General features: G+C 63.5%; 103 protein-coding genes and 2 pseudogenes (2 of these 105 running past the window's edge). 48 read left to right on the top strand and 57 right to left on the bottom strand.

Translation table 11 applies throughout. From position 1 onward, the window contains the following. The 3 genes from NLY33_RS23695 to NLY33_RS23705 all read left to right on the top strand — a co-directional run. Nucleotides 1-375, top strand: the final stretch of a protein-coding gene (locus tag NLY33_RS23695; protein ID WP_023708775.1) for an ABC transporter substrate-binding protein. The gene continues 1,266 nt to the left of window position 1, outside the view; 375 of the gene's 1,641 nt are visible here — the last part of the coding sequence; its start codon lies off the left edge, out of view; its stop codon occupies nt 373-375. 173 nt (nt 376-548) lie between these two features. Continuing rightward, nucleotides 549-953: a hypothetical protein gene (locus tag NLY33_RS23700; protein ID WP_023705790.1), complete on the top strand. Its 405-nt coding sequence runs from the start codon at nt 549-551 to the stop codon at nt 951-953. Between the two features lie 66 nt (nt 954-1,019). Continuing rightward, nucleotides 1,020-1,412 (top strand): tetratricopeptide repeat protein, encoded by a 393-nt coding sequence (locus tag NLY33_RS23705; protein WP_023694387.1) that lies wholly within the window; start codon nt 1,020-1,022, stop codon nt 1,410-1,412. On the opposite strand, the gene NLY33_RS23710 is transcribed toward NLY33_RS23705, so the two are convergent. The 3 genes from NLY33_RS23710 to NLY33_RS23720 all read right to left on the bottom strand — a co-directional run bounded on the left by NLY33_RS23710 (nt 1,409) and on the right by NLY33_RS23720 (nt 3,212). After that, on the bottom strand, nt 1,409-1,876 hold the full coding sequence (locus NLY33_RS23710; protein WP_245261212.1) for a hypothetical protein: 468 nt from the start codon (nt 1,874-1,876) through the stop codon (nt 1,409-1,411). The two genes, NLY33_RS23705 and NLY33_RS23710, sit on opposite strands and share 4 nt — an antisense overlap. Nucleotides 1,877-1,923: 47 nt before the next feature. Next, complete coding sequence (locus NLY33_RS23715) at nt 1,924-2,277, bottom strand: hypothetical protein (RefSeq protein ID WP_023694389.1); 354 nt, start codon at nt 2,275-2,277, stop codon at nt 1,924-1,926. 77 nt (nt 2,278-2,354) lie between these two features. Further along, entirely contained in the window at nt 2,355-3,212 is an 858-nt protein-coding gene (locus NLY33_RS23720) for a hypothetical protein (RefSeq protein ID WP_023694390.1), read from the bottom strand. 143 nt (nt 3,213-3,355) lie between these two features. On the opposite strand from NLY33_RS23720, the gene NLY33_RS23725 reads away from it, so the two are divergent. The 8 genes from NLY33_RS23725 to NLY33_RS23760 all read left to right on the top strand — a co-directional run bounded on the left by NLY33_RS23725 (nt 3,356) and on the right by NLY33_RS23760 (nt 10,070). Next, nucleotides 3,356-3,988, top strand: coding sequence for a DUF4129 domain-containing protein (locus NLY33_RS23725; RefSeq protein WP_023682900.1), 633 nt, complete (start codon nt 3,356-3,358; stop codon nt 3,986-3,988). Further along, a complete protein-coding gene (locus NLY33_RS23730; RefSeq protein ID WP_023705788.1) occupies nt 3,985-5,190 on the top strand; it encodes a hypothetical protein in 1,206 nt (401 codons plus the stop codon). The genes NLY33_RS23725 and NLY33_RS23730 overlap by 4 nt, the downstream gene beginning before the upstream one ends. Further along, nucleotides 5,177-6,133 (top strand): AAA family ATPase, encoded by a 957-nt coding sequence (locus NLY33_RS23735; RefSeq protein WP_023705787.1) that lies wholly within the window; start codon nt 5,177-5,179, stop codon nt 6,131-6,133. Before NLY33_RS23730 ends, NLY33_RS23735 begins: the two co-directional genes overlap by 14 nt. After that, a complete protein-coding gene (locus NLY33_RS23740) occupies nt 6,130-7,440 on the top strand; it encodes a DUF58 domain-containing protein (RefSeq protein ID WP_023705786.1) in 1,311 nt (436 codons plus the stop codon). The genes NLY33_RS23735 and NLY33_RS23740 overlap by 4 nt, the downstream gene beginning before the upstream one ends. Continuing rightward, entirely contained in the window at nt 7,437-8,456 is a 1,020-nt protein-coding gene (locus NLY33_RS23745) for a stage II sporulation protein M (protein ID WP_023705785.1), read from the top strand. The genes NLY33_RS23740 and NLY33_RS23745 overlap by 4 nt, the downstream gene beginning before the upstream one ends. Continuing rightward, nucleotides 8,443-9,309: an RDD family protein gene (locus NLY33_RS23750; RefSeq protein ID WP_023705784.1), complete on the top strand. Its 867-nt coding sequence runs from the start codon at nt 8,443-8,445 to the stop codon at nt 9,307-9,309. The genes NLY33_RS23745 and NLY33_RS23750 overlap by 14 nt, the downstream gene beginning before the upstream one ends. A 77-nt stretch (nt 9,310-9,386) precedes the next feature. After that, entirely contained in the window at nt 9,387-9,770 is a 384-nt protein-coding gene (locus NLY33_RS23755) for a hypothetical protein (RefSeq protein WP_023705783.1), read from the top strand. Between the two features lie 123 nt (nt 9,771-9,893). Then, nucleotides 9,894-10,070, top strand: coding sequence for a hypothetical protein (locus tag NLY33_RS23760; RefSeq protein WP_023689648.1), 177 nt, complete (start codon nt 9,894-9,896; stop codon nt 10,068-10,070). Between the two features lie 15 nt (nt 10,071-10,085). On the opposite strand, the gene NLY33_RS23765 is transcribed toward NLY33_RS23760, so the two are convergent. Next, a complete protein-coding gene (locus NLY33_RS23765; protein ID WP_023694398.1) occupies nt 10,086-10,772 on the bottom strand; it encodes a D-lyxose/D-mannose family sugar isomerase in 687 nt (228 codons plus the stop codon). A gap of 150 nt (nt 10,773-10,922) precedes the next feature. Between NLY33_RS23765 and NLY33_RS23770 the strand changes: the two genes are divergently transcribed. The 3 genes and pseudogenes from NLY33_RS23770 to NLY33_RS23780 all read left to right on the top strand — a co-directional run bounded on the left by NLY33_RS23770 (nt 10,923) and on the right by NLY33_RS23780 (nt 12,644). After that, nucleotides 10,923-11,981 carry a D-TA family PLP-dependent enzyme gene (locus NLY33_RS23770; protein ID WP_023705782.1) on the top strand — a complete coding sequence of 353 codons (1,059 nt, stop codon included), beginning with the start codon at nt 10,923-10,925 and terminating at the stop codon, nt 11,979-11,981. A 69-nt stretch (nt 11,982-12,050) separates the two neighbouring features. Further along, a pseudogene (locus NLY33_RS23775) lies at nt 12,051-12,355 on the top strand (type II toxin-antitoxin system RelE/ParE family toxin). Next, the gene (locus NLY33_RS23780; protein ID WP_023672893.1) at nt 12,348-12,644 is read left to right on the top strand and encodes an addiction module antidote protein; all 297 of its coding nucleotides are present in this window, start codon (nt 12,348-12,350) and stop codon (nt 12,642-12,644) included. The pseudogene NLY33_RS23775 and the gene NLY33_RS23780 overlap by 8 nt, the downstream one beginning before the upstream one ends. A gap of 47 nt (nt 12,645-12,691) precedes the next feature. On the opposite strand, the gene NLY33_RS23785 is transcribed toward NLY33_RS23780, so the two are convergent. The 10 genes from NLY33_RS23785 to hutI form a co-directional block, all read right to left on the bottom strand. After that, complete coding sequence (locus tag NLY33_RS23785; RefSeq protein ID WP_023705781.1) at nt 12,692-14,281, bottom strand: tetratricopeptide repeat-containing sulfotransferase family protein; 1,590 nt, start codon at nt 14,279-14,281, stop codon at nt 12,692-12,694. A 77-nt stretch (nt 14,282-14,358) separates the two neighbouring features. Continuing rightward, the gene (locus NLY33_RS23790) at nt 14,359-15,042 is read right to left on the bottom strand and encodes an outer membrane protein (protein ID WP_023672895.1); all 684 of its coding nucleotides are present in this window, start codon (nt 15,040-15,042) and stop codon (nt 14,359-14,361) included. Nucleotides 15,043-15,243: 201 nt separating this feature from the next. Beyond that, nucleotides 15,244-15,996, bottom strand: coding sequence for a heme ABC transporter permease (locus NLY33_RS23795; protein WP_023672896.1), 753 nt, complete (start codon nt 15,994-15,996; stop codon nt 15,244-15,246). Between the two features lie 170 nt (nt 15,997-16,166). Further along, nucleotides 16,167-17,939 (bottom strand): glucan ABC transporter ATP-binding protein/ permease, encoded by a 1,773-nt coding sequence (locus NLY33_RS23800; RefSeq protein ID WP_023672897.1) that lies wholly within the window; start codon nt 17,937-17,939, stop codon nt 16,167-16,169. Nucleotides 17,940-18,282: 343 nt separating this feature from the next. After that, nucleotides 18,283-26,862 carry a glycoside hydrolase family 94 protein gene (locus tag NLY33_RS23805; protein WP_023705780.1) on the bottom strand — a complete coding sequence of 2,860 codons (8,580 nt, stop codon included), beginning with the start codon at nt 26,860-26,862 and terminating at the stop codon, nt 18,283-18,285. 314 nt (nt 26,863-27,176) lie between these two features. After that, entirely contained in the window at nt 27,177-27,752 is a 576-nt protein-coding gene (locus NLY33_RS23810) for a HutD/Ves family protein (RefSeq protein ID WP_023705778.1), read from the bottom strand. A 13-nt stretch (nt 27,753-27,765) separates the two neighbouring features. Next, the gene (gene hutU / locus NLY33_RS23815) at nt 27,766-29,436 is read right to left on the bottom strand and encodes a urocanate hydratase (protein ID WP_023705777.1); all 1,671 of its coding nucleotides are present in this window, start codon (nt 29,434-29,436) and stop codon (nt 27,766-27,768) included. A gap of 28 nt (nt 29,437-29,464) precedes the next feature. Then, a complete protein-coding gene (gene hutG / locus NLY33_RS23820) occupies nt 29,465-30,277 on the bottom strand; it encodes an N-formylglutamate deformylase (RefSeq protein WP_023705776.1) in 813 nt (270 codons plus the stop codon). A 1-nt stretch (nt 30,278) separates the two neighbouring features. After that, nucleotides 30,279-31,817, bottom strand: a complete 1,539-nt coding sequence (hutH, locus tag NLY33_RS23825; RefSeq protein WP_023705775.1) for a histidine ammonia-lyase — start codon at nt 31,815-31,817, stop codon at nt 30,279-30,281. Then, nucleotides 31,814-33,049, bottom strand: a complete 1,236-nt coding sequence (gene hutI, locus NLY33_RS23830; protein ID WP_023682916.1) for an imidazolonepropionase — start codon at nt 33,047-33,049, stop codon at nt 31,814-31,816. Before hutI ends, hutH begins: the two co-directional genes overlap by 4 nt. A gap of 88 nt (nt 33,050-33,137) precedes the next feature. Here hutI and NLY33_RS23835 point away from each other — a divergent pair, with 88 nt between their 5' ends. Together NLY33_RS23835 and hutC are read left to right on the top strand one after the other, a co-directional pair. Continuing rightward, nucleotides 33,138-34,490, top strand: a complete 1,353-nt coding sequence (locus NLY33_RS23835; protein ID WP_023682917.1) for a formimidoylglutamate deiminase — start codon at nt 33,138-33,140, stop codon at nt 34,488-34,490. After that, the gene (gene hutC, locus NLY33_RS23840; protein ID WP_023682918.1) at nt 34,487-35,224 is read left to right on the top strand and encodes a histidine utilization transcriptional repressor HutC; all 738 of its coding nucleotides are present in this window, start codon (nt 34,487-34,489) and stop codon (nt 35,222-35,224) included. Before NLY33_RS23835 ends, hutC begins: the two co-directional genes overlap by 4 nt. Before the next feature lie 122 nt (nt 35,225-35,346). On the opposite strand, the gene NLY33_RS23845 is transcribed toward hutC, so the two are convergent. Further along, nucleotides 35,347-35,691, bottom strand: a complete 345-nt coding sequence (locus NLY33_RS23845) for a RidA family protein (RefSeq protein ID WP_023682919.1) — start codon at nt 35,689-35,691, stop codon at nt 35,347-35,349. Nucleotides 35,692-35,898: 207 nt separating this feature from the next. On the opposite strand from NLY33_RS23845, the gene NLY33_RS23850 reads away from it, so the two are divergent. Continuing rightward, complete coding sequence (locus NLY33_RS23850) at nt 35,899-36,237, top strand: protein tyrosine phosphatase family protein (RefSeq protein WP_023672907.1); 339 nt, start codon at nt 35,899-35,901, stop codon at nt 36,235-36,237. Nucleotides 36,238-36,461: 224 nt separating this feature from the next. Here the strand turns inward: NLY33_RS23850 and NLY33_RS23855 are convergent, their stop codons facing one another. Further along, nucleotides 36,462-36,929: an Lrp/AsnC family transcriptional regulator gene (locus tag NLY33_RS23855; protein WP_023705774.1), complete on the bottom strand. Its 468-nt coding sequence runs from the start codon at nt 36,927-36,929 to the stop codon at nt 36,462-36,464. Between the two features lie 139 nt (nt 36,930-37,068). Between NLY33_RS23855 and hppD the strand changes: the two genes are divergently transcribed. Continuing rightward, on the top strand, nt 37,069-38,184 hold the full coding sequence (hppD, locus tag NLY33_RS23860; protein WP_023708774.1) for a 4-hydroxyphenylpyruvate dioxygenase: 1,116 nt from the start codon (nt 37,069-37,071) through the stop codon (nt 38,182-38,184). 3 nt (nt 38,185-38,187) lie between these two features. Next, a complete protein-coding gene (locus tag NLY33_RS23865) occupies nt 38,188-38,388 on the top strand; it encodes a type II toxin-antitoxin system prevent-host-death family antitoxin (protein WP_084565901.1) in 201 nt (66 codons plus the stop codon). 25 nt (nt 38,389-38,413) lie between these two features. Here NLY33_RS23865 and NLY33_RS23870 read toward each other — a convergent pair whose 3' ends face one another. Genes NLY33_RS23870 through hmgA form a run of 5 tightly spaced genes read right to left on the bottom strand, consistent with a single transcriptional unit; the run spans nt 38,414 to nt 42,479 of the window. After that, a complete protein-coding gene (locus NLY33_RS23870; RefSeq protein WP_023694414.1) occupies nt 38,414-38,950 on the bottom strand; it encodes a DinB family protein in 537 nt (178 codons plus the stop codon). Then, complete coding sequence (locus NLY33_RS23875) at nt 38,947-39,243, bottom strand: hypothetical protein (RefSeq protein WP_023705773.1); 297 nt, start codon at nt 39,241-39,243, stop codon at nt 38,947-38,949. Before NLY33_RS23875 ends, NLY33_RS23870 begins: the two co-directional genes overlap by 4 nt. Before the next feature lie 14 nt (nt 39,244-39,257). Next, nucleotides 39,258-40,271 carry a fumarylacetoacetate hydrolase family protein gene (locus tag NLY33_RS23880; RefSeq protein WP_023705772.1) on the bottom strand — a complete coding sequence of 338 codons (1,014 nt, stop codon included), beginning with the start codon at nt 40,269-40,271 and terminating at the stop codon, nt 39,258-39,260. Continuing rightward, on the bottom strand, nt 40,268-41,155 hold the full coding sequence (locus NLY33_RS23885) for an MBL fold metallo-hydrolase (RefSeq protein WP_023705771.1): 888 nt from the start codon (nt 41,153-41,155) through the stop codon (nt 40,268-40,270). The genes NLY33_RS23880 and NLY33_RS23885 overlap by 4 nt, the downstream gene beginning before the upstream one ends. A 10-nt stretch (nt 41,156-41,165) precedes the next feature. After that, a complete protein-coding gene (gene hmgA / locus NLY33_RS23890; protein ID WP_023705770.1) occupies nt 41,166-42,479 on the bottom strand; it encodes a homogentisate 1,2-dioxygenase in 1,314 nt (437 codons plus the stop codon). A 149-nt stretch (nt 42,480-42,628) separates the two neighbouring features. Here hmgA and NLY33_RS23895 point away from each other — a divergent pair, with 149 nt between their 5' ends. Further along, entirely contained in the window at nt 42,629-43,039 is a 411-nt protein-coding gene (locus NLY33_RS23895; protein WP_031197383.1) for a MarR family winged helix-turn-helix transcriptional regulator, read from the top strand. A 31-nt stretch (nt 43,040-43,070) separates the two neighbouring features. Here NLY33_RS23895 and NLY33_RS23900 read toward each other — a convergent pair whose 3' ends face one another. The 3 genes from NLY33_RS23900 to NLY33_RS23910 all read right to left on the bottom strand — a co-directional run bounded on the left by NLY33_RS23900 (nt 43,071) and on the right by NLY33_RS23910 (nt 46,104). Continuing rightward, nucleotides 43,071-43,694 carry a DUF4304 domain-containing protein gene (locus tag NLY33_RS23900; protein ID WP_023705768.1) on the bottom strand — a complete coding sequence of 208 codons (624 nt, stop codon included), beginning with the start codon at nt 43,692-43,694 and terminating at the stop codon, nt 43,071-43,073. An 18-nt stretch (nt 43,695-43,712) separates the two neighbouring features. Then, entirely contained in the window at nt 43,713-44,747 is a 1,035-nt protein-coding gene (gene tdh / locus NLY33_RS23905; RefSeq protein WP_023705767.1) for an L-threonine 3-dehydrogenase, read from the bottom strand. 169 nt (nt 44,748-44,916) lie between these two features. After that, nucleotides 44,917-46,104: a glycine C-acetyltransferase gene (locus NLY33_RS23910; RefSeq protein ID WP_023705766.1), complete on the bottom strand. Its 1,188-nt coding sequence runs from the start codon at nt 46,102-46,104 to the stop codon at nt 44,917-44,919. 308 nt (nt 46,105-46,412) lie between these two features. Between NLY33_RS23910 and NLY33_RS23915 the strand changes: the two genes are divergently transcribed. Continuing rightward, nucleotides 46,413-48,479: a putative bifunctional diguanylate cyclase/phosphodiesterase gene (locus NLY33_RS23915; RefSeq protein WP_023672920.1), complete on the top strand. Its 2,067-nt coding sequence runs from the start codon at nt 46,413-46,415 to the stop codon at nt 48,477-48,479. Nucleotides 48,480-48,500: 21 nt separating this feature from the next. Here the strand turns inward: NLY33_RS23915 and NLY33_RS23920 are convergent, their stop codons facing one another. Continuing rightward, nucleotides 48,501-48,905 carry a MarR family winged helix-turn-helix transcriptional regulator gene (locus NLY33_RS23920; protein WP_023672921.1) on the bottom strand — a complete coding sequence of 135 codons (405 nt, stop codon included), beginning with the start codon at nt 48,903-48,905 and terminating at the stop codon, nt 48,501-48,503. Between the two features lie 190 nt (nt 48,906-49,095). On the opposite strand from NLY33_RS23920, the gene NLY33_RS23925 reads away from it, so the two are divergent. After that, on the top strand, nt 49,096-49,503 hold the full coding sequence (locus NLY33_RS23925; protein ID WP_023682929.1) for a hypothetical protein: 408 nt from the start codon (nt 49,096-49,098) through the stop codon (nt 49,501-49,503). Nucleotides 49,504-49,723: 220 nt separating this feature from the next. On the opposite strand, the gene NLY33_RS23930 is transcribed toward NLY33_RS23925, so the two are convergent. Beyond that, complete coding sequence (locus tag NLY33_RS23930; protein WP_023705764.1) at nt 49,724-51,769, bottom strand: oxidoreductase; 2,046 nt, start codon at nt 51,767-51,769, stop codon at nt 49,724-49,726. Between the two features lie 140 nt (nt 51,770-51,909). Between NLY33_RS23930 and queF the strand changes: the two genes are divergently transcribed. Further along, a complete protein-coding gene (queF, locus tag NLY33_RS23935; protein ID WP_023682931.1) occupies nt 51,910-52,371 on the top strand; it encodes a preQ(1) synthase in 462 nt (153 codons plus the stop codon). A 218-nt stretch (nt 52,372-52,589) separates the two neighbouring features. Here the strand turns inward: queF and NLY33_RS23940 are convergent, their stop codons facing one another. The 4 genes from NLY33_RS23940 to NLY33_RS23955 all read right to left on the bottom strand — a co-directional run bounded on the left by NLY33_RS23940 (nt 52,590) and on the right by NLY33_RS23955 (nt 57,039). Next, a complete protein-coding gene (locus NLY33_RS23940; RefSeq protein ID WP_023682932.1) occupies nt 52,590-53,201 on the bottom strand; it encodes a hypothetical protein in 612 nt (203 codons plus the stop codon). A gap of 4 nt (nt 53,202-53,205) precedes the next feature. Next, nucleotides 53,206-53,685, bottom strand: coding sequence for a DUF3828 domain-containing protein (locus NLY33_RS23945; RefSeq protein ID WP_023705763.1), 480 nt, complete (start codon nt 53,683-53,685; stop codon nt 53,206-53,208). A gap of 92 nt (nt 53,686-53,777) precedes the next feature. Continuing rightward, the gene (locus tag NLY33_RS23950) at nt 53,778-55,427 is read right to left on the bottom strand and encodes an ABC transporter substrate-binding protein (protein ID WP_023705762.1); all 1,650 of its coding nucleotides are present in this window, start codon (nt 55,425-55,427) and stop codon (nt 53,778-53,780) included. Between the two features lie 61 nt (nt 55,428-55,488). Then, nucleotides 55,489-57,039 (bottom strand): trimethylamine methyltransferase family protein, encoded by a 1,551-nt coding sequence (locus NLY33_RS23955; RefSeq protein ID WP_023694427.1) that lies wholly within the window; start codon nt 57,037-57,039, stop codon nt 55,489-55,491. 89 nt (nt 57,040-57,128) lie between these two features. Between NLY33_RS23955 and NLY33_RS23960 the strand changes: the two genes are divergently transcribed. Together NLY33_RS23960 and mutL are read left to right on the top strand one after the other, a co-directional pair. Further along, nucleotides 57,129-58,031 carry a LysR substrate-binding domain-containing protein gene (locus NLY33_RS23960; protein ID WP_023671586.1) on the top strand — a complete coding sequence of 301 codons (903 nt, stop codon included), beginning with the start codon at nt 57,129-57,131 and terminating at the stop codon, nt 58,029-58,031. Nucleotides 58,032-58,305: 274 nt separating this feature from the next. Next, nucleotides 58,306-60,159, top strand: a complete 1,854-nt coding sequence (gene mutL / locus NLY33_RS23965; RefSeq protein WP_023705761.1) for a DNA mismatch repair endonuclease MutL — start codon at nt 58,306-58,308, stop codon at nt 60,157-60,159. 25 nt (nt 60,160-60,184) lie between these two features. Here mutL and NLY33_RS23970 read toward each other — a convergent pair whose 3' ends face one another. Together NLY33_RS23970 and NLY33_RS23975 are read right to left on the bottom strand one after the other, a co-directional pair. Continuing rightward, complete coding sequence (locus tag NLY33_RS23970; RefSeq protein WP_050593853.1) at nt 60,185-60,946, bottom strand: hypothetical protein; 762 nt, start codon at nt 60,944-60,946, stop codon at nt 60,185-60,187. Between the two features lie 110 nt (nt 60,947-61,056). Next, entirely contained in the window at nt 61,057-61,950 is an 894-nt protein-coding gene (locus NLY33_RS23975) for a DMT family transporter (protein WP_023671583.1), read from the bottom strand. Nucleotides 61,951-62,042: 92 nt separating this feature from the next. Here NLY33_RS23975 and NLY33_RS23980 point away from each other — a divergent pair, with 92 nt between their 5' ends. After that, a complete protein-coding gene (locus NLY33_RS23980; protein ID WP_023705759.1) occupies nt 62,043-62,969 on the top strand; it encodes a LysR family transcriptional regulator in 927 nt (308 codons plus the stop codon). A gap of 17 nt (nt 62,970-62,986) precedes the next feature. Here NLY33_RS23980 and NLY33_RS23985 read toward each other — a convergent pair whose 3' ends face one another. Beyond that, a complete protein-coding gene (locus NLY33_RS23985; protein ID WP_023671581.1) occupies nt 62,987-63,592 on the bottom strand; it encodes a hypothetical protein in 606 nt (201 codons plus the stop codon). Nucleotides 63,593-63,705: 113 nt separating this feature from the next. On the opposite strand from NLY33_RS23985, the gene NLY33_RS23990 reads away from it, so the two are divergent. Continuing rightward, the gene (locus NLY33_RS23990; RefSeq protein WP_023694434.1) at nt 63,706-63,939 is read left to right on the top strand and encodes a DUF2093 domain-containing protein; all 234 of its coding nucleotides are present in this window, start codon (nt 63,706-63,708) and stop codon (nt 63,937-63,939) included. Between the two features lie 60 nt (nt 63,940-63,999). Here NLY33_RS23990 and NLY33_RS23995 read toward each other — a convergent pair whose 3' ends face one another. The 8 genes from NLY33_RS23995 to epmA all read right to left on the bottom strand — a co-directional run bounded on the left by NLY33_RS23995 (nt 64,000) and on the right by epmA (nt 71,401). After that, entirely contained in the window at nt 64,000-64,482 is a 483-nt protein-coding gene (locus NLY33_RS23995) for a PM0630 family protein (protein WP_156932620.1), read from the bottom strand. Nucleotides 64,483-64,570: 88 nt separating this feature from the next. Further along, the gene (lpxK, locus tag NLY33_RS24000; RefSeq protein WP_023705757.1) at nt 64,571-65,599 is read right to left on the bottom strand and encodes a tetraacyldisaccharide 4'-kinase; all 1,029 of its coding nucleotides are present in this window, start codon (nt 65,597-65,599) and stop codon (nt 64,571-64,573) included. Further along, nucleotides 65,600-66,916: a lipid IV(A) 3-deoxy-D-manno-octulosonic acid transferase gene (gene waaA / locus NLY33_RS24005; RefSeq protein WP_023671577.1), complete on the bottom strand. Its 1,317-nt coding sequence runs from the start codon at nt 66,914-66,916 to the stop codon at nt 65,600-65,602. Continuing rightward, nucleotides 66,913-67,701, bottom strand: a complete 789-nt coding sequence (locus tag NLY33_RS24010) for a lysophospholipid acyltransferase family protein (RefSeq protein WP_023682942.1) — start codon at nt 67,699-67,701, stop codon at nt 66,913-66,915. Before NLY33_RS24010 ends, waaA begins: the two co-directional genes overlap by 4 nt. A gap of 5 nt (nt 67,702-67,706) precedes the next feature. Continuing rightward, nucleotides 67,707-67,952 (bottom strand): DUF4170 domain-containing protein, encoded by a 246-nt coding sequence (locus tag NLY33_RS24015; RefSeq protein ID WP_023682943.1) that lies wholly within the window; start codon nt 67,950-67,952, stop codon nt 67,707-67,709. A gap of 68 nt (nt 67,953-68,020) precedes the next feature. Continuing rightward, entirely contained in the window at nt 68,021-68,827 is an 807-nt protein-coding gene (locus tag NLY33_RS24020) for a 3'(2'),5'-bisphosphate nucleotidase CysQ (protein ID WP_023708505.1), read from the bottom strand. Continuing rightward, on the bottom strand, nt 68,814-70,157 hold the full coding sequence (locus NLY33_RS24025) for a TldD/PmbA family protein (RefSeq protein ID WP_023709712.1): 1,344 nt from the start codon (nt 70,155-70,157) through the stop codon (nt 68,814-68,816). The genes NLY33_RS24020 and NLY33_RS24025 overlap by 14 nt, the downstream gene beginning before the upstream one ends. A 197-nt stretch (nt 70,158-70,354) precedes the next feature. Next, nucleotides 70,355-71,401: an EF-P lysine aminoacylase EpmA gene (gene epmA / locus NLY33_RS24030; RefSeq protein ID WP_023709711.1), complete on the bottom strand. Its 1,047-nt coding sequence runs from the start codon at nt 71,399-71,401 to the stop codon at nt 70,355-70,357. Nucleotides 71,402-71,530: 129 nt separating this feature from the next. Here epmA and efp point away from each other — a divergent pair, with 129 nt between their 5' ends. The 3 genes from efp (at nt 71,531) to NLY33_RS24045 (ending at nt 74,459) form a co-directional block, all read left to right on the top strand. Further along, entirely contained in the window at nt 71,531-72,100 is a 570-nt protein-coding gene (gene efp / locus NLY33_RS24035) for an elongation factor P (protein WP_023682947.1), read from the top strand. A 71-nt stretch (nt 72,101-72,171) separates the two neighbouring features. Beyond that, the gene (locus tag NLY33_RS24040; protein WP_023705755.1) at nt 72,172-73,632 is read left to right on the top strand and encodes a phospholipase D-like domain-containing protein; all 1,461 of its coding nucleotides are present in this window, start codon (nt 72,172-72,174) and stop codon (nt 73,630-73,632) included. Between the two features lie 26 nt (nt 73,633-73,658). Continuing rightward, complete coding sequence (locus NLY33_RS24045; RefSeq protein WP_023671569.1) at nt 73,659-74,459, top strand: endonuclease/exonuclease/phosphatase family protein; 801 nt, start codon at nt 73,659-73,661, stop codon at nt 74,457-74,459. 1 nt (nt 74,460) lies between these two features. Here the strand turns inward: NLY33_RS24045 and NLY33_RS24050 are convergent, their stop codons facing one another. The 5 genes from NLY33_RS24050 to NLY33_RS24070 all read right to left on the bottom strand — a co-directional run bounded on the left by NLY33_RS24050 (nt 74,461) and on the right by NLY33_RS24070 (nt 80,933). Then, nucleotides 74,461-76,428, bottom strand: coding sequence for a glycoside hydrolase family 127 protein (locus NLY33_RS24050; protein ID WP_023705754.1), 1,968 nt, complete (start codon nt 76,426-76,428; stop codon nt 74,461-74,463). Between the two features lie 38 nt (nt 76,429-76,466). Continuing rightward, nucleotides 76,467-77,324, bottom strand: coding sequence for a carbohydrate ABC transporter permease (locus NLY33_RS24055; protein WP_023705753.1), 858 nt, complete (start codon nt 77,322-77,324; stop codon nt 76,467-76,469). Beyond that, nucleotides 77,324-78,244, bottom strand: a complete 921-nt coding sequence (locus tag NLY33_RS24060) for a carbohydrate ABC transporter permease (protein ID WP_023705752.1) — start codon at nt 78,242-78,244, stop codon at nt 77,324-77,326. Before NLY33_RS24060 ends, NLY33_RS24055 begins: the two co-directional genes overlap by 1 nt. 328 nt (nt 78,245-78,572) lie before the next feature. After that, on the bottom strand, nt 78,573-79,811 hold the full coding sequence (locus NLY33_RS24065; RefSeq protein WP_023689585.1) for an ABC transporter substrate-binding protein: 1,239 nt from the start codon (nt 79,809-79,811) through the stop codon (nt 78,573-78,575). Nucleotides 79,812-79,874: 63 nt separating this feature from the next. Further along, a complete protein-coding gene (locus NLY33_RS24070; protein ID WP_023705751.1) occupies nt 79,875-80,933 on the bottom strand; it encodes a LacI family DNA-binding transcriptional regulator in 1,059 nt (352 codons plus the stop codon). Between the two features lie 411 nt (nt 80,934-81,344). On the opposite strand from NLY33_RS24070, the gene NLY33_RS24075 reads away from it, so the two are divergent. Next, the gene (locus NLY33_RS24075; protein ID WP_023705750.1) at nt 81,345-83,270 is read left to right on the top strand and encodes an adenylate/guanylate cyclase domain-containing protein; all 1,926 of its coding nucleotides are present in this window, start codon (nt 81,345-81,347) and stop codon (nt 83,268-83,270) included. Between the two features lie 232 nt (nt 83,271-83,502). Here the strand turns inward: NLY33_RS24075 and NLY33_RS24080 are convergent, their stop codons facing one another. Next, nucleotides 83,503-84,381, bottom strand: coding sequence for a LysR family transcriptional regulator (locus NLY33_RS24080; protein ID WP_032891683.1), 879 nt, complete (start codon nt 84,379-84,381; stop codon nt 83,503-83,505). Nucleotides 84,382-84,543: 162 nt separating this feature from the next. Here NLY33_RS24080 and NLY33_RS24085 point away from each other — a divergent pair, with 162 nt between their 5' ends. From NLY33_RS24085 to NLY33_RS24130, 10 genes are all read left to right on the top strand, one after another. Then, entirely contained in the window at nt 84,544-85,734 is a 1,191-nt protein-coding gene (locus tag NLY33_RS24085) for an MFS transporter (protein WP_031196742.1), read from the top strand. Then, entirely contained in the window at nt 85,731-86,201 is a 471-nt protein-coding gene (locus NLY33_RS24090; protein ID WP_023705748.1) for a cyclophilin-like fold protein, read from the top strand. Before NLY33_RS24085 ends, NLY33_RS24090 begins: the two co-directional genes overlap by 4 nt. 19 nt (nt 86,202-86,220) lie before the next feature. Beyond that, complete coding sequence (locus tag NLY33_RS24095) at nt 86,221-86,616, top strand: (R)-mandelonitrile lyase (RefSeq protein ID WP_023705747.1); 396 nt, start codon at nt 86,221-86,223, stop codon at nt 86,614-86,616. Nucleotides 86,617-86,641: 25 nt separating this feature from the next. Continuing rightward, the gene (locus tag NLY33_RS24100; RefSeq protein ID WP_023705746.1) at nt 86,642-87,658 is read left to right on the top strand and encodes a zinc-dependent alcohol dehydrogenase family protein; all 1,017 of its coding nucleotides are present in this window, start codon (nt 86,642-86,644) and stop codon (nt 87,656-87,658) included. Nucleotides 87,659-87,713: 55 nt separating this feature from the next. Beyond that, entirely contained in the window at nt 87,714-88,148 is a 435-nt protein-coding gene (locus tag NLY33_RS24105; protein WP_023705745.1) for a lipocalin-like domain-containing protein, read from the top strand. Between the two features lie 29 nt (nt 88,149-88,177). Further along, nucleotides 88,178-89,359, top strand: a complete 1,182-nt coding sequence (locus NLY33_RS24110) for an arabinose transporter (RefSeq protein WP_031196740.1) — start codon at nt 88,178-88,180, stop codon at nt 89,357-89,359. Nucleotides 89,360-89,663: 304 nt separating this feature from the next. Further along, nucleotides 89,664-93,752, top strand: coding sequence for a Pls/PosA family non-ribosomal peptide synthetase (locus NLY33_RS24115; RefSeq protein WP_023705743.1), 4,089 nt, complete (start codon nt 89,664-89,666; stop codon nt 93,750-93,752). Continuing rightward, the gene (locus tag NLY33_RS24120) at nt 93,752-94,210 is read left to right on the top strand and encodes a GNAT family N-acetyltransferase (RefSeq protein WP_023708510.1); all 459 of its coding nucleotides are present in this window, start codon (nt 93,752-93,754) and stop codon (nt 94,208-94,210) included. The genes NLY33_RS24115 and NLY33_RS24120 overlap by 1 nt, the downstream gene beginning before the upstream one ends. Continuing rightward, nucleotides 94,207-94,875, top strand: coding sequence for a 4'-phosphopantetheinyl transferase family protein (locus NLY33_RS24125; RefSeq protein ID WP_023697684.1), 669 nt, complete (start codon nt 94,207-94,209; stop codon nt 94,873-94,875). Before NLY33_RS24120 ends, NLY33_RS24125 begins: the two co-directional genes overlap by 4 nt. Nucleotides 94,876-94,988: 113 nt before the next feature. Beyond that, nucleotides 94,989-95,525: a dihydrofolate reductase family protein gene (locus tag NLY33_RS24130; protein ID WP_023697685.1), complete on the top strand. Its 537-nt coding sequence runs from the start codon at nt 94,989-94,991 to the stop codon at nt 95,523-95,525. Nucleotides 95,526-95,692: 167 nt separating this feature from the next. Here the strand turns inward: NLY33_RS24130 and NLY33_RS24135 are convergent, their stop codons facing one another. From NLY33_RS24135 to NLY33_RS24155, 5 genes are all read right to left on the bottom strand, one after another. After that, nucleotides 95,693-96,553 carry a patatin-like phospholipase family protein gene (locus NLY33_RS24135; protein ID WP_023694766.1) on the bottom strand — a complete coding sequence of 287 codons (861 nt, stop codon included), beginning with the start codon at nt 96,551-96,553 and terminating at the stop codon, nt 95,693-95,695. Next, nucleotides 96,550-97,926 (bottom strand): M16 family metallopeptidase, encoded by a 1,377-nt coding sequence (locus NLY33_RS24140; protein WP_023697687.1) that lies wholly within the window; start codon nt 97,924-97,926, stop codon nt 96,550-96,552. The genes NLY33_RS24135 and NLY33_RS24140 overlap by 4 nt, the downstream gene beginning before the upstream one ends. A gap of 188 nt (nt 97,927-98,114) precedes the next feature. Continuing rightward, nucleotides 98,115-99,470: a M16 family metallopeptidase gene (locus NLY33_RS24145; protein ID WP_023705741.1), complete on the bottom strand. Its 1,356-nt coding sequence runs from the start codon at nt 99,468-99,470 to the stop codon at nt 98,115-98,117. Between the two features lie 96 nt (nt 99,471-99,566). Beyond that, nucleotides 99,567-100,121 (bottom strand): 16S rRNA (guanine(966)-N(2))-methyltransferase RsmD, encoded by a 555-nt coding sequence (rsmD, locus tag NLY33_RS24150; RefSeq protein WP_023697689.1) that lies wholly within the window; start codon nt 100,119-100,121, stop codon nt 99,567-99,569. Between the two features lie 47 nt (nt 100,122-100,168). Further along, a complete protein-coding gene (locus tag NLY33_RS24155) occupies nt 100,169-102,352 on the bottom strand; it encodes a pseudouridine synthase (RefSeq protein WP_023705740.1) in 2,184 nt (727 codons plus the stop codon). A 180-nt stretch (nt 102,353-102,532) separates the two neighbouring features. On the opposite strand from NLY33_RS24155, the gene NLY33_RS24160 reads away from it, so the two are divergent. After that, the gene (locus NLY33_RS24160) at nt 102,533-102,985 is read left to right on the top strand and encodes a nucleoside deaminase (RefSeq protein WP_023694762.1); all 453 of its coding nucleotides are present in this window, start codon (nt 102,533-102,535) and stop codon (nt 102,983-102,985) included. Nucleotides 102,986-103,013: 28 nt separating this feature from the next. Here NLY33_RS24160 and NLY33_RS24165 read toward each other — a convergent pair whose 3' ends face one another. The 3 genes and pseudogenes from NLY33_RS24165 to NLY33_RS24175 form a co-directional block, all read right to left on the bottom strand. After that, entirely contained in the window at nt 103,014-103,697 is a 684-nt protein-coding gene (locus NLY33_RS24165; RefSeq protein ID WP_023705739.1) for a hypothetical protein, read from the bottom strand. 200 nt (nt 103,698-103,897) lie between these two features. Next, nucleotides 103,898-106,879: an isoleucine--tRNA ligase gene (gene ileS, locus NLY33_RS24170; protein WP_023705738.1), complete on the bottom strand. Its 2,982-nt coding sequence runs from the start codon at nt 106,877-106,879 to the stop codon at nt 103,898-103,900. A 232-nt stretch (nt 106,880-107,111) separates the two neighbouring features. Next, nucleotides 107,112-107,914: pseudogene (locus tag NLY33_RS24175) on the bottom strand (MipA/OmpV family protein). 211 nt (nt 107,915-108,125) lie between these two features. Between NLY33_RS24175 and NLY33_RS24180 the strand changes: the two are divergent. From NLY33_RS24180 to NLY33_RS24195, 4 genes are all read left to right on the top strand, one after another. Beyond that, nucleotides 108,126-108,431 carry an ArsR/SmtB family transcription factor gene (locus tag NLY33_RS24180; RefSeq protein ID WP_023689559.1) on the top strand — a complete coding sequence of 102 codons (306 nt, stop codon included), beginning with the start codon at nt 108,126-108,128 and terminating at the stop codon, nt 108,429-108,431. After that, nucleotides 108,428-108,910: an SRPBCC family protein gene (locus NLY33_RS24185; RefSeq protein ID WP_023705736.1), complete on the top strand. Its 483-nt coding sequence runs from the start codon at nt 108,428-108,430 to the stop codon at nt 108,908-108,910. The genes NLY33_RS24180 and NLY33_RS24185 overlap by 4 nt, the downstream gene beginning before the upstream one ends. Nucleotides 108,911-108,922: 12 nt before the next feature. Then, nucleotides 108,923-109,336, top strand: coding sequence for an MAPEG family protein (locus NLY33_RS24190; RefSeq protein WP_023671536.1), 414 nt, complete (start codon nt 108,923-108,925; stop codon nt 109,334-109,336). A gap of 128 nt (nt 109,337-109,464) precedes the next feature. Further along, nucleotides 109,465-110,019 carry an HdeD family acid-resistance protein gene (locus NLY33_RS24195; RefSeq protein WP_023708514.1) on the top strand — a complete coding sequence of 185 codons (555 nt, stop codon included), beginning with the start codon at nt 109,465-109,467 and terminating at the stop codon, nt 110,017-110,019. A gap of 29 nt (nt 110,020-110,048) precedes the next feature. On the opposite strand, the gene NLY33_RS24200 is transcribed toward NLY33_RS24195, so the two are convergent. Next, nucleotides 110,049-111,032 carry a bifunctional riboflavin kinase/FAD synthetase gene (locus NLY33_RS24200; protein ID WP_023705734.1) on the bottom strand — a complete coding sequence of 328 codons (984 nt, stop codon included), beginning with the start codon at nt 111,030-111,032 and terminating at the stop codon, nt 110,049-110,051. Between the two features lie 9 nt (nt 111,033-111,041). Then, nucleotides 111,042-111,902: a TIGR01459 family HAD-type hydrolase gene (locus NLY33_RS24205; RefSeq protein ID WP_023671533.1), complete on the bottom strand. Its 861-nt coding sequence runs from the start codon at nt 111,900-111,902 to the stop codon at nt 111,042-111,044. A gap of 336 nt (nt 111,903-112,238) precedes the next feature. Between NLY33_RS24205 and NLY33_RS24210 the strand changes: the two genes are divergently transcribed. Continuing rightward, complete coding sequence (locus NLY33_RS24210) at nt 112,239-114,143, top strand: TadE/TadG family type IV pilus assembly protein (RefSeq protein WP_023709708.1); 1,905 nt, start codon at nt 112,239-112,241, stop codon at nt 114,141-114,143. A gap of 187 nt (nt 114,144-114,330) precedes the next feature. Continuing rightward, a protein-coding gene (locus tag NLY33_RS24215) for a pilus assembly protein (protein WP_023705732.1) crosses the window boundary here: on the top strand, nt 114,331-115,343 show its 5' portion. Its footprint extends 961 nt past the window's final position; only the first 1,013 of its 1,974 coding nucleotides appear in the window; its start codon is at nt 114,331-114,333; its stop codon lies off the right edge, out of view.

Consider the following 115,343-nt stretch of genomic DNA (forward strand, 5'->3'; position numbering starts at 1 on the left):
ATCAAGCGCACCGTGCTGCCGGCGGCGACCTTCTGGAACGACTGGAGCAAATACCCCTTCTCCACCACCGAATGGCTGGGCCGCCCGCTCGGCGTCCAGGTGCTGGCGCTCGCCTATAAATCGGGCGCCGCCTGGAACGAAAGCGCCTATGCCGACAAGGAATTCGACACGCTTCTCGACAAGGCGCTGGCAACGCCGGACGCCGCCCAGCGCAAGGAGATCATGGCCAGGATCGAGCAGAATCTGCGCGATGCCGGCATCATCATCCAGCCCTACTGGCGCTCGGTCTACCGCACCTATCGCAAAGGCGTGCAGGGCTGCGAACAGCACCAGTCGCTGGAGCAGCATTTTGAGAAGGTGTGGCTGGAGGGGTGATCGTTCGGGGACGCCGCATACCGGCTGGCACCTGAGCGGTATGTCGCTCAGGTAAATACCTGCAGCGCACTCCGAGCATTTACGACGGTGTCTGTCTTGACGCGGCGATCGTGGATCGGTCTGGTGTGTCGACGAGGCCCCGCTGTGGGCTCGCGTCATTCCGGAGAATACACATGCGCGCCCGTTGGGCTTTCATTCTTGCACCCATTATTCCGGCGATCCTGCCCGGCTACAATTGGCATGCGAACCACCCTGAGACGGGGCCATTGTCGGGCTTCATCTTCGTAACCCTTGTTTTCTATGTTGTGGAGGCGATGGTAGGAATTCCGGCCTTCTATGTCCTCACCCGACGGCGCTGGCAGTTTTTTTGGGTATACGTCGTCGTTGGCTTTCTGGCAGTTTTTGTTCCAGCGTTTGTCTTCGGCCTCATTAAGTGGAGTCCTCCATTGGGAATCGGCGGAGTTCTCTATGCATGCTCCTTCATAGGGATACTCGGTGGCGCTACAGGGCTGATCTTCTGGCTTTTGGTGCGCCCAGACAAGGACCCTGTCGAACAGATTGCTTCGCACTTTACCTAGGTCAGCACCCCAAGATTGAGTTCAAGGCCTGATAGACTTTGGCCGCGATATTTTGCACGAGAACGCATGGACCACTTCGACCTCGGCACCTATCGCCGTCCAATCTCCACCGCCTCGGCCGAGACGCAGCGCTGGTTCGATATCGGGCTGAACTGGTGCTACGGCTTCAACCATGAGGAAGGCATAAAGTGCTTCGAGAAGGCGCTGGCGACAGATCCTGATTGCGCCTTCGTGCATTGGGGCATCGCCTATGCCGCCGGGCCTTTTTACAACCTCACCTGGAACGAGCACGGCAAGGACGAGCAGACCGTGCGGCCAAACGCTGCTTCGACCATGTCCAGCTCGCGCGCGATGTGGCGATCACCTCGTCGTGCCTGTGTCGGACGAGCGCGGAGGCGGGCCAAGCTGTTGTCACTGAAATCCCGCCGCCCGACCAGCCGAGTCGGCTTCGCCTTCTAAGAGAAAATCTCCGCCAGTTCGTCTACGCTGGTGCCTTCCCTAACCTGGCGCAGTTCAACATAGGCGGCCGCAATGGCCACCGATGCCACCGTGGACACGACCGTCACGATAAGGACGCTTCCGAAAGCGCCGAAAATCAGGGCGACCGTCGAGAGGCCGCTGAAGAAAGCGAAAATCAGGCCGATCAGCAGGGCAAACATCATCTGGAAGGCAAGCGCCGCCAAAAACAGGATCAGCAAGACACCGAACATCGGCCAGCGGCTGCCCTTGGTCAGAGCACGGCTGCGCGACATCGCGCCAAACACGCCAAGCCGCTCCTGCATCAGCACCGGCACGGAAACCGATATGCCGAGCAGCCACCTGACGCCGGCAACGAGCAACACCACGAAGGCAATGATCGCTCCGAAGATCGGCACCAACATTCCGGCGATGCCCATCACGATGAGGCCAAGGATCATGGCCAAAAAGACAATCAGCCCCACCCCTAGCGTCGGCAATATGCTGCGCAAGGCTATCTGGATGCAGTAGCGATCACCGGGCGCTTGCCGTTCAGGTCCTCTATCGTCGCTTGCACCAGCGAGGACTGGAACAACAGCGCGCAAACGAAATAGATCAGGCTTAAAACGAGCGATAAGAACGAGCTGCTCATAATGACCCACTTCGCGCCGAGTGGAGGTGTGGCGATGTAGCCGTTGGGGCCGCCATTCCAGTGGTTCGACAGATTGAGCGCAACTGCTGGGAGGACCAGGAAAAGCGCCGCCAAAGCAATCATCAGACCGGGATTGCGGTCGATCACGGCGAAGGTGTTGTTGAAAACCCTGCCGATCTGGAACTTCTCAAGCCGCGCCGCCGCCGTCGATGCCACGATTACCCCTTCCGGCCCGAGCTAGATCCCGGCCAATCGCGCCAACATGACTGGCTGTTCTCGGGCCAAAACCTTCGTTACGAGAATATCTGCGCCAGTTCGTCGACGCTGGTGCCTTCCTTGACCTGGCGCAGCTCGACATAGGTGACGGCAATCGCCACCGAAATCACCGCCGAAACGATTGTCGACAGCAGGCTGCTTCCGATGGCGGCGGCAATGAGTCCGGTCGTGCTGATCCCGCCGCTCGCAATAGCAGCCTGAAACAGCAAGGTGAAAACCACTTGTAGCCCTATCGCAACAATGCCGAGGACCAGAAACAGCGCGAATATCCGCCAGCGGCTTCCCTTCGTCAGCGCCCTGCTTCGCGAAATCGAGGCGAAGACGCCAGGCCTTTCCTGAACTGCGACGGGCACAGCCACCGATATGCTGATCAGCCACATGGCTATGGGGATGAGCGACAGAAGTGCAATCACACCGCCGACGATGGGGATGGCCATGGTGATGACCGTTAATATCATCGCCACCAGAAACATTGCCACGATGATCACAAGACCAATTCCGAGCGTGGGGAGGAAGCTGCGCAGGGCTATCTGAATGCAATCGCCAATCGACGGGCGCTTGCCGTTCAAATCTTCGATTGTCGCTCGTACCAGCGCCGCCTGCGCCAGAAAGGCCAAGATCAGGAGCACCAGGCCGGCAATCATCGAAACGGCACCATAGCCCGCCATCGCCGATTGCTCGAAGCTCGCCCCAGGTACTGCTATCTTTGCAATCTGACTAAAGCTCCAGATGTTGTACAGCAGCGCAGGCAGCGTCGAAAAAAGGCCGACGATGGCGGCAAGTGGGACGAAGCTGCGTCCGATTACCGAAAACGTATTGCTGAAAGCCCTGCCGACGCTGAACCGTTCCGGCCGCTCGCTCGCGATTGACGTCATGTTACATTCCCCCCGACTAATGGATACCCGAAATCAGAAAGTATAAATCACCGTATTGATACTTGCGGTTGCCGCCGCTTGCAATTGCCTTGGCGTATTGCCAGTGTCGGCCCGCGAACCGCAGGTTGCATGGGGGCGAAAAGGTGACTGCTGCACAGCCGGACGCTGCGCAAGCCGAATGGCTGGCCAAACTGCACAAGCAGTTGCTGTCAGACGATTCGATCCAGTTCGACCTGCCGGCCTACAGACCACCCGAGACACCCGAGTGGCTGAGACCGCTGGGCGAGTTCCTGAAATCGCTCGGCCCGTACATGATCTACCTGTTCTGGGGCGCGGTGATCACAGGTGCCGCGATCATTCTGCTGCTGATTGTCCTTGAAGTGAAAGGCGTCGCCTGGCGCCTGCCCTGGTGGCGCAAAAAGAGCGTGACCGAGGCGGAAGCGATATGGCACCCCGACGTTGGCGCCGCGCAGATCCTGTTGTCGGAAGCCGATGCGCTCGCCGCCCGGGGCGAGTATGACGAGGCGGTGCATCTCCTGCTGCGCCGCAGCGTTGCCGACATTGCCGGCCGCCTGCCCGACTTTCTGCGCCCGTCGCTGACCGCGCGCGATATCGCGGGAGCGGCGTCGCTGCCAACGCGGGCGCGTGGCGCCTTTACCCAGATCGCGCGCATCGTCGAGGCCGCTCTGTTCGCGCGCCGGCCGGTCGGGCCCGAGGGCTGGCAGGAGGCGCGCAGCGCCTATGAGCGATTCGTCTTCAGGGATGCCTGGACGTGAGTGACGCGACAGCCGACATCGCCCAGCAGGAACCGTTCAGCCGCAGGACGCTGTTCTGGGGCATTTTCGCCAGCCTGCTCGCGGCCGCAGGCTTCTTCCTGTTGTCCACCTATGCGCCCGACTTTCGCCAGCCGAGCGTCGGTGGCGCAACGCCGCTGTCGAAGAGCGGCATCGGCTATGCCGGTCTGGCGCAATGGCTGGAGCTGACCGGCGAAGCGCCCGACATGGCGCGGTCCGACAGCGATCTCGAGACCGAAATGCTGCTGATCGTCACCATTTCACCCGACAGCGACCCGGATGCGCTTGCCAACATCATCAAGCTTCGCAAGGGCCTGGATACGCTGTTCGTTCTGCCCAAATGGGCGACCTTGCCGCTGTTCCAGCATGAGGGCTGGGAGATGAAGATCCAGCGGCTGCCGGATGTGATGGTCAACGACTGGCTCGGCCGCATCGCCAAGGCGACGCTCGGCGAAGGTGAGACCATGGCCAAGCAACTCGACGTCGCAGGGCAAATGGTCAGCGTTCCCGGCCAGCTGCAATGGGTGGCCGACGAACACCCGCTGATTGCCGCCGGCAACGGCAAGGCCGTGCTGACCGAGGTCGAAGACGAGCGGTTCTACATTCTGACGGACCCCGATCTCATCAACAACGCTGGCTTGAAAGATCCCGACAAGGCGGCGGCGGCGCTCAAGCTGATCGAGCTCCTCCAGCCCGAAGAGGGTGCCGTCATGTTCGACCTGACGCTGCATGGCGTCGGGCGAAAATACGATCTCGCCAAGCTTCTGGTCGAACCGCCTTTCCTGGCGCTGACGCTGACCATCCTGGCGGCGGCGGCACTTGCCTTCCTGCATGGCCTTGGCCGGTTCGGGCCGCCACGGGCCGATCAGCGCGCCATCGCCTTCGGCAAACGCGCGCTGGTCGACACCACGGCGATGCTGTTGCGCCGCGCCGGCCGGCTGGAAGAACTAGGCGACCGCTATGGAGCACTGGCGCGGGTGCGCGCCGGCGCGCTGCTCGGCGCGCCGCACGGTTTGCAGGGCGAAGCGCTCGACCGCTGGCTCGATTACCGCGACAAGGACGAAGCCGGCGGGTTCACGACCCGCCTGCAAGCTGCGAACGCGGCAAAGACCCTGACACAAATGCATGATGCAGCCGAAAAGCTGCACGACTGGACGGCAAGGAGGCTCGGTGAACGTCGATGATGTGAAGGCCCTGGCGACACAGATCAGGGAAGAGGTGGCCAAGGCCATCACCGGGCAACACGATACGGTCGATCTGATGCTCACGGCATTGTTCGCCGGCGGGCATATATTGCTCGAAGGACCGCCGGGCACGGCCAAGACGATGACGGCGCGCTGCTTTGCCCAGGCGCTGGGCGTCGCCTATGGCCGCATCCAGTTCACACCCGACCTGATGCCCGGCGATATCGTCGGTTCCAACATCTACAATTTCCAGACCGGGCAATTCACGCTGACGCGCGGCCCGATCTTCTGCGACCTTTTGCTCGCCGACGAGATCAACCGCACGCCGCCCAAGACCCAGGCTGCCCTTTTGGAGGCGATGCAGGAGCATGCCGTCACCTTCGACGGCACCACTCATGCGCTCGGCCCGAACTTCATGGTGGTGGCGACGCAGAACCCTATCGAACACCAGGGCGTCTATCCCCTGCCCGAAGCCCAGCTCGACCGTTTCCTGTTCAAGCACCGGGTGAGCTACCCCGGCGCGCAAGAGGAAAAGGCGATCATCATCCACCATGGCGGCGGCACCGCCTCGCACGATATCAAGCAATACGGCATCACCGCCCAGGCCGACCGCAAGACGCTGGAAAAGGCGTTGGCGACCGTCGGCGAGGTCACGCTTGTCGACGACGTCGTGGACTATATCGCAAGGCTGGTGCGGGCCACGCGCGAAAGCCCCGACCTCGAGGTCGGCGCCAGCCCGCGCGCGGGCGCCATGCTGGCGAGAGCTGCACGGGCTCGGGCAGCGCTCGACGGGCGTGCCTATGTCATCCCCGACGACGTCAAGGCGCTTGCCGTGCCGGCGCTGCGCCATCGCGTTATCCTGTCGCCGGCGGCGCAGATCGACGGCCGCCTGGTCGAACAGATCGTGACCGACCTTGTAGACCAGACGGAAGCGCCACGTTGATTTATCCGAGCGGCCGGGCAGTCTGGGCAGGTGCGGCCGGTGCAATACCGGCCTTCCTGATCGCGCTCGCGCTGCCGTCGATGTGGTATCTCGGCCTGTTGTGGATCTGCGCGCTGCTTGCTTTCCTGGCCGTGGACGCGGCCGCCGGGCGCGGACGGGCTTCTCTGAACGCCAGCATCCACGCCCCGCCGCAGGTCAGCGTCGGCGGCCAGCTCACCGTCAATGTCACCGCCAGGCTCGGCGGACGGCCGCGCGCCGTGCAGGCGCGTCTTGGCCATGACGAGCGGCTGCAACCGGTGGGCGGCACCGGCGGCGCATCGACCGCCGAGGCCGGCAGCGCATCGCTCGATCTCAGATTTCAGGCGCTGCGGCGCGGCATTGCCAGGTTCGATCGCCTGTGGGTGCGCTGGCGCGGGCCGTTCGGGCTGGTCTGGAACCAGGTGGTGCTGCCGATGGACGGCAAGGTGGCGGTGCTGCCCAACGTCAGCAGCGCTCGCGACGAGGCGATCACGCTTCTGCAGCGCCAGGCGCTGCCCGACGGACATGCGCAGCGCCGCGCCGGCCAGGGCCGCGAATTCGAGGCGCTCAAGGACTACCAGCCTGGCATGGGCCGGCGCATGATCGACTGGAAGCGCAGCGCCCGCCACGGCAGGCTTCTGGCGCGCGAATTCCGTATCGAGGAGAACAACAACATCGTGCTGGCCATCGATAGCGGCCGGCTGATGTGCGAGCCCGTCGACGGCGTGCCGAAGGTCGACCGCGCCGTCACCGCAGCCTTGCTGTCGGCGTTCATTGCGCTGAAGGGCGGCGACATGGTCTCCCTGTTCGGCTTCGACGCGAGGCCGCGCGTTTCCAGCGGTGCCGTGCGCGGCTCCGCCAGCTTCGCCATGATCCAGAAGCGGGCAGCGGAAATCGACTATTCCACCGAAGAGACCAATTTCACTTTGGCGCTGACGACGCTGGCGGCGCGGCTCGACCGGCGTTCGCTGGTGATCATCTTCACCGACTTCGTCGATCCGATCAGCGCCGAACTGATGCTGCGCACCGTCGGCCGGCTCACCGAACGGCATCTGGTGCTGTTCATGATGATGAAGGATGTCGAACTGGAGACACTGGCCGACATGCCGCCGGACGCACCGGAGGATGTGGCGCGCTCGGTTGTCGCCGGCGGGCTGCTGCGCGAAAGGCAGGTCGTCATCGGCAGGCTCAGGCTGCTCGGCGCGCATGTCATCGAAGCCGACCATCAGAGGCTCGGGCCGGCACTGGTCGAGCGCTATCTCGAACTCAAGCGAGAGGATCTGTTGTGAACGCGCTGGTCGGCAAGGATGCGGTGCGGCAGTCGCTGGCGAGCTTCCGTTCGGAGCGCGAGGCCGACTGGAAGGCGTTCGAGGCGCTGCTTGCCCGGGTCGAGAAACGTGCGCCGCGCACGCTGTCGGAAGACGAGCTTTTGTCGCTGCCGCTGCTCTACCGCTCGGCGCTGTCCTCGCTTTCGGTGGCGCGGGCGACGTCGCTCGACAATGCGCTGGTCAGCTATCTCGAAGCGCTGTGCCTGCGCGGCTACTTCTACCTCTATGGCGCGCGTCGCGGCTTGCGGCAGCGCATCGGCGATTTCTTTCTGCATGACTGGCCGCATGCCATTCGCGATTTGTGGCGCGAGACCTTGCTGTCGGTCGTCCTGACCTTTGTCGGCGCCGGCGCCGGCTACTGGCTGGTGGCCAAAGACAAGGGCTGGTTCGACGCCATCATTCCGCCGAGCCTGGCCGGCGGGCGCAACCCGGATGCCTCGGCCGAAGTGCTGCGGCAGGTGCTTTATGACGGCACCGAGAATAATTTCCTGTCGGGCTTCGCCGCCTATCTGTTCACGCACAATGTCCAGGTGGCGATCCTGGCCTTCGCGCTGGGCTTTGCCTTCGCGGTGCCGAGCGTGCTCTTGATCCTGATGAATGGCTGCCTGCTTGGCGCGATGTTCCAGATCTACGTCGCCAAGGATCTCGGCCTGGAGTTGGGCGGATGGCTGTCCATCCATGGCACCACCGAGATGTTCGCGATCGCCTTGGCGGGCGCCGCCGGCATGCGCATCGGCACGCGTATCGCCTTCCCCGGCGAACTGACGCGGATGACGGCCGCAGCCGATGCCGGGCGCGTGGCGGCAACCACCATGGTCGGGGTGACGATCATGCTTTTGTTTGCCGGCCTGCTCGAAGGCATCGGTCGGCAGGTGATCACCAGCGACGCTACACGCTACGCCATTGGCGGCGGCATGCTGACGCTGTGGCTCTGTTATTTCTATGTGTTCAGGGTGGTGCGGCATGGCGACCGCTAGGCGTGCTACCGTCTCGACGATACGGCCGCTGATCACGCCGGAAGGGGTCGATCTCCGGATCAAGCTCGTCGATGCCGGCACTCGCGCCGCCGCCTTCCTGCTCGACTTTGTCATCATCATCGTCACGGCGATCGTGATCTCGATCGTTGCACTGTTCGGGCTGGCCGGCCTCAAAGGCGAAGGCGCGCAGCCGCTGTTCATCGTCTGGATCATCCTGATCTTCTTCCTGCGCAACGCCTACTTCATCGTCTTCGAAGCCGGCCGCCGCGCCGCCACACCCGGCAAACGGATGCTCGGCATCCGGGTGGCATCGCGCAGCGGCGCCGGCCTGTCAGTCGATCAGGTCATTGCCCGCAACCTGATGCGCGAGATCGAGATCTTCCTGCCGCTGTCGATCATCCTCGGCCGCAGCGAGATGGGGCTCGCCGACACGTTGTCGACGATCTTCGGGCTGGTCTGGACGCTGCTGTTTGCGCTCTTCCCGCTGTTCAACCGCGACCGTATGCGGATCGGCGATCTGCTTGCCGGAACCTGGGTGGTCGAGGCGCCGAAACTGGCGCTGGTCGAAGACCTGTCGCAACGCCAGGACACCACCACCCGCGCCTTCCGCTTCACCCAGGCGCAGCTCGATGCCTATGGCATCGCCGAACTGCACAAGCTGGAAGAGGTGCTGCGCCGCGACGACTATTTCGCGCTGAAAGCCGTGGCCGAGACGATCGGGCGCAAGATCGGCATGATGGTCGAGCCGGTCGATTCCAGGGCCTTCCTCACCGCCTATTATGGCGAGCTGCGGGCTCAACTCGAACGCAAGCTTTTGCTGGGCAACCGCAAGGCGGATAAGTATCAGCGGTGAGCTGTGCCTCAGATGGGAGTCGATACATAAGACATTGCTTCCTGAACATAGTTAATAAAAGTGTGTTTGCAATTCCGATGGCTACCACCCGCGACGGCTGGGAGAAGTTCGCAGGTCCCGTCATTTTGATTGGCGAGCTACCTTCGGTCTCCGACAAAGAGATCGGTCTAGCAACACTCAACGCGCTTGGTGCTTATGCCAGCGATGTGCCCGACGACATCGTACACACGGTTCTTCTTGACAGCTCGGCTTCGCGGTTCGGCTTCAAGTCGTACAACTCCCTCCTTCGGAAATCCCGTCAGATGTCGGTCGACCAGGGAAGGGACGACAAATTCACACTTACCCCCTATGCCAAAGTCAACAGAGAGAGTGCCGTGCCGCTGGACACGATCTTGTCTTCAACAGATACGCCAGAGGATCTCGGGCGTGCTGTTCGAGAGTGCATTGCGCTTTGTCGTTAACAGCGTCGAGTAATCGGTCACCATGAACACCTCTCCATCCGAGCTCGAACTCCAGGAAATGGAGGCGCGCGTGCTGCCGCAGCTCAGCCCGGCCCATGGAAATCATGGGTCGAGGGTCGGGATTTGCTGAGCAGATCGAATTTCATTCAAACCGACGAAGGCGCGGATCGCGGCGACGATATCGAAATGGCCAGCGCCACGGCCGAAGACCAGGATTTCATGGCTGCGGCGCGGCAGGACATGCCTCGCCTGATCGCCGAAGTGCGCAGGCTGGGCGCACTTCTCAATCAAACGAAGTAAAAGCGGCGAGGCCGCCTACCCCACCCACTTCTCATAGTCGGACACCAAAAGGTGCACCGGCGCGACATCCTCGTCGATGTTGGAGAAGCGGCCGATCGGTTCGCGGAAGACGTTGTCGGTGAGATCGTCATTGACGGTCGATACTTCGCCGATCAGCACATCCTTGCCCTCGGCCCAGAAGGCGTGCCAGACGCCGGGCAGCAGGGTCACGCTCTGGCCCGGGTCGAGCTTCAGGAGCCCGCCTGCCGGCAGCCTGTGGATGGTGCCGTCGACCGGCACCGTCACTTCGGCCTTCGGATCGATGCCGCCGTCGCGATCATGCATGAACAGTTCCAGCACGAGCTTGCCGCCGCCGCGGTTGATGATGTCCTCGGCCTTGATGTTGTGGCGATGCATCGGCGACAGCTGATCCTTGCGCGAGATCATGATCTTCTCGGCATAAAGCATGCCCATGCCCTTCTTCATGTCGGCATAGACGCCGTTGCGAACGGTGAACAGGAACAGGCCGAGTTCGTCGAATTTTTCCTGGCCGTAATCGGTGATGTCCCAACCGAGCCGCGAGGTGAAAATGGCGGCGGAGTCGGCCTTGCGCGCCTTCATCTCTTCCGGGCTCCAGTAGGCGAAGGGCGGCATGATGTAGCCGAACGAGCGGATGAAGGCGTCTGCATCGCGGATGATGTCGTTGACGGTGGAGCGTTTCATGATCGTGATCCCTTCGCGTCGCGTTCCCTGGAGTTATCTGAAGCGCATAGCCGAACAGCGCTGCGGTGTCGACGCAAACTGCGTGCTGGCCCCATGACATCCGTGCGGATCGGGGCCATAAGTCAGCCAGATTTCCCAGGGTGATATTTCATGCAAGGCATAGACGACCTCGACACGCCGGCGATCCTCATCGACGCAGCCCGCGCCGAAGCCAACATCACACGAGCGCAGGCGCATGCCGACCGCCACGGGCTGAAACTCAGGCCGCACATCAAGACGCACAAGCTGCCTTATTGGGCGAAGAAGCAGGTGGCGGCAGGTGCGGTCGGCATCACCTGCCAGAAGATCGGCGAAGCCGAGGTGATGGCCGATGCCGGGCTGACCGATATTTTTCTGCCCTACAACATCCTTGGCCGCGCCAAGCTGGAGCGCCTCAAGGCGCTGCATGGCCGTGTGACACTGTCAGTGACGGCCGACAGCCGCGAAACGCTGGAAGGGCTCGCCGCCACCTTCACCGATGCAGAGCACCCCCTGCCCGTCCTGGTCGAATGCGACACCGGCATGGGCCGTTGTGGTGTGCAAAGCGCCGCCGAGGCGCTGGCACTGGCGAAGTTGATCGACCAAGCCAAGGGGCTCACCTTCGGCGGGCTGATGACCTACCCCGCGGCCGGCCGCGCCGCCGAGGCTGAATCCTGGCTGGCCGGCGCCAAACAAACGCTCGCGGCCTCGGGTCTCGCCTGTGACCGCATCTCCAGCGGCGGCACGCCTGACATGTGGCGCTCGGGCGAGGACAGCGCGGTGACCGAATACCGCCCCGGCACCTACATCTACCTCGACCGTTACCAGGTCGCCAAAGGCGTCGGCACGCTCGACGATTGTGCGCTGACGGTGCTCGCCACCGTGGTCAGCCATCCGACGCCGGCCCGCGCCATCCTCGACAGCGGCAGCAAGGCGCTGTCCAGCGACACGCTGGGGCTCCCCGATTTTGGCGAGCTGCTCGGCATGCCCGGCGCCCGCGTCACCAGCTTGAGCGAGGAACATGGCACGGTCACGCTTGGAAATGGTGCGAAGCTTCGCATTGGCGAGCGCGTGCGCGTGGTGCCTGATCATTGCTGCGTCGTGACCAACCTGTTCGACCAGGTGCATCTGATCGACGGTGACAAGGTGCTGGAAACGCTGAAGGTGGAAGCGCGTGGGCGGATGGAGTGAGGCTTTTCGTTTTGGAGGCTCGCCCTATTTCGACATTGACGAATTGTAATTTATAACTTACTAGCCACCATGGCAATCCTGAAGCAGACAGCCACCTTTCGGAGGTGGCACCAAAAGCTGAAAGACGGAAGAGCCAAGGCGGCAATTGCCGTTCGGCTGCAATGTTTGATTGTAGGAAATCCCGGCGACGTGGCCCCAGTGGGTGAAGGCATCAGTGAATTGCGCATTCACTATGGGCCCGGCTATCGCGTTTATTTCATAAGCGCGGTGAAACGGTCATCCTGCTCCTGTGCGGCGGGGATAAAAGTTCACAAGAAACCGACATACGGACAGCAAAGCGCCTGGCCGTAGAATGGAGTGACGACAATGGTTGAAAAAATCTATGATTTCGATCCCGCCGAAATGCTCGATTCCGATACGGCAATCGAGGCGTTTCTGGCAGAGGCAATGGAAACCGGAGACGCCAAATTCGTCGCGTCCGCCCTCGGTGTCGTTGCCCGCGCCAAGGGGATGAGCAACATTGCCAGAAAGACCGGCTTGGCTCGCGAGCATCTTTATACCTCGCTCAGCGAAAACGGTAATCCTACGCTGGAAACCACACTGGCGGTCATGAAAGCATTCGGCTTTCATTTGGCCCCAAAGCACGATGCAACTCAGGTCTAATCTACGCCAGCGCGCGTCGAGCGCGAGGTTGTTCGGGCCAACTGAAATCAGGACGGATAAACCGGACCCAGCGCCGCCTTCAGCGGATCCAGCGCGTCGCCATACAGCTTCCAGCGCTCGACCGAGGATGAATAGATCGGCTGGCGCACCTGCCAGCGGCTCGGCGTCCGCACGGTGCGCTCGGTCTCGTTGAAACGCAGGCAGGCATCGTCCCACTCGATGCCGAGGAATCCGATCAATCCACGGGCGCGATTTTCGAAATCGGCGACCGTTTCTTCGTAGGGCATGTCGTGGATATTCAGCGGGATGACCTTGGTCCAATGGCGCATCAGGCGGTCATACTGCCGGTAATACTGCCCAAGCTTGGTAAGATCGGCATTATAGCCGTGCGCCTCGGAAAAATTATGCATGAAACAGGACGCGCAATTGTCCATCGGGTCACGCCGGCAATGGATGATGCGGGCGTTCGGCAAGATCAGGCTGATGAAGGCCAGCAGCTCGAAATTATGCGGCATCTTGTCGACGACAAGCCGCGCCTTGCTGTTGCGTCTGCTGAGATCGTCGAGATACTTCGATCCAAGCTCCTTGGCCTTGGCCGCAGTGAGCGCCGCCATGCCCTTGGTGAAAATGGCTGGGTCGAGCTTGTCGAACCCAAGTTCGCCGGCAAGTGAACGAATGGTCGACAACTCGCCGGCGCCATAGATATCGCGATGGCTGGCGCATATCTGCTCGGTCAGCGTCGTTCCCGACCGGGGCATGCCGACGATGAAGACCGGGCGCCTGGATGGATTTCCCAAACTGGCTCGCGTCTTGAAGAAGCCAGCGTCGAAAGTGTCGATGAAGCTGTCGTAAAGCTGGGTGTGCCGGTCGATGTCGAAATCATTGCCGGAAATCGCCTTGGCCCTCGCGAAATGGCGGATGGCCGGGCCATACTCGCGCTGATCGTTGAGCATCTTGCCGGCGGCGTGGTGCAGCACTACCCGCTCGCGATCGGTGGTTGTCGGCAATTCCAGGCGTTTCAGCACCAAAGGCAACGTCGGATCGTCCTTGACCGCCCGGCGCGCAAGCGCCATTCCAGCCAGCGCCTCGACATGGCCCGGGTCGATGGCAAGGGCCTTGCTGAAGCATTCGACCGCCTCGGCCGGCCGGCCAATGTCGGTGAGCAAATCGCCCATACCGGCAAGTGCCATCACCGACTGGCCGTCGATAGCCAGCGCCTGGCGATAGAACCCTTCGGCAATGTCGCCCTCGAGCTGGCTACGATAGGAGCGGCCGAGATTGCACAGCGCTTCGATGAGCCCTCCGTCGAGCTCGATCGCCTTTCTCAGATGTCTGCGCGCCTTGTCGACGTTGCCGGTGACATTGTAGGCATTGCCGAGATTGTTGCGGAAGATGGCGTTGTCCGGTTCGAGCTTGACCGCCCTTTCCATATAGGCAATGGCGGCGTCATGATGCTCGGCCTCGATGGCGAGCGTGCCCATCAGGTTCAGCGCCATGGCATTTTTGGGCTGCGTGCGAAGCACCGTCTGGTAGCAGAACTCGGCCTCGCGAAAACGCTTGCGCCGTTGCAGGTCGATGCCGCGCTGCAATGTCTTTTCCGCCGGCTCACCGGCGGTCGGCAGCGAGGCTGAGATCATTGCCGGCAGACCCAGGGGTTGCCGGCGTGGCAAGAGCGGCATCCGTCAGATCCCGGTCGCGACCTGCGACGAACCAATCAGAACTTCAGGGTAACGCCAAGCTGGAGATTGTGGGAGTACAATTTGGCGTTCTCGTATGTGCCGCCGCCATCATTGTCGTCTAGATCCACGCTTGTCACGGCCTTGAAGCGGTAACCGAAATCGAGGTCGACATTCTGCGTTACCGCGTAGGTAACACCGGCGCCCACCTGGCCGGCGAAACCCCAGCCGCCAGGCCCGTATCCATAGGCGTGGCCATCAAAATGAGTATCGGCGGTAACATAGGCCGCGCCGAGACCGCCGCCGACATAGAGTTTGGCATCACCAAAATGCGCAACATCGGCCCAGACGTTGGCGAGAAGATAGGTGGCCGACAGATTGCCGGAAGCTGGGCCGGAACCTTGGTCGGCAGGAGGGAAGCTGAAGCTGTACTCGCTTGCCTTGTAGCGCGCGTAGGACAGTTCGCCTTCCACGCGGAACGTGTCGTTGATCCGCCGACCGACAGCGCCGCCGATCACGAACCCACTGTCAAGATCCACGGAATACCGACCACTATCGTAGTCCGTCTTCACATTGTTGGCAAAGCTGGCGCCGCCGAAGAGCGTGACGTACCAGAGATCCTCCGCCCTCGGCACGTCGACAAGCGCGTCTGCGGCGTAGGCCGAACTCCAGCCAAGCGCCAATGCAAATGTCGAAACGCCAGCCAGCAGGCACAGTTTCATCGTCGAATCCCCTCGCAACAACTAGTGACTAATATCACTCTTGCTTGGCGGCCGAGCTGTCAAGAACGCAAACGAGATCAAGGAGCAAAGCGAGGTCGGGAACGATCTTTTGAGAATTCTTGTTGCCGCACCGCAACATAGCAGCACATGCTAATGTTTCTGGCGGCAGGCGCATGGCTGTCCCTTCCGTTTGAAATCGCGCTAGTCGGCCTGCCTTGCCGCCACCCTGCGCATGGAGATCACCCGCCGGCGGCGGATCTCGGTGCGCATCACCGTCAGGTGCAGCGCGAAGAACAGCACGGTGAAGCCGAGCGCCATCACCAGCAGCGGCCATAGCAGGCTGGGATCGATCGTCGGTCCGCCGAGCCGGAACACCGAGGCCGGCTGGTGCAGCGTGTTCCACCAGTCGACCGAGAATTTGATGATCGGGATGTTGATGAAGCCGACCAGCGTGATGATGGCGGCGGCCCAGGCGGCACGGCTGGCGTCATCCAGCGCGCGCGTCAGCGCGATGATGCCGAGATACATCAGGAAGAGGATGAAGACTGAGGTCAGGCGGGCATCCCACACCCACCAGGTGCCCCACATCGGCTTGCCCCAGATGGAGCCGGTGACCAGCGCAAGCGCGGTGAAGGTGGCGCCGATCGGGGCTGCAGATTTCAGCGCGACGTCGGCCAGCGGATGGCGCCAGACCAGCGTACCGAGCGCGGCGACCGCCATCACCGTGTAGCACATCATGGCGAGCCAGGCGAAAGGCACGTGGATGTACATGATGCGCACCGTGATGCCCTGCTGGAAATCCTCAGGCGCGGCAAAGCTCATATAGAGACCGATGGCTAGCAGGATCGCGGCGATCGACGCCAGCCACGGCACCAGCCTGTCGGCCAGCCCGACAAAGCGCGTCGGGTTGGCGAGGTCGGTCCAGCCGGCGAGGCGTGAGGAGGTGTCGCTCATAAGGTCTAGATAGACCGGCGGCGCGTTCGGGGCAATCGAGCGGTTGTCGCAGTGCTTACCCTCTCCCTTGTGGGGAGGTCGCTGCAAAGCAGCGGGGTGGGGGTGGTGGGGCACTACCTCCACCCGGACCCTACGGGTCCGACCTCCCCACATGGGGGAGGTAAAAAAGCCTACGCCGCTTCGATATTCACCGTGCGGCTGAGACGGCGGACTTCCTCGTCGTTGAGCAGGCCGCCGGCGCGCAACAGGCTGGCGAAACGGCCATTGCGCAGCGACAGTTCGGCGAAGCCGCCCATCTCGACCACCTTGCCCTTGTCCATGAACACGACCAGGTCGGCGTCGCGAACGGTGGTCAGGCGGTGGGCGATGATGAAGGTGGTGCGGTTGCGCCTCAGTTCGTCGATGGCTTCCTTGACGCGGTCCTCGGTCTCGACGTCGAGCGCGCTCGTCGCCTCGTCGAGCACCAGGATCGGTGCGTCCTTGAGCACGGCGCGGGCAATGGCGATGCGCTGACGCTCGCCGCCCGAAAGCTGGCCGCCGCGCTCGCCAACGACGGTGTCGTAACCGGCGCTCTTGGCAAGGATGAAATCCTGCGCGGCAGCCGCGTTGGCGGCGGCGTGAACCTCGTCATAAGTCGCCTCGGCACGACCGACGCGGATGTTGTCCTCGATCGAGCGGTTGAGCAGGCCGGCATCCTGGAAGACGGTGGCGATCGAATGACGCAGCGACTTGCGGGTCACCGTGCGGGTGTCGATGCCGTCGATCAGGATACGGCCATGAGACGGCGAGAAGACGCGCTGCAAGAGGTTGATCAGCGTCGTCTTGCCGGCGCCGGTCGGGCCGACGATGGCAACCGTCTGCCCGGCCTGGACCTCGAAGGAGACGTCGTCGACGCCCTGCCGCGAATTGGCAAACTCGAAGCCGACATTCTCGAAGCGGACATGGCCGGTGACGTTGGTGAGGTCGCGCAAGCCGTCCGGCTCGGCGGAGTCGGCGGCCGAATCCTCGAGGTGATAGAAGTCCTCGAGCTTGGCGCGGGCTTCGGAAATCTGGTTGGCGAAAGCCGACATCTGGTCGAGGCGGGCAATCAGCAGCGTGGCAAAGCCGGTGAAGGCGATGACGTCGCCGATCTTGAGCTGGCCATGGGTGACCAGATAGGCGCCGATCAAAAGCACAACCATCATCGAAATGGTCGACGACAGGCGGTGCAGCGCATTGGCCATCGCCCACCAGTCGAGCACCGGGTTCTGCGCGTCGAGCAGGTTCTTGACATAGCGGCGCAGCGTATCGGCCTCGTGGCCGAGACGGTTGTAGCTCTGCAGCACGGCGACATTGCTGACCGAGTCGGTCACATGCGCGAACACCTGATGGTAGTGGCGCTCGACCGCGGCCTGGCCCGCCTTGGTGCGCTTCATCACAAGCCGGCCGATGCCGACATAGAGAACGCCCAGCGCCATCAGCACCAGCGACATGCGAAGATCCATGCTTATAGCGGTCGGAATCAGCAGAGCCAGCGCAACCGCCGTCGACAGATGCTGGCGCATGAATTCAAGCCACAGGCTGAACAGCGTCTCGACGGCGCGCAGCAGCGTGTGCAGCGCGTTGGAGGTGCCGCGCTGGTGGTGCCAGGCGAGCGGCATGGTGATCACGCGCTCGAACGACTGGCACAGCACCTCGCTGCGACGCTTGTGGGCAAAACGGTCGGCGCCGCGCGCCACCAGCACGAAGGCGACGATGTTAAAGGCGCCGAGACCGGCCCACAGCGCGAGCGTCGAAAACACCGAACCCTTATCGGAGATGGCGTCGATCACCCGGCCGAACATGATCGGCTCGAGGATGGCGATAATGGCGAGCGCGACATTCGCACCGCAGATAAACGCAACGCGCTTCCTGTCGGCTGCGAGATAACCCAGCGCTCTCCAGTAGATTTGCAGAAGTGACACTTCAGCTACTCCGCCCAAAACATTATTGTGCACCGCACCATTTCTTGACACGTACCGGTTAACGGGTCGCAAAACAATGCCCGTCTACCTCTTCCGTTCCCATTCTGCGAACAAAAGATGACGACGTTGCGAAATCTGCCGTGATCACCTAACGGTTTGAGATAAAAGGTGAAATGTCAGTCTTGCGGCAAAATCATGGCAGCAGCTGGCGCTGCCACATTTTTAGTCACTGCACGCTTGGACCGCCGTTATCGGGAAGGCACGCCGTTCTGCGCCAGGAGCATGCCGAAGTAGAAAACGCGCGCCTCGAAAGGCGCGCGTCAATAACCTGAAGCCTTTGATTTTACGCGGGTATCTTGACGACCACCTCGGTCTTGTCGCCGGCTTTCGGCTGAAAACCGGAAGACTTTGTCTTGGTTCCATTGACTTCGAGCGAGATGGATTTGGCCTTTTTGTCGCGGATGACGCGAACCTTGATCTCCGACCCCAGCATCTTCAGCGTGGCAGAATAGCCGTCCCAATGGCTGGGCAGTTTCGGCCGGAACGTGATCTGCTTGCCCCGCCGCTCAATGCCCAGAATTCCTTCGACCGCAGCACGGTAGAGCCATCCCGCTGAGCCCGTATACCAGGTCCAGCCGCCGCGACCGCCCTTGCCCTCACCGGAATAGATGTCGGCGGCGACGACGTACGGCTCGACGCGGTAATGCTCGGCCGATGCATCGTCGAGCGCATGGTTGACCGGGTTCAGCATCGAGAAGCAGCGATAGGCATCGTCGGTGCGGCCCATTTCGGCGAGCGCGATGACAAACCAGGTCGCCGCATGGGTGTACTGGCCGCCGTTCTCGCGCACGCCCGGCGGATAACTCTTGATGTAACCAGGGTCCTTTCTCGTGTTCTGGAAGGCCGGGGTAAACAGTTTGACGATCTTGAGCTTGTCGTCGACCAGCAGGTTCGTCGCCTGCTGCATCGCCGTGGTCGAGCGCGCGGGGTCGCCCTCGCCGGAGAGCACGCTCCACGACTGCGCGATGGAGTCGATCTTGCACTCGTCCGAATTATGCGAGCCAAGCGGCGTGCCGTCGTCGTAGCTGCCGCGGCGATACCACTGGCCGTCCCAGGCGGTGCTTTCCAGCGCCCGCTTCAGCACATCGGCGTGTTTTGTCCAGGCCTGCGCCCGCTTGGTGTCGCCCTGCCCCTTGGCCACGGTGGTAAAGTCGCCCAGCGTCTTCAAAAGGAACCAGCCGAGCCAGACACTCTCCCCCTTGCCGGCTTCGCCGACGCGGTTCATGCCGTCGTTCCAGTCGCCGCCGAGGATCAGCGGCAGCCCGGCCGGGCTGCTGCGCTTGACCGCAAGGTCGAGCGCACGCGCGCAATGGTCGTAGAGCGACGCGTTCGTCTTGGAGATTTCCGGCGTGAAGAAGGCGTCGTGCTCGCCCTCGCCCAGCACCTGCCCGTCGATGAAAGGCAGCTGCTCCTTCAGGATCCCTGTATCGCCGGTCACCTCGATGTAGCGATTGGTGGCATGCGCCAGCCAGACCACATCGTCGGAGATCATGGTGCGCACGCCTGCGTCGGTGCGCGGCAACCACCAATGCTGGACGTCGCCTTCGGGGAACTGCCGGCGCGCCGCATTGAGGATCTGGTCGCGCGCCAGTTTCGGATCATGCGCAAGCAGGGCCAGCGTGTCCTGCAGCTGGTCGCGGAAGCCGAAGGCGCCGCTTGCCTGATAAAAGGCCGAGCGGGCGCGGATGCGGCAGGCCAGGCTCTGATAGGGCAGCCAGTGATTGACCATGGCGTCGAGCGCCTTGTCGGGCGTCTCGACCTGGATGGTGTCGAGGAAGCCGCGCCAGACGCGTTCATTATCGGCCAGCCGCTGGTCGAAATCCTTGCCCGAATGGGTCTGCACCAACGCGCTCGCTTCGGCTGATGTAGCGGCGTCGCCAAGCAGCCAGACCAGCGTGACGTCGCCGCCGGCAGGGATGTCGATGTCGCTGGCGACAGCTGCGCACGGATCGTCGCCGGCCTCGACGCGGCCCGACAGGCCGGCGCCGCTGACGACAGTGTGCGGGAAGGCGCTGGTGCCCTGCCTGCCGATGAACTCGCCACGATCGGCTGTCACCGAATGCACCGGACCGGTGGCGGCCAGGAAGGCCACCCGGTCGCCGAAATCGAGACCGTAGGGGTTTTGCGCCAGAAGCGCGCCGGTCGCTGGATCCCTGGACGGGATGATGGTCGCAGCCGTGCTCGAGCGATGGCTGCCGAGAACCCATTCGGCATAGGCATAGATGCGCAGCCGCGCCGGCGCCGAGCCCGAGTTCTGGATGCGCAGCCGCGTGATCTTCACTGGATCGACGGGATCGACGACGTGCGTCAGATCCATCGACAGCGGGCCGCGTTTGGATCGGAAGGTCGAGAAGCCCTGGCCGTGCCATGTCTCATAGGTCATCGAGGGATCGCGGACCACGGCAGCCAGCGGCGAGAATGCCTTGCCGCTGGCCTGATCGTAGATGTAGATGCCCTCGCCCGGCCGGTTGGTGACCGGATCGTTCGACCATGGCGTCAGTTGGTAATCGCGGCTGTTGCGGCTCCAGGTGAAGGCAGCGCCTTCGGCCGAGACATGGAATCCGAACGAGGCGTTCGAGACGACGTTGATCCAGGGCTGCGGAGTCGTGCGCCGGCCGGTGAGACGCGTGACATAGTGACGGCCATCGCCTTCGAAACCGCCGAAGCCGTTCCACTGGCTGAGGCCGCTGCCGTCGGCGCTGCTGTCGGACGCGGCATGGTATGCAGGCGCCGCCGGCACCGGCAGAGACGGCTCGCGCAGTGACGCGGGGGCCGCCGGCTGCAGGCCATCGCGTGCTTGCAAGGCTGCCGCCTCGGCGCGTTCGATCTGGTCGAAGATGGTGCCGTTGCGCGTGTGCAGAACCACGCGGGCAACCGCCAGCAGCGTCTTGTACGTCGCCTCGTCCATCAGGTCGCGGCGCACGGCGAAGATGTGCTGGCGCGGCCCGAGTTCCTTGCCGCGCAGGCGGCTGTTTTCGCACAGCGTTTCGACCGCGCGCTGCAGGTCCTGGACATAGGACGATGCCTGCTCGTTGACGACCACGAAGTCGATCATCATGCCGCGGGCGCGCATATACTCCTGGAAGCGCAGCGCCTGGGCGACAATTTCGAGGTCGGCCACGTCGCCGATGCGGACCAGGAAGATCGGGAAATCGCCCGAAATGCTGGTCGGCCACAGGCTGGACTGCTTGCCCAGCCCCGAAGCGATGGATTCGCCGGGCAGGCGCAGGAACGGATCGGGATAGATCAGGAAGCGCGCCAGCTTCTGCACGTTGGCGGCGTCGGTCAGGCTGAGACCAAGATGGCGGGTCTGCACCTGCGAACGCGTCCAGGCAAGCATCGCCTGGCGAGCAAAACTTTCGGGATGGTCGAGCCTGGCGATGGCCTCGTCCAGTTCGGCGCGGTTGGCGCCGACGGCGGTCCAGAAGGTCAGCGATATCTTCTTGTTGGCCGGCACCCGCACCTGGCGGCGCAGGGCCGCTACCGGATCGAGGGTGAAGCCGTGGTGACCGCCAAGCTTGGCGCCGGGATCGAAGGCCGCCGCTTCCGCGATGGTACGGCCACGGCCGATGAAGGCACGGCGGTCGGTTTCGGCCTCGGCATCGCGCGCCGACCCGGACGGATCGGTGACGAAATGCACCATGGTGACGTCAGGCTCGTTCTTCTCGCGCTTGCGCCTGGTGGCAAAGATGGCGCCGTTATTGGCAGCGATCTCGGTCTCGATAAACATTTTCGAGAACGCAGGATGGGCATTGTCGGAGGCTTCGTTGCCCAGCACCAGCTCGGCAAAGGAGGTCACCTCGATATGCCGGTCAGTGGCGCCGTCATTGTAGAGCGTGACGCGCCGTCCCTCGCCATTGCCTTCCGAGATGACGATGCATTCGACCTCCGAACGAAGCGAGCCCACTGTTTTGACGAAGCTCGCCTTGTCGTCGGAAAACAGCGTCTGCACTCTCTCGCCGGTCGCCTGCTTCGGCTCCGCGGTGGCCGACCACCAGTCGCCGCTGCCGGCGTCGCGCAGGAAGATGTAGGAGCCGAGCCGGTCTTCGGTCGGGTCGGGCTGCCAACGGGTGACGGCGAGTTCGCCCCAGCGGCTGTAACCGGAACCGGTGGCCGAGACCATGACGGAGTAGCGGCCATTGGACATGACGCTGGTGGCGCGCAACGCCCTCAGCGGGTCGAGGACGATGCGCGAATCCGGGCTCTCGACCTCGGTCTCGTCCTTCGAGCGCTCGTCGGCTTCGGTCCTGACCGTGGCGGTCGGGATGTCGCGCGGCGCCCTCTCCTGCAGCAGGAGTTCGGCAGACTCGATCACCGGATCGCTGTGGAAGCGGTCGCGCAGCCGGCCCTCGAAGATGGCGTCGGCAACGGCGGCGATCGACATGCCGGAGTGATGCGCCATGTAGTTCAGGACAACAGCGTGGTCGGTGCCTTCCGGCACGCGCTGCGGCGTGAAGTCGACGGCGTCGTAAAAGCCATGCCGGCCGAGAGCGCCGATGGAGCGCAGCCTGGCCAGATTCTGGACGGATTCGCGCGGTGTGAACTGCGCCGCGAGGATCGTGGCGTAAGGGGCGATCACCGTGTTCTGGCCAAGGCCGCGCTTGAGGCCAAGTCCGGGCACGCCGAAATTGGTATACTGGTAGGTCAGTTCGCGGTCGCGGGCATTGTAGGCCGCTTCCGAAATGCCCCAGGGCACGTTCTTCGAACGCGCGTACTGGATCTGGCGCTTGATGATCAGCTTGCTGGTCTGGTTGAGGATCGACCCCTGCGGCTCCTTCATCACCAGTGGCGGCATCAGATACTCGAACATCGAGCCCGACCAGGACATCAGCGCACCCTGGAAGCCGATCTCGACGATCGGCCTTCCAAGCCGGAACCAATGCTCCGTCGGCAGGTCACCCTTGGCGATGGCGAACAGGCTGGTCAGCCGCGCCTCGGAGGCGAGCAGATCGTAGCAGCTCTCATCGAGCTGGTGCTCCTCGACCCGGTAGCCGATCGAGAGCAGTTTGCGCTCCTGACGCATCAGGAAAGAGAAATCCATCTCGAATGCATAGCGGCGGCAGCGTTCGCGCAGCGCCAGCAGCTTGGCGCGCAAGGCTTCGACGGCGTTTTCGTCGCTGTGCGAGTCATGCACATGCGCCTCGCAGGTCGCTTCCAGCCGTGCCGCCCAGTCGGCGATAATGTCGCTGCGCTGCGATCCGGCCTCGGTGTGGATGGCGGTGGCGAGCTTGCGGATCTCGCCGGCAAGCACGGCCAGGTTAATGGTGCGGATCGAGGCCATCTCCGGCTGCGCCTTGATGGTCATGACGGCGCGCCGCATGCCATCGAGGCGATCGGCCAGACGCTGGCGCAACGGCCGCAGTTGCCGGCGGTCGTCAGGCAATTCCTCGAGGCTCTCGTCGAGGATACTCACCGTGTCGAGGACGCCTTCGAAATCGCCCTGCAGGTGAACGGACGGGGCTTCCGCCCATTCGGCGCAGGCAGCCGCCACCGCGACCAGATGTCCGGCGAGATTGCCGCTGTCGACGGCCGAGATGTAAAGCGGATAGAGCGGCTTGAGCGTCGTGGTGTCGTACCAGTTGAAGAGGTGGCCGCGGTTGCGCGGCATGCTCTCGATGGTCGTCATCGTGGCGTCGATGCGGGTGATGGCGTCGGAGAGCGCAATCCAGCCGAAATCGCGTGCCGACACCACCGACAGCAGGTAGACGCCGATATTGGTCGGCGACGTCCGCGGCGCCACAACCGGCGCCGGGCTTTCCTGGAAATTGTCGGGCGGCAGATTGTGGTGCTCGGCCGTGACGAAGGTTTCGAAATAATGCCAGGTGCGGCGCGCCACGGTGCGCAGCGCGTGGATGTCGGCCTGCGATATGCGCAGGCGGTCCTCGGTCTCGGCCGAGCGGCTGATCCAGCAGGCAACCGCCGGCGAACCGATCCAGAACAGAGCGAAGAAGAAGGCGACGAAGGCACCGGTGGAATCGGCCAGCACGGGGATAGCGAGACCGACGACGCCGATGATCACGGCGCCATACATCATGCTGTAATAGGAGCCGATATCGTTGTCGCCGCCCTTGTGCGCCTGCGACGCGGTGCGCCATTCCAGCAGGTTCTGGCGGCTGACGAACAGGCGGTAGAGCGTGCGCACGATGGCGTCGCCCATCATCCAGGCATTGTGCGCCATCAACAGCACTTTCAGCGCCACAAGGGCCGTGCCGAAGACGGTGTCGTGCGCCAGTGCGGAGAAATGGCCGCGCGGCGTCTGGTCGCCGCTCTTGGGCAGGATGGCGTTGACGACATCGAAGGTCGGCGCCATGAACAGCGACAGGATCAGCAGCGCCTGCCACTGCGCGGCCTGCGTGAAGGGCAGCAGCGTCCAGCCGGCGATCGCCGCCATCACCCAGAAGATCGGGGTCAGCGAGCGGCGCAGATTGTCGACCATCTTCCAGCGCGACAGCGCCGGCACGCCGGAACGCGGCGAGAAGATGAAGCGCAGCAGCTGCCAGTCGCCGCGCGCCCAGCGGTGGTGGCGCGAGGCGTCGACCGAGTAGCGGGTAGGATAGTCCTCGACCAGTTCGACGTCGGTGACAAGTGCTGCGCGCGCCAGCGCACCTTCGAGCAGATCGTGGCTGAGGACGGTGTTTTCCTCGATGCGGCCCTGCAGCGCCGCCTCGAAAGCGTCGACGTGATAAAGGCCCTTGCCGGTGAAGGAGCCGTCGCTGAAGACGTCCTGGTAGAGATCCGAGACGGCAAAGACGTAAGGATCGAGACCGCTGTTGGACGAGAAGACGCGCTGGAAGAAAGAAGCGTCGTCGCCGCTGGTGAGCGAGGCTGTGATGCGCGGCTGCAGAATGGTGTAGCCGGCGGTAACGACGCGCTTTGTCGCGTCAAAATGCGGGCGGTTGAGCGGATGGGCGAGCTTGCCGACCAGTGACGACACGGCGTCGCGCGTGGTGCGCGTGTCGGCGTCGAGCGTCATGACATAGACGACCTTTTCCGGCAGCGGCACGTCGAGCGGCAGGAAGGTGGTGTCGCTGTCGCCGCGCAAGAGAAGGTTCAGCTCATGCAGCTTGCCGCGCTTGCGCTCCCAGCCCATCCAGGCGCCCTGCGCCTGGTTGTAGAGCCGGCGGCGATGCAGGATATAGAAACGCGGCGCGCCTTCCGAGGGATAACGGGCATTGAGCCTGGCGATCTCGTCGCGCGCATATTGCAGGATCTCGATGTCGGCGGCGTCGATCTCGGTCTTGGAATCCGGCCAGTCGGACAGCAGCGCGAAATGGATTTCTTCGGCCGTGTTGGCGAGGTGATGCACCTCGATGTTGCGGATGTTTTCCTCGACATCATCGCGCGAGCCGATCAGCGACGGCACCACGACCAAGGTGCGTGATGCCGCCGGAATGCCGTGCTTGTAGTCATAGCCGACGAGCCGCGTCGGCTTCAGGAACAGTGAAACAACGGTGTTGAAGAAGGCGAGCGCGCCTTCGCTGGCAGGCACCGCAAACAGCGCCAGCATCAGCGTGATGGATTCCACCGACAGGCCGAGATGGGCAAGCGCATTGCCGGAGACAACCAGCAGTAGCACCGTCAGCAGGAAGACCGGCACAACGATGCCGAGCCAGCCCGTGGCGGTGAAGGCGCGCTTGAAGGTCACATGGAAGGGCGGCCGATAGCCGATCGCCTTTTCCAGATCCGGCCGGCGCGGGCCGACCAGGAAGAAGCCGACATCGGTATGCATGGCCGGATCGGCTGATGCATCCGGCACGCCGGAGGCATCGGTGACCCCGGGAACATGGCTGGCCAGCTCGATGGCCTTTTCGGCGACACGGAATTCGGACAGGTCGGAGCGCCGCGCCAGTTGCTCGATCGACGTGCGGTACTGGTCGCGCGAAAAGAAATCGAGCGCGGCGAAATCGGTGCGCTCGCGCAACAGCGTGTCGATGCGGCTGACGCCCTCGAACCACACCGTCCAGTCGACGTCGTTGATGAGGCGCAGGCCGCGGATGATGTTGCCGGTGGTGACATTGCCGCTGGACAGCGTGCGATGCTCGGAAATGATGATTTCCTCGGCGTCGGAGCCGGTTTTCTCGAGCTCGACCTCCAGCCATTCCAGCGCCCTGCCGGCATTCTGCGAGCCGTCGCGCAGGCGGTAGAGCAACTGGGTGGCGAAGGTGGTGTCCTGCGCATGCGCGCCGTAGCCCGACAGGATCTTCCGGCGGTCTGCATTGTCGTCGGTCGCCAGCACGCGGTCGGCGACCTCGTTGGCGATATGGCGCATCTGCCTGGTGCGGTCGACGCGCACGGCGATGCGGCGCAGATTCTCGATCAAAACGAAGCGCAGCAGCGACGGCAGCGCCCACAATTCGCCGATCTTGAGCGGCTCGACCGACTGAAAACCCTCGACGATGGATTTGAACATGGTCGCCGAAACCGAACTGTCGGAATGGGCGACATAGCTCCAGGCCAGGGCCAGCGCGCGCGGCACCGCGGCGCGGTTGGCCACTTCCAGGGTCGGCAACTGCCGGTAGAAACGGCGCGGCAGGTCGCGCTTCACCTGAAAAATGGTCTCCTCGACGAGATAATTGTTGTCGAGCAGCCATTGCGCGGCAGGCGTGATGGTTTCGCCCTTGGCCTGGGCGGCATTGGTCGAGCGGTAGACTTCGAGGATTTTCTTGGCGCTGTCGCGGATGCGGGCCTGGAAATCGAACTGCGTCAGGCCGAACAGGTCCTTGATGTCGCCCTTGGCGAGGCTTTCGCCCAGCGCGCGCAGCCGCTCTTCGGGCAGGAAATTGGAGCGTATCGGCTCTTCGGTGATGACCGGGAAGCCGGCGCTGGACTTTTCGATATGGGCAGGATTTGTCTGGATATTCATTGAAAATTCCGCATGGGGGACGCGATGCGGCGCCACCGCCACGGCAATGTCCCTAAAACCGATTCAAATGCAATTGGTTGCATGATTACACTGGCCGAAAGTTTTTGCTTCGCACCACGCCAGAGGCGTTATCCCTTCGACATTTTAAGTGGGGCTTTCGACAACTCAAGGACGAGCACCCCTGCCCTCCCGTCCGCCTTGGAACGACGGAAGGATTCGGGCTTTTTCGTGATCCAGACAACAGCTTACGCCAGATTTCTCCGGCGTGCGATCATGTTTGGCAACAGGCGTTAATCGTTGTGCTGGCGGTGCGGCTAGCCCAGGCTGGCTATCCGGATGACGAACACGGTCGTCGGCCGCACCGGTTCAATCCGTAGTTTCGCCTGCGGACCGGGCAACAGCGTGTCGAGGGGTCCAAGGCGAGACGATGTCGCGCCGGTCACGCCGACCTCGCCGTCGAACGGCAGGATCAGGGTCATAGCGCTGGTCGGCCGGATATCGGTCGGAGCCGAAACCATCAGACGCTGGACCGAGTGCGTGGCCCGCGCGCGGCGGGTCATGACATTGAGGTCGGTGATCGGACCGGAGATCAGCGCGGCCGTGGTCGGCACATCGGCCGGGAAGGACAGCGGGGCGGAAGCCGCCGTCACTTCGGCCGGCCGCCGGCCAGCAATGTCGAGGACGATGCCCTCGCCTTCCAGCACGGCAAGCGTGCGGTCGACGCCGGCAAAGCCCGAGAACGGCCCGCTATCCTCGACTCGCGCCATCGAAACGCGCCAGTCGAAATCGTCCAGCCCGGCGCCGTCCGGCGAGACGGCGATCTCGGTGGTCGTGCCGCCGCCATTCTTCCACGGCATGACGCGGTAGTCGGCGGCCCGTAGGATGCGCATCATTTTAAGCCAATCAGCCTAAAATACCGGGCAGATTGAGCTGGTGCTCCTTCGCGCACTCGATGGCGATGTCGTAGCCGGCATCGGCGTGGCGCATGACGCCTGTCGCCGGATCGTTCCACAACACGCGCTGCAGGCGCCTTGCGGCGTCCGGCGTGCCGTCGGCGACGATGACCATGCCGGCATGCTGCGAGAAGCCCATGCCGACGCCACCGCCATGATGCAGCGACACCCAGGTTGCGCCCGACGCGGTGTTGAGCAACGCATTGAGCAGCGGCCAGTCGGAGACGGCGTCGGAGCCGTCCTTCATCGCTTCCGTCTCGCGGTTGGGCGAAGCCACCGAGCCGGAATCGAGGTGGTCGCGGCCGATGACGACGGGCGCCTTGAGTTCGCCCCTGGCCACCATCTCGTTGAAGGCGAGCCCCAGCCTGTGGCGGTCGCCGAGGCCGACCCAGCAGATGCGCGCCGGCAGGCCCTGAAAGGCGATGCGCTCACGTGCCATGTCCAGCCAGTTGTGCAGATGGGTGTTGCCGGGGGTGAGTTCGCGCACCTTGGCGTCCGTCTTGTAGATATCCTCGGGATCGCCCGAAAGAGCAGCCCAGCGGAACGGGCCGATGCCACGGCAGAACAGCGGCCTTATATAGGCCGGCACGAAACCGGGGAAAGCAAAGGCGTTCTCGAAGCCTTCGTCCTTGGCGACCTGGCGGATGTTGTTGCCATAGTCGAGCGTCGGCACGCCGGCATTCCAGAACGCGACCATCGCCTCGACATGCTCGCGCATTGAGGCGCGGGCGGCCTTCTCGACAGCCTTGGGATCGGAGACGCGCTTCTCGCGCCACTCAGCCATCGTCCAGCCCTTGGGCAGATAGCCGTTGATCGGGTCATGCGCCGAGGTCTGGTCGGTGACCATGTCGGGGCGGATGCCCCGCTTGAACATTTCCGGCACGATGTCGGCCGCATTGCCGAGCAGGCCGACCGACTTCGCCTCGCCGGCCTTGGTCCAGCGCTCGATCATTTCCATCGCTTCGTCGAGCGTCTCGGCCTTCTCGTCGACATAGCGGGTGCGCAGCCGGAAATCGATCGAGTCCGGATTGCATTCGATGGCGAGGCAGCAGGCGCCGGCCATGACGGCGGCAAGCGGCTGGGCGCCGCCCATGCCGCCGAGGCCGCCGGTCAGGATCCATTTGCCCGTAAGGTTGCCATTGTAGTGCTGGCGGCCGGCCTCGACGAAGGTCTCGTAGGTGCCCTGCACGATGCCTTGCGTGCCGATATAGATCCAGGAGCCGGCCGTCATCTGGCCGTACATCATCAGGCCTTTTTTATCGAGCTCGTTGAATTTGTCCCAGGTCGCCCAATGCGGCACGATGTTGGAGTTGGCGATCAGCACGCGCGGCGCATCGGTGTGCGTCCGGAAGACGCCGACCGGCTTGCCGGACTGGACCAGCAGCGTCTCGTCTTCATTGAGGGTCTTCAACGAGGCGACGATGCTGTCGAAATCGTTCCAGGTGCGCGCGGCCCGGCCGATGCCGCCATAGACGACGAGCTCATTGGGGTTTTCGGCGACATCGGGATCGAGGTTGTTCATCAGCATGCGCAGCGGCGCTTCGGTCGTCCAGTATTTGGCGTTGAGCTTGTCGCCGCGGGGCGCGCGCACTTCGCGGATGTTGTGGCGAGGATTGTTCATCATTGTCCCTTTGGAGTAAGGCGGCGTCTCAGCGCCCGGCCCAGTCAATGGCGGATTGGAGGATTTTCGTCAGTGTGGCGCGCATCGGCGCGGCGAACTCGGCATCATAAGGCACCGGCCAATTGTCCGGTTCGCCCTTGCCCTCGGGCTCGCGCAAATAGCCGCGATCGGCAAGTTCCATCTGCAGCGCATGGTAGCCGCCTTGCGGATTGCCGAAATAGCGGGTGATCCAGCCGCCCTTGAAACGACCGTTGATGACATTGCTTTCACCGCTCTCGGCCATGATCTGACCAACCAGCGCCTGCAGCGTAGGATCCGCGGTCTGGCCGTCATTGGTGCCGAGATTGAATACCGGCAGCGTGCCGTAGAACAGGCGCGGCAGCACCGACCGGATCGAGTGGCAATCGTAAATGACGACCTTCTCATGCAGGCCGCGCAGCCTGACGGCCTGGGCCGCCAGCATTTCATGGTAAGGCACGAAATACGCTATGCGGCGCTGGTCTATCTCCGACGGCGTCGGTTCCGCGCCGGGCAGATACAGCGGATCGCCGTCGAAGGTCTCGGTCGGGCATAGCGTCGTTGTCGTCTGCCCGGGATAGAGCGAGGCGCCGGAAGGATCGCGGTTGACGTCGATAACGGTGCGCGAGATCGACGTATGCACAATCGTCGCGCCAAGGCCGGCGGCGAAATCGTAGAGCTTGTCGATCCACCAGTCGCAATCGCGGCGGCCGAGCCAGGGCGAGACCAGCCGATTGTCGATGCCGGCGAGATCGATACCCGTGTGCGGGATCGACACCAACAGGGGTGCCGTGCCTTCGGTCACTGTCAGCCAGTCGGTCATGTCAGACTCCCGAGATCGAAGGCAATGTCACCGCGCTCGCAGCCTTGATGGCAGCGCCGCTGCGCACCATAGCGATGGCTTTTTCCATGTCAGGGTGGAAATGCCGGTCATTGTCGAGATGCGGCACCTCGGCACGGACCAGCTTGCGAACAGCTTCCAGAGCTGCACTCGACGCCAGCGGCGCATGGAAATCGCAGCCCTGCGCGGCGGCCAAGAGTTCGATGCCGATGACGGCCGTGGCGTTTTCGATCATGCCGATCAGCCGGCGCGCGCCATGTGCGGCCATCGAGACGTGGTCTTCCTGGTTGGCCGAGGTCGGGATGGAATCGACACTTGCCGGATAGGCCTTCTGCTTGTTCTCAGAGACGAGCGCCGCCGCCGTCACCTGCGGGATCATGAAGCCGGAGTTCAGGCCGGGCTTCGGCGTCAGGAAGGCCGGCATGCCGGACAGCGCGGGGTCTACCAGCATGGCGATGCGGCGCTCCGACAGCGAGCCGATCTCGCAGACGGCAAGCGCGATCATGTCGGCAGCGAAAGCCACCGGCTCGGCGTGGAAATTGCCGCCTGAAAGCGCAGTATCGTCCTCGGCGAAGATCAGCGGATTGTCGGTGACGCCATTGGCCTCGGTGCCGAGCGTATCGGCGGCCTGGCGCAGCACGCTGAGCGCCGCACCCATCACCTGCGGCTGGCAGCGCAGGCAGTACGGATCCTGCACGCGCTCATCGCCGACGCGGTGCGATTCACGGATAGCGCTGCCGGCCATCAGATTGCGCAGCGCTGCCGCCGTCTCGATCTGGCCCGGGTGTTTTCTGAGGAGATGGATGCGCGGATCGAAGGGTGCATCGGAGCCCTTGGCAGCGTCGGTCGACAGCGCCCCGGCGACCAGCGCCGACTGATACAGCACTTCGGCTTCGAACAGAGCGGCCAGCGCGTAGGCGGTGGAAAACTGCGTCCCGTTGAGCAGCGCCAGACCTTCCTTGGCGCCAAGCGTCACCGGCTCCAGGCCGTGCGAGACGAAAGCGACCTTGGCCGGGAAGCGGCCATGCGGTGTAATGCATTCGCCAACGCCGATCATCACCGCAGTCATGTGCGACAGCGGCGCGAGATCTCCGGAGGCGCCGACCGAGCCCTGCGCCGGCACGACGGGGATGACGTCGTTGGCCAGCATCGCTTCCAGCAATTCGATGGTTTGCGGCCGCACGCCCGACGCACCCTGCGCCAGGCTGGCGAGCTTCAGCGCCATCATCAACCGAACCACAGCGACCGGCATCGGCTCGCCGACGCCGGCGGCATGCGACAAAACGATGTTGCGTTGCAGGGTCTCTAGATCCTCGGCCGGAATGCGGACGCTGGCCAGTTTGCCGAAGCCGGTGTTGATGCCATAGACCGGCTCACCCTTGGCGACGATGCGGGCGACAGCCTCGGCGCTGGCCTTGATTTTTGGCCGGCAGGAGGCGTCGAGCTTCGGCATGGCGCCACGATAGATAGCGCGCCAGTCGGCCAGCGTCGCATTGCCGGGCTTCAGGTTAAGTTCGGTCATTGTCCTCTCCAGATGCGGGCATGGAGCGGGTTGAAGCCCATGCGGTAGACGAGTTCGGCCGGACGCTCGATGTCCCAGATCGCCAGGTCGGCGGATTTTCCTGCCTCAAGCGTGCCGGTCTTGCCAAGCAGCCCAAGCGCGCGGGCAGCCTCGCGAGTGGTGCCGGCCAGGCATTCCTCGACGGTCAGGCCGAAAAGCGTCGCCGCCATGTTCATGGTCAGCAACAGCGAGGTCAGCGGCGACGTCCCGGGATTGTTGTCGGTGGCGACCGCCATCTTGACGCCGTGCTGGCGGAACAGGCCGACCGGCGGCTTCCTGGTTTCGCGGATGAAATAGTAGGCGCCGGGCAGAATGGTCGCCACGGTGCCGGCCTTGGCCATCGCTGCGGCGCCGGCCTCGTCGGTGTATTCGAGATGGTCGGCCGACAGCGCGCCATAGCGGGCGGCGAGTTCGGCGCCATGCAAATTGGACAGCTGGTCGGCATGGAGTTTGACCGGCAGGCCAAGCGCCTTAGCCTTGTCGAAGACGCGGGCAATCTGTTCCGGCGAAAAGGCAATGCCCTCGCAAAAGCCGTCTACGGCGTCAGCCAGGCCCTCGGCGGCGATTGCGGGCAGGATCGTGTTGGCGACGAGATCGACAAAAGCGTCCTTGTCGCCTTTTGCTTCCGGCGGCAGCGCATGCGCGCCGAGGAAGGTGGTGCGGACCGTGACCGGGCGTTGCTTGTCCAGCTGCCGCGCGGCGCGAAGCGACTTCTGTTCATTTTCGAGATCGAGCCCGTAACCCGACTTTACCTCTACCGTGGTGACACCCTCGGCCATCAGCGCATCGAGGCGTGGCAGCGTCTGCGCAACCAGTGCGTCTTCGCTCGCGGCACGCAGGGATTTGACCGAGGAGACGATGCCGCCGCCGGCACGGGCGACTTCTTCATAGGTGGCGCCGGCCAGCCGCATCTCGAACTCGTTGGCACGGTTGCCGGCATGGATGAGATGGGTGTGGCAGTCGATCAGGCCGGGCGTGATCCAGCGGCCTTCGCAATCGGTAGTCTCGCCGCCCTGAGCCAACGCTGACGGCATGTCGGCTTCCGGACCGGCATAGACGATGACGCCGTCACGGGCGACGATCGCGCCCTTTTCGACGATGCCAACTCCGGCAACGCCTTCGGCCATGGTCGCCAGGCGTGCATCGCGCCAAAGCTGAAGGCCCCCTGCCCGGCTTTTGTCTTGTGCCGCCATCATCTTTTTCCGTTGCTTGGATGGCGATTATGTATATACATATTGAAACGCGCTGCAAGTGCATTGTTGATGGAATGCGGAGAAAAACGTGACGGCGATCTTTGCGGAACAGGCGCTGCTGGCCGATGGCTGGCATGACAAGGTGCGGATCTCGCTGAGCGGCGGTCAGATCGCGAAGGTGGAGCCAGGTTCTTCGCCGCGGAGCGGTGACGAACGCCACGCCATTCTGGTGCCCGGCATGCCGAACCTGCACAGCCACGCCTTCCAGCGCGGCATGGCCGGGCTTGCCGAACTGCGCGGTCCCTCCGCCGACAGCTTCTGGAGCTGGCGCGAGGTGATGTACCGCTTTGCGCTGTCGATGACGCCGGACCAGGTCGAGGCGGTCGCCGCCCAGCTTTATGTCGAAATGCTGGAGGCCGGATTCTCGCGCGTCGGCGAATTTCATTATCTCCACCACGATCGCGACGGAAAACCCTATGCCAACCTTGCCGAGATGGCCGAACGTATTGCCGCGGCCGCCGGCGAAACCGGGATCGGCCTGACGCTGCTGCCGGTGTTTTATGCCCATTCCTCCTTCAGCGGCGCTGCGCCCAACGAAGGCCAGCGGCGATTCATCAACGATGTGAATCGGTTCGAACGCTTGCTTGAGAAAAGCCGCGAATCGGTTCGTGCGTTGAATCAGGCTGTCGTTGGCGTCGCCCCGCACAGCCTGCGCGCCGCGACGCCGGAGGAACTCAGCGCTGTTGCCGCCATTGCGCCGGACGGACCGATCCACATCCACGTCGCCGAGCAGGTGAAGGAGGTCGAGGATTGCCTGGCGTGGTCGGGTGCGCGACCGGTCGAATGGCTGCTCGCCAATGCCGGGATCGACAAGCGTTGGTCCCTGATCCACGCCACCCACATGACCGAGGCTGAGACAACCGGCATGGCCAGAAGCGGCGCCATTGCCGGGCTTTGCCCGATCACCGAGGCCAATCTCGGCGACGGCACCTTTTCAGCACCTCTGTTCATCGAACATGGCGGCCGCTTCGGCGTCGGCTCGGATTCCAACGTGCTGATCGGCCTGCCGGATGAATTGCGCCAGCTCGAATATTCGCAGCGCCTCGCACACCGCGCCCGCAATGTGCTGGCGGTGGCCGGCGGCTCGACCGGGCGGGCTCTGTTCGACGCCGCCCTCGATGGCGGCAGCACCGCACTCGGCACCGGCCCGTCGCGGATCGCCGCCGGCGCCGCGGCTGATTTCGTCTCCCTCGACGAAAACCATCCTTCGCTGGCCGGAAAAAGTGGCGATGCGATCCTCGACGCCTGGATCTTTGCCAATGGCGGCAAGGTCGATTGCGTCTGGGTGCACGGAAAAAAACAAGTCAGCGGCGGCCGGCATGTAGCGCGTGAGACGATCGCCGAGCGCTTTCGTCAGGTGATGACAGCGCTTTCGGCATGAGCATTTCAGAGACAGCGGTGGTAGAAGGCGGCTCGCTGCACCAGCGCATCCTGTCCGACATCAGCGAGAAAATAATGTCCGGCGCCTGGGCGCCGGGCCACCGCATCCCGTTCGAGCACGAGCTGACGGCGCAGTATCATTGCTCGCGCATGACGGTGAACAAGGCGCTGTCGCAACTGGCCAAGGCCGGGCTGATCGAGCGCCGCCGCCGTTCGGGCAGTTTCGTGCGCCAGCCGCAATCGCAGGCCGCGGTGCTGGAAATCCACGACATCAGGATCGAGGTCGAGGCGCTTGGGCTGGCCTATCGCTACGAGCGCGTGGCGCGGCAGAAAAGGCGCAGCAGCGCCGAGGATCGCGCCTTGCTGGAATTGGGAGCGGCTGGACAGGTGCTGGCGCTGGAATGCCGGCATTTCGCCGGCAAGCGGCCGTTCGCGCACGAACAGCGGCTGATCAATCTCGCCGCCGTCGCGGAAGCCGCCGAGGAGGAGTTTCTCGACATCGCCCCCGGCCCTTGGCTGATCGGCCGCGTGCCATGGAGCGAGGCAGAGCACCGTATCCGCGCGGTGGCGGCCGACAGGCATATTGCCGAAGCGCTCGACATCGCAACCGGCGCGCCCTGCCTGGTGGTCGAGCGCCGGACCTGGAGCGCCGAGCACCCAGTGACGCAGGTGAGGTTCACCTACGCCGCGGAGAGCCACACGCTGGTGGCGCGGTTCAGGCCTTCGCAGGGGTAGCTCCTTTACCCTCCCCCTTGTGGGGAGGGTCGCTGCGAAGCAGCGGGGTGGGGGTCGGCGCCAAGCCCCCCACCCGGACCTTCGGTCCGACCTCCCCACAAGGGGAGGTAGAAGGCTGCACTTTAAATCGCCGCCGTAACAATAATCTCGACCACATATTCCGGCCCTGCAAGCTTGGCCTCGCCCGTGGCGCGGGCGGGCGTGTTGCCTTGCGGGACCCACTTGTCCCATTCCTTGTTCATCTCGGCGAAGGTGCCCATATCGGCCAGCCAGATGATCGCCTGCAGGATCTTGGTCTTGTCGGTGCCGGCCTTGGCCAGCAGTTCGTCGATAGATGCGAGGATCGACCTGGTCTGTTCGCCAACGCTGGCGCCGGGCGTTCCGACCTGGCCGGCGAGATAGACGGTGTTGCCGTGGATGACGATCTGGCTCATGCGCGGGCCAACATCGATGCGACGAATGCTCATGGGATGGTTCCTTCGTTTGTCGGTGCGCCTGTTTAGAGTCGCTGCCGCCTCCGGGCAAGGCCAACAGCGCGAAACCTCTTGAGCCTGGGTTGGATCTTGGGCCGCAAATGTCTATCTGCGCCGAGGTATTTCTTTCCGGCGCGGATTGCCGACCTCGTGTGAGAGTGGCAAGACTTCGCGCCAAACCAGGTTGAGAGGATGAGAGCCATGGAATATCGAGAAATCAGCGAGGACTATTCGGTCTCGGGCCAGATCCAGCCCGAAGATGCCGCCGCCATCAAGGAAGCCGGTTTCAAGAGCGTGATCTGCAACCGGCCGGATGACGAGCAGCCCGACCAGCCTTCGGCCGACAGCGTCAAGGCGGCGGTCGAAGCCGCGGGGCTGGCCTTCCGCTACATCCCGGTAATCAGCGGCCAGATCACAGCCGAGAATGTCGAAGATCAGGCCGAAGCGCTCGACGCGCTCGAAGGCCCGGTGTTTGCTTATTGCCGCTCGGGCGCGCGCTGCACCAATCTCTACGGGCTGATTCAGCAGTCCAAGGGGTGAGCATCTGAGGCGCTGGCGATCCCTCACACCCCCCTCTGTCCTGCCGGACATCATCTCCCCCGCAAGGGGGGAGATCGGATGTCGCCTTCGCTTTTCGCCAATCGCCGACGTTGCAGGATGAGCGCTATCGACAAAGCTGCTGATCTCCCTCCTTGCGGGGGAGATGGCCGGCAGGCCAGAGGGGGGTGCTGTCCCGCCGACGTATCAACTGAAACTCTCTCAAACTAGATCGGCAGCGCGCCGGTTTCCTTCAACGTCTCCAGCACGATCGCCGTCTTTACATGCTGTACCGATTCATGCGGCAGGAGCACGCCGTTGACGAACTCCGACAATGATTTGAGATCGGGTGTCACCACTTTCAGGATGTAATCCATCTCGCCGGTCAACGCGTGCGCCTCCTGCACCTCGGGCAGCCGGGCCAGCAGTTCGCCAAAGCGCCTGGCATTGTCGCGGTTATGGGTGGCGAGCGTCACCGAGATGACGTTGACCAGCGAGAAGCCGAGCTTGTCGCGGTCGAGCACGGCGCGATAGCCCTTGATGTAGCCGTCTTCCTCCAGCCGCTGGCGGCGGCGTGAGCATTGCGATGCCGACAGGTTCACGCGCTGCGAGAGATCGTTGTTGGTGAGCCGCGCGTCGCCCTGCAAGAGAGCCATTATCTTGCGGTCAAATTGATCGATGCGCGCTTCATTCATCGATTCATCTCCAATCATGCATGAATTACGCACGAGATGATCATTTCAAGCGTTTGAATGCAAGCACCGTGCGGTCACTTCGCACTATCATGCGTCATCTCGTGGTCCGATGCGGCCACCATCCGTTTGGAGGAATGCCATGGGTCCCTTCCCGCACGACGCCCCGCCCGCAAAGATCAGCAAGGAAAACCCCGCCGGCACCGACGGTTTCGAGTTCGTCGAGTTCGCGCATGCGGAGCCGCAGAAGCTAGCAGAACTGTTCACCCGCATGGGCTATGTCGCGGTGGCCAAGCACCGCACGAAGGACATCACCGTCTGGCGCCAGGGCGATATCAACTATGTCGTCAATGCCGAACCGGGCTCGCATGCGATGAAGTTCGTCGACAAACACGGCCCTTGCGCCGCCTCGATGGCCTGGCGTGTTGTCGATGCCAAGCACGCATTCGAGCATGCGGTATCGAAAGGCGCCACGCCCTACGACGGCAACGACAAGGCGCTCGACGTGCCGGCCATTGTCGGCATTGGCGGCTCGCTGCTCTATTTCATCGAAGCCTATGGCAAGAAGGGCTCGGCCTATGATGCCGAGTTCGAGTGGCTGGGCGAACGCGACCCGCGGCCGCAAGGCGTCGGCTTCTATTTCCTCGACCACCTCACCCACAATGTCTATCGCGGCCAGATGGACAAATGGTGGGACTTTTATCGCGAGCTGTTCGGCTTCAAGCAGATCCATTTCTTCGACATCGACGGCAAGATCACCGGCCTCGTCAGCCGCGCCATCACCTCGCCCTGCGGCAAGATCCGTATCCCGCTGAACGAGTCCAAGGACGACACCAGCCAGATCGCCGAGTATCTGAAGAAGTACAATGGCGAAGGCATCCAGCATATCGCTGTCGGCACCGACGACATCTACGCCGCCACCGACAAGCTTGCCGACAACGGGCTGAAGTTCATGCCCGGTCCGCCGGAGACCTACTACGACATGTCGTACAACAGGGTGAACGGGCATGACGAGCCGATCGAGCGGATGAAGAAGCACGGCATCCTGATCGACGGCGAAGGCGTGGTCGACGGCGGCATGACCAAGATCCTGCTGCAGATATTCTCCAAACCCGTGATCGGCCCGATCTTCTTCGAATTCATCCAGAGGAAGGGCGACGAAGGTTTTGGCGAAGGCAATTTCCGCGCGCTGTTCGAGTCGATCGAGCAGGACCAGATCAAGCGCGGCGTGATCAAGGTCGATGGCAAGGCGGCGTGAACCGTGAACGTCTCCATAACCGAAGCAAAGGCCAAACTAACGGAACTCGTCGGCCGCGCGGAGGCCGGCGAGGAGATAGTCATCACTCGTCACGGCAAGATCGCGGCGCGGCTCGTGCCACAAGTTCGAGAAGACTTGTTGTCGCGCATAGGTGCCCTGAAGGGCAAGATTTGGATTTCTGACGATTTCGACACTCGGCCCTGAATGGAACGAGTACACCAGATAAAGGTCAGAGGCCCAACCGCTCGACCTCTTCTTTCCTCACCTTCAAATCATAATCGAGCAAAAACTCGTCCAGCTGCGGCGGCGCGACCGAGCTGCCCGAGAGCATCGCGTGAACCTGGCCGCGATGGTGGATGTCGTGCAGGAAGACATGGGCGAGAATGTCGCCGATCTTTTCGGGGATCATGCCGTCCTCGCGCCGGTCGGTGATGACCTGACGGTCGAGATCCGCCTCCGACAGCTTCTCGCAAAAGGCGATTAGGCGTCGATCTGCTGCGACCTGGGCGGCAAACAGCGCCTGCGGCACATCGAACGGCACGTAGTCGTCATAAGCGGCCGCACCGACGCCGCCTTCTTCGAGAAAATCGAGATAGAGATGATCGACCGCGAGGATGTGGTTGAGCGTCGCCTTGATCGACGGGAAGAAGCTTGTGCGCTCGGCTTCGAATTCGCCGGGCTTTAGCTGCAGCACGGCGCGATAGAGCCGGTCGTTCGACCAGAGATTGTTGCCGGCCATGCGGCTGAAATGCTCGAGCAGGGTCACGCGTTCATTCGTCTGATCAGGCCAATGCCAGCCGCCATCACCGCGAAGCCGGCGACAACGATCAGCAGCAGCCGGTTCATGCGCCGCCGCATCGCCTGCGTCTCCTCGTCCCGCGCCACATTGGTGTTGGTGATGGTGTGGAACATCATCGCCTTGCGCGGGTAGCCGCTGCGGTTGGTCAGATCGGGCGAGCGCGCCTCGATGCGGTAGCTCAGCCGGATCGCCTGGATGAAGACCATCAGAATGGCCAACGCCCAGACGCCGGCCAGCAGGTAGAACGCCTCGCCCGTCATTGCATTGCCCCCTCTTATGCCTGGGACTTCTCGACCTTCTGCTCGATGGCGCCGAAGATCGAGTTTCCGCTTTTATTCTTCATCTCGATACGCACCGTATCGCCAAAGCGCAGGAACGGCGCCTTGGGCTCGCCAGACTCAATGGTCTCGATCATGCGCAGTTCAGCGATGCAGGAATAGCCGGCGCCGCCGGCCGCCACCGGTTTGCCCGGCCCGCCATCCAGCTTGTTGGAGACGGTGCCGGAGCCGATGATGGTGCCGGCAACCAGCGGCCGTGTCTTTGCGGCATGGGCAATCAGCGCCGGGAAGTCGAAGGTCATGTCGACGCCGGCATTAGCACGGCCGAACGGCTTGCCGTTGACGTCGGCGAGCAGAGGCAGGTTGACCTTGCCGCCATCCCAGGCGTCGCCGAGTTCGTCCGGCGTCACCGCCACCGGCGAAAAAGCCGAGGACGGCTTCGACTGGAAGAAGCCAAACCCCTTGGCGAGCTCGGGTCCGGTGAGCGCGCGCAGCGTCACATCATTGACCAGCATGACCAGCCGGATGGCGGCGCGCGCCTGGTCGAGGCTGGCGCCCATCGGCACATCGTCGACGACGACGGCGACCTCCGCCTCCATGTCGATGCCGAAGGCTTCGTCCGCCGCGCGGATCGGCTCGCGCGGCGCGATAAAGGAATCCGAGCCACCCTGGTAGATCAGCGGATCGGTCCAGAAGCTTGCCGGCATCTCGGCGCCGCGGGCTTTGCGCACCAGCTCGACGTGGTTCACATAGGCAGAACCATCGGCCCATTGATAGGCGCGCGGCAGCGGCGAATGGGCGTCATGCTCATGGAAGCGTGCCGACGGCACCGCATTGTTCTCCAGCGATTCGGCGATCGTCGCCAGGTGCGGCGAAATCCGCTGCCAGTCGTCGAGTGCGGCCTGCAGCGTGCGCGCCAGGAACGAGGCGTCGGTGAAGCGCGTCAGGTCGCGCGAGACGACGACAAGCTTTCCGTCGCGCGTTCCGTCCCTCAATGTGGCAAGCTTCATGCGGTTTCCTCTCCTGATGCGGCTTTGGCGCCGTCTAATTTCACAACAAGGCCGTCGCGGGCAATCGTCAAGTCACCCACCCATGATTTCCTGACAGCAGCCTCCCAGTCGGCCTCGCCGATCTCGGGATCATCGGCCGGAATGAGGTGGTTGAGCACCAGCCTCTTCACCCCGGCATCGCTGGCGATGCGGCCTGCCTGCTCGGCAAATGAGTGGCTGGCAAGCAGATGCTCTTTCAGCCGCGCGCCATTGCCGGTCCTGGCGACCAGCCGCTCGATGCCTTCTTCCAGCATGGCCTCATGGACGAGAATGTCGGCATTTCGGGCAAAGCCTGCGAGCGGCGGAAAGAAGGCTGTGTCGGCCGAGAACACGACGCTATTCGCACCATGCTCGAAGCGCAGCGCGAAACAGTCGGTCACCGGCGGATGGTCGACGCGCAGTGCCGAGACCTTCAGGCCGCGCTGCGCAAAAATCTCGCCCTCGCCGAATTCCACGATCGAAACCATTTCGCGAATGTCCGGCCTGCCCTCATCGACGATGCGAATTTCGATGTCGAACTCCATCGCCTGGCAGAAACGGCGCCAGTATTGGCCGGTGCCGGGCGGTCCGAACAGCGTCACCGGGCTGGCGAGGCCGGCGGTCCAGGCGGTGTGGAGCAACGGGCCCAGTTCCAGCACATGGTCGGAATGCAGATGGGTGATGAAGACCAGGTCGAGCGCCTTCAGGCTGACGGCGGCATCGACCAGGCCGCGCGTGACGCCGAGCCCGCAATCGACGACGATGGTTCGCCCGCCCAGTTCCAGCAGCGACGAACTCGGCCACGGCCCGCCCGGCCGCAGCGCCGGGCCGCCCTTGGAGCCGAGAAGCACCAGCCGGTCGTTCATTGGGCTGATCTCAAGACCAGTCGCCCTCCGGCGTGCCGTTGAAACGCTTCTTCAGATCGGTCCAGCAATCGATGTAATTGTCCTGCCTCGTTTCAAGCTCGGCGCCGTAGCGGGTGAGCATTTGCGGGAATCGGGTCTCGAACATGAAGGCCATGGTGTTGTCGAGCTTGACCGGTTTCAGCTCCGAGCGCGAGGCCTTTTCGAAGCCAGGCGCGTCTGGGCCGTGGGCCAGCATCAGATTGTGCAGGCTGATGCCGCCCGGGACAAAACCTTCTTCCTTGGCGTCGTACTGGCCGTGGATCAGGCCCATGAACTCGCTCATGATGTTTCGGTGGTACCAGGGCGGGCGGAACGTATCCTCCGCCACCAGCCAGCGCGGCGGGAAGATGACGAAGTCGATGTTGGCGGTGCCCTCCTCGCCGCTCGGCGCCGTCAGCACGGTGAAGATCGACGGATCGGGATGGTCGAACAGGATGGCGCCGACCGGAGAAAACGTCGCCAGATCATATTTGTAGGGCGCATAATTGCCGTGCCAGGCGACGACGTCGAGCGGCGAATGGCCGATCTCGGTGACGTTGAAATTGCCGCACCATTTCACCGTCAGCCGGCACGGCGTCTCCTTCTCCTCGAACCAGGCGCAGGGCGTCTTGAAGTCGCGCGGATTGGCGAGGCAATTGGCGCCGATCGGACCGCGGTCGGGCAGCGTCAGCTTGGCACCATAGTTTTCGCAGACATAGCCGCGCACTTCCTTGTCGATGAGCTCGACCTTGAACACCAGCCCGCGCGGCAAAACGGCGATCTCGCCGGGCCGCAGCTCGATGACGCCCATCTCGGTGACGAAGCGCAAGGCGCCGACCTGGGGGACGATCAGCAACTCGCCATCGGCATTGAAGAAATGGTCGTCGACCATCGATCGGTTGGCGACATAGACATGCGCGGCCATGCCGCTTTGGCCCAGCACATCTCCGGCGCTGGTGATGGTGCGCATCCCTTGAATGAAATCGGTCGGCTCCTTCGGCATCGGCACCGGGTTCCAGCGGTACTGGCCGAGCGCCAGCTCGTGGTCGCCGACATTGGGAGCGGTCTTCCACAGGGGATAGCTCGCCGCCTTGAAGCGGCCGGTGTGTTTTACGCTCGGCCGGATGCGGTAGAGCCAGGAGCGCTCATTGGTGCCGCGCGGGGCGGTGAAGGGCGAGCCCGAGAGCTGCTCGGCATAAAGTCCGTAAGCCGGTCGCTGCGGGGAATTGCGCCCTTGCGGCAGCGAGCCGGGCAGCGTTTCGGTCTCAAAATCATTGCCGAAGCCCGGCATGTAGGAAAATTCCATCCGATCCTCCCTGATCCCGACCGCCGCGAAGCGAGGCCTGCCGGCTATGTTGACCAAACTGGTTTCATTTGTAACCATCGAAAATGTAACTATCAACGGCTGATGCCGCATCCACGGTGCGCATATGAACCCTCGAACTCGAAAATTTCCTGCCCTACCGGCTCTACCGGCTGGCCGATGCCGTCAGCCGCGAATTTTCAAAAATCTACCGCGACCGTCACGGTCTGACGCGGCCGGAATGGCGCGCCCTGTCAGGGCTCGGACAGCGCGGCACCATGACGGCGACAGCGCTTGGCGAACAGTCGGCCATGCACAAGACCAAGGTGTCGCGCGCCGTGGCGGAACTGGAGCGAAGGCGCTGGCTGGTACGCACAACTGACGAGAATGATCGACGTGTGGAGCACCTGGCGCTGACGAAGGCGGGGCTGGCGGCCTATGGCGAAATGGTGCCGCTGGCGAAGGCGTTCGAACGGGAGTTGCTGGAGAGGTTGAGCACAGAGGAGCGGACAGCGATTGTGAGCGGCGTGGCGGCGCTGGAGGCAAAACTCACCTTGGGTTGAGATCTTCCCATAAGTTCGACCGTCGCTGAAATCAGATCGCGAATGCGGCAGGCAACGCCCCTAGACCGTAATAGGCGCGTTCGGCTTCAATGAAGCCTCTGACACGGCTTCGAAATGCCGCCGGATCATCAATGTAGGCTAGAAGCGCCTGCGCTTGCGAAGCCGCGTGTCTTTGAGCGCTTTCAAACAGTCGCCTTGCCGTTTCAAAATCACCGGCCAAACCAGCCGCCACCCCGGTGTGGAAGGCCGCCCACTCGCCGTAGGCGCCCGGCTGCAATTCACTCACGAGGATTTTCGCTGTGGTTTGGACGGAAGGGAACATCGATCGGTGAACCTGATCGATTTCGACGACCTTCTTGGCCATTTGATCAACCGCGAGAAGAAACTGTGGCGGGCTCTCGAACGGAGCGAACTGTCCAATGCGCTCAACGCGATCGAAGGTAATCGTTTCCGGAAGCGAACCCCAGAGCCAGTGGACTGCTACGTTAAGGTAAGTGCCCTTGGACCAGGAACTGGGCTGGAACTCGACTACACTTAGCCAGAAGCCGCGATCGGCGATCCAGATTCGGGACTGCCCTTTGCGTCGAAATCCGGCCGGCTTCAGTACGAGCTTTGCCTGCGAGGCAATGATACGACCGTGCTCATTGTCCGCCATCTTGCACCCACACGTGCCTCACCAATCCATCACCACCTTGCCCGAACTGCCGCTCCGCATCGCGTCAAACCCCGTCTGGAAATCGTCGATCCCAATGCGGTGCGTAATCAGACCCGACACATCCAGCGGCCCCTGCACCAGGGCGATCATCTTGTACCAGGTCTCGAACATTTCGCGGCCGTAGATGCCCTTCAAGTGCAGCATCTTGAAGATGACCTTGTTCCAGTCGATTTCGAAGCCGGTCGGCGCGATGCCCAGAATGGCGATCTTGCCGCCATTGTTCATGGTGTCGATCATGTCGCGAAAGGCGGGCGCGGCGCCCGACATTTCGAGGCCGACGTCAAAACCCTCGGTCATGCCCAGCGCCGGCATAACGTCGCGCAGTTTTTCCTTCGAGGCATCGACGACATGCTGGACGCCGAGCTTTTTGGCCAGCGCCAGCCGCACCGGGTTGATGTCGGTGATGACGACTTTTCGCGCCCCCACACATTGGGCAACGAGCGCGCCCATGATGCCGATCGGCCCGGCGCCGGTGACCAGAACGTCTTCACCGACCAGGTCGAAGGACAGAGCGGTGTGGACGGCATTGCCCAAGGGATCGAAAATCGCCGCGATCTCGTCGGGCACATCGTCGGGGATCGGCACGACATTGTGCTGCGGAATCGCCAGATACTCGCCGAAGGCGCCGGGACGGTTGACGCCGACGCCGAGCGTGTTGCGGCAGAGATGGCCCCTGCCGGCGCGGCAATTGCGGCAATGGCCGCAGACGATGTGGCCTTCGCTGGAGACGCGCTGGCCGACCTTGTATTCGGTGACCGCAGCACCAAAATCGGCAACCGTGCCGACGAATTCATGGCCGGTCACCATCGGCACCGGCACCGTCTTTTGCGCCCACTGGTCCCAATTGTAGATGTGCACGTCGGTGCCGCAGATCGCCGTCTTCTTGACCTTGATCAGCACGTCGTTAGGGCCGATCTCCGGCACCGGCACCTCTTCCATCCAGATGCCCGGTTCAGCCTTGGCCTTCACCAGCGCCTTCATCATGTTCGACATGCTACAACTCCTTACCCTCCCCCTTGTGGGGAGGGTGGCCCGAAGGGCCGGGTGGGGGTCAAAAACTGGCGGAGGTCGTGACCCTGCAGACCCCCACCCCGCCTCCCGCCCACTTGCTTCGCAAGCGGTCGAAAGTCGACCCTCCCCACAAAGGGGGAGGGTAAAACTCTCAGCCAATCACGCCCAGTTCCTTGCCGACCGCCGCGAATGCTGCCACGGCGCGGTCGATGTCGGCGGTGGAATGCGCCGCCGACATCTGGGTGCGGATGCGCGCCTGGCCTTTCGGCACCACCGGGAAGGAAAAGCCGATAACATAGATGCCGCGCTTCAGCATACGCGCCGCCATTTCCTGCGCCAGGCTGGCATCGCCCAGCATCACCGGGATGATCGGGTGATCGGCGCCGGCCAACGTGAAGCCAAGCTTGCCCATCTCGGAGCGAAAGCGCGCCGCATTGGCATAGAGGCGTTCGCGCAGGGCGTCGCCATTGCGGATCAGCTCGAACACCTTGATCGAGGCGCCGGCAATCGCCGGCATCAGCGTGTTGGAGAAGAGATAAGGCCGCGAACGCTGGCGCAGCCAGTCGACCACCTGGCTTTTGCCGGAGGTGTAGCCGCCGGAGGCGCCGCCGAGCGCCTTGCCGAGCGTGCCGGTGATGATATCCACCCTGCCCTCGACGCCGCAATGCTCGGCCGAGCCGCGGCCGTTTTTGCCGACGAAGCCGACGGCATGGCTGTCGTCGACCATGACCATGGCGTCGTATTTTTCCGCGAGGTCGCAGACGCCTTTAAGATTGGCGATGATGCCATCCATGGAGAACACACCGTCGGTGGCGATCAGGCGGAAGCGGCAGTCTTTCGCCTCCTTCAGCCGGGCTTCGAGATCGGCCATGTCGTTGTTGGCGTAGCGGAAACGCTTGGCCTTCGACAGCCGCACACCGTCGATGATCGAGGCATGGTTCAGCGCATCGGAAATGATCGCATCCTCCTCGCCGAGCAGTGTCTCGAACAGGCCGCCATTGGCGTCGAAGCAGGAGCCGTAGAGGATGGTGTCGTCCATGCCGAGGAATGATGAAATCGTTGATTCAAGCTGCTTGTGCTCTTCCTGCGTGCCGCAGATGAAGCGCACCGAGGCCATGCCGTAGCCGTAGCGGTCCAGCGCGCCTTTGGCTGCATCGCGCAATTCTGAGTTGTCGGCGAGGCCGAGATAGTTGTTGGCGCAGAAATTCAGCACCTTGTCGCCGCCGACCTCGATCTCAGCCGACTGGGTCGAGGTGATCACCCGCTCGGATTTGTAGAGCCCGGCGGATTTCAGCCCTTGCAGTTCGTTGTCGATATGGGAGAGGAATGCCGCGATCATGATCAGGTCCTGTTGAGATTGGCGCGACTGTCGCGCTACGCGCACTAAAAATCCACCGCAAAAGCGACCGCTTCGGTGGCGCGGCTGCCTCAACCCTGGCGCGATCCGATCGCATGGCCAGCATGCTGGAGTAGCAGGCACGCGAATTCGGCCATGCCGCGAAAGAACATGATAACCATCTCAGCAGCTTTCGTTTACTGCGGAGCAGCAGTTCCGCCGGCTTCCAAACCTGTTAACCCTTTCAAGGCAATGGTGTTCTTGCCACGAATCGGTGGCAGAAATCCGTCGACCGAGGGATCACCTAGAATATGTCGCAGCAGCCGGCGCAAACCGTCTCGGGCAAACTCATCCTGCTGATCAAGAGCGGCTACTGGCTGGCGCTGCTGATCATCGCCGCCATGGTGATGGCCTCCTTCATCCTGCTGCAGCAGATGATGGCGGCGCAACAGCACAACCATACTCTGCTCGACATCGTCAGCACCCAGAAGGCGCTGTCGCAGCGCATTGTCTTTTTGACCAGCGCAACCGGCTCCGCCGCGCGTGACAAGCAGCCGGCCCTGGTTGCCGCGCTGAAACAGGCGACCGCCGAGTTCGAGACGAACTACGACCTGCTGCTCAAACAGACGGGAGCCGACCCGCTGTCACCGGCATTGTCCGATCCAAAGTCGATCGAGAGCGTGCTTTACGGCAAGCCGTTCCACCTCGACTATTTCTCGGTCGGGCTGGTCGCCAATGGCGAAAGGCTGATCTCGTCCTTCGAATCCCAGCTCTCCGGCAATGCCGCCTACAAGGGCGGCGGCGAGCGCGTCAATCTCGATGCTTCCGTCGCCAATGCGACGCTGTCGGGTTATGCCGCGCTCGGCCAACGCATCGCCGCATTCGCAGACGAGCGGTCGGAAAAGCTCCTCGATCTCCATCGCACCTTGTTCTACGCCACCATCGGCGTCATCGTCCTGGTGGCGCTTTTCATCTTCCGGCCGATGTCGAAGGCGATCCTGCGCAAGACGCACGAGCTTGTCGATGCCCGCAATTCGATGGCCTTCATCGCCGTACATGACGGGCTGACCGGCCTGCACAACCGCACCTTCCTGACCGATCACTTCGAAACGCTGATCAAGGGCGCGCATCGCCGGCGTGAGAGGCTGGCGGTGATCCAGCTCGACCTCGACCGGTTCAAGCAGATCAACGACACACTCGGCCACGCCGCCGGCGACTATGTTCTGGTCGTCACCGCGCAGCGCATGCGCGATTCCTGCCGCGCGTCGGATCTCTGCGCGCGCCTTGGCGGCGACGAATTCGTGATGATCCTCAATGGCGCCGGCGGCCCCGAGGACATCAACATGCTGGCCCGGCGCATCCTGGAGGAGATCAACGAGCCGATTACCTTCCAGGGCACGACCATCCTTCCAGGGGCCAGCGCCGGCATTGCCGTCTATCCCATCGACGCCGACAATGCCGAGGATCTGCTCGTCCACGCCGACCTCGCGCTCTATTCCGCCAAGAAGCTCGGCGGCGGCAGCTTCTCGTTCTTCTCCGAGGAACTCAGGCGCGAACTCGATTACCGCAAGCAGCTCGAGCACGACATCAAGGTCGCCATTTCGGAGAACGCCTTCCAGGTCTATTTCCAGCCGCAGGTGTCGCTGAGCAACGGCGCCATCAGCGGCATCGAGGCGCTGGTGCGCTGGAAGCATGCCGAGCGCGGCATGATTGCGCCGGGCGAGTTCATTCCGGTCGCCGAAAAATGCGGCTTCATGCCCGAGATCGGCCGCATCGTCTTTACCAAGGCGATCGAGCAAGCAGCCGAATGGGATCGCGCCGGCATTGCCTTCGGCCGGCTTGCCGTCAACGTGTCCGGCACCGAGCTGCGCGAACCCGACTTCGACCGCTTCCTGTTCGCGACGCTGGAAAAGGCGGGCCTGGCGCCGCAGAAACTGTCGCTGGAAATCGTCGAATCCGTCATTCTCGACGACGAGAAGACGGGCATCGCGGCGAAGCTGCGCCACATCCGCGCTGCCGGCGTCCATCTTGAGCTCGACGATTTCGGCACCGGCTATGCCTCGCTCAGCCATGTCAATCCCAACGAGATCGACCGGCTGAAGATCGACCGCCGCTTCGTCCAGAACATCAACGAGAATGGCGACAACACCAAGATCGTGCGCGCCATCACCGAGCTGGCGCGCGGTCTCGGCATTTCGATCGTCGCCGAGGGCGCGGAAACCGAAGCCGAGCTCGATTCGCTGATGGCGATCGGCTGCGACCAGGTGCAGGGCTATTCCATCGCCTTCCCGATGCCGCAGGACAAAGCGCGCGAATGGCTGCTGGCGCGCAGCCCGAAGAAAGCCAAGCTGAAGGTGCTTCAGGGCAATTTAGCCTAGACTATTGCCCACCGGTGCCGGTCATTTGGCCGGCGCGACATTCGCCCGCAATGCCGCCAGCACCTCGGCGAACTCCGCCAGCCTGTCGTCCGGCAATCCCGCGCGCAGCCGCTTGTCGAAGATGAGAGCCGCCGCCCGCAGCTTCAGGAACATCGTTTCGCCCGCCTGCGTCAGCTCGACCAGATGAACCCGGCGGTTGTCCGGATCGCGGCGGCGCGTCAGCAAGCCTTGCGCCTCCATGGCGTTGAGATGGTGGGTGAGCGTGGCGCCCTGGATGCCGATCATGCCGGCAAGTTCGCGCTGGTTGGCAAGCTCGCTCGACTTGACCGAAAGCAAGGTCAGCCACACCGGCAGCGTGCCGCCGGCCTCGACCAAAGCGGCGTCAAAGGCCTGCGCCACCAGCTTGGAGGTGCGCGCGAGATTCATGCCGATTGGCGGACGGTCAAAGGGAGTCATGCGCCGACAGTAGAACAAGGCGCCGAGCGATGGAACGCGGCATTATACATTGACATCGAACCATTTGATATCTAACTATCATGCGTGTCGATCTGCCGAGTTCGTATTATCCGCGTTCGACAGGGATCCGAGGACGGGCGGCGGCAAGGAGGAAGCGGTCATGCAATATGTCTACATCGTCGTTATCGGCCTTCACGTCATGGCCGGTGTGTTCTGGGCTGGCACCACCATCACGCTTGCCCGCGACCCCGAGATCAGGGCGGAGCGCTTTATCGGACCGCAAATGGGCTCGGCCGGCATGGTGTTCGTGACCGGCGCCCTGCTCTGGTATTTCTTCCACGGCGCCTATTTCGGCTCGATGGAAATGGTGCTGGCGCTAGGCATCCTGGCCGCCTTCGCCGCTGCCGGCGTTCTCAGCGTCGTCGTCCGCAAGACCAGCCGGCAGCTTGCCGGCGCGGACGTCGCAACGGAAGCGGCGCTGCGCACCAAAATGGCCCGCGGCGAGCGCATCGCCGCCTGGCTGCTGGTGCTCACCGTGCTTTGCATGGCGACCGCCAGGATGATTTGAGCCCTGCCGCACGTCGCCTCCCGGTTGAAGACCATTCCGCATCGTGCGTCGCCTGGCTCTCGGCTGGTAGCGTACGCGGCGCACAGTTCGGACGGATGTGCAAGGTGGCTCTCCGCAGAGAGGTTTGGCTGCGCGCCACCCATCACTTTGATCGATCGAGTTGCGCCCGCCGGAAGGGTGAGATCGAGCTTTGGAACAAGCCGTAGGCCGGCTTGTAGCCTCAAACCCGCAAGCCGAACCTGATGCCGTCATAGATGGCGGCATGGATGTTGCGCGAGGCGACCGCATCGCCGATGCGCAACAGCACGAAGCCGCCTTCGGGATTGCGTGAAGGAAAAATATCGCCGCCGCCGACCAGCCGCTCATAGTCGACCGCGCCACCATTCTTCGACAGCGGTTTCAGCTGGAGATAGAGATCGTCGAGCGGCGCCGTGCCGTGCTCGACCACCACCTGGTCGACCCGCCTTTCGCCACGCCAGCCATCGGCAAAGTCGGAGGCGAGTTCGGCGACCAGCTGGTTGCCCTCGCGCCGTACCGAGCGCAGCCTGGTGTTGATGGTGATGGTGACGCCCTTCTCCTGGAAGGCGCGCATATAGGGCACGTGGTTCATGCCGCCCATTTCGGGGGCGAAGAAGCGCTCCGGCGAAACCAGCTCCAGTTTTGACCCTGCATTGGCGATCAGCTCCGCCGCGCCCATGCCCTGGTGGCCACCATTGTCGTCGAAGAGCAGCACGTTCTCCGCCGGCTTGATGCTGCCGGCCATGATGTCCCAACTCGACGTGACGAGATTGTCGCCTGATGTCAGCGGCGGGTTCTGTGGCAGGCCGCCGGTGGCGATCACCACCACGTCGGGCGACAGCGCCAGCACTTCGTCCTGCTCGGCCCAGGTGTCGTAGCGGATCCCGACGCCGAGCCGGTCGAGTTCGGCCAGCCGCCAGTCGATGATGCCGATCAACTCCTTGCGGCGCGGGTTCTGCGTCGCCAGCCGAACCTGGCCGCCGGCCTGACCGGAGGCTTCAAGCACCGTGACATGATGGCCGCGTTCGGCCATCACGCGAGCTGCCTCGAGCCCGCCAGCGCCAGCGCCAACGACAACGACGTTCCGCCTGGGCCCTTCGGTCTTCAGGATGATATGCGGAATCTCGGCCTCGCGGCCGGTCGCGGCATTGTGGACGCACAGCGCCTCGCCGCCTTCATAGATACGATCGAGGCAATAGGTGGCGCCGACGCAAGGCCGGATCTCGTGCTCGCGACCTTCCATGACCTTCTTGATGATGTGCGGGTCGGCGATATGGGCGCGGGTCATGCCGACCATATCGAGCTTGCCGGTCGCGATGGCGTGGCGCGCCGTGGCGACATCGGAAATCCGCGCCGCATGGAAGGTCGGGAACTTCGTTGCCGCCCTCACCTCGCCGGCGAAATCGAGATGCGGCGAAGAGCGCATGCCGGTCACCGGGATAACCTTGGTGAGCGCCGCGTCGCTTTCGATCGAGCCGCGGATGATGTTCAGGAAATCGACCTTGCCAGAATTGGCTAGCCGTCTCGCGATCTCGACGCCCTCGGCCTTCGACAGGCCTTTGTCAAAGTCCTCATCGGCGACCATGCGAATGCCGACGATGAACTTCTCACCGACGGCAGCCCGCACGGCATCCAGCACCATGTCGGTGAAGCGCAGCCGGTTGTCGAGCGAACCGCCGAACTCGTCGTCGCGATGGTTTGTGGCCGGCGACCAGAACCCGTCCATCAGATGGCCGTACGATTCGAACTCGATGCCGTCGAGGCCGGCCGCCTGGCAGCGCTGCGCAGCGGACGCATAGTCGGCGACGATGCGCTCGATGTCCCAGTCCTCGATAGTTTTCGGGAACGCGCGGTGCGCCGGCTCACGCACCGGCGAGGCCGACAGCACCGGCAGCCAGTCGGCCTTGTTCCAGCCGGTGCGGCGACCAAGATGGGTGATCTGGATCATCACCTTGCAGTCATGCTCGTGGCAGGCGTCCGCCAGTTCGGCCAGCCACGGCACGATGCGGTCGTCATAGACATGCAGATTGCCAAAGGCGGCCGGGCTGTCGCGCGAGACGATGGCCGAGCCCGCCGTCATGGTCAGCGCCATGCCGCCCTTGGCCTTTTCGGCGTGGTAGAGCCGGTAGCGCTGTTTCGGCATGCCGTCCTCGGAATAGGCCGGCTCGTGGCTGGTCGACATCACCCTGTTCTTCAGCGTCAGGTGTTTGAGCTGGTAAGGCTGGAGAAGCGGGTCGTTGCTGGTCATCATCTTCCTGCCATTCCAATTTGTGTCGGAGCAGCGCGTGCTGCTCCAGTTCTTGTCTTGAGCATCGAATTTATTCGAAAATCGCTGCACACTTTTCGGTCCGGTGCTAATGAGCGCGGAAAATCCCCAGGAAAACCGCGATGATCGATACCAAAACCCTCACCCAGCTCGGCGCCCACGTCGAGACGCCACAGAGCCCGGAGACCGCGGTCCTGGAGACCGTGCCGTTCCAGCGCGGCGACGGACCGCCGGCGATCGTGCGCTTCACCTGCCCGGAATTCACCTCGCTCTGCCCGGTAACCGGACAGCCGGATTTCGCTCATATCGTCATCGACTACGCACCCGATGCCACGCTCGTGGAATCGAAGTCGCTCAAACTGTTCATGACCTCGTTTCGCAACCATGGCGCTTTCCATGAAGACTGCACGGTGATGATCGGCCGCCGCATTGTGGCGGCAACGAAGCCGCTGTGGTTGCGCATAGGCGGCTATTGGTATCCGCGCGGCGGCATTCCGATCGATGTCTTCTGGCAGACCGGCGCTCCGCCCGAAGGCGCCTGGTTGCCCGACACCGGCGTTGCCCCCTATCGCGGAAGGGGCTGAAGCTATTTTGCGGAACTTTAGCGGGACAGCGCCCCCTCTGTCCTGCCGGACATCTCCCCAACACGGGGGGAGATTGGCCGCCACATAGGCTTTAGCTAATCTCAAATGATGCGGAGCGGGCGAGACGCTGGAACTGCTGATCTCCCCCCGTGTGGGGGAGATGTCCGGCAGGACAGAGGGGGGCGCGAAGGATCGCAGGCGCTGATCCTCAATCAACATTATTCGCACTGGTACTGGCTGAGCGCCCATTCACCGGTCACCGAAAGCAGATCGGATATCTTCCAGTCGCCGTCGACTTTCCTGAATTTCCATTCAAGGCGATGCGGGTTGCCGGCGACGACGAAGGCGACAATGACCTTGGCCTGGTCGCCATTGATCGCTTCGAGTGTCTTCAGGCTCTTATCGATCTCGGTCTTGTCATAGTCGGCATTGTCGAGCGCCATGTTGGGGTCGAGACATTCTCCCTGCCCGGATGTGCGCAACGCGTCGCTCTTGTCGAGAACGGTTTTTGCCGGGTCGATGAAGTGGCTGCGCTGCGCCGGATCGATCTCCAGTCCCACCTGATCGTAAAATGGCCGCACCACCGCCGTCGGGGATCCCGGCAGAATGGGTGCGGCCGGTGGGGCGTCGGCCGGCGGCCACCCAACCGGCGGTGTCGCCGGTTCCACCGCTGTCCCGGGTGGATTTGCGGGCGGTGCTGCGCCGGCCGGTGCCGTCACGGCCGGCGCATTGGCTGGCGGCGGGCCCAACAGGCCTTGTGCTGCGGCTGCGCTCATACCCACCGACAGCACGCACATGGGCGACAGCGCCAAGGCAAGACGGCGGAGCACGGGATCACTCCGGCGCTTTGTCGGGCATGCATTCCAGCGCGCTTAGCGTCCAGTTGCTGGTCTTGGAGGTGATGTCGGCGACCTTCCATTTGCCGTCGATTTTCTTCAGCGACCACAGCATTTCGCGTTTGGAATCATCGCCTTCCGCAAAAAGGCTGAAGGTGGCGGTGACTTCGGCCGTATCGCCATTGACGGTCTCGGCCAGCTTCAATGTCTTGGTAATCGACGTCTGGTCGAAATCCTGCGCGTCGAGGCCGGGATCGAAGTCGAGGCAGGCGACTTCGTCGGGCTTGTTCTTCGTGGCCTGGTCGTTGAGATCGAACAGCTTGGTCACCGGCTCGGTGAAGCGGTCGCGGTACTTTGCATCTCCCTCGAATTTCACCTCGGGCAGATAAAAGAACTTCACCGCGTTGGAAGCCGGCCCGGCCAGCACTGTCGCTGGCAAGGCAATCGAAAAGACAGCGGCAAGCACTATCGGTTTCATGCAGGATCTCCGGACGTTTGGCGGCAAGGTGCAATACCAGACATCCTGCATATCGGTTTTTTTGCGGCTCATGAAGCCCCGGCTGCACCGTCTCAGCCATCAAGCCAGACGTTCTGCAGGTCCATCTCGAAGGTCTGGTGGACGCCGTAGTTCTTCACCTTCTTGTTCATGTGGCTGTAGAGCTTCTGCCAGAAGGGTTGAATGATGACGCCGGAATCCTGCAGGATCTGCTCGACATCCTTCATCACCTCACGCCGCTTCTCCACATCGATCAGCGACAGCGCCTGCTTCAGCTTGGCGTCGAAGTCCGGGTTGGAATAGGCCGATTCATTCCAGGCCTCGCCGGTGCGATAACCAAGCGCCAGGACCTGGACGCCAAGCGGGCGCATGTACCAGATGGTCATCGAATAGGGATATTTCGTCCAGTCGTTCCAGAAGGTCGAGCCCGGCAGCACCGTGCGCTTGACCTTGATGCCGGCGTCGCGCAGTTGGCCGGCAATCGCGTCGCCGGTGTTCTTCTGCCAATCGTCCTCGACGGTGATCAGCTCGTGCTCGAAATCGGCCTGCCCAGCGTCGGCCATCAGTTTCTTGGCGCCGGCCGCGTCGCGCGTCTTCTTGGGCAGCGCGAAATATTCAGGATGGATAGGGCTGACATGGTGGTTTTCACCGACCGCCCCTCGCCCGGCATAGCCGAGTTCCAGCACCGCATTGTTGTCGACCGCCATCTGCAGCGCGTTGCGCACCCGCTGGTCGTCATAGGGCTGGTGGGTAACGTTCGTGCGGGCAACCAGCGTGGTTGCCGTCGCAACCTCGGACTTCTCCAGCCCCATCTTATCCAGGATGTCGATGAAGTCGGCCGGCGTCTCGAAATTGAGGTCTATCTCGCCGGATTCGAAGGCGTTGATCGAAGCGTTGAAGTCGGTGCCGTAGTCGATGAACTCGACGCTGTCGAGCGGCGCTTCACCACCCCACCACTTGCCGTTTTCACGACGCTTGACCACCGCCTTCTGGCCGACATCGTAGGAGACCAGTTCGAACGGGCCCGTGCCGATCGGCTTCTTGACCGGGTCGGCGCCGTCGGCGTCGAAATTGCGGTGGACGACGAGCGCGGGATAATCGGTGAGGTTCGGGATCAGCGAAATGTCGGGCGCGCTGAGCGTCAGCTTGACCGTATTGTCGTCGACCTTGGCGATCGCGCCTTCCCTGGCCTTGCCCGACTTTTCGTCGATCAGCCCGCCGACGCGAGCGGCCATGGAGTTGCCGGCGACCTTCTTCTCGCACCAGCGGGTAACATTGAAGACCACGTCATCCGCGTTGAAAGCATCGCCATTGTTCCAGGTGATGCCCTTGCGCACATGCAACGTGTATTCCGTGGCGTCGTCATTGATGTCCCAGCTTTCGAGCAGCACTGGCTCGAAGGTGAATTCCCTGGTGTAGCGGACCAGCGGCTCCAGCCAGCAGCGCGAGATGTTGGCGAGTTCCACCCAATCATAGGTGCGCGGATCTTTTTGGGCCTTGACCGACATCGATATGTGCAGCGTGCCGCCCTTCTTCGGCTCCTCGGCAAAAGCCTGTCCCGGCGCGGCAAGGCCGATCATGCCGTAGGCCAGCGCCGTCGATGCGCCGAACGCACTTGCCAATGCAAGAAACTCGCGCCGGTCCATACGGCCAGCACGCGTCTCTTGCGCCATCGCGTCGATGGCCGTTGGCACGCGATCGCCATTGCTTTTGAAAACTGTCATGTCTTTCTCCCTTGCGGTTCCCATCGGGTCTTCGCCCGTTATCAACTCATTCGTCGTTCTCTTAGCTAACGCTGTCGGGCAGCCTCTCTTCGCGCTGCGCGATAAAGTCCCTGAGGCCCTCGGCAATGCCCTCATCGAGTTTCGGCTCTTCATAGTCGGCCAGCATGTTGCGGGCTTTCTCGCGGCCGCGCGTGTCGTGGTCCTTCGCCCCTCCAGCCTTCCATTGTTCGTAGGAGTTGAAATCCATGATGGTGGGCATGAAGAATGCCGACTCGTAATGATCGAGCGTGTGCTGGGTGCCGAGGAAATGGCCCTGCGGCCCGACTTCGCGGATCGCCGCCATGGCCTCCTTGAAATCGTCGAACGGCAGGCCGCCGGCATATTTGTACCAGCCGACAAGCTGCTCGCAGTCGGTGGCGAATTTCGAATAGCCGCATGTCAGCCCGGCCTCCAACCAGCCGGCGGAGTGCCAGATGTAATTGGCGCCGGCGAGGATGGCGGCATGCATCAGCATGTTGGATTCATAGCCGGCCTGGGCGTCGTTGAGCTTGGAGCCGACATGGAAGCCGGAGGTTCGCCAGGGCAGTTTGTATTTCCGCGCCAGCGCGCCCATCAGATACATCATCTGGGCGGCTTCCGGCGTGCCGCCCATCGGCGCGCCGGTCTTCATGTCGACCGTCACCATGAACTGGCCGTAGATTTGCGGCGAACCCGGGCGCAGCAGTTGGGTGAAAGCGACGCCGGCCAATGCTTCGGCATTGACCTGCGCCACCGCGCCGACGGCCGAGGCCGAAGTCGATGCGCCGCACAGCGCAAAGGGAGCCAGGATCAGCGGCTGATTGCTGCGCGCATAGACCTTCATCGCGTCCAGCATGGTGGCGTCCCACACCAGCGGCGAGTTGCAGTTGGTAATGGACACCAGCACCGGGTTGTCGCGAACGAAATCTTCGCCAAAGACGATGCCCGCCATCGCCATCGTGTCTTCGGCGCGGTCTTTGGAAGTAACGATGCCCATGAACGGCTTGTCGGAGTGCTTCAGCGCCGAATGGATGATGTGGAGATGCCGTTTCGGCACCGCGATCTCCATCGGCTCGCAGATGATCGAACTCGACGAATGCAGCGCCGGCGCCATGTAGGCGAGCTTGTGGAAATTGTTGAGGTCTTCGAGCGTGCCATAGCGCCGGTTGTTGTCGAGGTCGCGCACGTAAGGCGCGCCATACATCGGCGCGAAGATGGAGTTCTTGCCGCCGACGCGCACGGTGCGCTCGGGATTACGCGCATTGAGGGTGAATTCGGACGGAACCTTCGCGACCAGTTCCATCAGCAGGCCGCGGTCGATGCGGACGCGTGTCTCGGACACGTCGGCGCCCGCCGCCTTCCACATGGCGATCGCCTCGTCGTCGCGGAACTCGCAACCGACCTCTTCGAGGATGGCGAGTGACTCCTGGTGGATCAGTTCCACCGCCTCGTCCGGGACCATCTGGTAGGTGGGGATCTCGCGGACCAGCGTCGGGAACGAGGTGACGGGGGCGCTCCTCAGCGCCTTGCGTCCGAGGCGACCGCCGCCGCGGCGGTGGGTTTGCTCGGTCAGTTCAGTGGCCGGTGCGTTCATGGAGCCTCCTCATTCCGTCCAACCAAGTTAGCGAGAGGAAATATGGATGTGATGCTGGAAAATCCTGATCTCTTGTATAAGCTCAGCTTATGCGAAGCCTGCGCCACCTCCTGCCCTCGGCCGGCAGCCTGATCGTCTTCGAGGCGGCGGGCCGGCTGTCGAGCTTCACCGCTGCCGGGCGCGAGCTCGGCATGACGCAGGCCGCCGTCTCTTATGCGGTGCGCGGGTTGGAGGAACAGCTTAGCGCGCAGCTGTTCCAGCGCCGCCACCGCCAGGTCGTCCTGACAGAAGCGGGCGAACGCTTCCATGCCGACGTCTCGCTCGGTCTGTCGCATATCCGCAAATCGGCCGAGGATCTGCGCCTGCAGGCGAGCGGCGGCCATGTCACGCTGGCGGCGTCGACCGCCTTCGGCTCGTTCTGGATGATGCCGCGCCTGCAGCAGTTCCGCGACGAACTGCCGGGCATCGACTTGCGCATCCAGACCGCCGACCGTGATCTCGACATCATCGCCGAGGGCATCCCGCTCGCCGTTCGCGGCGGCGAACCGCGCGACTGGGCCGATTATCATTCGCTGCCGCTGGCCGACGAGGAGATTTTTCCGGTGGTTGGCGCCAGCTATCTCGCGAAATTCGGCATGCCAAGGAGCGTCGCGGAGCTGGCGACGCATCGCCTGATCCACCTCGAGGAGCCCTACCGCGAGGCGGCTAGCTGGGACGAATGGTTCCAGTCTGCGGGCGGCAGGCTCGACAACACCGCGCGCGGCCTGCGCATCAACGATTACGGCCTCGTGATCCAGGGCGTCATGGAGGGCCAGGGCATAGCGCTCGGCTGGCGGCATCTGGCCGAACGGCTCCTGGCGTCGGGGCTGCTGGTGCCGGTGACCGACCATGTGCTGAGAACCGGCAAGGCGTTCTATGTGGTTTGGCCGAAGAACCGGGAGTTGAGCGAGAATGCACGGAAAGTCAGGGACTGGCTGGCGGCGCAGGCTTGAAATCGGTTGCAGCGTAGTCACTATCGCGGAGTTCCTTCACACCCCCCTCTGTCCTGCCGGACATCTCCCCCGCAAGGGGGGAGATTGGCAGTTCATATGTCGCGTCACCCTTCAAGCATTGAAGATTGGCGAAAGCCGTCGTGACATCTGATCTCCCTCCTTGCGGGGGAGATGGCCGGCAGGCCAGAGGGGGGTGCTGTCCCGCTGGCGTCTCCAATGTCCGGCATTCATTGAAGCCTTCCGCACACCCTTCGAATCCGCCTATAATACCCCCATGCCCATTCGCCAGCTTTCCGAAACGATGATCAACCAGATCGCCGCCGGCGAAGTCATCGAGCGTCCGGCGAGCGTGGTGAAGGAACTGGTCGAAAACGCGCTCGACGCCGGCGCCTCCCGCGTCGAGGTCGTCACTGCCGGCGGCGGGCTGAACCTGATCCGCGTCACCGATGACGGCTCCGGTATCCCCGAACAGGAACTGGCGCTGGCCATTGCGCGCCACTGCACCTCGAAACTTGCCGACAACATTCATGATATCGGCTCGCTCGGCTTCCGTGGCGAGGCGCTGCCGTCGATCGGTTCGGTGGCGCGGCTGTCGATCCGTTCGCGCACGACCGCAGGCGACGCTGCCGCCGAGATCGCCATCGAAGGCGGCCGCGTTTCGGCGGTCAAACCGGCGGCGGCCAATCGCGGCACAACGGTCGAGGTGCGCGACCTGTTCTTTGCCACGCCGGCGCGGCTCAAATTCATGAAGGGCGAGCGGGCCGAAAGCTCGGCCACCAGCGACGTGGTCAAGCGCATCGCCATCGCCTTCCCCGCCGTGCGCTTCACGCTGGCCGGCTCGGACCGCTCGACGCTGGAATTGCCGGCGACCGATGACAGTACCGAGGGCAGCCTGCGCCGCGTCGCCCAGGTGATGGGCGCCGAGTTTCCCGACAATTCCATCGCTATCGACGCCAGCCGGGACGGCGTGCACCTGACCGGCCACGTCTCGATCCCGTCCTTCACCCGCGCCAACGCGCTGCAGCAATATGCCTATGTCAACGGCCGTCCGGTGCGCGACAAGCTGATTGCCGGCGCCATTCGCGGCGCTTTCGCCGATGTGCTGCCGCGCGACCGGCACGCGGTGACCGTGCTGTTCCTGACGCTCGATCCGGCGACCGTCGACGTCAACGTCCACCCGGCCAAGGCCGATGTGCGCTTTCGCGACCCCGGCCTGGTGCGCGGGCTGATCGTCGGCGCCATCCGCGAGGCTCTGGCCAATGCCGGCATCCGAGCCGCCACCAGCGGGGCCGCCGGGATGGTGGCGGCGTTCCGGCCGGGAGCCGCCTCCTACGCCCATGCGGGTCCTGCCAACGGTCATCGCAGTTTTGACGCGGCCTACCGGGCCTCGGGCTTTTCGGGCTTTGACCGCTCGCCACAGCGGCCGCTGGATATGGGATTTGACGGCGCCGGCTTCCGCGAAAACGACCAGGCTGCATTCGACGCCGGTCCGCTCGCCAGCGCCGATGCGCGTGCCGGCTTAGCCGAGCCGGCCGAGACGCTGCTCGGCACCGCGCTGGGCGCCGCCCGCGCGCAGGTCCACGAGAACTACATCGTCGCCCAGACCAGGGATTCGCTTGTCATCGTCGACCAGCACGCGGCGCATGAGCGGCTGGTCTACGAGGCGCTGAAGAATGCCCTGCACTCGCGCGCGGTGCCCTCGCAGATGCTGCTTCTGCCGGAGATCGTCGACCTGCCGGAGGAGGACGCCGAGCGGCTGGCCATGCATTCCGAAACGCTGGCCCGGTTCGGCCTCGGCATTGAGCGTTTCGGTCCCGGCGCGGTGGCGGTGCGCGAGACGCCGTCGATGCTCGGCGAAACCAATGTCCAGCAATTGGTGCGTGATCTTGCCGACGAGATCGCCGACAACGACACGATCGAGACGCTGAAGGAACGACTGGACAAGATCGCCGCCACCATGGCCTGCCACGGCTCGGTCCGCTCCGGCCGCCTGCTCAAGCCTGAGGAGATGAACGCGCTGCTGCGCCAGATGGAAGCAACGCCGGGCTCCGGCACCTGCAACCACGGCCGCCCGACCTATATCGAACTCAAGCTCGCCGATATAGAGCGGCTGTTTGGGCGGCGGTGAGCACAAGCCAGGTCAGGGCACACGCTCAATTCACCAACAGGCGATAATCCTTGAACCTATGAGAGAAAACGTAATCCCTTGAGTAACCGGCGCTACCGCCGCGAAAATTCACGGAGATTATCTCGAAGCTTCTCCCAACCTGTTTTTGAACATTCATGTAGATGGGAGTCATCAGCATGCCGGCATCACAATCGTCGTCATCGAAAGCGATCTCCTGAACGACCTTCTTTTTCTTCTTATCGATGACCCGCAGCTTATTCATGCAGACGAGAAAGCCCGCTTTCTCGTAGACCCCGGCAAATCTGTGGGTGGCTGTCTGCGCCCAGAAGGGAATCTCGACGGTGCCGTCAACCTTCGCCTCACTGGTATCGTCGAGGCTTGCGACCTTCTTCAGCGTGATCGGGAACTTGTCCGAGCCCTTGCTCCAAGTCCCTGTTGCGCCGCTTTCGCCAAGGTCAAGAGAAAACGGACATCCGGCGGTGCCAACGGGCGTTTTCGATCCCATGACCAGCAACCTGTCGAACTCCCTGTCGTCCGCAATCTCGCAAAGGAAGAGGCTGGTGCCACTGATCTTGCCGTACACCGCTATCGGGCTTTGCTTCGCGTCGTAGAAATAGCTCCCCTCGACCGTAATCCCGCTGCCGAAACTGTCATATCTCTGCAGCGATAGGTGGACGGGGTTAGGTCCGATGGAGCCTTCGTAGTTTTCGACCTGATACCAGCCCGCAGCGGCTTTCCCGGTCAGCAGCAAAACGCAAAAAATTGCCGATATGAACAGTCTTCCCATTCCGTCCCCCAGTGAAGGCAGCATACCACAGCTGTCCTTCCTCTGGGTGTCTGCATTCTGATGGAATGCGGTTCCCGGTTTGAGTCCGAAAACAGCTCAAATCATTTGTTTTAACGCTTTAAATTCACCACGATCACGCCGCCCAGCGCCAGTGCGCCGCCGAGGATACCAAGTAGCGTCGGCACTTCGCCCAGCCAGAAGAAGCCGATCAGGGCTGACATGGGCGAGACCAGATAGAGGAAGTTCGACGCGCGCGCTGCCGGAAGACGCGACAGTGCGGTTGCCCAGGCGGCATAGGCGATCAGGCTGGGCACGATGCCAAGAAAGATCACGGCGCCGATACCGGCCGTGTTGGCGACCGCGGCCTGCGCAAAGCCGCTCGGCAGAAAGGGTGCCAGGCAAAGAGCGCCAAGAATCATGTTCGAGGCCGAAATGGTCAGCGGGTGATGGCGGGCAAAGAGCGGCTTCTGGACGATCGTGTTGACGGCCGAGCACAGCGCGGAGCCAAGAACCAGCAGCGCGCCGGTGTCGAAACTCAAGCCATTGCCGTCAGCCACAGCGATGATGCCGATGCCGGCGAAAGAAATCGCCGTGCCGAACCAGGCCCAGCTTGAGAAGCGCTCGCCGAGCAATGCCATTGCCATGATGGCGGTGAAGATCGGGCTGACATTGATGATGAAACCGGCGGCACCCGCCGAAACCGTCAATTCGCCGAAATTGAGCATGACAGTGTAGAGCGCGACGAAGATGGCGCCGCCAAAGACCAGGCGCCACACTTCGTCGAGCCTCGGCAGCGCCGGGCGCTTGACGGCAAGAAAGATCGCCGCCGGCACCGCGGCAATGGCAAAGCGCAACGCACCGAGTTCCAGCGGCCCGAAAGCGGCGAGGCCGGCACGGATCGCGGGAAAGGCCGAGGCCCAGCCGACCACCGTCAAGGCCACGGCGATGGCCGCCGTGGTGTCCATCCGCTGTGTCGGATTCGACGTGCTGGTCGTTGCGCTCATCTGCCTGTCCTCGGGTTCCCAGAGTGTTGAAAGGCAGAAAGCGCCTTTTCGGCGCCGTTGACAAACGATCAAATCGAGGATCACCTGTGACTATGGATCACAGCTCAGACACAATGGTGCCGCTCGAGACCCTGCGCGCCTTCGATGCGGCGGCGCGAACGGGGAGCTTTTCGGCCGCGGCCGAGAAGCTCAACATCACCCACGGCGCCGTCAGCCGGCAGATCGCCAAGCTGGAGGACTGGCTGGGCTTGAAAGTGTTCGACCGCGGCGCGCGCGGCGTCTCGCTGACCATCGAGGGCAACCGCCTGCATCTGCGCACGGCGGAAGCCTTTGCGCTGATCTCCAGCCATTCCGACCGCTGGGTCGAGCCGCGCGGCACCGCCGTGGTGCGGCTGACCTCGATACCCTCCGTCAGCGGGCTGTGGCTGATGCCACGCATGGCGGCGCTGGAGAACAATCCAACCAAGCTGCGCATCGTGCTCGACGTCGACATCCGCCAGGGCGACCTTGCCGATGAAGGCATCGACCTGTCGGTCCGCTGCGGCCGCGGGGGCATTCCGGGCCGCATCTCGGTGAAGCTGTTCGAGGAACATGTCTTTCCCGTCGCCGCGCCCGGCCTTGCCCGCGAGATCGGCCGCGGCGACCCGGCCCGGCTGCTGAGGTTTCCACTGATCAACGATTCCGACGCTTCGGGTTGGCGTGCCTGGTTTGCCGCGCAAGGGATGGACTACCGCCCGCGCCCGCAGGATCGCCGCTTCGAGGACTACAATCTGGTGCTCGACGCCGCAGCTTACGGGCTCGGCATCGCGCTGGCGCGGCCGCCGCTGACCGGACACCAGTTGGAGGCAGGCCGCATCGTCGCCGTCGACGAGCGCACGGCGCTGAACCCGGTGTCGTACTGGCTGGACCGGCCGCTGGGGCGGCCGCGTACGGCTGCCGCCGAACTTTCACGCCGTATCGCTGTCGAGGCGGGGCTGGCGATGGACAAGATGGAAGCTTTCCTCGAAGCCGAGCGATAGCGGCGATCGTTCGGTGCTCAGCCAAGCACCAGCAAGGCGAGCCCGACAATGGCGACGGCCAGAAACCCGGCTGCCAGCGCCATCAGGCCGACACGCATCTGCTGCCGGCCTTCGGGCTGGACCGTGTCATTCGACCCAGACATCGCCTGCCCCCGCTTCGCCGCCGCGTCGGTGGCGGAGGCGCGGCGCGGCGGCGAAACCCCCGGTGCGAGAAGCGCAAACCAGGGCAGTCCTGCCGGCTTTGCGGCAGCGCCATCATCGGCCCTGGCCGGCGGCACCGGCAGACCGCGCTGTGCATCGTCGTTGGCTGGCGTCGCCTTGCCTGTCGCAGCCGTTGTCGGCCCGAAATCGTCGGGCGCCGCGTCACCCGGTTCGGCAAGCGCCAGATAGGCCTGCAGGATCTCGGCTGAACCCGTCTGCTGCCCCTTTGCGACGGCTGCGGACAACAGCGCCTGCAGCGCCGGCGCCGCTGCCGGCTGCAAAGGCGCACCGGATGGCGTCGGCGGCTGCACCAGCGCCTTTATAAGTGCTGCTTTCGCCGGATCGGCCTTCGCCGACGGCACCGCTGCCAATATCATGGCCTCGCGCAGCAGCGCAGTCAGGCGGGCGGATGAAATGTCCATGCCGGTCCCATAAGAATGGTTTGGAGCCGACAATAGCGCCTCAGCATTGCGTCAAGCTTGACCTTGCCGGCAATTTATGGCGATGAAATCAGCATGAACTCTGGCACCAACCCATGATGAACCGCTTCGAAGGCCCTGGCGGCAAGGAAGCCCGGATCCGCTATCTCGACGGCGACTTCCAGGTCACCAGCCCCGGCGCATTCGTGCGCTGCGCTGTGACCGGTGAGAGCATTCCGCTGGACGAGCTCAAATATTGGAGCGTCGCCAGGCAGGAGCCCTATGTCAGCGCCGCCGCCTCGCTGCGCCGCGAGATCGAGATGCATCCGGACCTGCGCAGCCGGGGCTAGATCGGCACACCGGAAAGCAAGGCTCACCGTCGATCTGATTTTCCTGGAACGCCTGCAGGACTATCGCTTTGAGGATGCCGGCGCGTTTTCGACCGAAAAGTCGAATTTATGAACAAGCCGATCTCCGACAAGCACTTTGATGGAATACGGCCCGATCGGATCACCCTCGGCCATGCACCACCCATGCGAGATCCATCCGTCCTGCGGTTTGTAGAACATGGTGGTCTCGGAGACCCTTCGATCGCCCGATAGCTTGCTCAAGCTGTATTCGTTTCCGTCGATACCACCCCACTGCCTGGGCTCCGCGGGAAGCGCGAACACCTCGGTGACCGATACCAGTCTGTCGCCTTGCGCCAGACGTACGCGCCATTCAAAGCAGGCGCTATCGGGGATAAGCGGTACAATGTTTGAGGGCCGAACGTGGGTAGCACCGTCCGCTTCGGTGACCGAGACCAGAAATTCGCTGTCGGTCGCGGTGGGTGCCTGCGCCGAAGATGGGTTCGCCATCGCCACAAGAACAAAGCCCACAAAGAGTGCCCGCAACCTAACCATTCCCCCCCCGCGCTGAAGCCGGTCTGACTTATAATTGTGATAAGCGGCGAGAAATATCCTGTGTCAACGCGGGAGCGCCCTACCCTCGCAGCCGGCGCTGTCTCCAGGCATCCAGCGTCTCATCGATGATCCGCTCCGGCACATTGTCGAGCTCGAAAGTGGCGTCTATCTCCAGCACGTCGAGTTGACCAAGGAATTCAGCCGAGGCTGCGCCATGGCGCAGCCGGGCTGCGTCCTTGGCGGTGGTCACGAGGCCCAGTCCCTCACGGCGCGCGGTTGCCGCCAGTTCGGCGAGTTCGTCAGGGGCATAAAAATGATGGTCCGGAAACGACCGGCTCAGCGCCACTTCCGCGCCCGTGCCGCGCAGCGTCTCGAAGAATTTTTCGGGGTGACCGATGCCGGCAAAGGCGAGGAACCGCCGGCCGGCGAACCGCTCCTTGCCGCCCGGTTCAGCATGCGCCTCGAAGATCGGCCGGCCGGCGCGCGCCGCCTGGCGCACGACCTGGTCGGCGGCGGTGCCCTCGCCCATCTTCAACAGCCCATCGGTGAACACCAGTTGGTCGACGACGTTGGCGCGCAGCGGCCCACCCGGAATGACGCGGCCATTGCCGATGCCGTAGCGGGCGTCGACGACGACCAGCGCATAATCAATATGGATGCGCGCGCTCTGAAAACCGTCATCCATGATCAGGAAATCGCAGCCATGGGCTTCCATGAGCAGCTTGGCGCCGGCGGCGCGGTTCGGGCTTACCGCAACCGGCGCATGCTCGGCCAGAAGCAGCGGCTCGTCGCCGACATGCTTGGCGGCGTCGTGACTGGCATCGACAACATGCGGCTGCGCAAACGAGCCGCCATGGCCGCGCGACAGGAATCCGGGATTGAGCTGCATGCGCCTGGCCTGCTTGGCCAGCGCGATGGCGACCGGCGTCTTGCCGCTGCCGCCGACGGTGAAGTTGCCGACGCAAAGCACTGGTGCGTCGATCTTTTCACGTACCGCCCGGTGCATACGGCGGCCGGCGACCATGCCATAAATCGCTGATAGCGGCGACAGCGCAAAGACCCGCCAGTCCGGCGCTTCCCACCAGAAAGGTGGTGCTTCGGACGCCACCTATCGCCCGTCGGCGCCCTTCAGGCGCGACTTGACGATCAATGGCTGGATATAAGGCTCAAGCGATTTCAGCGTGTGCGCCAGCGCACCGCGCATCTGGTCGACGGTGGCGGCACCGGCCGCCATCATCTCATGGCGCGCGACTTCATTGCTCAACAGGAAATTGACGGCGCCGGCCAGCATGTCGCGGTCGCGCACCAGCTTGGCGCCGCCGCTGTCGAGCAGACGCTGATAGGCTTCGCGGAAATTCTGGACGTTGCGGCCGGCAAGCACGGCGGTGTCGAGCATGGCCGGCTCCAGCGGGTTCTGGCCGCCTTCCGAGGTCAGCGAGCGGCCGACAAAGGCGATTTCCGTCAGCCGGAGATAAAGCCCCATCTCGCCGATCGTATCGCCGAGCAGGATATCGGTGTCGGCGGTGATCCTGTCGCCCTTGCTGCGCCGCGCCAGCTTCAGCCCCATGCCGGAAATCTGCGCCGCAAGGGCTTCGGCGCGGTCGGGATGGCGCGGGACGATGATCGTCAGCAGGCCATGGTGGCGCTTGTAGAGCGTGGCGTGGACTTCCGCCGCGACCACCTCCTCGCCGTCATGGGTCGAAATTGCCGCCCAGGTCGGGCGGCCGGCGATCTGGCGCTTCAGCGTCGCCAGCGCCCGTTCGTCGACGGGGGGCGGCAAGGTGTCGACCTTGAGGTTGCCGGACACGGTGACCGGCCGGGCGCCAAGCGCGCGAAACCGTTCGCCGTCGACATCCGACTGGGCAACGACGTGTGCGAGGTTCTCGAACAGCGCCTCGGCGATGTTGGCGCGCTTCTTCCAGGATTTGAACGAACGGTCGGACAGCCGGCCGTTGACCAGCACCTGCGGCACGTGTCGGGCGCCGAGCTCGAGGATGGTCATCGGCCATATCTCGGATTCGGCGATGATAGCCAGGTCCGGCCGCCAGTGATCGAGAAAGCGGCTGACGGCCGGCTTCAGGTCGAGCGGAACATATTGGTGGATGATGCGGTCGCCCAGCCGTTCGTCGGCAACCTGCGCCGAGGTCACTGTTCCCGTCGTCAGCACGATGTTGACACCGTAGTCGAGGATGCTTTGCACCAGCGGCACGACCGCAAGGGTCTCGCCGACGCTTGCCGCATGGATCCAGATCACCGGCCCTTCGGGGCGCGGCCGCCCGGCAACGCCGTAGCGCTCACGGCTGCGGCTGCGGTCTTCCTTGCCCTGCGATGTGCGCCAGGCGACATAGGGACCCATCAGCGGATAGGCGGCTGCACCGGCAAGGCGGTAGGCCGCCAGGAAGGCGCGCGCCCAGCCGACGCTCATGGCCTGCCGTCCACGAGCCGATAGGCCTCGGCGGTTGCGGCATTGAGCGCGGCCGTGACTTCCTGGCGCTTGCGCTCCATTTCGGCCTCGTCGGCATTGGCCGGCACGAAAACCGGCGTTCCGATGACGATCGAGGAGCGGCCGAACGGCAGGTTGATGGTGGTCTTGTCCCAGCTCCTTTCCAGCACCTTGCGGCGGCTGGTGGCGATGGCGGCAGGCATGATCGGCCGGCCGGAAAGGCGTGCCAGCAGAACGATACCAAGCCCCGCGTCGCGCGGCGTGCCGTGGGGAATGTCGGCGATCATGGCGACGTTCTTGCCGGCCACGAGTGACTTTTTCAGGGCGATGAGCGCCTTGGCGCCGCCCTTGTCGAGATGCTTCGTGCTTTCACGCCCGCCGGAGCCGCGCACCGCCTCGATGCCGAATTTTTCGATCATCAGCGCGTTGAGTTCGGCGTCGGCGCTGCGCGAGACCATGGCGACCAGCGGCCGTCCCTTGGGATAATAGGCTGGGGTCAGCAGATGCTGGCCATGCCAGAGCGCGATGATGCCGGGTTCGAATTCGGCGTAGTCGCCGCCTGAAAATTTAGCCGAGCCTTCGACCACCCGGTTGGTCAGGCGCACCAGGCGGACGAACTGGGCGAGCAGGCTGACGATCATGCTCTTGACGATTCGCGACTGCGCCAACGGCTCGCGGATCTTGCGCCAGAATGTCTTCGAACTGCCGCCGCGTCTTCTTCGGACCGCGGCGCCGGTGGGCTGCCCTTTCACCGCTTCATGCTCCATCGCTGTCAACCGGCGGCCTTGCTTTCAGGGTCGAGCAGCCGGTGCAGATGGACGACGAAATAGCGCATATGGGCATTGTCCACGCTGGCTTGCGCCTTGGCCTTCCACGCGGTGTGCGCGGTTTGATAGTCCGGATAAACGCCAACGATGTCGAGCGCGTCGAGATCGCGGAACTCGGTGCCTCCCAGCTTCTTCAGCTCGCCGCCGAACACCAGGTGCAAAAGCTGTTTCTTTCCGTCTTCCGCGGCCATTTCGGTCCTTCACATATTGTGAGTTTGCGACAGGTCTAGCCCAAAGCTGCCGACTTTGGAACCTTCGATCACGCTTCCGTATCGGCAATGACGCCGGCAAGCACGGTCAGCAACTGCCCGCTGCCGGCGACCAGCGCGCCGTGACGGATGATCTCCCCGGCATAAAGCGGCGCGCGGCCATGGCCGTCGAGCACGGCGCCGCCAGCCTCGCGCAAGATGAGATCGGCGGCGGCGATATCCCAGTCATGCGCGTTTGGCTTGACGAAGGTTGCGTCGAGCGTGCCGTTGGCGACCATCGCCAGCCGGTAGGCGAGAGAGGGAATGTGCGCCGCCCGCCGCACCCGGCCCTGCCATTGCGCCGGCATCAGGTCGATCAACTGCTTCAGCCCGCCGATCTCGACCGTCTTACCCAGGCCGCGCACGGCAATCGGCTTGCCGTTGCGGAAAGCTCCATGGCCAGGCAGCGCCCAATAGGTTTCGCCCTTGGCCGGACATTCGAGCACACCGGTGAGCGTGCGGCCATTCTCGACCACCGCGACGCTGACGCACCACGAGCGCAGGCCTTCGAGGAAGCCGCGGGTGCCGTCTATGGGGTCGACGACAAAGGTGCGCCGCGCCAGAAGCCGCGCCGGATCGTCAGTCGTTTCCTCTGATAGCCAGCCATAGTCCGGCCGCGCCGCCAGCAGGGTCTCGCGCAAATAGGCGTCCGCCGCGTTGTCGGCTTCGCTGACCGGCGAGGTGCCGCCCTTCATCCACACTTGCGGGTTCTTGCCGAAATAGCGCATGGCGATCGCGCCCGCCTCGCGGGCGGCGTCGCGCAGCAGATCGAGGTCGTCCGAGGCCCCGGCCGATATGACCGGGTTACGCTCCGGCAAGGGTCATTCCTTCGATCAGCAGCGTCGGTGCGGCGGTGCCGAAATCGCGGTCAAGATCGCTCGCCGGCACCATGTTGAGGAACATCGTCTTCAAATTGGAGGCGATGGTCACCTCGGCCACCGGATAGGCAAGCTCACCATTGTCGATCCAGAAGCCGGATGCGCCACGGCTGTATTCGCCGGTCACCATGTCGACGCCCTGGCCGAACACTTCGGTGACATAAAAGCCGGATTTCAGCGACCTGATCAGGTCTTCCGGCGTCCTGTCGCCCGGCTCGATGGCGAGATTGGTCGAAGACGGCGATACCGACGAGCCGCTGCGCGCGCCGCGTCCGTTGGTGGTCAGCCCCAATTCCCGCGCGGCGGACGTCGACAGGAACCAGTGCTTCAGCACGCCGTTCTCGACCATCAACAGCTTTTCGCCCTCGACGCCTTCGCCGTCGAACGGGCGCGAGGCCTGGCCGCGACGCCGTAGCGGCTCGTCGGTGACGGTGATGGCAGCCGACGCAACCTGCTTGCCCATCATCTCGCGCAAGAAACTGGTCTTGCGCGCCACCGAAGCGCCGTTGATGGCGCCGGCGAGATGGCCGGCAATGCCGCGCGCGACGCGCGGGTCGAACACAACGTTGACCGGACCGGTCGCCGCCTTGCGGGCGCCGAGGCGGCGCACGGCGCGCTCGCCGGCCTTGCGGCCGATCAGCTCCGGCGCGTCGAGATCGGAAAAATGCTGGTTCGAGGAGTATTCGTAGTCGCGCTCCATGCCGGTGCCTTCGCCCGCAATAACGCTGGCCGAACGCGAAAAGCGCGATGCGACATAGTGGCCGACGAAGCCGTTCGACGTGGCCAGCACCAGCCCGCCAAGACCGGCGCTGGCGCCGCTGCCGGCCGAATTGGTGACGCCCTTGACTGCAAGGGCCGCTTCCTCGGCGGCAAGGGCCGCTTCCTTCAACTGATCGGCCGAAACCTCGGTGGCGTCGAACAGATCGAGGTCGCGCACCTTGCCGACCAGCAAAGCCGGATCGGCGAGACCCTGATAGGGGTCCTCGGGCGAGACTTTGGCCATGGCCACGGCGCGTTCAGCCAGCGCCTTGGGGTCCGATGCCGCCGTCGCCGAGACGCTCGCCACCCGGTTGCCGACGAAGACGCGCAGCGAGACATCGTCGCCCTCGGACGCTTCGGTGTTCTCGACCTTTCCCAGCCGCACCGACACGCCGATCGAGCGGCCGCGCACGGCAACCGCGTCGGCGGCGTCGGCGCCGGCCCGCTTGGCAGCCTCGACCAGTGCCGCGACGCGGTCGGTCAATTTCGCTGCCTCTGATGTATCGGTCATGCGCGTGGTCCTGGCTGAAGCCGCGCCGGGCGGTAGCGGCTGCTGCACCATCTATTGTCCCAATGCGGCTTGTGCAATGGCGCACGGGCAATTGTCCCGCTGCGGCATAGCGCCCAAGCGGCCCGCAAAGCCATCCGCGGCGGCGCCACAGACGCGCGGCTTGACCGGTTTGTGAGTTTAACCGAGGCCGATTTCCGTCAAGGAGTGGCGACCGGCGTCCAGATCACGTCATCGATCCTCGTCGCGCCCGTTGCCAGCATCACCAGCCGGTCGAAGCCAAGCGCCGAGCCGCTGGCTTGCGGCATGATGGCGAGGGCGGCGAGAAAATCCTCATCCAGCGGATAGCGCTCGCCATAGACGCGCTCCTTCTCGTCCATCTCGGCGGCAAAGCGCCGGCGCTGCTCGGCCGGATCGGTCAGTTCGCCAAAAGCATTGGCGAGCTCGACGCCGCAGCAATAGAGCTCGAAGCGCTCGGCCACGCGCTGGTCCTCCGCGCTCGGCCGGGCCAAGGCGGCCTCGGAGATCGGATAGCCATAGAGGATTGTGGCCCGCCCCTGCCCCAGCATCGGTTCGACCTTTTCCACCATCACGCGGCTGAACAAATCGGCCCAGTTGTCATCGTCGGCCGTGCGCAGGCCGGCCTTGACCAGAGCATCATGAAGTGCGGCGCGGTCTGTGCCGCCATCGGCAGAAACGGTGGCAAGAAGATCGATGCCGGCGTAACGCGCAAAAGCTTCCGCCACGCTCACGCGTTCCGGTTCGGCGAACGGATCGGCCTCGCGGCCGCGAAAGCGGAAGGTTTTGGCGCCGGCCCGCTCGGCTGCCAGCTTCAGCAGTTCGGCGCAATCGGCCATCAGGCTGTCATAGGTTTCGCCGACCCGATACCATTCCAGCATGGTGAATTCGGGATGGTGCAAGGGGCCGCGCTCGCGGTTGCGCCAGACGGCGCCCAGGCTGAAGATCCGCCGCTCGCCGGCGGCAAGCAGCTTCTTGCAGGCGAACTCCGGCGAGGTGTGGAGATAAAGCGGCCGGCGCGCGCCGTCGGCGCCGATCGCCTCGGTGGCGAAGGCTGAGAGATGCGCCTCGTTGCCGGGCGAAATCTGCAATGCCGCCGTCTCGACCTCGATGAAGTCGCGCTCGCCAAACCAGCCGCGCATTGCGGCAGCTATGGCGTTGCGGGCCATCAGCCGCGGCCGGCGGTCGGCGTGAACATCCGGCGTCCACCAGGGCGAAGCGTCAGTCATGGGTTTGCCGGGCAACGGAATTGCTGACAGGGCTGGCGGTTCGGGCCAAGATGCGCTACGGCGACGGCTCTCGCAGCCGATTTGCGCCGAACGATCGTTTCAGGCCAACGAAGTCTAGGATTGAAAACCGTGGTGAAGGTCATCGCCAGTTCGCTCCGTAAAGGCAATGTCGTCGACAAGGACGGCAAGCTTTACGTGATCCTCTTTGCCGAAAACATCCACCCTGGCAAGGGTACGCCGGTCACCCAGCTCGACATGCGCCGCATCTCCGACGGGGTGAAGGTTTCGGAGCGCTACCGCACCACCGAGCAGGTCGAGCGCGCCTATGTCGAGGAGCGCGAGCACACCTTCCTCTACGCCGACGCCGAGGGGTATCACTTCATGAACCCGGAAAGCTACGACCAGGTCGCGGTGCCGGAAAGCGTGGTCGGCGACATGGCGCCCTACCTGCTCGAAGGCATGGCGGTGCAGATCTCGCAGTTCAACGGCATCGCCATAGCCCTGGTGCTGCCGCAGCGCGCTACTTTCGAAGTGGTCGAGACGGAGCCGACGACCAAAGGCCAGACGGCGTCCTCGTCATACAAGCCGGCCGTGCTTTCCAACGGCGTGCGCACGCTGGTGCCGCCGCACATCGCGCCGGGCACCCGCGTGGTGGTGATGACGGCTGACGGTGCTTATGTGGAGCGGGCGAAGGACTGACGCGCGAGCGCTTCCGTCCTGGTTGATCCGTTGCATTGCCTTCTGCGGCCGCTGGCTCGATAGTCCTGCCGATGTGGCAGACCTTTGTGACCTACTGGCCTCTGATCCTTGTGATCATTCCGATGCTGATGGCCGCCATCGGCATCGTCCACGCAATCATGACCAAGGAAGACGTGCGCGCCGCCACCGGCTGGGTCGGCGTGATGATCTTGTCGCCGTTCCTTGGCGCGATCATCTATGCCATTGCCGGCATCAACCGCATCCGCCGCGCCACGATCAGCGCCATGCGGCCCGTCGCCGGTGAAGCCGAGACAGCCAAACACGACCACGACATTGCGCTCGAAGCACTCATTTCAGCCGAATTCGGCCAGCGCTTTGCCGGCCTGAAGACGCTAGGCGACAGGGTGGCGCGGCGCGCACTGACGTCGGCAAACGCGATCACGATCCTCAGGACCGGCGACGAAGCTTACGCAGCAATGTGCCGGGCGATAGACAGTGCACAGCGCAGCATTCTGCTCGAGACCTACATCTTCGACAATGACGAGATCGGACGACGTTTTGTCGGATCGCTGGCCGGAGCGGTCCGGCGCGGTGTGACGGTTCGCGTGCTGATCGATGCGGTGGGCGTGCGCTATTCCGTGCCCAGCATTCTTGGGACACTCCGGGAAGCCGGCGTCACCGTCGATCTGTTCAACGGCAACATCGTCATGGGCCTGAGACTTCCCTATGCGAATTTGAGGACGCACAGGAAAATCCTGATCGTCGACGGCGCGGTGGCATTCACCGGAGGCATGAACATCCGCAAGGGGTTCTCGGCTGAATTCGCTGGCACTGCCAGCTCGGCGGATACGCATTTCCAGGTCACGGGGCCGGTCGTGGCCGACCTGTTCGCGGTTGCCGCCGAGGACTGGCGTTTTGCCGGCAACGAGGCGCTCAAGGACGAGGTCTGGCACGTGGCAAAGCCCTCGCCGCCTCCCGGTCAGCCGATCCTGGTGCGGGCGGTGGCGTCGGGGCCGGATGCCAGCATCGAAACCAACCACAAGCTGCTGATGGGCGCATTTTCCGTCGCCCGCAAATCGATCCGCATCATGTCGCCCTATTTCCTGCCGGACCGGGAATTTGTCAGCGCGCTGGTCACGGCTGCCCGGCGCGGCGTCGAGATCGACATCGTCGTGCCCGCGGTCAACAATCTCTTCCTGGTCGGCCGCGCCATGACGGCGCAATACGACCAGGTGCTGAAGCACTATTGCCGCGTCTGGCGCCATGAAGGGTCGTTCGACCATTCGAAGCTGTTGTCGGTCGATGGCGTGTGGGCCTATGTCGGCTCCTCCAACCTCGACGCCCGGTCGCTGCGGCTGAATTTCGAAATCGACCTGGAGGTGCTGGATACCGGCTTTGCCGCCGAGATCGAGGGGCGCATCGGAGCGGCAATCGCTTCCGCCAAACCCGTCACACTCGCAACCCTAAGAGCGCGGCCATTTGTCATCCGGGTTTTTGACCGGTTGTTATGGCTGGGATCGCCCTATCTTTAGAATCAGGACAGATTGAACGCAGGCCTATGGATATAAACGGACGCAGCCTTCCTGAAACCGTGCTCCTGTCGATCCGCGGCAGGAAAGCGCGCAAGGCGAACGCGACGCCGCGCAAGCACATTGAAGGGGCCCAGATGGTGGTCGCCTCCTACAACGTCCACAAATGCATCGGCACCGACCGCAGGTTCGACCCCGAACGGACCGCCCGCGTCATCCGCGAGATCGGCCCCGACGTCATCGCGCTGCAGGAAGCCGACAACCGATTCGGCGACCGCGCCGGGCTGCTCGATCTTGCCCGGATCGAACACGAAACCGGGCTGGTGCCGGTGCCGGTTTCCGGAAGCGGCAAGGGCCATGGCTGGCGTGGCAACGTGCTTTTGTTCAAGCGCGGCACGGTGCGCGACGTCCATCAGATCAAGCTTCCGGGACTGGAGCCCCGCGGCGCGCTGGTTGCCGAGATCGACCTCGACGAAACGCGCACTCTGCGCGTCATCGCCGCGCATCTCGGCCTGTTGCGCCGCTCGCGCTCGGAGCAGGCCCGCGTCGTGCTCGACATCATGAGCAACCAGGATGAAAGGCCGACCTTGCTGCTCGGCGACCTCAACGAATGGCGGCTGGGCAACCGCTCGGCGCTCAAGACGCTGCACGCCACCTTTGGTTTCACGCCGGCGGCGGTGCCGACTTTCCCCTCAGGCCTGCCGGTACTGGCGCTCGACCGGATCATGGCCAACCGGCACGGCATGGTCTCGTCGGTGGAAGCTCATGATACGCCGCTGTCGCGGGTTGCGTCGGATCATTTGCCGCTGACGGCGTTTGTCAGCCTGTAACTCATCCGTCCCGCAGCCAGACCAGCATCTCACCGGGTTCACGGTTGTCCCAGGCAAAGTACGGGACGGCGGTGATTTTCGTTTCGCTCACCGCCGGCGGATCGGTGCGATAGAGCCCGGTTTCCCAGTTTTCCTGAGCTTCCTTGCTGGCAAGTGCCGAAAGCGTGACGATGCCGCCGAGCAGGTTCGGCTCGGCATGCGCCTCGATTTTTGCCGTTCGCGGCAGAGCGATCCGATGCAACTGGCCGGCATTGTCGGTCTCCTCGACGCAATAGATCAGCGGACCGCGCGCAAGTGCGACGCGGCCGATGTCCTGACGCACCTCCGGATTGGCGAACAGACGGGCGATCGACATTTCGAGATCGAGTTCGACCCGGTCGCCCTGGCGCCACTCGCGCCGGATCGCGGCATAGCCGTCGCTGGTGATGCCGTCCAGATCGACCGCGGCGCCGTTGATCTTGAGCGCCGCCTTGCCGCACCAGGACGGGACGCGCAGGTGCAAGGTGAATTCCGCCGGAGCGTCGGCTTCGATCCGGATCGAGACCGCGCCATCCCAGGGATAATTGCTGGTCTGAATCAGACTGACCGCCCGGTTCGATATGTCGAAGCGCGCGGTGCTGTCGCCGTAGAGATGAACGGCCAGCGCGTCGTCCGACAGGCTGTAGAAATAGCTGCCGATGGAGGCGACCATGCGGCCGATATTGGGCGGGCAACAGGGGCAGCGATGCCATTTCCAGCGATTGTGCCTGCCCCGGCTCTCCAACGGGTTCTCGTAGAAGAACAGCGAGCCGTCGAGCGACAGGCCGGAGATCGAGCCGTTGTAGAGTGCCCGCTCCATCATGTCGGCGTAGCGGGCGTTGGGACCCATGCCGAGCATGCGGCTGGCCCAGAACACGAGGCCGACCGAGGCGCAGGTCTCGGCATAGGCGGTTTCGTTGGGCAGATCGTAGTCGCTGGTAAAGCCCTCATTGTGCGCCGATGGCCCGAGGCCGCCGGTGATATAGAGGTTTTTGGTGGTGAGATCGTTCCAGAGCCGGTCGAGCGCTACCCTGAGCGTATCGTCGCCATATTCGGTGGCGATGTCGGCCATGCCGGAATAGAGGTACATCGCCCTGACCGCATGGCCGACGACCTTGTCCTGCTCGCGCACCGGCTTGTGCGACTGGTTGTACTCATAAGTCTTGAAATGATAGGCCTTCGGGTCGGCGCCGCGCGCACGCGCCTCCTCGTCGAAATAATGCGGCTGCTGCCCGCGCTGGTCGATGAAATACCTGGCCAGGTCCATGTATTTCTGCTCGCCGGTCGCCCGCGCCAGCTTGACCAGCGCCAGCTCGATCTCCTCATGGCCGCAATAGCCCTTCTTCTTGCCCGGCTCCGGACCGAAGGTGTCGGCGATATGGTCGACGTAGCGGCACATGATATCCAGCAGCTTGCGCTTGCCGGTGGCCTGGTAGTAGGCGACCGCGCCTTCGATCAGATGGCCGGCGCAATAGAGCTCGTGGCAATCGCGCAGATTGGTCCAGCGCTTGCCGGGCTGGATGCGCTGGTACCAGCTGGAGAGATAACCGTCTTCCTGCTGCAGTCTGCCGTAGAGGTCGATGACGGCATCGATCTTCGTCTCGAGTGCCGCATTCTTGCGCCGGTAGAGCGAATAGGCCGCGGTCTCGATGGTCTTGCCCCAATCGGAGTCCCAGAACATCTGCGTCGTCACCGTCGAGCCGGTGAAGCCGGGGCTGGCCGCCTCGTCGGGCGACGGCGAATGGAACGGAATGACGACGCCCGGCGAGGGCCGGTCCGGGTCGATCTGCTCCAGCATGCGCGCCTCGACGCAGCGCTCGTAGAGGATGTCGGCGGTGCGCGACGCCACGGCATCGACACGGTCGCCCCAGAAGCCGCGGACATCGACCTGCGGCACCGGCAGTGGGCGGAAGGCGAGTTTGCCGGGCTTGGCGGATGGTTGAACGGTCATCGTGTCACTCCGTTGGATATTGGTCATTTCACGGCGGGTCATTTCACCGCGCCGGCCATCAGGCCGCGGATGTAGAAGCGCTGCAGCAACAGGAAGAGCACCAGGCACGGCACCATCATCACGGTGACGCCCGCCTGCACCGCGCCCCAGTCGATGGCGCCGAAGCGGCCCGACTGAAGTGCGGTCATCATGATCGGCAGCGTGAATTTGGACTGGTCGGTCATCAGCACGAGTGCGGCCAGGAATTCGTTCCAGGCGCCGAGGAAGGCGAACAGCGCGATGGTGACGATGCCCGGCCAGACCAGCGGCAGCATCACCTTCAACAGCATGGTGACGTTGTTGGCGCCATCCATGCGCGCGGCCTCCTCGATCTCGCGCGGCACCGCGTCGAAGGCGTTGCGCATCATGAAGATCGAGAACGGCAGTTGCAGCGTGACGTAGACCAGGACCAGCCCGGTCAGCGTGTTGTGCAGGCCGACCTTGGTCAGCACCAGGAAGATCGGCGTCAGGATCGACTGGAACGGGATCATGATCGTCGACAGGATGACGATGAAGAGCACATCCTTCATCGGAAAGCGGAAGCGCGAAAAGCCGTAGCCGGCGAGCACGCTGACGATCACCGACAGGATCACCGTCATCGAGGCGACATAGAGGCTGTTTTGCGCCGGCAGCCAGAGGCCGTCGCCAAAGGTGTCGAGCGTGCGGTAGTTCTCGACCGAGAAGCCGGTCGTCGGCCATGGCGGCAGCGGCGGCTGGCGCGCCTCCTGGGCCGGCTTGAAGGTCGACAGCACGGCCCAGACGATCGGCGCGATGAACAGCACTGAGGCGATCATGCCGGTCGAATGCTCGGCGATCCTGAGCCAGAGGCGGCTGCTGCGGCTTCTTGCCTGCGCCATCAGTCGATGCCCTCCGGCTTGCGCAGCAGCCAGAGCTGAACCAGGCTGAGCGCCACCAGTATGGCCAGCAGGATCATCGACAGCGCCGCACCATAGCCGAGCTTGAACGAGACGAAGGACTGGTTGAAAATCCAGTACACGGCGGTCAGCGTCTGGTTGCGCGGGCCGCCGCGCAGGATGATGTAGAACTGGTCGAAGGCGAGGATCGAGCCGGCGATCGACAGGATCAGCGCCAGCGCCAGCGTGCGGCGCATCAGCGGCAGGGTGATGGCGCGAAAGCGCGCGAACGGCCCTGCCCCGTCGATCATCGCCGCTTCCTGCAGATCGGTCGGGATCGACTGCAGGCCGGTCATCAGGATGATCATGGTGAAGCCCGCCACCTTCCACACGACCATGGCGATGATCGACCAGAAGGCCGGCTGGAACGTCGCCAACAGGTTGAACTTTTTCGCGGTCAGGCCGAAATCGTAGGCGGCCGGGCTGAACAGGCCGGAATCGACATTGAGCAGCCACGACCACAGCAGGCTGGCCGAGGCGAAGCCGACGACCGCCGGCATGAAGAAGGATGTCCGGTAAAAGCCGGTCAGCCGCCTGGGCTTTTCGATGAACAGCGCCAGCGGAAAGGCGACGGCGAAGATCACGATGGTGACGATCACGGTGTAGTAGGCGGTGAAGCTCAGCGCGTTCCAAAAACGGTTATCGCGCAGGATCGCCCGGTAATTGTCGAAGCCGATATAAAAATGCTCGCCCATCAGCGGCCAGTTGTGCAGCGACATCCACGCGGTCATGCCGAGCGGGATGATGAAGAAGACGACGACCAGTGCCACTGCCGGCGCGACATAGAGCAGGCCGATCCACTGCCGGCGGCCGGCGCCGACGAGTTTTCTGGCGCGTGGCGGGGTGGTGGTGATGGCGGTCATTTACCCTCCCCCTTGTGGGGAGGGTCGCTGCGCAGCAGCGGGGTGGGGGTGCGGCGCCGGCCCCCCACCCGAACCTGCGGTCCGACCTCCCCACAAGGGAGAGGTAGGGCGTCGGTGCGATGATTGAGAATGCCAGGGGTCATGCTGCTCTTCCGTTGGATCTCGTAGGGCGGTGGGACACACCTCCCCACCCCGCTGCTGCGCAGCGACCCTCCCCACAAGTGGGAGGGTAAGGAGCGCCGGCCGCCCGTCCAGGGAGACGGATCGGGCGGCCGGATCAGGACCTGCGACGGCAGGGGCGTCATGCGCCCTCGCCGCCGGCCAGTCCTTATTTCTGCGCCTGGTCGATGATCGACTGCATGGTCTCCTGCGCATTGGCGATGGCGCCATCGACGTCGTCGCCGAAGACGACCTCGTTGATCATCTGCGTCCACGGACCGTTGGCCGAGTTGATCAGGTCGTTGAACACCACGGAATAGGGCGTGCGGCCCTTGGCCATGGCTTCGGCGGCGATCTGGTAGCGCGGATCGAGATCTTTCAGCGCCTCCTTGGCGATGTCGCCGCGCACCGGCAGGCTGCCGTATTTGGCCAGGATGGTCTGGCCTTCGAGCGAATAGGCGAAGTCGAGAAACTCCTTCACCACAGCGAGCTTCTTGGTGCCCTTGGTGACGACGAAATTGTCGCCGCCGGCAAACGAAGACCAGCCGCTGTCCTTGCCCGGCAGGAAGGTGACGCCATAGTCGATATCCGGATACTGCGTGTTGAGCGCGCCGATGGCGAAGGCGCCGGACGGCGAAATGCCGATATTGCCGGTGGCGAAGGCGGCAAAGAAGTTGGCGCCGGTGTCGGTCTGCGCGCCGGCCGGCACCAGATCCTTCTTGACCATCGAGCGGTAGAGGTCGATGGCGCCGCGCAGCTGCGGGCTGTCCAGCGTCGCCTTCGAGCCGTCCTCGGAGAGGATGTCGCCGCCCGAGGCCCAGATCAGCGGCGTGAAGGTGAAGATGTTGCAGCCGCCGCAATTGCCGGAGAAGTAGAAGCCCTTGATGTCGCCGCCGAGCGCGTTGACCTTTTCGGCATCGGCCTCGATCTCGGCCCAGTTGGCCGGCCCCTTGTCGGGATCGAGCCCCGCCTGCTTGAACAGCTTCTTGTTCCAGATCAGCACCGAGGCGTCGGCCGAGAACGGCAGCCCGTAAATGTGGTCCTTGTAGGTGCCGGTCTTGACATGCGCCGGCGACAGGCTGGCGAAATAGGGCAGCGATTTCGCCCAGTCGGTGATGTCTTCGAGCTGGCCGGCGGCGGCAAAGGACGGCGTGTAGATCAGGTCGAGCGACAGCGCGTCGGGCGCCGTGCCGCCGGCGGCGGCGGCGCCATATTTCGGGATGATCTCGGCATTGGGAATGATGTCCAGCTTGACCTGGTTCTCATGGCCCTTGTTGAAGGCATCGACGATGCGCGGCATGAAGTTCGAGCCGTCGGCGCGAACCCAGATGTTGGCGGTGTCGGCGGCCATTGCAGGCAAGGCAATGATGCTCGCGGCGAGCGCGAACCCGGTAATCACGGTTTTCATGGTTTTCCTCCTCATGGTTCTGTTCTCCTCCCTGTTGCGGCGCAGATCGCGCCGCGCGTTCTCCTAGCCGCCCAATGGACGGCCGCATGACTGACGCACCACCAGCCGGCACGGCAGTTTTCGAATGCCCGGCGCGGCGGGTTGGCCGCCGACGAGCGAAAGCAGTGTGAGGCCGGCCTCGCGGCCGAGCGCTGCCAGGTTCATGTCGACCGAGGTCAGCGGCGGGCGGGTCGCCTCGGCCACGATCTCCCAATTGTCGAAGCCGATGACGCCGACATCGCCAGGCACGCCTAAGCCGCGCTCGCGCAGCGCATCGATCACGCCGCGCGCGATCTGGTCGTTGCCGCAGAACACGGCGTCGGGTTTCTCCCCCTTGTTGTTGAAGAGCGTTGGGCCGTCGAACAGCTTTCCGACGGCTTCATGCCCCCAGGCTTCCGACCACGAGCCGAGCAAGGGCTCGGTCACCGGCAGGCCGTGCGCGGCCAGCACATCGCGAAAAGCCTGTGCCCGCTCATTCACCACGGCAAAACTTTCGGGACCGCTGACATGGGCGATGCGCCGCCGCCCGAGGCGGCAAAAATGCTCGACCGCCAGCCGCGCGCCGCCGGCATCGTCGGAGACGAAGGCGATGGCATCGGGATCGGGCTGGCTGAAGGCGTAGATGACGGGCACGCCGAGATTGGCGAGGTCGACCGGCAAATGGCGGTCGATGCGCTTGCCGCTGGCGATTATGCCGTCGATGCGCTTGTCCAGCATCGCCTCGACATGCAGCTGCGCCAGCCGCGGATCGTCCTCGACATTGCACATGAACACCGACACGCCGGCATCGACCAGCGCGTCCGAAATGCCCGACATGACCGGCAGCGAAAAGCGGCCATAGGTATCGTTGGTCAACAGGCCGACGGTAAAGGAGCGGCGCCGCAGCAGGCTCTGCGCCAGGCTGTTGGGACGAAAGCCCAGCCGCTGCGCCGTCTCGCGAATGCGCTGCCGCGTCTCGGCCGTCATCCGCCCCTGCCCGTTCAGCGCCTTCGACGCGGTGGCCACACTGACGCCAGCCATCGCCGCCACTTCACGCAGGGTGATGGGTTGTTTGGCGGGTGCTGGCGACGTGTCGGAGGGCATTGGTCGGGAATAAGTCTCGGATTGGGAAAAGGTTTTCTCTTACGGCTCGTTACCTGTCGAGGTGGACATCGGCGGTTGCGGCGGGGTTTGGGAAAAGGTTTTCTCAGAGGGAGATTAGGATGAGAATTTGGGTATGGCAAGTGGGTGTGGGGAGTGGAGACGCGCGATCGACGAGGTTCTTCTTCATGACCGCGTCGCGCAGAAGGGTGATTGTTGAGCAGATATTCTGATGTCGCCTTTTGGGGCCGGAAGCGGACTTGCGGCTTGGAGGCTTGGAATGTGAGAAGCGGACGTTCAGGCGCCGCCATGCATCGACGCCCTCTGACCCATCTCGGAAGTCGGCCGGATAGACTCCAGGCCAGATGACCAATACAATCCCAGATGCCGGGTTTCTGAAAGTATTCAACCCACATGGCCGAGATTCGAGCCCAACGCCGCCTTGCCGCGATTCTAGCTGCTGATGTCGTTGGCTTTTCGCGCCTCATGGAGCACGACGAGGCTGGCACACTGGCCGCTCTCAAAGCGCGGCGGCGCGATGTTCTGGTTCCATTGGTTGCCCGGTACCACGGCCGCGTGGTCAAGGTGATGGGCGACGGTGTGCTGGTGGAATTTGGCAGTGCGGTTGATGCCGTCCAATGCGCCGTCGAACTGCAGAAGGGTTTTACCGGGGCCAACGAGAGCGTGGCCGAGCCCTACCGCATCGTCCTGCGTATCGGCATCAATCTGGGCGACGTCATCGTAGAGGGCAGCGATCTCTATGGCGACGGTGTCAACGTGGCAGCCCGGCTGGAGGGTCTGGCTGAGCCCGGGGGCATCTACGTCTCCGCCACCGTGCACGATCATGTCACCGGTAAGCTGACATTGGCGTTCGACGATCTCGGCGAGCACGCGCTCAAGAATATCGCAAAGCCGGTGCAGGTTTACCGCGCCGGAACAGGCGGGACCGGCAAACACGCGGTGCAACCGGTGCATCAACTCCCGGATAAACCATCGATCGCGGTTCTGCCCTTTGTCAACATGAGCGGCGATCCTGAGCAGGAGTACTTTTCCGACGGCATCACCGAGGACATTATCACCGACCTTTCGAAGGTGTCCGGGCTCTCCGTGGTCGCGCGTAATACCGTCTTTACCTTCAAGGGCAAGGCGGTATTGATCGAGGAAGTGGCGAAGAAGCTGAATGTTGCCTACGTCCTGGAGGGAAGTGTACGCAAGGCTGGAGGACGGGTGCGCATCACGGCTCAGCTAATCAATGGTCTTGGCGGTGACCATACCTGGGCCGAGCGATATGACCGGACGCTGGACGATATCTTCAAACTGCAGGACGAGATTTCCAAGACCATAGTCGATGTCCTCAAAGTGAAGCTGTTGCCCGAAGAACTGGAGACTATTACAAACCGCTCGACCGACAACCCAGAGGCTTACGAGACGCTGTTGATGGGCAGGTCGTTCCTCAACAGGGGAGTCGAGACGAAGTTTATCAAAACAGCGCAGCGACTGTTTGCTAGAGCTGTTGAAGTTGACCCAAATTATGCGCGCGCTTATGCCGCTTTGGCTGATTGTGAGTGGCTTCTGTTAACTTGCAACGATCCCGACGCCAGCTTCGAGGCAGTCCTTTCCAACAGCTCACGGGCGCTGGAACTTGAGCCAGGTCTCGCCGACGCCCATGCATCACGTGGCGGGGCCTTGTTCGTAAATGGCCGGTATGCCGAGGCGGAAGTCGAGTTCGAGCGAGCTTTAGAATTAGACGCTAGCTCTTCCGATACCTATTTCGCTTACGGCCGGAATTGTTTCATTCAAGGTCAATACGAGAAAGCTGCCGGTCTGTACCAGCGTGCTGTATCGTTGTCACCCGATGACTATCGGGTCTGGACCAATCTAGGGATGGTCAATGTTTCACTCGGCCGCAGCGACGACGCCAAGGAAGCAGCAAGGCAAGGTGTGCTGCGAGTGGAAAAGGAAGTCAAAGCGCATCCCGACAATGCCACCGCGCTATGTTACGGTGCCGCAATGCTGGCAGAAATTGGCGAGATTGAACGCGCGCTGTCGTGGGCCTCTCGTGGGGAAATGTTCGCCGGAGACAACATTCCGGTTCAGTACAACTTAGGCTGTTTTTATGCGAAGCTGGGCAAGACGGAGCAGGCTATCGATTGCCTTGAACGTCAGCTAACTGCATCACATGCTTACCTCGTTTTGCGCGTGCCTTGGATGCGTCAAGATAGCGACCTCGACTCGCTCCGCGCTCATCCCCGTTATATCGCGCTTGTCAATCGGATGGTGGCCCAAATAACCGCGACTGGGGCTCGAATATCAGCAGGCCACGAGGGAGTGAAGCATTGACCCTGAATATGATGCCCAGAAAATGAGTTGGTTGAGGGCAGGTCCGTTCCAGGCGCAACTACGCCCTCAAGCGCGGTCGCCGGTAATGTCCGCTGTCAGGTGGTGGCACAAGTCAACTTTAACGGCCGACATGGGGCGCAAAGCAGCCTTCCGCAGCGTCGAAGTCAAAGAACTTGGGGGCAGAACCTGCCATTCACCACGCTCAGCTTCATGATCCAAACAGTCCCTGCGGTCAAATGCGATGGCGGAGCGCGTCGATGATCACCGCCATTGCAGGGGAGAGCTGCCGCCTGCTTGGATAGTAGAGGTGATAGCCGGCAAATGGCGGGCTCCAGTCGTCAAGCACGAGCCTGAGGCGTCCCTCGGCGATGTGGTGGCTGACGAGGTTTTCCGGGACATAGGCGATGCCAAAACCGCTTGTCGCAGCCTCGATCATGGGAATGGACGAATTGAAGGTGAGTTGGCCTTCCACCCGCACACGAAGGTCGCGGCCATCCCTGGCGAATTCCCAGGCATACAATCCACCGAACGTCGCCTGCCGCATATTGATGCAGTCGTGATCGACCAGGTCCTGGGGCGCGGTCGGAACCGGATGGCGGGAAAAGTAGTCCGGCGAAGCCACGGCCACGAGCCTCCAATCCGGCCCGATGCGCACTGCGATCATGTCCCGGTCGATGCTCTCGCCAAGCCGCACGCCTGCATCGAAGCGCTCCTCCACAATGTTCTTCATGCCGTTGTCGCTGTAGAGCTCGACCCGCACGTCTGGATTGTCGTTGAGCAAGGGCTGGAGCTTCGGCCAGACGGTCGTCTGGAGCGCATGGTCGGACAGGGTGATGCGGACCGTTCCGGAGGGCTTGTCGCGAAAGGCCACCAGGCTTGCGAGGTCGGATTCGATTTCCTCGAAGCGGGGAACAAGAGATTGGAATAGTCGCTCGCCGGCCTCGGTCGGAGAGACGCTCCGCGTCGTACGCGTCAGCAGGCGGACGCCAAGGCGAGCTTCAAGCTCCTTGATTGTCGAACTCAGGGTCGACTGCGAGGTTCCGAGCTTTGCCGCCGCCCTGGTGAAGCTGCGCTCCCGGGCGACCGCCACGAACCAGAGCAGATCCTTCATGCCATCGCGCTGCACAGGGCACCTCCCGTCGGACATTCATATCATGAGCAGATAAGTCCATGCGGATTGCTTAGTCTACTTAAATGGGTTCCCCTGCAATATCTTCCAGCAGCGACGGGAATTTGCGGCTGATCCGTCCGGCGCTTTGCCAGGATGCCAATCATGGAAACCACATACGACACAAGGCTTGTTGAAAACCGCGCCGCATGGGGCGCGGTGTTGTCGATGGCGCTGTGTGTTTTCGTGCTCATCGCATCGGAATTCATGCCCGTCAGCCTGCTGTCGCCGCTAGCGGCCGATCTCGGCATCACCGAGGGCCGGGCGGGACAGGCGATCTCGATTTCGGGCGCTTTCGCCGTCGTGACCAGCCTGCTGGTCGCCGGCCTCACGCGCCACATCGACCGCCGACTGGTCGTGACCGGCTTCACCCTCCTCCTCATCGTGTCCGGTCTGGCTGTCACCTTCGCGCCGAACTACGCGTTGCTCATGGTCGGCCGGGCGCTGCTCGGCATCGCGATCGGTGGCTTCTGGTCGATGTCGACCGCGATCGTCATGCGCCTCGTGCCGCAAGACATGGTTCCGAAGGGTCTCGCCATGCTGAACGCCGGCAATGCCATTGCGGCCACCATCGCCGCGCCGCTGGGCAGTTTTCTTGGCGCCTCTGTCGGCTGGCGCGGCGCTTTCTTCCTCGTCGTGCCGTTTGGCCTCCTGGCGCTGGCCTGGCAGTGGACAAGCCTGCCGGCGCTGCCGCCGCGCCGCAGGAATCGTGCCGGCAATCCGCTGGCGCTGCTCGGCCGTCTTCCCGTCGCCACCGGCATGGCGTCGATCATGATGCTGTTCATGGGCCAGTTCGCGCTCTTCACCTATCTGCGGCCCTTCCTCGAGAACGTCACCCGGCTCGACATCGCCGCCCTCTCGGCGGTCCTGCTGGCGATGGGGCTGGCCGGGGTGCTCGGCACATGGTGCGTCGGCCGGCTTCTGCGCACGCGTCTGTTCAGCATCCTCACCGTCATCCCGCTGGTCATGGCTGCGCTGGCCGCCGCGCTCATCGCGCTCGGTGCACTCCCGGGTCCCACAGCGCTGCTGCTCGTTGCCTGGGGCTTCTTCGGCATGGCCGCGCCGGTTGGTTGGGGCACGTGGCTCAGCCGAACATTGCCGAACGACGCGGAGGCCGGCGGCGGGTTGCAGGTAGCCGTGATCCAGCTCGCCATCACCGGCGGCGCCGCGATCGGCGGCACGCTGTTCGATACGGCCGGCTGGTGGGCACCGTTCACTCTGGGCGCGCTGCTGCTCTGCGGATCGGCGCTCGCCGCCCTCGCCGCAGCGCATATGGCCCGGAGGTCTTTGCCATGACGATCGAACGTGCGCCGCTCAGCCGCCGGACATTGCTCGGCGTCGCGCTCGCGGTGGCGGCCCTGCCTCGCACAGCCGCCAGCCAGGAAAGCCAATCTCCCGTCAGCCAGGAGCCCACCGAAATGAAGATCAGGATGGTTTTCAACGGCCGCATCATGACCGCCACGCTCTACGACAATCCCTCGGCGCGCGACTTCTTCTCCATGCTGCCGCTCGAGCTCGAGATCGATGACTACGCCCATAACGAGAAGATCGCCTATCTGACACGCAAGCTGACCGAGGAGGGAAGCGGCCCGTTCGCCGACGAGCAGCCCTATGACCTGTGCTATTTCATGCCCTGGGGCAACCTGGCCATGTTCTACGCCGACTACCGCCATCCCGGGCTGATCAGGCTTGGCCGCTTCGACGAGGGCGAGCAGGCCCTGCACATTCGGGGCAAATTCCCGCTTCGCATCGAACGCATTTGAGGACGCAAAGGAGATCACCATGGACATTCTTCGCGCCGGCACCAGGCCTTCCGGCAAGGGACCATCTGACTGGTTCACCGGAACGGTGCGGATCGATCCGCTCTTCAATCCCTTCGACGCCGAGCGGGTTCAAGGCGCACAGGTGACCTTCGAGCCCGGCGCCCGCACCGCCTGGCACACGCATCCGCTCGGCCAGACGCTGATCGTCGTCTCCGGCCTGGGCCGCGTGCAGCGCGAAGGTGGCCCGGTCGAGGAAATCCATCCGGGCGATGTCGTCTGGTTCGCGCCCGGCGAAAAGCACTGGCACGGCGCGTCGCCTCAGACCGCCATGACCCACATCGCCCTCCAGGAGGTCAAGGACGGCAAGGTCGTGGACTGGCTGGAACATGTCAGCGACGCCGACTACGGCACCTGATCTTCTCCCCTCGAAAGGAACCAACATGCTTGCAACCGTTCTTCACAAACCGGGCGACATACGCTGCGAGGAAATCGCCGATCCGAAAATCATGCGGCCGACGGACGCCATCATCAAGCTGTCGGCAAGCTGCATCTGCGGCTCGGACCTGTGGCCCTATCGCGGGCTGCAGCCGGTCGCCGGGCCGATGCATATGGGCCACGAATATTGCGGCATCGTCGTCGAGGTCGGCGCAGAGGTGCGCACGGTCCGCCCCGGCCAGTTCGTCGTCGGGTCGTTCTGCCTCTCGGACAACACCTGCCCGCATTGCCGCTTCGGCTTCCAGTCGTCTTGTGTGCAGCGCGAGTTCATGTCGGGCGCGCAGGCGCCTTACGCCCGCGTACCGCTGGCCGATGGCACACTGGTCGCCACCGCCGAGGTGCCGCCGGCCGAACTCATCCCTGACCTGCTGGCTGTGTCCGATGTGCTCGGCACCGGCTGGTATGCGGCCGACGCAGCCGAGGTCCGCGAAGGATCGACGGTGGTCGTGGTCGGCGATGGTGCGGTCGGCCTGATGGGCGTGCTTGCGGCCAAGGAGATGGGCGCCGAGCGCATCATCGCCATGAGCCGGCACGCCAGCCGCCAAAAGCTCGCCCGTGAGTTCGGCGCCACCGAAATCGTCGCTGAGCGCGGCGAGGAAGGCGTGGCCCTCATCAAGGAACTCACCAAGGGCGTCGGCGCGGACTCCGTGCTGGAATGCGTCGGCACGGGAGAATCCTTCGACCAGGCGCTGGCCTGCTCCCGCCCCGGCGGCACCATCGGCTATGTCGGCGTGCCGCATGGCGTGAACTTCGACGGCCAAAAACTATTCTTCGGCCAGAAACGAATGCTGGGCGGCCCGGCGCCGGTGCGCCGTTTCCTGCCCGACCTGATGGACCGTGTGCTGCAAGGTCGGATCAAGCCCGGCAAGGTCTTCGACCTCAAGCTGCCGCTGGCCGAGGTCGCTGAAGGCTACCGCGCCATGGACGAGCGTCGCGCCATCAAGGTCATGCTTTCGGTGTGAGCAAAGATCGGGCGGACGGCCTGTGCGCACCCACAACTCAGAAAAGGGACAACATATGACGATGAGATTGAAGATTGCCGCCCTTGCGCTTGCGCTTTCGGTCGCCACGCCGGCTTTCTCGCAAGAATCCGCGATCATCGGCGCATGGCGCATGATTTCGCTCGAGGCCGGCGCCGAGGGAAACCTGAAGCCCGTGCCATATTCCGGCCAGGTCATCTTCACCGGGGCCGGCACCCTCTCTGTGCAGGCGCAGAACCCCGACGCCAAGGCGCCGGACACGCCTTACACGGCGAATGGCTACGAAGCCTATTACGGGCCGGTCGCCATCAACGACCAGGACAAGACCTTCGTCATCACCATCGAGTCCTCCCTGGTCCGCGACCTCGTCGGCAAGAGCATGAAACGCAAATTCGAGGTCTCGGACAACAAACTGGTCCTCACGCCTGACAACCCGGCCGAAGGCTGGCGCGTGACCTACGAACGCTACTGATCCGAACAGTTGGGCTGCCGATGGCCAAAATGGCGCGGATTCCAGACCGAGATGGCGTCATGGCGGAGCTGGTGCCGATCATGGCGGCCGTCTTCGCCGGCTTCCTGCTGATCGGCCTGGCGCTACCCGTCCTGCCGCTGCATCTTCACCAGCAGCTCGGCTTCGGCCCCTTCGCAGTCGGGCTAGTGACGGGCAGCCAGTTCGTCGCCTCGATGCTGTCGCGCATCGGGGCTGGCAACTATGCCGATGGGCGCGGCGGCAAGCGCGCCGTCGTCGTCGGCCTCGTTGCCGCTGCCCTTGCCGGGCTATTTTACCTCGGCTCGCTGGCATTGCTCGACCGGCCGGTAGCGTCCGCATCGGCGCTGTTCGCCGGACGGGCGGTGCTGGGCGCGTCCGAGAGCTTCATCATCACCGGCGGCGTCGCCTGGGGCCTCTCCGTTGCGGGCGGACAGAACTCCGGAAAAGTCATAGCATGGGTGGGCACGGCGATGTTTGCGGCGCTCGCGCTGGGGGCGCCGGTCGGATCTGCGCTTTATGCGGCGAGCGGTTTCACCGCGATCGCGCTCGCGACGATCCTCCTGCCGCTGGCGACGCTGCTTGCCATCCTGCCGATGCGCGGCACCGGCGCCGCCGCGGGCAGCGTGCCGCAGTCATGGAGGAGCGTGGCGAAAGCGGTCTGGCTTCCTGGCGTCGGAGCTGCTTTCAGCAGCCTCGGCTATGGTGCTATTCTGGGCTTCGGCGCCCTGCTCTTCGCCGAGCGGGGCTGGCAGCCGGTATGGCTTCCGTTCACGGCCTATGCCGCGTCGCTGATCGTGGCAAGGCTGTGCTTCGGCCACCTGCCCGACAGGCTTGGGGGCGCACGCGTCGCTGTGATCTTCGTTGTGGTCGAGGCGGCAGGGCTGATGCTGATCTGGCTTGCGACCGGGCCTGTTGTCGCCGCGATCGGAGCGGGCCTGACTGGCCTCGGCTACTCGCTGGTCTATCCCGGCCTCGGCGCCGAGGCCGTAAGCCGTCTTCCGTCGCGCAGCCGCGGCCTGGCCATGGGACTCTACACCGTCTTCCTCGACGTGGCGCTCGGCTTCGGCAGTCCGGCGCTCGGCCTGGTCGCTGCGTCGACCGGGCTGCAATTCGTCTTCTTCGCCGTCGCGGCGGCGACGCTTCCGGCGTTGGGCATCGCTCTGCTGCTGGGTCGCCGTAGCGCTCCATTATAGACAGCTCGCCGGCGCCGTCCGCATGAGGTTCGCTCATAGTCTCTTTCCGGGTCGCCACCAACGCTGAAGCCCTCCCCCGCAAGGTGCAGCGAGCGGCCGGCCAAGCTCCCCGCCCAGACACACTCCAGAAACAAAATTCAACAGTTCGGAAAAACCGGCGAAAAGATCGGGTGGCATAAGCTTCCCGGTCGGGATTCCGGGCACTTCCTTTTTGGAAGCCCTCCACCAACAAAATCGCAGCGGCGGCACAAGCCTGTTCCGGCGGCGGCATGAACAGCCGGGCAATGCCCCAGGACGAGAGAGTATGGACATGGACTACGATATCGCCGGGCTGGACAGCGACGCGGCAACACCGATCGGCGGCCTGCCAGGCATCGATGCGCTGGCACGGATCGCTCGCGGCCCGGCAAGGAACGGCCAGGTCCTGACGGGCGCCGACTTTGCCCGGCAGCCGGGTAAGCGGCTCGATGCGGTCTTCGAGCAGCTCGCCGTCACCTTCGCCGCGTTGCCGGCGGTGATCTCCGACGGGCGCGTCTGGACGTATCAGGAGCTGAACAGCCGTGCCAACCAGTGCGCCCGCATGCTGATCAAGCACGGCGTGCGGCCGGGCCACCGGGTCGGGCTCATTCTCGACCGGTCGGCGGAGACCTATGTGGCGTTGCTGGCGGTGATGAAGGCGGGGGCTGCCTTCGTGCCGCTGGCCACCGCGTTTCCGCAGGAGCGGATGGCGCTGATCATCGAAGACGCCGGCGTCAGCATGATCGTCACCATCGCCGCCTATGCGTCGCGCGCCGGTCAACTGCCCGTTCCCCATGTACTGATCGACAGCGCCGCCGCCGACATCTCCACACAGTCGCCCGCGCCGCTGAAGCCGCAGGCGGCCGACGACATTTGCTACATCCTCTATACCTCGGGCACCACTGGCAAGCCCAAGGGCGTGGTCATCACGCACCAGAGCTTCGTCAATTTCATACACGTCGCGGCCGCCTCCTACGGCTACCGGCCGGGCGACCGGGTGTATCAGGGCATGACCATTGCCTTCGACTTTTCCTCCGAAGAGATCTGGGTGCCGTTCGTCGCCGGCGCGACGGTGGTGCCGGCACCTGGCCAGATGCCGCTGGTGGGCGAGGAACTGGCGGATTTCCTGCGCCTCCATGACATCACCTGCATGGCCTGCAGCCCGACATTGTTGTCATCGATGACATCGGACGTTCCCAGCCTGCGCACGCTTTTGGTGGGCGGCGAGGCCTGCCCGCACAATCTGGTGGTGCGCTGGTCGAAGCCGGGCCGGCAGATCCTCAACACCTACGGGCCGACCGAGGCGACCGTCACCGCAACGATGGGGGCGCTGACGCCGGACCGTCCCGTCACAATCGGCGCGCCGTTGCCGACTTACTCGATCGTCATTCTCGACGCTTCGCTGCCGCAACTTGCCGAGCCCGGTGAACTGGGCGAGATCGGCATTGCCGGCATCGGGCTCGCCGTCGGTTATCTGAACCGGCCGGACCTGACCGACCAGAAATTCATCGCCGATTTCGTCGGCCTGCCGAACAACCCGTCGCAGCGCATCTACCGCACCGGCGATCTTGGCCGGATCAACGATAGCGGCGAGATCGAGTATGCCGGGCGCATCGACACGCAGGTGAAGATTCGCGGATATCGCATCGAACTCGGCGAGATCGAGGCGGTGCTGCTCGACCAGCCCGAGATCGCCCAGGCCGCCGTCACCACCTGGGAGATCGAACCCGGCCGCGTCGAACTGGTTGCCTATTACGCGCTTAAAACCGGCGTAGCGGCGATTTCCCGAGGGGATCTCGCCCAGACGATGAAGCGGCGGCTGCCGGACTATATGGTGCCCGCCTATCTGGAGGAGCTGCCCGCCATCCCGATGACCGTCTCCAACAAGGTAGACCTGCGCCAACTGCCGAAGCCGACGAGCGTCCGGCTTTCGGCCGATCGCACAATGGTGCCGCCCGGCAATGAGGACGAGCGATTCCTGGCGGAAGCGCTGGCCACGGTGCTGAAATTCGACGCGGTGTCGGTCGAGGATCACTTCTTCGACGATCTCGGCGCCAACTCCTTGCTGATGGCGCATTTCTGCGCGCGCGTGCGCACCAGGAAGGAATGGGCGACGACGTCGATGCGCGACATCTATCTCTATCCCACAGTGGCGCGCCTGGCGCTGCATCTAGGGGTAGCGGAGGAGATGACGACGGCAACCAACGAGCCGGTCCTCACCCGCCGGGCCTCGAATTTCGCCTACTGGACCTGCGGCGCGGCGCAGCTTTCGTTCTACGGCCTCTACAGCTACGTGGCGCTCTGGGCGATCAATGACGGCCTCAACTGGATGTATGACGCGCTCGACGATCCGCTGCAGCTCTATATCCGGTGCGTGGCGCTCTCGGCCGCCGTGTTCTTCGGCATGTCGGGCTTTGCCGTCCTTGCGAAATGGGTGCTCATCGGCCGGTGGAAGGCCGAGGCGTTTCCGATCTGGGGCGTGCGCTACTTCCGCTTCTGGGTGGTCAAGACATTGATCCGCACCGCGCCCGTCGTGCTGTTCCGCGGCAGCCCGCTCTACAGCCTCTATCTGCAGCTGCTCGGCACCAAGCTCGGGAAAAACGCCGTCATCGAATCGAAATCCGTGCCCGTCTGCACGGATCTTATTTCCATCGGCGCCAACACCATCCTGCGCAAGGAATCGATGATCCTCGGCTTCAGGGCCCAGTCCGGTTATATCCACACCGGGCCGCTGACCATCGGCCGCGATGCCTTCGTCGGCGTCGGCTCCACGCTCGATATCGACACCAGGATCGGCAACGGCGCCCAGCTCGGCCATTCGTCCTCGCTGCATCGCGGGCAAAGCATCCCGGACGGCGAGCACTGGCATGGATCGCCGGCAGTGCCGACCACGGCGGACTATTGCAAGGTGCGCAATGTCAATCCTTACCAGGTCCGGCGCTTCCTCTATGAAGCGCTGCAGCTGATCGGCCTGTTTGGCCTCGTCACCCCGCTGCCGCTCCTGTTCCACAGCTACTGGGAATATGTCGGCGACGACTATCAGGAGACGATCGGCCTTGTCGCAATCGGCACCACGGTCACGCTTTTCGGCTATATCGCGGCGGCTTTCCTGGCAGCGACGCTGGTGCCGCGCCTGACCAGCCTCATCTTGAAGCCGGGCCGCACCTACACGCTTTACGGTTTCCGCTACTGGCTGCAGACCGTCGCCGAATTCGCCAGCAATTCCCGCGTGCTCGGGCTCCTGGCCGGCGACAGCTCGGCCATCGTGCACTACATGCGCGCCATCGGCTGGAACCTCAACAGAGTGGTGCAGACCGGCTCCAATTTCGGCTCCAACCAGCAGCACGAAAATCCGCTTCTGTGCGAGATCGGCACCGAGACCATGGTCTCGGACGGGCTGTTCATGATCAACATGCACAAGTCCGCCTCGGCCTTCAGGCTCGAGCCGACGCGCATCGGCGAACGCAACTATCTCGGCAACAACATCTATTATCCCCCGGACGGCCGCACCGGCGACAACGTGCTGCTCGGCACCAAGGTGATGATCCCCATCGATGGGCCGGTGCGCGAGAATGTCGGCCTTCTCGGTTCGCCTGCGTTTGAAATCCCGCGCATGGTGAACCGCGACAAGGAGCTTATCGCCGGCGTCGACGAGGCCGACCGGCGCCGGCGCATCCCGCACAAGAACCGCCACAACCTGGTGACCATTCTTCTGTTCCTGGCAACGCAATGGGTCATGCTGTTCGTCACGCTGGCGATCTGGGACCGGGCGCTGAACTACTATACGGAATGGGCGGAGGTCGCCCTGTTCGCCGCCGTGCTTTTGACCTCGGCGATCACCATTCCGTTCTACATTCTGGTCGAGCGGGCAAGCCTTGGCTTTGGCCGGTTAAAGCCGCAGATGACGACGATCTACGACGTCACCTTCTGGCGCCACGAACGCCACTGGAAGCTGGCGGATTCGCCGATCGTGCGCCTGTTCGCCGGCACGCCGTTCCGGCCGATGATCCTGCGCCTGCTCGGCGTCAAGGTCGGCAGGCGGGTCTATGATGGCGGCAGCAACCTGACCGAGCGTTCGCTGGTCGAGATCGGCGACGACGTCACGCTAAACGAAGGCTGCGTCATCCAGGCCCATTCGCTGGAAGAAGGTGCGTTCAAGTCCGATTTCATCCGTATCGGCAAGGGCTGCACGCTCGGACCGTCCGCCTTTGTCCACTACGGCGTGGTGATGGGTGAAGGGTCGATGGTCGATGCGGACTCCTTCGTGATGAAGGGCGAAGAGCTGGAGCCCAACTCGATCTGGCGGGGCAACCCGGCCAAGCTGCATCGCTTCGTCACGCCGGTGCCGGAGGATAGCGTCAAGGCAACGGCTTGATGAGCGCAGACATCCGCCTCGTTTCGGTGACCGGGGCCAACCGGGCCCTGGTCGCGGCTCTGGAACTGGCTGCGGATCAGATGGATTTCGTCGCCAGCAATGCGGAGTCGCTGGACGAAGCCGAAAGCGACGGGGACGCTCGGCCGCGCGTCGTCATGGCAGGGGATCGCGTCGTCGGTTTCCTGATGTACGAGGCGCCGCAGGACGACGACGAGGCGCGGATCTACCGCTTCATGATCGATCGCGTCCATCAGGGCCAAGGCTACGGCAAGGCCGCTTTGCGCGAAGTGCTGGATGAAATCATGCGGCTCGGCCACATCAGCCACGTTTCGATCTGCTACGAACCTGGGAATGAAGCGGCACGCCGCCTCTATCGCGCTGCCGGTTTCGTCGAAGAAGGGCCCGACGAGGACGGGGAAATGATCGCCGACCTCGCTCTGCGGCGCGAACAGCCATGACGCGCCGGCTCGATGCCGGTGCCAGCCTGTCGGCGCAGTTGCTGGCGGCGATGGCCGCCATGGCACCGGCCGGCGTTCGGATCGGATGCCGCACGATCCGCGAAGGCGATGAGAACCATTTGCTGCCGCAGGAAGCACGCTCCATCCCGTCACGCCTGCCGCTGATGCGGCGGGCGAGTGGCGCGGCGCGGTGGATCGCGCACGAGCTGCTGGCGGATATGGGCTTGAACGACGTCGCTATCCTCCGCGGCTCCTCCGGCGCACCGGTATGGCCTCATGGAGTAACGGGGTCGCTGGCTCACGACGACGAGATAGCCGTGGCGGCCGTCGCGCCGCTCTCCCACGTCGCCTCGCTCGGCATCGATATCGAGCCCGCTTTGCCCCTGCCCGACGACATCTTCGCGCTGGTTGCAGTCCCCGCTGACCGGATCGACGCAACCGACTTGTGTCTTGCCGGTCGCATCCTTTTTGCCGCCAAGGAAGCTGTCTACAAGGCCGCCTACCCGCTTGATGGCGAAGTGCTGGGCTATGAGGACATCACCGTCGATCTCGACGCAAGCGACGCTGTGACGAAGACGGGCCGCAGAGCGAGACTGGTTTACTGCGTTGCTCCGTGTGTGGTCGTTCTGGCGTTTGTCGATGGTGTCCGAAGCGCCCCCCTTTAAGCGCGATGGGCCAGCGCCCGACAGCAACGCCTGCTCAACAAAGCGCTTTTTTTTCGCAGAGCGGTCGCAAAAGGCTCACACGGTTCGTCCTTTGACAGAAGAAGGAGAGCGCCATGAGAAACCTTATTATCACCGAGTTCATCAGCATCGATGGCATCGCCGAGGTCGAGAAGCTGCCCAGCGTGACCTGGAACGATGAGATGCAAAGGTTCAAGGAGGACGAGCTTGCCGACAGCGGGGCCATGCTTCTGGGGCGCACGACCTACGAGATTTTTGCCGGCTCTTGGCCCAAGGAAACCGGAGACTTCGCCGACCGGTTCAATGCGCTGCCGAAATATGTCGCGTCGACAAGCCCGAAGGCACTCGACTGGAAACCGGCCGAGTTGCTGAAGGGTGTGTTGCCGGAAGCGGTTCGGGCGCTGAAGCAAGGCAGCGGCGGCAACATCTATGTGCATGGCAGCCTGAGCGTCGCGCGGGAATTGCTGCGCCATGGTCTGGTCGATCGCGTCAGGCTGCTGAGCTACCCTGGCTCCGTCGGGGAGGGCAAGAAGCTGTTCCCGCCCGATATGCCGGTGGCGTTGGAGCCGATCTCGACCGTACAGTTCAGCAATGGCGTGGTGGCGCTGGAATATGCGGCTGGGAGGGTGTGAGACGCTGGTAGGTAATCTCCCCTTGAGGGGAGATGTCGCCGAAGGCGACAGAGGCGGTCGGTCCGTCCTGACGCAACCTCCTATCGACCGTAGGAGGTCGAGCTTCACGCGAGACGACCCCCTCTGGTCCGCCGGCCATCTCCCCCTCGAGGGGGGAGATCGGCAGCTCACCCTGCTTTCTTCCCCCGCTTGCCCTTGGCATGCGCCTCGACCACTCTTTCCACCTCGCGCTTCAGTTCGTCCTTGACCTCCTGCGTCTCGGCCAGCAGCGTGTCGATCTTCATGAAATCGAGCACGCGGTATTTTGACACTGGCGGGCGGATCAGTATGTCGGGGGGGCGCTGGTTCAGCTTGTGGGCGATGATCGACTGCATCATCAATTGCGTGGCGCCGTACATCAGATCGACGGTGGTCGGGTGCTTGCGCTCGGCCTCGCTCGGCGCACCGACGACGTCGATCGCGATGATGATGTCGGCGGCGTCTTCGATGAGGTCGAACGGCACCGGATTGTAGATGCCGCCGTCGATCAGCACGCGGTCGTCGCGCGTCACCGGGCGGAACACGGCGGGAATGGCAGCCGAGGCGGCGAGCGCCGAATGCAGGTCGCCCTCGTCGAAGACGGCCAGCTTGTGACCGAAATAGTCCGTCGCCGTCACCTTGAGCGGGATCATCAGCTCGGCGAAGGTTTCCGGGATGGCTTCCGGCAGGAACGCCTTCAAGATGCGCTCTATGTTGAACTGGCTGACGCGGATGCCGCCCTGCATCGCCTCGGCGATGGTGCCGGGACGCGAGCGCCACATGCGCGCCGCCACCTCGGCGCGGCGGCCGAGGATCGAGCGGGCGTAGTCCTCGATGTCCTTTCCGCTCATGCCCGAGGCCATGCCGGCGCCCATGATGGCGCCGATCGAGGAGCCGGCGATGGCCACGGGCTTGATGCCGAGCTCGTCCAGCGCCTCGACGATGTGGATATGGGCGAGGCCGCGCGCGCCGCCGCCGCCAAAGGCGATACCGAAAGTCGGACCTGTCATTTGGCCTCCAGCTTCGGCCCGATGCTCATGATCGCGGGCGCCGGCGTCAGCAGCTTCTTCGCCGCTGCCTTGACCTGATCGAGCGTCACGCCGTTGATGAGCGCCGCGCGGCGCTGCACGTAGTCGATGCCGAGATTGTCGAGCTGCAATTCCACCAGGGTCGCGGCAATGGCGCTGGAAGAATCCAGATTGCTGATAGCATAGGAGCCGACCATGTATTTCTTGGTCGCGTCCAGCTCGGCCTCGGTCGGCCCCTCCTGCGCCATCTTCTTGACCACCTCCTTGACGATGGCGAGCGTCTCGGCGGCGCGGTCGGAACGCGTCGCCGTGGTGATGATCAGCGCATTGGAATGCTGGTGGTCGACCAGGTTGGAATCGACGGAGTAGGCCAAGCCGCGCTTTTCCCGCACCTCGTCATAGAGGCGCGAGGTGAAGGTGCCGCCGCCGAGAATCTGGTTCATCAGCACCGCGGGGAAGAAATCCGGCGCATCGCGCTTCACACCGGGATAGGCAAACTGCAGCGAGGTCTGCGGCAGGTCGTAGTCGACCTCGAGCTGCTGGCCGAGCTTCAGCTCGGTATCGGCAACCGGTTGCAGCACCTGCTTTTCCGGCAGATCGCCGAAGACCTCATCGAGCTTCCGTTTCAGCGTCGCGGCATCTATGTCGCCGACCACCGCAACATGCAGGCCGCTGCGGGCGAAATTGGCCTTGTGGAAGGCAGCCAGATCCGCTGCCGTGATGGTGGCGATGCTGTCCTTGGTGCCCTGGTCGGGCCTGGAATACGGATGGTCGCCATAGATGGCGCGCAGCCATTTGGTTTGCGCGACGGTGTTGGGGTCACGCTCATTGGCGATGATGCCGGACAGGATCTGGGCGCGGATACGGTCGATCGGCGCCTGGTCGAAGCGCGGGCTGGTGACCGCCAGCCTGAGCAGGTCGAAGGCCGCATCCTTCTGCTCGGCCAGCATCCGCATCGCGCCATAGGTGCCGTCGCGCGCCGCTTCGAAGCCCATTTCGGCGCCGGCATCGTCAAGCTTGATCTGGAAGGCCTCGCTGTCGAGGTCGCCGGCGCCCTCGTCGAATAGGCCGGTCATCAGATTGACCAGCCCTTCCCGCCCCGCCGGATCCTGCGTCGAGCCGCCATCGAAGACGAAGCGGATAGCGACGATCGGAATGGAGTGGTCCTCGACCAGCCAGGCGTTGACGCCTTTCGATGAGGTCACCGGCTGAATGTCCATCGCGTGCGCGGCAAGCGCCGGCAGGATGAGGAAGAAGATGCCGAGGAACAGTGTGGCGAAGACGTGGAGAACCGCGATGCGCCTATGAGTAATCGCATCAGGCCATTGATCGCCAAGGTCAGCTCCGCCCCTCATCGCGCTGCCGGGCACTTCTCCCCGTATAGTGACGGGGAGAAGGGGTCTCGCCGCGACGCTGGCGCTCTTCTTACGACGCTGATGGTTGGCGAAATCGACGATGACAGCGCCCCTCTCCCCGTCACTATAGGGGGAGAGGATGCCGGCAGGCAGGTGAGGGGCAGCGCTAACGCTCAATCTCGTCATCATCAATTCCCCGCCTGTTGCTGCGGCAAGAGATAGCCGGTCGTCGTACGATCGAGCAGCAGATAGCGTGCGGCGACCGCCTTGATCTCATCGGCGGTGACCTTGCGAATGCGGTCCGGCCATTCCTCGATATCCCTGACGTTGCCGCCGGTGGCGAGCTCGGCGCCGTAGAGATTGGCCATCTCGTCCTGCTTGTCGCGGGCGAAGATCATGGCCCTGATATAGCGGGCCTTGGCCTTCTCCAGCTCATCGGCGGTGACGCCGTCCTTGACGATGCAGGCGATCTCGGCGTCGACGGCCGCCTCGACGTCGCTCAGCTTGGCGTCGCCGCGCGGCGCGCCATAGACGGTGAAATTGGTGGCGTCGAGCATCGTACCCTGGAAGAAGGCGCCGGTCGCCGATGCGATGCCTTGCTTGACCACGAGTTGCTGGTAGAGCCTGCTGCGGCTGCCGCCGCCAAGGATCTCTCCCAGCAGGTCGAGCGCCTCGGCCTCGCCGGGTTTTGCCGTGTGGTAGGACGGAACCACCCATTGCGTCGAAAAGCTCGGCACCGAAACGCGCCCATCGGTGAGCGTCACCGTGCGCTTGGTGTTCTGCTCCGGCTCGACCGGGCGGATGCGCGGGGGCAGGTCGGGACCGCGCGCGACCTTGCCATATGTTTTTTCGGCCAGCGCCTTCACGACCTCCGGCTCGACATCGCCGGCCACGATCAGCACCGCATTATTGGGGCGGTAGTATTTGTCATAGAAGGCAACCGCATCGGTGCGGTTCAACTGCTCCATCTCCTGCATCCAGCCGATCACCGGAATGCGGTAGGGCTGGTTCTGCCAGAGCGTCGCGTCGACCTCTTCGTCGAGCACCGCCTGCGGATTGCTGTCGATGCGCGCGCGGCGCTCTTCCAGGATCACGTCGCGCTCGGTCTTGATGACCTCGTCGGTCAAGATGAGGTTGCGCATGCGATCGGCCTCGAAGCTCATCATCTCACCAAGTGCCGAGGGCGCCACCGTCTCGTGGAAGGCAGTGTAGTCATATGAGGTGAAGGCGTTGTTGGAGCCGCCGATGGCCGATATGGCGCGGTCGAACTCGCCCGCGGCGTGGTTGGTCGTGGCCTTGAACATCAGGTGTTCGAAGAAGTGCGCTATGCCGGACTTGCCTGGCGGCTCGTCGGCGCTGCCGATCTTGTACCACACCATATGGGTGACGATGGGGGCGCGATGATCGGGAATGACCACCACCTCCATGCCATTGTCGAGCAGGAAGTTGGCCACCTTGCCATCATCCGCGGCCAGGGCCGGGCCGGCCATGGTCAGCGCGGTGGCGAGCAAGGCTCTCCGCAGCCATTCAGTATGAGATGTCATTGATGGCTCCGGTTGTTATCGCGCGACGATAGGCAAGGTCAGCCGCGGAGGCAAAGTGAATTGTGCGTCATTTTGAAGGCGCCGATCGCCACACCCTTACGCAAGCTCGATGAACCGGACCACCGTCTCGCCGTAGTTTCGTTCATCAACCACCGAGAATTCCGGCCCAATCTCGAAGGGCGCCGAGGCGGCTTCCTCGATCACGCAGAGCGCGCCGGGCAGCAACCAGCCGCCATCCCTGGCCGAGCGCAGGGCGCGCTCGCCAAGGCCCTTGCCATAGGGCGGATCGGCGAAGACCAGGCCGAATGCCGCAAGCGTACCGGCCTCACCCAGGGCGGTCGCGTCGCGGCGGAAGATCTTGGTGCGGCCGGTAAGGCCAAAAGCCTCGACATTGGTGCGGATCAGGCCGCGCCCTTCGGCCGATTCTTCGATAAAGACGCCATAGGAAGCGCCGCGCGACAGCGCTTCGAGGCCGAGAGCGCCGGTGCCGGCGAAAAGGTCGAGCACACGCGCGCCGTCGAGCTTGTCGGCAAAGCGGTGCGCCAGCACGTTGAAGACGGCCTCGCGGGCGCGGTCGGTCGTCGGGCGGATGGCATGGTCGCGCGGCGTCGCCAGCGGACGCCCGCGAAATTGGCCGCCGACGATTCTCATTTATGCCCGGGTCTCATTTAAGGCCAGATCTCATTTAAGTCCCGGCATCATCTGGTCCTCGGGCCCTTGGGACCGTTGCGTGGCCGCTCGCCGCCCCGACCGCCATCCGGACGCTCGCCACCCGGCTTGCCGAACGGCTTGGCTCCGCCCGGCTTGCCATAGGCCGGCTTGCCATAGGACGGCTTGAACGACGCCTTGCGCGCCTTGGCCTCGGCCGCCTTGGCGGCATCGGCTTCCGCCCTGCCCTTGCCGATCGGACGCGCGCCCGGCGCCATCCAGACATTAGCCTTGCGCTGGCCCGGCGGATCGATCGGCCGCTGCTCGCGCTCGGGCTTCTTGCCGCCGCGCGGTTTGTCACCAAAGGCGCCGCGCGGCTTGTCGCCGAAGCCTCCACGGGGCTTGTCGCCAAAATCGCCGCGCGGCTTTTCGCGAAACTCGCTGCGCGGCTTGTCCGAAAACTCGCTGCGCTCGGGTCTCGGGCCGCGTTCGCCAAAGCTCTTTTCCGGCCTCGCGCCCCTTTCGGGACTGGTCGACAGCTTGCCGAGCGCTTCGTCGCGGCTGCCTTCGCGGCGCTTGCGGTTCTTGATAAGACCGCCCTCGCCGATCGGCCGATGGTCACCCTCGCGGGTGACTTTCGGCCGTTCCGGCTCCGCGTCACGCTCTCGCCGCACCGGCTGGTTGGAAAACGGCTTGATGATCTCGGCGTCGAAATTGGCGCCGGATTCCTCGACCAGTCGCTCGCCGAGCTGGTCGCGCAAGACGCGGCCCTTGATCTCCAGCACATGGCCTTCGGCGAGATCGTCGAGCTGGAACGGTCCGTAGGAGATACGGATCAGCCGCGTCACGTCGAGGCCGAGCGATCCAAGGATGTTCTTCACTTCGCGGTTCTTGCCTTCGCGCAGGCCGATCGTCAGCCAGGCGTTGGTGCCTTGTTCACGATCGAGCGTCGCCTCGATGGCGCCGTAGAAGACGCCGTCGACGGCAATGCCTTCACGCAGGCCTGCGAGCATGCTTTCCTCGACCTTGCCATGAACGCGCACGCGGTAACGGCGCAGCCAGCCAGTGGCAGGCAGTTCGAGCACGCGCGACAGACCGCCATCATTGGTGAGCAGCAGCAGGCCTTCGGTGTTGATGTCGAGGCGGCCGATGGTCATCAGCCGTGGCAATTCGGCCGGCAGCACGTCGAACACGGTCTTGCGGCCCTCGGGGTCGCGGTTGGTGGTAACGACGCCGGCCGGCTTGTGAAACAGGAACAGGCGGGTGCGCTCGATCGGCGGGATCTCCATGCCGTCGAGATGGATGATGTCGCCCGGCATGACGTTGAAGGCCGGCGAGGTCAAAGCCCGGTTGTTGACCTTGACACGGCCCGCCGCGATCAGGTCTTCGGCGTCGCGGCGCGACGCCAGGCCGGCGCGGGCCAGCCGCTTGGCGATACGCTCGCCGGCTTCTTCAGCCTCGGCCGGACGCGGGCGCGGCTTGAAGGGGCCGCCAGATGCTTGCGGCCGGTCACCACCGAAATCGCGCTTGGGGCGATCGCTGAAGTCACGCTTGGGACGATCTCCGGCGTCGCGCTGCGGGCGATCGCCAAAATCGCGCTTTGGCCGGTCAAAACGCTTTTCGCCCTCGGCGGAAGCAGGCCGATCGCCACGCGGTGCGTAGGGCTTGCGCGGCCCTTCACGCTTTTCGAAAGGCTTGCCTTCGGGACGCGGCCCCTTGCTGAACGGCCGATCGCCGCCCTTGAAATCGCGCTTTGGCCGCTCGCCATCGGCCGCAACCGGCCGATCGCGGCGCGGTGCATAAGGCTTGCGCGGCCCCTCGCGCTTTTCATACGGCTTGCGTTCACCCTCGGCCGCCATAGGGCGATCCCCACGCGGCGCATAGGGTTTGCGCGGCCCTTCGCGCTTTTCATACGGCTTGCGCTCGCCTTCGGCTGCCATCGGCCGGTCACCGCGTGGTGCATATGGCTTGCGCGGTCCCTCGCGCTTTTCGAAGGGCTTGCCTTCGGAACGCGGACCTTTGCTGAATGGCCGGTCGCCACTTTTGAAATCGCGCTTGGGCCGCTCGCCCTCAGCCGCTGCGGGCCGGGCGCCTCGCGGTGAATAGGGTTTCTTGGCCCCGAAGGAGGGTTTGCCGCTTTTGCCGGCGGCGCCATCGCGGCGCGGCCCCGCGGCTCCAGGGCCGCTTTTGCCCGGGCCTTTGTGGCGCGGAGATTTCTTGTCGTTGTCGTCCATGTGGCCTTTGCCTTGTTGCGCTGCTACAGCGTGGCGCATCCTTTCGGACGCGCAAAGGACGCTATAGCACTTTGATTTGGCGCATGATCATTTCCGAAAATCTGTTCCGATATTCGGGTTGACGCGCTCCATAACAGGATCACCGCCAAGTGGCGAGGAGATAATCGGAATGGAAACCGCGTGAAGCGGCCGGATTTCATGGCGCTGGCGCTGAAAGAGGCGCAAGCCGCCGCCTTGCGCGGAGAAGTTCCGGTTGGCGCCGTCATCGCCAGCGGCGACACGGTGGTGGCATCCGCCGGCAACCGCACCCGCGAACTTGCCGATCCGACGGCGCATGCCGAAATGCTGGCCATCCGCGCGGCCTGCCAAACGCTCTCCAGCGAGCGGCTGACCGGCCACGACCTCTATGTGACGCTGGAACCCTGCGCCATGTGCGCAGGCGCCATTTCCTTCGCCAGGCTGCGCCGGCTCTATTTCGGCGCGGCCGACGAGAAGGGCGGCGCGGTGGTCAACGGCGTGCGCTTCTTCGCTTCGCCGACCTGCCACCATACGCCCGACATCTATCCGGGCATGGCCGAGGCCGACGCGGCGCTGCTGCTCAGGGAATTCTTTCGGGAAAGACGCGAAACGTAGAGCCTTCAGCTACCGAAGGCGACGGTTCCTACCAGGAGGGCAGCCAGTCGAAGAGCCCGCCGCTCTTGCCCTTGGCGGCCGCTTCCTTCTTGAGGCGGCGTTCCTTCTTGTATTCATCCTCGCCGAGTTCGCCCTGCGGCGCCGTGTCGGAGGCAGCCCGATAGGCCAGAGGCGGCTCGCTCAGATATCTGCGAGTGTTGGGATCGCCCTGCTTTTGCTCTGCGGTGCGGCGCTGGATCTCGGCGGCGCGGCCCTTGTCTGAATCCTTCGGCGACCAGGCCGGCGGGTGGCTTGAGCCCGAATCCGCCAGCGCCTTCTTCACGGAAGCCGGATCGGTCTGCACGTCGTCGACGATCCCCGACTGATAGGACGGGTCGTCCTGGTGGGCAGTGGCGTCGGCACGCAGGCGGGCGCGGCGCTGCTCGGGCGATTCGGGCCAATCGGTGCTCGCCGTCTCGATGCTTTCCTGTGGCGGCGGCAGCACTTCCTTCTGCCCCGGCGCCGGCTTTACCAGCTCCGGACGCGGCCTGTAGTCGATCTGTTCCTTGTGCTTGGGCGTGATCGCGAAGGCGCCGGAAAGGTCGCCCGCAAGCTGCTCGCCAGCCGTCTTGTCGGTGCCGTAGGTCGGCGAACCCATGCAGCCGGACAGAGCGAGGCCGGACACGACAAGCGGCGCCAGCAGCGCAACGCGCGCATAAGTTCTCTTGGTCATGCCAAAAAGTCCCACTCTAGACAGCCTCTCGATCGCCACCGGCCGAAGGTCCGGTCCCCATCGTCCACGCTCTTGCGACGGAATTCCGGCGACAATTTGTCTTCCGGAGTTTCGTCTGTTTAGCTGAACCACTCGTTAAGGGCAACGCGCGGGCGGTTTTCACCCGCCCGCCGTGGCATTTGTGCACCGGCTATGAGCGCTTACAAACGCCCCAGAGCCTTGAGTTCATGCAGCACGGCGGCATCGCGGGCAGACACGTCGGGGAATTCCACGTCCTGCCCGACATCGGCGGTATAGCGCCACGAACGCGCGCATTTGACCAAGCCGCGGTCCTCGGCCTTTTCGACCACCACCGCGACACCTTTGACATCGTCGAGCGCAAAGGCGCCTTCCGGCGCCTTGCCATGGGCGATGACGAGATCGCTGGTGATCGCCATCTCGGCCATGTCGACATCGGCGATCGCGGCTTCAAGCGTGGCATCGTCGAGGCTCACGACCGGCACGGCTTCCAGCGAGGCACCGATGACCTTCTGAGCGCGTGCGATCTCGAGCGCGCCGGTGACGACACGGCGGACCTGCCGCACCTTGCGCCATTTTTCCGCCAGTGCCTCGTTCTTCCACTCGGCCGGAATCTCGGGGAACTGGTCGAGATGCAGCGAGACAGCATCCGGATGACGGTCGAGCCAGGCTTCTTCCGTGGTGAAGGGCAGCATCGGCGCCAGCCATTTCACCAGGCAGTCGAAGAGGTGGCGCACCACTTGCACCGAGGCCTTGCGCTTCACGCTGCCGGGCCCCTCGCAATAGAGCGCGTCCTTCCTGATGTCGAAATAGAAGGCCGACAGCTCGACCACCATAAAGTCCAGCAAAGTGCGGGTGATGCGTTTGAACTCGAACGCGTCGTAGCCCGAGCGCACGACCTCATCGAGCTCGGCCAGCCGATGCAGCATCAGCCGCTCCAGCTCCGGCATCTTTTCGAGCGGCACTTCCTCGCCATCGTCATGGGCGAGCGTGCCCAGCATCCAGCGGATGGTGTTGCGGAGCTTGCGATAGGCATCGATGTTGGTCTGCAGCACGTTCTTGCCGAGACGCTGGTCTTCCCAATAGTCCGTCGTCACCACCCATAGCCGCAGAATGTCGGCGCCGGACTGCTTGATGACGTCCTGCGGCACGACGGTGTTGCCGAGCGATTTCGACATCTTTCGCCCCTCTTCATCCATGGTGAAGCCATGGGTGACGACGGTGTCGTAGGGCGCCCTGCCCCTGGTGCCGCAGCTTTCGAGCAGCGAGGAGTGGAACCAGCCGCGATGCTGGTCGGAGCCTTCGAGATAGACGTCGGCCGGCCATTTCAGGTCCGGACGGTCTTCCAGCGTGAAGACATGCGTCGAGCCCGAATCGAACCAGACGTCGAGGATGTCCATCACCTGCTTCCATTTGGAGGCATCATGATTGCCGAGGAAACGCTCCTTGGCGCCGGCAGCGAACCAGGCGTCGGCGCCTTCCTGTTCGAAAGCATCCATGATGCGCTGGTTGACGGCTTCGTCCTTCAGCACGTTGCCATCCTCATCGGCAAAGACGGCGATCGGCACGCCCCAGGCGCGCTGGCGCGACAAGACCCAATCCGGGCGTTCCTCGATCATGGCGCGGATACGGTTCTGGCCGGCCGCCGGCACGAAGCGTGTGTCGTCGATCGCCTTCAGCGCACGGCTGCGCAACGTCGTGCCGTCGCCGAGGTCCTTGTCCATATAGACGAACCATTGCGGCGTGTTGCGGAAGATGATCGGCTTCTTCGACCGCCAGGAATGCGGGTAGGAATGCTTCAGCCGGCCGCGCGCGAACAGCGCGTTGCGCTTGATCAGTTCGTCGATGACCGCCTGATTGGCATTGCCCTTCTTGCCGTTGTCGTCGATGACGCGCGCGGCGCCACCTTCACGGTCCGGGCCGAAGCCTGGCGCGTCTCTGGTGAAGAAGCCGGCGTCGTCTACAGTGAAGGGGATGGCAGGGTCGATGCCACGTGCGCGCAAATCCGATGCCGCATCCATCCAGGCATCAAAGTCCTCGCGGCCATGGCCGGGCGCGGTGTGGACGAAGCCGGTGCCGGCGTCGTCGGTGACATGATCGCCGGCCAGCATCGGCACGGCGAATTCGTAGCCGCCGCCGAGACCTTTGAAGGGATGTGAAAGTGTAAGGCTTCCAAGCTCTTCGACCGAAACGCTGCGAAGCCGATTCAAGGTGACCTTGGCCTTGGCCGAGGAGTCTTCGGCAAGCGCATCTGCAAAGATCAGCTTTTCACCGGGCTGTGGACCGAACGAATTTTCGGCTGCTGTAACTTCATAAAGGCCGTAGCCGATCCGTGACGAATAGTTGACGGCACGGTTGCCGGGGATCGTCCACGGGGTTGTCGTCCAGATGACGACGTGGGCGTTGTCCAAAAGTGCAACGCTTTCCGGAACGCGCATGGACGGTGCAGCGTCTGATGCAAAGTGCTCAACGCTCCAAAATCCTGACACAACTGGAAACTTCACCCAGATCGTATCCGACTCATAATCCTGGTACTCGATCTCGGCCTCGGCCAACGCGGTGCGCTCGACCACACTCCACATCACGGGCTTGGAGCCACGATAGAGCTGGCCGGACATGGCGAACTTCAACAACTCCCCGGCGATGCGTGACTCCGAATGGAAAGCCATCGTCGTATAGGGGTTCTTGAAGTCGCCGATTACGCCCAGTCGCTGAAACTCCGCGCCCTGCACGGAGATCCAGTTCGCGGCGAACTCGCGGCATTCGTTGCGGAATTCGTTGACCGGCACCTCGTCCTTGTTCTTGCCCTTGGCGCGGTACTGTTCCTCGATCTTCCATTCGATCGGCAGGCCGTGGCAATCCCAGCCCGGCACATAATTGGCGTCATAGCCGCGCATCTGGAACGAGCGGGTGATGACGTCCTTGAGGATCTTGTTCAGCGCATGGCCGATATGGATGTTGCCGTTGGCGTAGGGCGGGCCGTCATGCAGCACGTATTTTTCGCGGCCGGCCGCCTCCTCGCGCAGCTTGCGATAGAGGTCCATGTCCTGCCAGCGCTTGACCAGCAGCGGTTCCTTTTCCGGCAAGCCGGCGCGCATCGGGAAATCCGTCTGCGGCAGGTAAAGCGTCTTGGAATAGTCGATCGTTTCAACAGTGTCGGTCATTGGTCTGCCATATGCATTGCCCGGCGGGCGTAAAAGCTCGGGCGTGAACTATCATGATTGGAAAAGCGCGAGGGGGCGCGCAAAACTCCCGGCGGCTCCGGCGGCGCTCAGGCCGCCCGGAACACCGGGCCTGTAATTCGTATCGTCAGCGCGCGAAGGCGTGAAAAGCTCGTCATTGCCGGGCTTTTAGCCGAGAAAGCCGCAGGAATAAAGCGTCTCTTGTTCGATTCACTTACATCGCGAAGTCGAAGCGATAGGTGGTCGAGACGCCGACCGTGAACTGGTTACGGTCGCCGCGCTCCTTGACCAGGCTGGAATCGGCGGCCGGGCCCATCAGGCGCGCATATTCGCCGAACAGGCTGGCGGTCATCGGATCGGTCACCTTCCAGGTGATGGCGCCACCAAGGCCGGTCGATTTCAGGCCGCCGCCAGGATGGTATTCGCTCAGGTCCGAGGCCGCAGCCTCCTTGGCGTTGACACCATAATAAGAGTCGAAATAGCCCGACGAGGCAAAGGACACGCGTGGTCCGCCCGAAATTCTGACAGTCGGCGTCACGTCGTAGAAAGCATCGGCGGCGATGTCGGCGACAAAGCCATCATGGGCACGAATGCCATGGCGCAGTCGGCGCGGGCGCGCAGCCAGTCCGTCGGATAGATTTCGAAGAAGCCGCCGACCTCACCGCCCCAGCGCACCGGGTCGAGGCCCTTGAGCTCATCCTTGCTGTCGCGGGAAAACAGGAATTTTCCGGTCAGGCCGGCGCGGACGCCGCCATCGTCGACCAGCGCCAGCGAGATGTTGTCGTTGCGCGAGGTAAAGCGCGCGGCCGGGCCGGCCTTGCCCAGCGAGATGATCGGCGATGCGCTGAGCAGATAGCTGTTGGAGCCCTCGAATTTCGGCGCGACCATGCCGGTGGCGCCAAGCGTCAGGTACCAGTCGCCGGACATCCAGCCGAAGGCACCCTCGCCCGCATTGGCGGTGGACACAGTGAGCAGCGCCGAGGCGAGAAACAGCGGAATCGTCCAGACAATACGCATCATCACCCCATACGCGAAACAAACGGAGAGAACACCCGGCAGCCAAAGCCATGGCGCCGGTTCGGTAAAATTTGACTTAAAATCTACAGCAGTGGCGGCAACTGCGACCCTGTTTTTTGCGCTGTGGCCCATTTGAACAGGGCGCCGCCGGGCCTGTGGCGAGTTGACAGAAATAGCGAGGTTGCCTAAATTCGCGTTAGTGCAGACTAACATGAACAGATGGACAGCGCTTGGCGACCCGACCAGGCGGACGATCTTCGAACTGCTGGTCGAACAACCCTGTTCGGTCGGGGAATTGGCTCGTGCGCTTCCTGTCACCCGGCCGGCGGTCTCGCAGCACCTGAAGGTGCTCAAGGACGCCGGCCTCGTGGCCAACACACGGCTAGGCAAGCAACGCATCTACCGGGTCGAACCGGAAGGCTTGGCCAGCCTGCGCGCCGAACTCGACCGGTTCTGGAGCAAGACCTTGGCGGCCTACAAAGTGGTCGTCGAACAGCCCTTGAAGGAGCAGGAATGAGCACGCATCAACCGCCCGTGAGGCACTCCATCCTTGTCGAGGCTACGATCGCACATGCCTTCAAGGTCTTCACCGAGGACTTCGGCAGTTTCAAACCCAAAGAGCATAACCTGCTTGCGGTGCCGATCGCGGAGACGATCTTCGAACCCCGCGTTGGCGGTCACGTCTACGACCGCGGTGTGGATGGCAGCGAGTGCCGCTGGGCACGGGTGCTGGCCTACGAGCCGCCGAACCGACTGCTTCTGAGTTGGGATATCAGCCCTCAATGGCAGATCGAGACCAATCCGGACAGGACCAGCGAGTGGGAAGTCCGGTTTACGGCGGAGACGAATAGCCGGACCCGCGTCGAGATCGAGCATCGCAATCTCGAACGTCATGGCGAAGGCTGGGAAGGCGTGCGCTTTGGGATTGACGGTGATCGAGGCTGGCCGCTGTATCTCAGGCGATTCCAGGATCTTTTTGCCAGCAAGGTGACCTGAAGGAGCACAATTATGGAACCCTATTGGCTAAGCATCCTCGGTGTACTGATCCTCTGTCTTTTGTCAGTCGCGCTGGCGGTTTACTCGGGTTCGTCCAAGGGATTTGCCGGAGCGCTTTCCGGTCCGGTGATCCCGGCCGACGACGCCAATCTCCTCTACAGGATCGACCGCGTGCATATGAACTCGGTCGAGGCGCTGGCGCCTTTTGTCGTCCCGGCGGTGCTGGCCATGATGGTTGGCGTTGGGTCGGCCACGTTGGCGACCATTGTCTGGGTTCATGTGGCGATACGCCTGCTTCACCTGGGGGTTTACCTACGCGGCGGCAATGCCGCCAAGGGTGGCAGTGTCAGAACGATCGTCTACGTCTCTGGAGCGATCGTCACGCTTGTCCTCGTCCTTGTGACTGGGTGGGCTGCCATAAATTGACACGTACGCGCGAACCTCAAGCCACCGACGCTTTGTTTGTTTGCTAGCCGTCGCCATCGGCTGGACGTCCGCTACAGCCGGGGCTAACCTCCCGGCAAGGTGCCAGGCGATTTCGAGGAGATGCAGCCATGACCCTGCACGGTGATACCCTCAAAGATGCGATCGGCCGGACACGGGACAAATGGGGGTGGTTCGTCGCGCTCGGCGTGCTGCTGCTCATCTTCGGCGGCATTGCCTTCGGCAATCTGTTCATCGCCACCGTCGCCTCGGTCTATGTCGTGGGCTGGCTGATGCTGATGGCCGGCATCATCGAGATCGTGCATGCCTTCGGCGTGAAGACCTGGAGTCGCTTCTTCTATTGGCTGCTCAGCGGCCTACTTTATGCCGTTGCCGGTTGCTTTGCCTTCGACAATCCGCTGCTGGCCTCGACGGTGCTGACCTTGCTGCTGGCGGTGGCGCTGGTCGCTTCAGGCGCGCTCAGGGCCTGGGTCGGCTATAGCCACCGACCGGAAAAGGGCTGGGGCTGGGTCGTCGCGGCGGGCCTGATCAGCGTGCTGGCGGGGCTGACCATCGCCATGGGCTGGCCGGTCAACAGCCTGTGGGTGCTCGGCCTGTTCCTGGCCATCGACCTGATCTTCCAGGGCTGGAGCTTCATCGCTCTCGGACTGGCGTTGAAGAAGTAGGGGCTTGAAGAGGTAAGCGGCCGGAAGGCTCAAAAAGCGATCGCGCTGTCCAACTGCGAAAGCGGCCTGACGCCGGCCAGCAGCGCGCGCGCCTCCGCCTCGTCGCGCTTCATTTGTGCCACCAGCGCATCGAGCCCATCGAACTTCACCTCGGGGCGCATAAAGCCGAAGAACGATACGTCGCAGATCTCACCATAGAGATCGCCGGCAAAGTCGAAGACGAAGGTTTCGAGCAGCGGCGCGCCATTGTCGTCGACGGTCGGACGGCGGCCGAAGCTGGCCACACCGTCATAAAGCGTGCCATCGGCGCGGCGGAAGCGGACGGCATAAATCCCTTCCTTGAGAGTCGCTTCCGGAGAAAGCCTCATGTTGGCTGTCGGGAAGCCGAGCGTGCGGCCGAGTTGCTGGCCACCGATGACTTCGCTTTCGACAGTGAAGCGATAGCCGAGCAGGCCGGCGGCTTCGGCCACCTCGCCCTCGCAGAGCAGCGCGCGGATACGACTCGACGACACCACCTCGGCGCCCTCGTCGCGAAAAGCGTCGACCAGGGTGACCCCGAACCCGTGGCGCTCGCCTGCCACCATCAGAAAGGCCGGGCCGCCTTGCCGGTCCTTGCCAAAGTGGAAATCGAAGCCGGTGACGGCATGGGTGATGCCGAGGTTCGTCTCCAGCACATCGGTTACGAAAGCCTCGGCCGACAGGCCGGCAAAGGCGCGCGTGAACGGCTGTTCGACGAGTGCGGCAAAGCCCAGATGCGACAACAGCCGCGCCTTCATCGGCGGCGGCGTCAACACGAACAGCGGCATATCCGGCCTGAACACCTTGCGCGGATGCGGCTCGAAGGTCAGCACCAGTGCCGGCACGCTGCGCCGCCCGGCTTCGGCAAGCGCGCGATCGAGCACCGCCTGGTGGCCGCGATGGACGCCGTCGAAATTGCCGATCGCCACCACGCCGCCGCGCAAATGCGGCGGCAGCGGCGCGGTTGCTGAAATGTGTTCGAAAGCTGCGCTCATGCAGCAACCCTACCGCAGTCTCGGAATGACGGCGACCGGCCGGTAGCCGTGCTTTTGCAGAAAGGCTGCAAGCCTGGCGGGGTCCGGCTGCATGGGATCGCCATAGTCGCGCGCGTGAATGCCGCCCGAGACGTAAAGCACGTCGATGCCGTTGTCGGCGGCGCCCTTGACGTCGGTCATCATGCCGTCGCCGATGGCCAGCACCTCGGTGCGCGCGACGTCTCGGCCTAGAAGCACGGCAACCTCCCGCAGCGCTACGTCATAGACCGGCGCATAAGGTTTTCCGGCGATCAGCGTGCGGCCGCCAAGCTGGGCATAGTCGCGCGCCAATGCGCCGGCGCACCAGATCATGCGCTCGCCGCGTTCGACCACGATGTCGGGATTGGCGCAGATGAAAGGCAGGTTCCTGGCGCGCAGCCGGCGCAGCAGATCGGCGTAATCCTCAGGCGTTTCCACCTCGTCGTCGAACAGCCCGGTGCAGACCGCGCCGGAGGCCTCGAACTCCTCGACGAGCTCGACGTCCAGACCGTCATAGAGGGTGAAATCGCGGTCGGCGCCGATATGGAAGATTTTTCGTGGGCCTTCGGCGATAAGGTCGCGGGTCACATCGCCTGAGGTCACGACGCGGTCGTAGGCGGCGGCGGGAACGCCGATCGCATTCATCTGCGCCACCACATCGGCATTGCGGCGCGGCGAGTTGGTGATCAGGACGACCGGGACCTTCGCCGCACGCGCGGCGGCAAGCGCTTCGGCAGCCGCCGGAAAATGCCATTCGCCATTGTGGATCACCCCCCAGACATCGCACAGGATGGCCGAGTAGGCGCCCGACAAATCCGCGAGCGAGCCGATGATGTCAGGCGAATCCGCCATGCCGTTTTCCTGCTGTGACGATCATTGCGAGAGCTGCAGCCGACGGTCCGCCGCAACCGGCCCCGCATTAACCGAAGCGTTTCATCCTGTCACCAGCTTTTCGGCACTTGCCAGGCTGTTGCGCAACGGGCTGATCGAAGGTTGCAACAGGCAGGAACCACCCTTCTCCGAGCTTCGGTCGATCGAAACAATGTCGCACCGCTGATCACCAGGGCCGAGTGGTTAACGAGCCTTGAAAAGATGGGCCGATGTTGAATGTATTTCAGCAACCTGAAATTTAACGATTTTGTGGGCATCTTCGGACCGATATTGGGTCCTGGCAGGGGTGCTGAAGGCATGATCCGCAGATTTCTGAACGACAGACGCGGCAACTATGCCTTGATGACAGTGATCACCATGGTGCCCTTGATGGGCGCGCTGGCGCTTGCAATCGACTACACCGATCTCCTGCGCCAGAAGCAGAACATGCTGAACGCGCTGGATGCCGCCGGGATTGCCACGGCACAGCAGATCGTCACCGGGGCGACCGACACGGCAGTCAAGGCCTATGCGAAGGATTTCTTCGAAGCCAATCTCGGAAAGGTCAGCTCGGCCAATACGGCCCTGACGGTGACGCTGCCCAACAACAACGCAGGTGGCGGCACGCTGAAGCTGTGCGCCAGTTTGACGTTCCACCCCTATTTCCTGCCGGTGGCGGCCATGCTGATCGGAAGAACGTCCACCGATGCCAAAACCTCCGCGTGCTCCGAGATCCGCCTCAAGAACACGCTGGAAGTGTCTCTCGTGCTCGACAATTCCGGCTCCATGAGCATCAACGGCTCCGGCACCGGCCAGCCGCGAATAGATTTGCTCAAGAAGGCCGCTACCGAGCTTGTCAATACGATGGCGCTCCAGGCCGCACAAATGAGGCAGGTCACCAGGCCGGTGCAGTTCTCGCTGGTCCCGTTTTCTGCGTCGGTCAATGTTGGCCCAGCCAACAAGGACGCAACCTGGATGGATACGACCGGCATTTCGCCAATCCATCACGAGAACTTTGATTGGCAGTTCATGTACAAGAACGCGTCATCTGGTTATGACTCGAATAAATACATTGAAAAGGTTGGCGGTGCTTACTGGAAGCGCGGCACTGGCTGGGGCACCGGGCAATACGGCCAAAATACCACGGCGACGCGGTTCAGTCTCTTTGCAAACGACATGAAGGCCACGAGCTGTACGAAAAAGAACTCGAACGGCAGTTGCAAGACCTCTGTGACCGCCCAATACGAAGCCTGGAAGGGCTGCGTGGAGGCGAGGCCGTATACCTATAATGACGACGACACATCGCCGACCACGAGCACGCCCGCCACCATGTTCGTGCCGATGTTCGCCCCGGACGAAGCCGGCAATTTCTGGCTCGACACAACTCGCACCAGCACATCGACATGGGGTTACGCCAACAATTGGTGGATCGATTATTCCGACACGCTGACTGTCCCCAAACGCCAGGCGGATATGCGCAAGTATTTTCTGACAAAGCCCTGGGACGCAGCAGCCGCTGCGGCCGATGATGGACCCAATTCGGCATGCACGACCGCCGCGATCACGCCGTTGCAGGACATAACCACCACCGATGGCAAGAAAATCCTGACGGATGCCATCAATGCCATGGCCCCGACGGGCAACACCAACGTGCCGGAAGGGCTGGCCTGGGGCTGGCGGACGGTGTCGAGCAACGAGCCTTTTACGCAAGGCCGGCCGAACACCGAAAGAGGCAACGACAAAGTGGTCATCGTCCTGACCGACGGCGCAAACACCTACAGCATCGGCCCCAGCAACGACATGACCAGCAACTACGCCAAGAATGGATCGACCTACGCCGCCTATGGCTACACCGGCCCTAATTTTCCGAAGCCAGTGGAGCCTGCGACCCGCCTGTTCGTCAACACGACCGTCGCCAAGACAACCTATACGGCGACCAACTACACGGCCGCGCTTGACGAGCAGATGCAAACCCTTTGCGCCAATGCGAAGAATTCGAACATTCTCTTGATGACCGTCTCGCTCGACCTTGTTAGTTCCAAGCCGGCGGAAAAGACTGCCATAGATGCGCTCAAGAAATGCTCCTCGGATTCGCGCTTCCGCAAGGATCCGACCGACCCGAGCAAACCGGCGAAGCTGTACTGGAACGCGACCGGCGCCACCTTGTCGCAAAGTTTCAAGGAAATCGCCGACGAACTGTCGAACCTGCGCATCGTCAGCTGATCGGCGCGATCTTTCGAACAAGGCGCTCCGCCTCGGCGGGGCGTTTTGCGTTCGGCAGCTGGCGCATTTGGTTAGCGCCTGGTGAAGCGCTATCCGCGCAATCGAGCAGTTTCCCAAACCCGTCCTTCAACGTTTTGTGAAACTGTGGCGGCATTGAAGAATCCGCAGGCGGGGCCGCTTACATCACATGCGTGAACTCTGGCGCACATTCCGGCGTGACTTCTGGCGTGACCGCCGCGGCAATTACGCTCTGATGACCGTTGTGGCGATGGTGCCACTGATGGGCGGCGTGGCCATGGCCGTCGACTACACCGGCGTGGTCAGCGAGAAGCAGAGGGTGGTCAACGCGCTCGACGCCGCCAACTTCGCCACCGCGCGCCGGCTGGTGGAAGGCGCCACCGACGACCAGTTGCGGGCCTATGCGCTCGACTTCTTCAAGGCAAACCTCAACGACGTCGATCCCGCCGACACGACGCTCAGCGTTACGCTGCCCAGCAGCACGACCGGCGGCGGCATCGTCAAGCTGTGCGCCAGCCTGGTCTACAAGCCCTATTTCCTGCCGGCAGCGGCGATGCTGATCGGCAGGACGTCGGAAAACGTCACCTACTCCGTGTGTTCGCAAGTCCGGCTGAAGAACACGCTGGAAGTGGCCATGGTGCTCGACAATTCGGGGTCGATGTCGAACACGGGCACGGGTGCCGGACAAAAGCGCATCGACCTTCTCAAGCAAGCCGCCAAGCAGCTCGTCGACACGCTTGCCTTGCAGGCCGCGATGATCAAGCAGATCGACAAGCCGGTCCAGTTCAGCCTTGTGCCGTTCGCCGCCTCGGTCAATGTCGGCGCCAGCAACGACAACGCGTCGTGGATCGACGCCTACGGGCTGTCGCCCATCCACAATGAGAATTTCGCCTGGTCCACCCTTAACGCAGCCGACAAATATGCCCAGAAGATCGGCGGCATCTGGTACAAGAAAGGCACTGGCTGGGGTGAGCAGGAGGGGCAGATGCTGACCCGCTTCTCGCTCTACCGCGACATGAAAGTGGTCACCAGCCACGAGCGCATCGTCGGCAGCAAACGCGTGGTCTGCGACAAATATCGTGCCAATCATACATGCTCGGACAGCCACAACGAATACGACTACAACGACACATACGGACCGTTCGCCAGCTGGCAGGGCTGCGTCGAGGTCCGTCCCTACCC

The organism is Mesorhizobium sp. C432A (genome assembly GCF_030323145.1).
In the GTDB taxonomy this organism is placed as follows: Bacteria; Pseudomonadota; Alphaproteobacteria; order Rhizobiales; family Rhizobiaceae; genus Mesorhizobium.

Coding starts and splice junctions, on each gene's coding strand:
- NLY33_RS23700 (WP_023705790.1), top strand. CDS start 549: ATGCGCGCCCGTTGGGCTTTCATTCTTGCACCCATTATTCCGGCGATC.
- NLY33_RS23705 (WP_023694387.1), top strand. CDS start 1,020: ATGGACCACTTCGACCTCGGCACCTATCGCCGTCCAATCTCCACCGCC.
- NLY33_RS23720 (WP_023694390.1), bottom strand. CDS start 3,212: ATGACGTCAATCGCGAGCGAGCGGCCGGAACGGTTCAGCGTCGGCAGG.
- NLY33_RS23750 (WP_023705784.1), top strand. CDS start 8,443: ATGGCGACCGCTAGGCGTGCTACCGTCTCGACGATACGGCCGCTGATC.
- NLY33_RS23755 (WP_023705783.1), top strand. CDS start 9,387: ATGGCTACCACCCGCGACGGCTGGGAGAAGTTCGCAGGTCCCGTCATT.
- NLY33_RS23765 (WP_023694398.1), bottom strand. CDS start 10,772: ATGAAACGCTCCACCGTCAACGACATCATCCGCGATGCAGACGCCTTC.
- NLY33_RS23770 (WP_023705782.1), top strand. CDS start 10,923: ATGCAAGGCATAGACGACCTCGACACGCCGGCGATCCTCATCGACGCA.
- NLY33_RS23780 (WP_023672893.1), top strand. CDS start 12,348: ATGGTTGAAAAAATCTATGATTTCGATCCCGCCGAAATGCTCGATTCC.
- NLY33_RS23785 (WP_023705781.1), bottom strand. CDS start 14,281: ATGATCTCAGCCTCGCTGCCGACCGCCGGTGAGCCGGCGGAAAAGACA.
- NLY33_RS23790 (WP_023672895.1), bottom strand. CDS start 15,042: ATGAAACTGTGCCTGCTGGCTGGCGTTTCGACATTTGCATTGGCGCTT.
- NLY33_RS23795 (WP_023672896.1), bottom strand. CDS start 15,996: ATGAGCGACACCTCCTCACGCCTCGCCGGCTGGACCGACCTCGCCAAC.
- NLY33_RS23805 (WP_023705780.1), bottom strand. CDS start 26,862: ATGAATATCCAGACAAATCCTGCCCATATCGAAAAGTCCAGCGCCGGC.
- NLY33_RS23810 (WP_023705778.1), bottom strand. CDS start 27,752: ATGCGCATCCTACGGGCCGCCGACTACCGCGTCATGCCGTGGAAGAAT.
- hutU (WP_023705777.1), bottom strand. CDS start 29,436: ATGAACAATCCTCGCCACAACATCCGCGAAGTGCGCGCGCCCCGCGGC.
- hutG (WP_023705776.1), bottom strand. CDS start 30,277: ATGACCGACTGGCTGACAGTGACCGAAGGCACGGCACCCCTGTTGGTG.
- hutH (WP_023705775.1), bottom strand. CDS start 31,817: ATGACCGAACTTAACCTGAAGCCCGGCAATGCGACGCTGGCCGACTGG.
- hutI (WP_023682916.1), bottom strand. CDS start 33,049: ATGGCGGCACAAGACAAAAGCCGGGCAGGGGGCCTTCAGCTTTGGCGC.
- hutC (WP_023682918.1), top strand. CDS start 34,487: ATGAGCATTTCAGAGACAGCGGTGGTAGAAGGCGGCTCGCTGCACCAG.
- NLY33_RS23845 (WP_023682919.1), bottom strand. CDS start 35,691: ATGAGCATTCGTCGCATCGATGTTGGCCCGCGCATGAGCCAGATCGTC.
- NLY33_RS23850 (WP_023672907.1), top strand. CDS start 35,899: ATGGAATATCGAGAAATCAGCGAGGACTATTCGGTCTCGGGCCAGATC.
- NLY33_RS23855 (WP_023705774.1), bottom strand. CDS start 36,929: ATGAATGAAGCGCGCATCGATCAATTTGACCGCAAGATAATGGCTCTC.
- hppD (WP_023708774.1), top strand. CDS start 37,069: ATGGGTCCCTTCCCGCACGACGCCCCGCCCGCAAAGATCAGCAAGGAA.
- NLY33_RS23875 (WP_023705773.1), bottom strand. CDS start 39,243: ATGACGGGCGAGGCGTTCTACCTGCTGGCCGGCGTCTGGGCGTTGGCC.
- NLY33_RS23880 (WP_023705772.1), bottom strand. CDS start 40,271: ATGAAGCTTGCCACATTGAGGGACGGAACGCGCGACGGAAAGCTTGTC.
- NLY33_RS23885 (WP_023705771.1), bottom strand. CDS start 41,155: ATGAACGACCGGCTGGTGCTTCTCGGCTCCAAGGGCGGCCCGGCGCTG.
- hmgA (WP_023705770.1), bottom strand. CDS start 42,479: ATGGAATTTTCCTACATGCCGGGCTTCGGCAATGATTTTGAGACCGAA.
- NLY33_RS23900 (WP_023705768.1), bottom strand. CDS start 43,694: ATGGCGGACAATGAGCACGGTCGTATCATTGCCTCGCAGGCAAAGCTC.
- tdh (WP_023705767.1), bottom strand. CDS start 44,747: ATGTCGAACATGATGAAGGCGCTGGTGAAGGCCAAGGCTGAACCGGGC.
- NLY33_RS23910 (WP_023705766.1), bottom strand. CDS start 46,104: ATGATCGCGGCATTCCTCTCCCATATCGACAACGAACTGCAAGGGCTG.
- NLY33_RS23915 (WP_023672920.1), top strand. CDS start 46,413: ATGTCGCAGCAGCCGGCGCAAACCGTCTCGGGCAAACTCATCCTGCTG.
- NLY33_RS23920 (WP_023672921.1), bottom strand. CDS start 48,905: ATGAATCTCGCGCGCACCTCCAAGCTGGTGGCGCAGGCCTTTGACGCC.
- NLY33_RS23925 (WP_023682929.1), top strand. CDS start 49,096: ATGCAATATGTCTACATCGTCGTTATCGGCCTTCACGTCATGGCCGGT.
- NLY33_RS23930 (WP_023705764.1), bottom strand. CDS start 51,769: ATGACCAGCAACGACCCGCTTCTCCAGCCTTACCAGCTCAAACACCTG.
- queF (WP_023682931.1), top strand. CDS start 51,910: ATGATCGATACCAAAACCCTCACCCAGCTCGGCGCCCACGTCGAGACG.
- NLY33_RS23945 (WP_023705763.1), bottom strand. CDS start 53,685: ATGAAACCGATAGTGCTTGCCGCTGTCTTTTCGATTGCCTTGCCAGCG.
- NLY33_RS23950 (WP_023705762.1), bottom strand. CDS start 55,427: ATGACAGTTTTCAAAAGCAATGGCGATCGCGTGCCAACGGCCATCGAC.
- NLY33_RS23955 (WP_023694427.1), bottom strand. CDS start 57,039: ATGAACGCACCGGCCACTGAACTGACCGAGCAAACCCACCGCCGCGGC.
- NLY33_RS23960 (WP_023671586.1), top strand. CDS start 57,129: ATGCGAAGCCTGCGCCACCTCCTGCCCTCGGCCGGCAGCCTGATCGTC.
- mutL (WP_023705761.1), top strand. CDS start 58,306: ATGCCCATTCGCCAGCTTTCCGAAACGATGATCAACCAGATCGCCGCC.
- NLY33_RS23970 (WP_050593853.1), bottom strand. CDS start 60,946: ATGGGAAGACTGTTCATATCGGCAATTTTTTGCGTTTTGCTGCTGACC.
- NLY33_RS23975 (WP_023671583.1), bottom strand. CDS start 61,950: ATGAGCGCAACGACCAGCACGTCGAATCCGACACAGCGGATGGACACC.
- NLY33_RS23980 (WP_023705759.1), top strand. CDS start 62,043: ATGGATCACAGCTCAGACACAATGGTGCCGCTCGAGACCCTGCGCGCC.
- NLY33_RS23985 (WP_023671581.1), bottom strand. CDS start 63,592: ATGGACATTTCATCCGCCCGCCTGACTGCGCTGCTGCGCGAGGCCATG.
- NLY33_RS23990 (WP_023694434.1), top strand. CDS start 63,706: ATGATGAACCGCTTCGAAGGCCCTGGCGGCAAGGAAGCCCGGATCCGC.
- waaA (WP_023671577.1), bottom strand. CDS start 66,916: ATGAGCGTCGGCTGGGCGCGCGCCTTCCTGGCGGCCTACCGCCTTGCC.
- NLY33_RS24010 (WP_023682942.1), bottom strand. CDS start 67,701: ATGGAGCATGAAGCGGTGAAAGGGCAGCCCACCGGCGCCGCGGTCCGA.
- NLY33_RS24015 (WP_023682943.1), bottom strand. CDS start 67,952: ATGGCCGCGGAAGACGGAAAGAAACAGCTTTTGCACCTGGTGTTCGGC.
- NLY33_RS24025 (WP_023709712.1), bottom strand. CDS start 70,157: ATGACCGATACATCAGAGGCAGCGAAATTGACCGACCGCGTCGCGGCA.
- epmA (WP_023709711.1), bottom strand. CDS start 71,401: ATGACTGACGCTTCGCCCTGGTGGACGCCGGATGTTCACGCCGACCGC.
- NLY33_RS24040 (WP_023705755.1), top strand. CDS start 72,172: ATGTGGCAGACCTTTGTGACCTACTGGCCTCTGATCCTTGTGATCATT.
- NLY33_RS24045 (WP_023671569.1), top strand. CDS start 73,659: ATGGATATAAACGGACGCAGCCTTCCTGAAACCGTGCTCCTGTCGATC.
- NLY33_RS24050 (WP_023705754.1), bottom strand. CDS start 76,428: ATGACCGTTCAACCATCCGCCAAGCCCGGCAAACTCGCCTTCCGCCCA.
- NLY33_RS24055 (WP_023705753.1), bottom strand. CDS start 77,324: ATGGCGCAGGCAAGAAGCCGCAGCAGCCGCCTCTGGCTCAGGATCGCC.
- NLY33_RS24060 (WP_023705752.1), bottom strand. CDS start 78,244: ATGACCGCCATCACCACCACCCCGCCACGCGCCAGAAAACTCGTCGGC.
- NLY33_RS24065 (WP_023689585.1), bottom strand. CDS start 79,811: ATGAAAACCGTGATTACCGGGTTCGCGCTCGCCGCGAGCATCATTGCC.
- NLY33_RS24070 (WP_023705751.1), bottom strand. CDS start 80,933: ATGCCCTCCGACACGTCGCCAGCACCCGCCAAACAACCCATCACCCTG.
- NLY33_RS24075 (WP_023705750.1), top strand. CDS start 81,345: ATGGCCGAGATTCGAGCCCAACGCCGCCTTGCCGCGATTCTAGCTGCT.
- NLY33_RS24080 (WP_032891683.1), bottom strand. CDS start 84,381: ATGAAGGATCTGCTCTGGTTCGTGGCGGTCGCCCGGGAGCGCAGCTTC.
- NLY33_RS24085 (WP_031196742.1), top strand. CDS start 84,544: ATGGAAACCACATACGACACAAGGCTTGTTGAAAACCGCGCCGCATGG.
- NLY33_RS24090 (WP_023705748.1), top strand. CDS start 85,731: ATGACGATCGAACGTGCGCCGCTCAGCCGCCGGACATTGCTCGGCGTC.
- NLY33_RS24095 (WP_023705747.1), top strand. CDS start 86,221: ATGGACATTCTTCGCGCCGGCACCAGGCCTTCCGGCAAGGGACCATCT.
- NLY33_RS24100 (WP_023705746.1), top strand. CDS start 86,642: ATGCTTGCAACCGTTCTTCACAAACCGGGCGACATACGCTGCGAGGAA.
- NLY33_RS24105 (WP_023705745.1), top strand. CDS start 87,714: ATGACGATGAGATTGAAGATTGCCGCCCTTGCGCTTGCGCTTTCGGTC.
- NLY33_RS24110 (WP_031196740.1), top strand. CDS start 88,178: ATGGCGCGGATTCCAGACCGAGATGGCGTCATGGCGGAGCTGGTGCCG.
- NLY33_RS24115 (WP_023705743.1), top strand. CDS start 89,664: ATGGACATGGACTACGATATCGCCGGGCTGGACAGCGACGCGGCAACA.
- NLY33_RS24120 (WP_023708510.1), top strand. CDS start 93,752: ATGAGCGCAGACATCCGCCTCGTTTCGGTGACCGGGGCCAACCGGGCC.
- NLY33_RS24125 (WP_023697684.1), top strand. CDS start 94,207: ATGACGCGCCGGCTCGATGCCGGTGCCAGCCTGTCGGCGCAGTTGCTG.
- NLY33_RS24130 (WP_023697685.1), top strand. CDS start 94,989: ATGAGAAACCTTATTATCACCGAGTTCATCAGCATCGATGGCATCGCC.
- NLY33_RS24135 (WP_023694766.1), bottom strand. CDS start 96,553: ATGACAGGTCCGACTTTCGGTATCGCCTTTGGCGGCGGCGGCGCGCGC.
- NLY33_RS24140 (WP_023697687.1), bottom strand. CDS start 97,926: ATGAGGGGCGGAGCTGACCTTGGCGATCAATGGCCTGATGCGATTACT.
- NLY33_RS24145 (WP_023705741.1), bottom strand. CDS start 99,470: ATGACATCTCATACTGAATGGCTGCGGAGAGCCTTGCTCGCCACCGCG.
- rsmD (WP_023697689.1), bottom strand. CDS start 100,121: ATGAGAATCGTCGGCGGCCAATTTCGCGGGCGTCCGCTGGCGACGCCG.
- NLY33_RS24155 (WP_023705740.1), bottom strand. CDS start 102,352: ATGGACGACAACGACAAGAAATCTCCGCGCCACAAAGGCCCGGGCAAA.
- NLY33_RS24165 (WP_023705739.1), bottom strand. CDS start 103,697: ATGACCAAGAGAACTTATGCGCGCGTTGCGCTGCTGGCGCCGCTTGTC.
- ileS (WP_023705738.1), bottom strand. CDS start 106,879: ATGACCGACACTGTTGAAACGATCGACTATTCCAAGACGCTTTACCTG.
- NLY33_RS24180 (WP_023689559.1), top strand. CDS start 108,126: ATGAACAGATGGACAGCGCTTGGCGACCCGACCAGGCGGACGATCTTC.
- NLY33_RS24185 (WP_023705736.1), top strand. CDS start 108,428: ATGAGCACGCATCAACCGCCCGTGAGGCACTCCATCCTTGTCGAGGCT.
- NLY33_RS24190 (WP_023671536.1), top strand. CDS start 108,923: ATGGAACCCTATTGGCTAAGCATCCTCGGTGTACTGATCCTCTGTCTT.
- NLY33_RS24195 (WP_023708514.1), top strand. CDS start 109,465: ATGACCCTGCACGGTGATACCCTCAAAGATGCGATCGGCCGGACACGG.
- NLY33_RS24200 (WP_023705734.1), bottom strand. CDS start 111,032: ATGAGCGCAGCTTTCGAACACATTTCAGCAACCGCGCCGCTGCCGCCG.
- NLY33_RS24205 (WP_023671533.1), bottom strand. CDS start 111,902: ATGGCGGATTCGCCTGACATCATCGGCTCGCTCGCGGATTTGTCGGGC.
- NLY33_RS24210 (WP_023709708.1), top strand. CDS start 112,239: ATGATCCGCAGATTTCTGAACGACAGACGCGGCAACTATGCCTTGATG.